The organism is Halomonas salipaludis (assembly GCF_002286975.1).
GTDB lineage: Bacteria > Pseudomonadota > Gammaproteobacteria > Pseudomonadales > Halomonadaceae > Franzmannia > Franzmannia salipaludis.
This window is the reverse complement of sequence record NZ_NSKB01000008.1, coordinates 1-113,642: the sequence shown is the minus strand read 5'-3', so window position 1 is coordinate 113,642 and position 113,642 is coordinate 1. Positions and strand designations below refer to the sequence as shown.

General features: G+C 63.1%; 104 protein-coding genes (1 of these 104 running past the window's edge). 75 read left to right on the top strand and 29 right to left on the bottom strand.

Annotated features, from left to right (window positions below; translation table 11 throughout):
* The 5 genes from CK498_RS20035 to CK498_RS20015 all read left to right on the top strand — a co-directional run.
* Positions 1-416 carry the end of a TRAP transporter permease gene (locus CK498_RS20035; protein WP_095622639.1) on the top strand. 1,558 nt of this gene lie to the left of the window's left edge, so the window shows 416 of its 1,974 coding nt (coding positions 1,559-1,974); its start codon lies beyond the left edge, outside the window; its stop codon occupies positions 414-416.
* A gap of 61 nt (positions 417-477) precedes the next feature.
* Positions 478-1,335 carry a TauD/TfdA dioxygenase family protein gene (locus CK498_RS20030; protein WP_095622638.1) on the top strand — a complete coding sequence of 286 codons (858 nt, stop codon included), beginning with the start codon at positions 478-480 and terminating at the stop codon, positions 1,333-1,335.
* A 136-nt stretch (positions 1,336-1,471) separates the two neighbouring features.
* Positions 1,472-2,611: a tyramine oxidase subunit B gene (locus tag CK498_RS20025; protein WP_095622637.1), complete on the top strand. Its 1,140-nt coding sequence runs from the start codon at positions 1,472-1,474 to the stop codon at positions 2,609-2,611.
* A gap of 75 nt (positions 2,612-2,686) precedes the next feature.
* Positions 2,687-3,112, top strand: a complete 426-nt coding sequence (locus CK498_RS20020) for a Rid family hydrolase (RefSeq protein WP_095622636.1) — start codon at positions 2,687-2,689, stop codon at positions 3,110-3,112.
* Between the two features lie 54 nt (positions 3,113-3,166).
* Positions 3,167-4,462 carry an NAD(P)/FAD-dependent oxidoreductase gene (locus tag CK498_RS20015; RefSeq protein ID WP_095622635.1) on the top strand — a complete coding sequence of 432 codons (1,296 nt, stop codon included), beginning with the start codon at positions 3,167-3,169 and terminating at the stop codon, positions 4,460-4,462.
* A gap of 12 nt (positions 4,463-4,474) precedes the next feature.
* On the opposite strand, the gene CK498_RS20010 is transcribed toward CK498_RS20015, so the two are convergent.
* The 5 genes from CK498_RS20010 to CK498_RS20000 form a co-directional block, all read right to left on the bottom strand.
* On the bottom strand, positions 4,475-5,587 hold the full coding sequence (locus tag CK498_RS20010; RefSeq protein ID WP_095622634.1) for a class II histone deacetylase: 1,113 nt from the start codon (positions 5,585-5,587) through the stop codon (positions 4,475-4,477).
* Complete coding sequence (locus tag CK498_RS26230; protein ID WP_176475851.1) at positions 5,584-5,724, bottom strand: hypothetical protein; 141 nt, start codon at positions 5,722-5,724, stop codon at positions 5,584-5,586. Before CK498_RS26230 ends, CK498_RS20010 begins: the two co-directional genes overlap by 4 nt.
* Before the next feature lie 25 nt (positions 5,725-5,749).
* Positions 5,750-5,953, bottom strand: coding sequence for a transporter (locus tag CK498_RS26720; RefSeq protein WP_267873759.1), 204 nt, complete (start codon positions 5,951-5,953; stop codon positions 5,750-5,752).
* Positions 5,950-6,624 carry a transporter gene (locus tag CK498_RS20005; RefSeq protein WP_267873758.1) on the bottom strand — a complete coding sequence of 225 codons (675 nt, stop codon included), beginning with the start codon at positions 6,622-6,624 and terminating at the stop codon, positions 5,950-5,952. The genes CK498_RS26720 and CK498_RS20005 overlap by 4 nt, the downstream gene beginning before the upstream one ends.
* A 108-nt stretch (positions 6,625-6,732) precedes the next feature.
* Positions 6,733-7,710, bottom strand: a complete 978-nt coding sequence (locus tag CK498_RS20000) for a helix-turn-helix transcriptional regulator (RefSeq protein WP_095622633.1) — start codon at positions 7,708-7,710, stop codon at positions 6,733-6,735.
* A gap of 267 nt (positions 7,711-7,977) precedes the next feature.
* Here CK498_RS20000 and CK498_RS19995 point away from each other — a divergent pair, with 267 nt between their 5' ends.
* The 3 genes from CK498_RS19995 to CK498_RS19985 all read left to right on the top strand — a co-directional run bounded on the left by CK498_RS19995 (position 7,978) and on the right by CK498_RS19985 (position 12,260).
* Complete coding sequence (locus CK498_RS19995; RefSeq protein WP_095622632.1) at positions 7,978-10,137, top strand: type VI secretion system Vgr family protein; 2,160 nt, start codon at positions 7,978-7,980, stop codon at positions 10,135-10,137.
* A 3-nt stretch (positions 10,138-10,140) separates the two neighbouring features.
* On the top strand, positions 10,141-11,055 hold the full coding sequence (locus CK498_RS19990; RefSeq protein WP_095622631.1) for a hypothetical protein: 915 nt from the start codon (positions 10,141-10,143) through the stop codon (positions 11,053-11,055).
* An 80-nt stretch (positions 11,056-11,135) separates the two neighbouring features.
* Positions 11,136-12,260, top strand: coding sequence for a WD40/YVTN/BNR-like repeat-containing protein (locus CK498_RS19985; RefSeq protein ID WP_095622630.1), 1,125 nt, complete (start codon positions 11,136-11,138; stop codon positions 12,258-12,260).
* Positions 12,261-12,353: 93 nt separating this feature from the next.
* Here CK498_RS19985 and CK498_RS19980 read toward each other — a convergent pair whose 3' ends face one another.
* From CK498_RS19980 to CK498_RS19970, 3 genes are read right to left on the bottom strand one after another with little or no spacing between them, the layout of a single operon-like run.
* Positions 12,354-13,379, bottom strand: a complete 1,026-nt coding sequence (locus CK498_RS19980; protein WP_095622629.1) for a TRAP transporter substrate-binding protein — start codon at positions 13,377-13,379, stop codon at positions 12,354-12,356.
* A gap of 34 nt (positions 13,380-13,413) precedes the next feature.
* Positions 13,414-14,394 carry a PDR/VanB family oxidoreductase gene (locus tag CK498_RS19975; protein ID WP_095622628.1) on the bottom strand — a complete coding sequence of 327 codons (981 nt, stop codon included), beginning with the start codon at positions 14,392-14,394 and terminating at the stop codon, positions 13,414-13,416.
* Positions 14,391-15,443, bottom strand: coding sequence for an aromatic ring-hydroxylating dioxygenase subunit alpha (locus CK498_RS19970; RefSeq protein ID WP_095622627.1), 1,053 nt, complete (start codon positions 15,441-15,443; stop codon positions 14,391-14,393). The genes CK498_RS19975 and CK498_RS19970 overlap by 4 nt, the downstream gene beginning before the upstream one ends.
* Positions 15,444-15,613: 170 nt before the next feature.
* On the opposite strand from CK498_RS19970, the gene CK498_RS19965 reads away from it, so the two are divergent.
* The 5 genes from CK498_RS19965 to CK498_RS19945 all read left to right on the top strand — a co-directional run bounded on the left by CK498_RS19965 (position 15,614) and on the right by CK498_RS19945 (position 20,906).
* Positions 15,614-16,312 carry a GntR family transcriptional regulator gene (locus tag CK498_RS19965; RefSeq protein ID WP_095622626.1) on the top strand — a complete coding sequence of 233 codons (699 nt, stop codon included), beginning with the start codon at positions 15,614-15,616 and terminating at the stop codon, positions 16,310-16,312.
* 261 nt (positions 16,313-16,573) lie between these two features.
* A complete protein-coding gene (locus tag CK498_RS19960) occupies positions 16,574-17,596 on the top strand; it encodes a TRAP transporter substrate-binding protein (protein ID WP_095622625.1) in 1,023 nt (340 codons plus the stop codon).
* A gap of 13 nt (positions 17,597-17,609) precedes the next feature.
* Positions 17,610-18,134 carry a TRAP transporter small permease gene (locus CK498_RS19955; RefSeq protein WP_095622624.1) on the top strand — a complete coding sequence of 175 codons (525 nt, stop codon included), beginning with the start codon at positions 17,610-17,612 and terminating at the stop codon, positions 18,132-18,134.
* Positions 18,124-19,410 carry a TRAP transporter large permease gene (locus CK498_RS19950; protein ID WP_095622623.1) on the top strand — a complete coding sequence of 429 codons (1,287 nt, stop codon included), beginning with the start codon at positions 18,124-18,126 and terminating at the stop codon, positions 19,408-19,410. The genes CK498_RS19955 and CK498_RS19950 overlap by 11 nt, the downstream gene beginning before the upstream one ends.
* 44 nt (positions 19,411-19,454) lie before the next feature.
* Positions 19,455-20,906, top strand: a complete 1,452-nt coding sequence (locus CK498_RS19945; protein WP_095622622.1) for an aldehyde dehydrogenase — start codon at positions 19,455-19,457, stop codon at positions 20,904-20,906.
* Between the two features lie 63 nt (positions 20,907-20,969).
* Here the strand turns inward: CK498_RS19945 and CK498_RS19940 are convergent, their stop codons facing one another.
* A complete protein-coding gene (locus tag CK498_RS19940; RefSeq protein ID WP_229359157.1) occupies positions 20,970-21,443 on the bottom strand; it encodes a MarR family winged helix-turn-helix transcriptional regulator in 474 nt (157 codons plus the stop codon).
* A gap of 287 nt (positions 21,444-21,730) precedes the next feature.
* Here CK498_RS19940 and CK498_RS19935 point away from each other — a divergent pair, with 287 nt between their 5' ends.
* From CK498_RS19935 to CK498_RS19925, 3 genes are read left to right on the top strand one after another with little or no spacing between them, the layout of a single operon-like run.
* Positions 21,731-23,566: a feruloyl-CoA synthase gene (locus tag CK498_RS19935; RefSeq protein ID WP_095622621.1), complete on the top strand. Its 1,836-nt coding sequence runs from the start codon at positions 21,731-21,733 to the stop codon at positions 23,564-23,566.
* Positions 23,567-23,585: 19 nt separating this feature from the next.
* Positions 23,586-24,005: an acyl-CoA thioesterase gene (locus CK498_RS19930; RefSeq protein WP_095622620.1), complete on the top strand. Its 420-nt coding sequence runs from the start codon at positions 23,586-23,588 to the stop codon at positions 24,003-24,005.
* Positions 24,006-24,033: 28 nt separating this feature from the next.
* A complete protein-coding gene (locus CK498_RS19925; RefSeq protein ID WP_176475850.1) occupies positions 24,034-25,068 on the top strand; it encodes a helix-turn-helix transcriptional regulator in 1,035 nt (344 codons plus the stop codon).
* 70 nt (positions 25,069-25,138) lie between these two features.
* Here CK498_RS19925 and CK498_RS19920 read toward each other — a convergent pair whose 3' ends face one another.
* Positions 25,139-26,371, bottom strand: a complete 1,233-nt coding sequence (locus CK498_RS19920; RefSeq protein ID WP_095622618.1) for a serine hydrolase domain-containing protein — start codon at positions 26,369-26,371, stop codon at positions 25,139-25,141.
* Positions 26,372-26,828: 457 nt separating this feature from the next.
* On the opposite strand from CK498_RS19920, the gene CK498_RS19915 reads away from it, so the two are divergent.
* Positions 26,829-27,827 carry a porin gene (locus CK498_RS19915; protein WP_176475849.1) on the top strand — a complete coding sequence of 333 codons (999 nt, stop codon included), beginning with the start codon at positions 26,829-26,831 and terminating at the stop codon, positions 27,825-27,827.
* Between the two features lie 117 nt (positions 27,828-27,944).
* Positions 27,945-29,600: a tannase/feruloyl esterase family alpha/beta hydrolase gene (locus tag CK498_RS19910; protein ID WP_095622616.1), complete on the top strand. Its 1,656-nt coding sequence runs from the start codon at positions 27,945-27,947 to the stop codon at positions 29,598-29,600.
* 51 nt (positions 29,601-29,651) lie between these two features.
* Here CK498_RS19910 and CK498_RS19905 read toward each other — a convergent pair whose 3' ends face one another.
* On the bottom strand, positions 29,652-30,560 hold the full coding sequence (locus CK498_RS19905; RefSeq protein WP_095622615.1) for a LysR family transcriptional regulator: 909 nt from the start codon (positions 30,558-30,560) through the stop codon (positions 29,652-29,654).
* 139 nt (positions 30,561-30,699) lie between these two features.
* Here CK498_RS19905 and CK498_RS19900 point away from each other — a divergent pair, with 139 nt between their 5' ends.
* The 6 genes from CK498_RS19900 to CK498_RS19875 all read left to right on the top strand — a co-directional run bounded on the left by CK498_RS19900 (position 30,700) and on the right by CK498_RS19875 (position 39,419).
* Positions 30,700-31,695, top strand: a complete 996-nt coding sequence (locus CK498_RS19900) for a TAXI family TRAP transporter solute-binding subunit (protein WP_229359156.1) — start codon at positions 30,700-30,702, stop codon at positions 31,693-31,695.
* 87 nt (positions 31,696-31,782) lie between these two features.
* Positions 31,783-33,735 (top strand): TRAP transporter permease, encoded by a 1,953-nt coding sequence (locus CK498_RS19895; RefSeq protein ID WP_095622613.1) that lies wholly within the window; start codon positions 31,783-31,785, stop codon positions 33,733-33,735.
* A gap of 3 nt (positions 33,736-33,738) precedes the next feature.
* Positions 33,739-34,494 carry a sulfite exporter TauE/SafE family protein gene (locus CK498_RS19890; RefSeq protein ID WP_095622612.1) on the top strand — a complete coding sequence of 252 codons (756 nt, stop codon included), beginning with the start codon at positions 33,739-33,741 and terminating at the stop codon, positions 34,492-34,494.
* Positions 34,495-34,589: 95 nt separating this feature from the next.
* Positions 34,590-36,170 (top strand): sulfatase-like hydrolase/transferase, encoded by a 1,581-nt coding sequence (locus CK498_RS19885; protein WP_095622611.1) that lies wholly within the window; start codon positions 34,590-34,592, stop codon positions 36,168-36,170.
* Positions 36,171-36,416: 246 nt separating this feature from the next.
* Positions 36,417-38,369, top strand: a complete 1,953-nt coding sequence (locus CK498_RS19880) for a TRAP transporter permease (RefSeq protein ID WP_095622610.1) — start codon at positions 36,417-36,419, stop codon at positions 38,367-38,369.
* An 18-nt stretch (positions 38,370-38,387) separates the two neighbouring features.
* A complete protein-coding gene (locus CK498_RS19875) occupies positions 38,388-39,419 on the top strand; it encodes a TAXI family TRAP transporter solute-binding subunit (RefSeq protein WP_095622609.1) in 1,032 nt (343 codons plus the stop codon).
* Positions 39,420-39,907: 488 nt separating this feature from the next.
* Here the strand turns inward: CK498_RS19875 and CK498_RS19870 are convergent, their stop codons facing one another.
* A complete protein-coding gene (locus tag CK498_RS19870) occupies positions 39,908-40,837 on the bottom strand; it encodes a LysR family transcriptional regulator (protein WP_095622608.1) in 930 nt (309 codons plus the stop codon).
* A 166-nt stretch (positions 40,838-41,003) separates the two neighbouring features.
* Here CK498_RS19870 and CK498_RS19865 point away from each other — a divergent pair, with 166 nt between their 5' ends.
* The 13 genes from CK498_RS19865 to CK498_RS19805 all read left to right on the top strand — a co-directional run bounded on the left by CK498_RS19865 (position 41,004) and on the right by CK498_RS19805 (position 55,074).
* The gene (locus CK498_RS19865) at positions 41,004-41,993 is read left to right on the top strand and encodes a tripartite tricarboxylate transporter substrate binding protein (protein ID WP_095622607.1); all 990 of its coding nucleotides are present in this window, start codon (positions 41,004-41,006) and stop codon (positions 41,991-41,993) included.
* Positions 41,994-42,017: 24 nt separating this feature from the next.
* Entirely contained in the window at positions 42,018-42,452 is a 435-nt protein-coding gene (locus CK498_RS19860) for a tripartite tricarboxylate transporter TctB family protein (protein WP_095622606.1), read from the top strand.
* 34 nt (positions 42,453-42,486) lie between these two features.
* Complete coding sequence (locus CK498_RS19855) at positions 42,487-43,980, top strand: tripartite tricarboxylate transporter permease (protein WP_095622605.1); 1,494 nt, start codon at positions 42,487-42,489, stop codon at positions 43,978-43,980.
* 62 nt (positions 43,981-44,042) lie between these two features.
* Positions 44,043-45,356, top strand: coding sequence for an aminotransferase class V-fold PLP-dependent enzyme (locus CK498_RS19850; RefSeq protein WP_095622604.1), 1,314 nt, complete (start codon positions 44,043-44,045; stop codon positions 45,354-45,356).
* Positions 45,357-45,642: 286 nt separating this feature from the next.
* Complete coding sequence (gene dctP, locus CK498_RS19845) at positions 45,643-46,776, top strand: TRAP transporter substrate-binding protein DctP (protein WP_095622603.1); 1,134 nt, start codon at positions 45,643-45,645, stop codon at positions 46,774-46,776.
* A 56-nt stretch (positions 46,777-46,832) separates the two neighbouring features.
* Positions 46,833-47,351 (top strand): TRAP transporter small permease, encoded by a 519-nt coding sequence (locus CK498_RS19840; protein WP_095622602.1) that lies wholly within the window; start codon positions 46,833-46,835, stop codon positions 47,349-47,351.
* A 4-nt stretch (positions 47,352-47,355) separates the two neighbouring features.
* Positions 47,356-48,651 carry a TRAP transporter large permease gene (locus tag CK498_RS19835; protein WP_095622601.1) on the top strand — a complete coding sequence of 432 codons (1,296 nt, stop codon included), beginning with the start codon at positions 47,356-47,358 and terminating at the stop codon, positions 48,649-48,651.
* 107 nt (positions 48,652-48,758) lie between these two features.
* Positions 48,759-50,315 carry an acyl CoA:acetate/3-ketoacid CoA transferase gene (locus CK498_RS19830; RefSeq protein ID WP_095622600.1) on the top strand — a complete coding sequence of 519 codons (1,557 nt, stop codon included), beginning with the start codon at positions 48,759-48,761 and terminating at the stop codon, positions 50,313-50,315.
* Between the two features lie 75 nt (positions 50,316-50,390).
* Positions 50,391-51,581, top strand: coding sequence for a thiolase family protein (locus CK498_RS19825; RefSeq protein ID WP_095622599.1), 1,191 nt, complete (start codon positions 50,391-50,393; stop codon positions 51,579-51,581).
* Between the two features lie 82 nt (positions 51,582-51,663).
* Positions 51,664-52,683, top strand: a complete 1,020-nt coding sequence (locus CK498_RS19820; RefSeq protein ID WP_095622598.1) for a TRAP transporter substrate-binding protein — start codon at positions 51,664-51,666, stop codon at positions 52,681-52,683.
* 59 nt (positions 52,684-52,742) lie between these two features.
* On the top strand, positions 52,743-53,228 hold the full coding sequence (locus tag CK498_RS19815; protein WP_095622597.1) for a DUF3237 domain-containing protein: 486 nt from the start codon (positions 52,743-52,745) through the stop codon (positions 53,226-53,228).
* Positions 53,229-53,246: 18 nt separating this feature from the next.
* The gene (locus tag CK498_RS19810; RefSeq protein ID WP_095622596.1) at positions 53,247-53,783 is read left to right on the top strand and encodes a TRAP transporter small permease; all 537 of its coding nucleotides are present in this window, start codon (positions 53,247-53,249) and stop codon (positions 53,781-53,783) included.
* Positions 53,776-55,074, top strand: coding sequence for a TRAP transporter large permease (locus tag CK498_RS19805; protein ID WP_095622595.1), 1,299 nt, complete (start codon positions 53,776-53,778; stop codon positions 55,072-55,074). The genes CK498_RS19810 and CK498_RS19805 overlap by 8 nt, the downstream gene beginning before the upstream one ends.
* Here the strand turns inward: CK498_RS19805 and CK498_RS19800 are convergent.
* The 11 genes from CK498_RS19800 to CK498_RS19750 form a co-directional block, all read right to left on the bottom strand.
* Positions 55,065-55,448, bottom strand: a complete 384-nt coding sequence (locus CK498_RS19800; RefSeq protein WP_095622594.1) for a type II toxin-antitoxin system VapC family toxin — start codon at positions 55,446-55,448, stop codon at positions 55,065-55,067. The genes CK498_RS19805 and CK498_RS19800 overlap by 10 nt on opposite strands.
* Entirely contained in the window at positions 55,445-55,654 is a 210-nt protein-coding gene (locus tag CK498_RS19795) for a type II toxin-antitoxin system VapB family antitoxin (RefSeq protein ID WP_095622593.1), read from the bottom strand. The genes CK498_RS19800 and CK498_RS19795 overlap by 4 nt, the downstream gene beginning before the upstream one ends.
* 102 nt (positions 55,655-55,756) lie before the next feature.
* Positions 55,757-57,196, bottom strand: a complete 1,440-nt coding sequence (locus CK498_RS19790; protein ID WP_095622592.1) for an amidase — start codon at positions 57,194-57,196, stop codon at positions 55,757-55,759.
* An 87-nt stretch (positions 57,197-57,283) separates the two neighbouring features.
* A complete protein-coding gene (locus CK498_RS19785; protein WP_095622591.1) occupies positions 57,284-58,507 on the bottom strand; it encodes an MFS transporter in 1,224 nt (407 codons plus the stop codon).
* Between the two features lie 14 nt (positions 58,508-58,521).
* Complete coding sequence (locus CK498_RS19780; RefSeq protein ID WP_095622590.1) at positions 58,522-59,442, bottom strand: SphA family protein; 921 nt, start codon at positions 59,440-59,442, stop codon at positions 58,522-58,524.
* A 69-nt stretch (positions 59,443-59,511) separates the two neighbouring features.
* On the bottom strand, positions 59,512-60,504 hold the full coding sequence (locus CK498_RS19775; protein WP_095622589.1) for a helix-turn-helix domain-containing protein: 993 nt from the start codon (positions 60,502-60,504) through the stop codon (positions 59,512-59,514).
* Between the two features lie 81 nt (positions 60,505-60,585).
* Entirely contained in the window at positions 60,586-62,466 is a 1,881-nt protein-coding gene (locus tag CK498_RS19770; RefSeq protein ID WP_229359155.1) for an acyl-CoA dehydrogenase, read from the bottom strand.
* A gap of 96 nt (positions 62,467-62,562) precedes the next feature.
* On the bottom strand, positions 62,563-63,348 hold the full coding sequence (locus CK498_RS19765; RefSeq protein ID WP_095622588.1) for a 3-hydroxyacyl-CoA dehydrogenase: 786 nt from the start codon (positions 63,346-63,348) through the stop codon (positions 62,563-62,565).
* Positions 63,349-63,358: 10 nt separating this feature from the next.
* Positions 63,359-64,129 (bottom strand): crotonase/enoyl-CoA hydratase family protein, encoded by a 771-nt coding sequence (locus CK498_RS19760; RefSeq protein ID WP_095622587.1) that lies wholly within the window; start codon positions 64,127-64,129, stop codon positions 63,359-63,361.
* Positions 64,130-64,374: 245 nt separating this feature from the next.
* Positions 64,375-65,487: an NAD(P)-dependent alcohol dehydrogenase gene (locus CK498_RS19755; RefSeq protein ID WP_095622586.1), complete on the bottom strand. Its 1,113-nt coding sequence runs from the start codon at positions 65,485-65,487 to the stop codon at positions 64,375-64,377.
* A gap of 19 nt (positions 65,488-65,506) precedes the next feature.
* Positions 65,507-66,916: an aldehyde dehydrogenase family protein gene (locus CK498_RS19750; RefSeq protein ID WP_095622585.1), complete on the bottom strand. Its 1,410-nt coding sequence runs from the start codon at positions 66,914-66,916 to the stop codon at positions 65,507-65,509.
* 230 nt (positions 66,917-67,146) lie between these two features.
* Here CK498_RS19750 and CK498_RS19745 point away from each other — a divergent pair, with 230 nt between their 5' ends.
* On the top strand, positions 67,147-68,124 hold the full coding sequence (locus CK498_RS19745; RefSeq protein WP_095622584.1) for a helix-turn-helix domain-containing protein: 978 nt from the start codon (positions 67,147-67,149) through the stop codon (positions 68,122-68,124).
* A gap of 24 nt (positions 68,125-68,148) precedes the next feature.
* Here the strand turns inward: CK498_RS19745 and CK498_RS19740 are convergent, their stop codons facing one another.
* A complete protein-coding gene (locus CK498_RS19740; protein ID WP_095622583.1) occupies positions 68,149-69,060 on the bottom strand; it encodes a helix-turn-helix domain-containing protein in 912 nt (303 codons plus the stop codon).
* A gap of 154 nt (positions 69,061-69,214) precedes the next feature.
* Here CK498_RS19740 and pobA point away from each other — a divergent pair, with 154 nt between their 5' ends.
* Both pobA and CK498_RS19730 read left to right on the top strand, forming a co-directional pair.
* The gene (gene pobA, locus CK498_RS19735) at positions 69,215-70,399 is read left to right on the top strand and encodes a 4-hydroxybenzoate 3-monooxygenase (protein ID WP_095622582.1); all 1,185 of its coding nucleotides are present in this window, start codon (positions 69,215-69,217) and stop codon (positions 70,397-70,399) included.
* Between the two features lie 159 nt (positions 70,400-70,558).
* Entirely contained in the window at positions 70,559-71,332 is a 774-nt protein-coding gene (locus CK498_RS19730; RefSeq protein WP_095622581.1) for an enoyl-CoA hydratase-related protein, read from the top strand.
* Between the two features lie 99 nt (positions 71,333-71,431).
* Here the strand turns inward: CK498_RS19730 and CK498_RS19725 are convergent, their stop codons facing one another.
* The gene (locus CK498_RS19725; protein WP_095622580.1) at positions 71,432-72,334 is read right to left on the bottom strand and encodes a LysR family transcriptional regulator; all 903 of its coding nucleotides are present in this window, start codon (positions 72,332-72,334) and stop codon (positions 71,432-71,434) included.
* Between the two features lie 102 nt (positions 72,335-72,436).
* Between CK498_RS19725 and CK498_RS19720 the strand changes: the two genes are divergently transcribed.
* The 26 genes from CK498_RS19720 to CK498_RS19600 all read left to right on the top strand — a co-directional run bounded on the left by CK498_RS19720 (position 72,437) and on the right by CK498_RS19600 (position 98,352).
* Complete coding sequence (locus CK498_RS19720; RefSeq protein ID WP_095622579.1) at positions 72,437-73,555, top strand: muconate cycloisomerase family protein; 1,119 nt, start codon at positions 72,437-72,439, stop codon at positions 73,553-73,555.
* 10 nt (positions 73,556-73,565) lie between these two features.
* The gene (gene catC, locus CK498_RS19715) at positions 73,566-73,856 is read left to right on the top strand and encodes a muconolactone Delta-isomerase (RefSeq protein ID WP_095622578.1); all 291 of its coding nucleotides are present in this window, start codon (positions 73,566-73,568) and stop codon (positions 73,854-73,856) included.
* A gap of 56 nt (positions 73,857-73,912) precedes the next feature.
* On the top strand, positions 73,913-74,878 hold the full coding sequence (gene catA, locus CK498_RS19710) for a catechol 1,2-dioxygenase (protein ID WP_095622577.1): 966 nt from the start codon (positions 73,913-73,915) through the stop codon (positions 74,876-74,878).
* Between the two features lie 113 nt (positions 74,879-74,991).
* On the top strand, positions 74,992-76,506 hold the full coding sequence (locus CK498_RS19705) for an SLC13 family permease (protein WP_095622576.1): 1,515 nt from the start codon (positions 74,992-74,994) through the stop codon (positions 76,504-76,506).
* A gap of 195 nt (positions 76,507-76,701) precedes the next feature.
* Positions 76,702-78,822 (top strand): methyl-accepting chemotaxis protein, encoded by a 2,121-nt coding sequence (locus CK498_RS19700; RefSeq protein WP_095622575.1) that lies wholly within the window; start codon positions 76,702-76,704, stop codon positions 78,820-78,822.
* A gap of 131 nt (positions 78,823-78,953) precedes the next feature.
* The gene (locus tag CK498_RS19695; RefSeq protein ID WP_229359154.1) at positions 78,954-79,997 is read left to right on the top strand and encodes a TRAP transporter substrate-binding protein; all 1,044 of its coding nucleotides are present in this window, start codon (positions 78,954-78,956) and stop codon (positions 79,995-79,997) included.
* Positions 79,998-80,071: 74 nt separating this feature from the next.
* Positions 80,072-80,548, top strand: coding sequence for a TRAP transporter small permease (locus tag CK498_RS19690; protein WP_095622573.1), 477 nt, complete (start codon positions 80,072-80,074; stop codon positions 80,546-80,548).
* The gene (locus CK498_RS19685) at positions 80,545-81,834 is read left to right on the top strand and encodes a TRAP transporter large permease (protein WP_095622572.1); all 1,290 of its coding nucleotides are present in this window, start codon (positions 80,545-80,547) and stop codon (positions 81,832-81,834) included. Before CK498_RS19690 ends, CK498_RS19685 begins: the two co-directional genes overlap by 4 nt.
* Positions 81,835-81,945: 111 nt before the next feature.
* Complete coding sequence (locus CK498_RS19680; protein WP_095622571.1) at positions 81,946-83,118, top strand: amidase; 1,173 nt, start codon at positions 81,946-81,948, stop codon at positions 83,116-83,118.
* A complete protein-coding gene (locus CK498_RS19675; protein ID WP_095622570.1) occupies positions 83,099-84,244 on the top strand; it encodes an acyl-CoA dehydrogenase family protein in 1,146 nt (381 codons plus the stop codon). Before CK498_RS19680 ends, CK498_RS19675 begins: the two co-directional genes overlap by 20 nt.
* A 31-nt stretch (positions 84,245-84,275) precedes the next feature.
* On the top strand, positions 84,276-84,623 hold the full coding sequence (locus tag CK498_RS19670) for an IacB protein (RefSeq protein ID WP_095622569.1): 348 nt from the start codon (positions 84,276-84,278) through the stop codon (positions 84,621-84,623).
* 60 nt (positions 84,624-84,683) lie between these two features.
* Positions 84,684-85,952 carry an aromatic ring-hydroxylating oxygenase subunit alpha gene (locus tag CK498_RS19665; RefSeq protein ID WP_095622568.1) on the top strand — a complete coding sequence of 423 codons (1,269 nt, stop codon included), beginning with the start codon at positions 84,684-84,686 and terminating at the stop codon, positions 85,950-85,952.
* Positions 85,949-86,443, top strand: a complete 495-nt coding sequence (locus CK498_RS19660; protein WP_095622567.1) for an aromatic-ring-hydroxylating dioxygenase subunit beta — start codon at positions 85,949-85,951, stop codon at positions 86,441-86,443. The genes CK498_RS19665 and CK498_RS19660 overlap by 4 nt, the downstream gene beginning before the upstream one ends.
* The gene (locus CK498_RS19655; protein ID WP_095622566.1) at positions 86,443-87,201 is read left to right on the top strand and encodes an SDR family NAD(P)-dependent oxidoreductase; all 759 of its coding nucleotides are present in this window, start codon (positions 86,443-86,445) and stop codon (positions 87,199-87,201) included. The genes CK498_RS19660 and CK498_RS19655 overlap by 1 nt, the downstream gene beginning before the upstream one ends.
* A 5-nt stretch (positions 87,202-87,206) precedes the next feature.
* Positions 87,207-88,178: a PDR/VanB family oxidoreductase gene (locus CK498_RS19650; RefSeq protein ID WP_095622565.1), complete on the top strand. Its 972-nt coding sequence runs from the start codon at positions 87,207-87,209 to the stop codon at positions 88,176-88,178.
* 35 nt (positions 88,179-88,213) lie between these two features.
* Positions 88,214-88,405, top strand: coding sequence for a 2-hydroxymuconate tautomerase (locus CK498_RS19645; RefSeq protein WP_095622564.1), 192 nt, complete (start codon positions 88,214-88,216; stop codon positions 88,403-88,405).
* A gap of 35 nt (positions 88,406-88,440) precedes the next feature.
* Positions 88,441-89,367 (top strand): flavin reductase, encoded by a 927-nt coding sequence (locus CK498_RS19640; RefSeq protein WP_095622563.1) that lies wholly within the window; start codon positions 88,441-88,443, stop codon positions 89,365-89,367.
* A gap of 262 nt (positions 89,368-89,629) precedes the next feature.
* The gene (locus tag CK498_RS19635; RefSeq protein ID WP_095622562.1) at positions 89,630-90,196 is read left to right on the top strand and encodes a nuclear transport factor 2 family protein; all 567 of its coding nucleotides are present in this window, start codon (positions 89,630-89,632) and stop codon (positions 90,194-90,196) included.
* A 10-nt stretch (positions 90,197-90,206) separates the two neighbouring features.
* A complete protein-coding gene (locus tag CK498_RS19630; protein WP_095622561.1) occupies positions 90,207-91,265 on the top strand; it encodes a maleylacetate reductase in 1,059 nt (352 codons plus the stop codon).
* Between the two features lie 62 nt (positions 91,266-91,327).
* A complete protein-coding gene (locus CK498_RS19625; protein WP_095622560.1) occupies positions 91,328-92,173 on the top strand; it encodes an intradiol ring-cleavage dioxygenase in 846 nt (281 codons plus the stop codon).
* A 298-nt stretch (positions 92,174-92,471) separates the two neighbouring features.
* Positions 92,472-93,383 (top strand): APC family permease, encoded by a 912-nt coding sequence (locus tag CK498_RS26405; protein ID WP_217987818.1) that lies wholly within the window; start codon positions 92,472-92,474, stop codon positions 93,381-93,383.
* A 51-nt stretch (positions 93,384-93,434) separates the two neighbouring features.
* A complete protein-coding gene (locus CK498_RS26400) occupies positions 93,435-93,869 on the top strand; it encodes a hypothetical protein (protein ID WP_229359153.1) in 435 nt (144 codons plus the stop codon).
* 69 nt (positions 93,870-93,938) lie between these two features.
* A complete protein-coding gene (locus CK498_RS19615) occupies positions 93,939-95,357 on the top strand; it encodes an aldehyde dehydrogenase family protein (protein ID WP_095622559.1) in 1,419 nt (472 codons plus the stop codon).
* A 52-nt stretch (positions 95,358-95,409) separates the two neighbouring features.
* Positions 95,410-96,738: a hypothetical protein gene (locus tag CK498_RS19610; RefSeq protein WP_095622558.1), complete on the top strand. Its 1,329-nt coding sequence runs from the start codon at positions 95,410-95,412 to the stop codon at positions 96,736-96,738.
* Between the two features lie 100 nt (positions 96,739-96,838).
* Complete coding sequence (locus CK498_RS19605; protein WP_095622557.1) at positions 96,839-97,771, top strand: helix-turn-helix domain-containing protein; 933 nt, start codon at positions 96,839-96,841, stop codon at positions 97,769-97,771.
* Positions 97,772-97,875: 104 nt separating this feature from the next.
* Positions 97,876-98,352: a MarR family winged helix-turn-helix transcriptional regulator gene (locus CK498_RS19600; protein WP_095622556.1), complete on the top strand. Its 477-nt coding sequence runs from the start codon at positions 97,876-97,878 to the stop codon at positions 98,350-98,352.
* 46 nt (positions 98,353-98,398) lie between these two features.
* Here the strand turns inward: CK498_RS19600 and CK498_RS26225 are convergent, their stop codons facing one another.
* Positions 98,399-98,539, bottom strand: coding sequence for a hypothetical protein (locus CK498_RS26225; protein ID WP_176475847.1), 141 nt, complete (start codon positions 98,537-98,539; stop codon positions 98,399-98,401).
* Positions 98,540-98,754: 215 nt separating this feature from the next.
* Between CK498_RS26225 and CK498_RS19595 the strand changes: the two genes are divergently transcribed.
* The 9 genes from CK498_RS19595 (at position 98,755) to CK498_RS19555 (ending at position 111,165) form a co-directional block, all read left to right on the top strand.
* The gene (locus tag CK498_RS19595) at positions 98,755-99,990 is read left to right on the top strand and encodes a CaiB/BaiF CoA transferase family protein (protein ID WP_095622555.1); all 1,236 of its coding nucleotides are present in this window, start codon (positions 98,755-98,757) and stop codon (positions 99,988-99,990) included.
* Entirely contained in the window at positions 99,987-101,324 is a 1,338-nt protein-coding gene (locus CK498_RS19590; RefSeq protein WP_095622554.1) for an MmgE/PrpD family protein, read from the top strand. Before CK498_RS19595 ends, CK498_RS19590 begins: the two co-directional genes overlap by 4 nt.
* A 135-nt stretch (positions 101,325-101,459) precedes the next feature.
* A complete protein-coding gene (locus CK498_RS19585; protein ID WP_095622553.1) occupies positions 101,460-102,458 on the top strand; it encodes a tripartite tricarboxylate transporter substrate binding protein in 999 nt (332 codons plus the stop codon).
* Between the two features lie 159 nt (positions 102,459-102,617).
* Positions 102,618-103,502: an enoyl-CoA hydratase/isomerase family protein gene (locus CK498_RS19580; RefSeq protein ID WP_229359152.1), complete on the top strand. Its 885-nt coding sequence runs from the start codon at positions 102,618-102,620 to the stop codon at positions 103,500-103,502.
* Complete coding sequence (locus tag CK498_RS19575; protein WP_095622551.1) at positions 103,499-105,613, top strand: acetate--CoA ligase family protein; 2,115 nt, start codon at positions 103,499-103,501, stop codon at positions 105,611-105,613. Before CK498_RS19580 ends, CK498_RS19575 begins: the two co-directional genes overlap by 4 nt.
* Complete coding sequence (locus CK498_RS19570; RefSeq protein ID WP_095622550.1) at positions 105,606-107,681, top strand: 3-hydroxyacyl-CoA dehydrogenase NAD-binding domain-containing protein; 2,076 nt, start codon at positions 105,606-105,608, stop codon at positions 107,679-107,681. The genes CK498_RS19575 and CK498_RS19570 overlap by 8 nt, the downstream gene beginning before the upstream one ends.
* 160 nt (positions 107,682-107,841) lie before the next feature.
* Entirely contained in the window at positions 107,842-108,339 is a 498-nt protein-coding gene (locus CK498_RS19565) for a tripartite tricarboxylate transporter TctB family protein (protein ID WP_095622549.1), read from the top strand.
* Between the two features lie 9 nt (positions 108,340-108,348).
* Complete coding sequence (locus tag CK498_RS19560) at positions 108,349-109,857, top strand: tripartite tricarboxylate transporter permease (RefSeq protein ID WP_095622548.1); 1,509 nt, start codon at positions 108,349-108,351, stop codon at positions 109,855-109,857.
* A 114-nt stretch (positions 109,858-109,971) separates the two neighbouring features.
* On the top strand, positions 109,972-111,165 hold the full coding sequence (locus tag CK498_RS19555) for an MFS transporter (protein WP_095622547.1): 1,194 nt from the start codon (positions 109,972-109,974) through the stop codon (positions 111,163-111,165).
* Positions 111,166-111,194: 29 nt separating this feature from the next.
* Here CK498_RS19555 and CK498_RS19550 read toward each other — a convergent pair whose 3' ends face one another.
* From CK498_RS19550 to CK498_RS19540, 3 genes are all read right to left on the bottom strand, one after another.
* Entirely contained in the window at positions 111,195-112,079 is an 885-nt protein-coding gene (locus CK498_RS19550; protein ID WP_095622796.1) for a LysR substrate-binding domain-containing protein, read from the bottom strand.
* Between the two features lie 354 nt (positions 112,080-112,433).
* Complete coding sequence (gene gfa, locus CK498_RS19545) at positions 112,434-113,165, bottom strand: S-(hydroxymethyl)glutathione synthase (RefSeq protein WP_229359151.1); 732 nt, start codon at positions 113,163-113,165, stop codon at positions 112,434-112,436.
* A 103-nt stretch (positions 113,166-113,268) separates the two neighbouring features.
* Positions 113,269-113,642: zinc-binding dehydrogenase (locus tag CK498_RS19540; protein WP_141246984.1), on the bottom strand; the 374-nt coding region annotated here is incomplete at its 5' end.

Genomic DNA, 113,642 nt, shown 5'->3' with positions numbered 1-113,642 from the left:
CGGTGGCCTTGGCGGCGTTCCTGGCATCGCGAATCAGCGATTCGGATCCGTTGCAGACGAGCCTTCATGCGGCCCGGCTGGGCATCGTGCTCTACTTCATTCCCATCTTCTTCCTGTTCGAACCGGCGCTGATCTTCCAGGGCCCACTCTACCTGACGGCCATCTGGTTCGCGCTGAACGTGCTGGCCATCATCCTGATCGCAGGCGGTTCGGAGGGGCACCTGATGGGGTTCGGTCAGGTGCGCAACTGGGCCAGGCCGGTTCTGTTCATCGGTGGGTTGTTGATCGGCTTTCCCGAATTCGTCTCGACGCTGGTCGGCATGGCAGCGGTCACGCTGGTACTCGGGATGCGGCAGTTCTCGCAGGTCCGTGGGGCGTCGTTGCCTTATACCGCCGGTAACGGGGCATCCAAATGAGCGTGTCGCGCTGTGCGCTATCCCTGTACGCAGGAAAACCACCGGCCTGGAGGTCATTACCATGAGGCTCGACGTAACGCCGCTGCATCCTCACTTCGTGGGCGAAGTCACCGGGCTCGATCTTCGCCAGCCCCTCGAGCAGGCACATGTCGCCGCCATCGAGGCGGCCATCGACCGCTATGCGGTGCTGGTATTCCGGGACCAGCCGCTGACGCAAACCCAGCAACTGACCTTGGCCAAGTCCTTCGGGCCCTTGGATATGGGATTGAAGAAACTCAAGCAGAGCCAGGAGCGCCTGGAGCATGCCGAGCTTGCCGACATCTCCAATGTGGCCGACGGCAGTGGTCGGTTGGCGGAGCGCTCGGATCGCAAGGTCGTCAGCAATATCGCCAACCAGCTGTGGCATAGCGACTCCTCCTTCCAGAAGCCGTCGGCACGCTACTCGTTGCTATCGGCCGTACGGGTGCCCGCAGAGGGAGGAGAAACCGAGTTTGCCGACCTGAGGGCCGCTTGCGATGCCTTGCCGGAGTCCGTCAGGCAGGAAATCGGCGGGCTCCAGGCGCAGCATTACGCCTTGCATTCACGCTTCATGCTTGGCGACACCGACTATACCGACGCCCAGAAGCAAGCGATTCCGCCGGCTTACTGGCCGTTGGTGAGAACCCATCCGGGCTCCGGCCGCCAGGTGCTCTTCATCTCCGTTCATGCCTGCGCCATCGAAGGCTGGACGTTACCGGAAGGGCGCATGCTGCTGATCGACCTGCTCGAGCATGCCACGCAGCCGGCGTTCGTTTATCGCCATCGTTGGCGGCCCAACGATCTGGTGATCTGGGATAACCGCTGTACGCTGCACCGTGGACGGCGCTTCGACTTCAGCCAACCCAGGGAACTACGCCGGGCCACGACCCTGGATATATGAACGTCTGCAGCGCTCCTGTCCTGTAGCGCGCCAGCAATATGCTGCCGATTTGTGATAACGCGGGTGATTTTTCCTGTGCAAGGATAAATCAAGCCATCGTGACTGGTGGTCACCCAACAACAAATCGGACTTCGACATGACCTGCAACACTAGTATCGATTTCATCTACCTCTCCGAACCGGACATGGTCCGTGCGGGCGTCACCGACATGCCGGCCTGCGTGGACACCATGGAGGAGATGTTCGGGCTGCTCCATCAAGGCGACTACCGCATGGCGGGCCCCAACAACGATTCCCACGGGGCCATGATCATGTTCCCCGAGGACTCCCCCTTCCCCAACATGCCCAAGCCCACCGCCGACCGCCGCATGATGGCGATGCCTGCCTACCTCGGCGGCAACTTCTGCACGGCAGGTGTGAAGTGGTACGGCTCCAATATCGAGAACCGGGAAAAGGGCCTGCCGCGCTCCATTCTGATGTTCACGCTCAGCGATGCCGATACGGCCGCGCCCTTGGCCTACATGTCGGCCAACCTGCTCTCGGCCTACCGCACCGGCGCGGTGCCGGGCGTCGGCGCACGCCATCTGGCGCGCAAGGATTCGAAGGTGGTGGGCATCTACGGGCCCGGCGTGATGGCGCGCACCTCGCTGGCCGCCTTCATCGCCGCCTGTCCACAGATCGATACCGTGAAGGTCAAGGGGCGCAGCACTAAGAGCCTCGAACTCTTCGTCGGCTGGGTCCGCGAGCACTACCCGCAGGTCACCACCATCGAGGTGGTCGACGACATCGAGGCGGTGGTGCGTGGCGCCGACATCGTGAGCTACTGCGCCTCGGGAGAGGTGGGCAACCCCGACGATTATCCGTTGGTCAAGCGCGAGTGGGTCAGCCCGGGTACCTTCCTGGCCATGCCGGCGCCGTGCAACTTCGATGCCGGCATGGCAGCGCCGGACGTGCGCAAGGTGCTCGACAATATCGGGCTGTACGAGGCCTGGTACGAAGAAGTCCCCAAGCCCGCCCACCACTGCATTCCGCTGGTCGGCTTGAAGTTCATGGACATGATCGAGGAGGGCAGCTTGTCCGCAGGGGAGCTCGAGGACCTGGGCGCGATCGTGGCCGGCAGCACCCCGGGACGCCAAAACGACGACGAGATCGTCCTGATGTCGGTGGGCGGCATGCCGGTCGAGGACGTGGCCTGGGCCACCGTGGTCTACCGCAAGGCGATCGAGCAAGGGATTGGCGTCAAGCTCAACCTGTGGGACGAGCCGCTGCTGCGCTGAAGGCCACTGCACGCTTGCCGGCCCGCCTCGCAAGGCGGCGCCGGCTCCCTCTCTTATTTCCAACAGGACCACACCATGACCAAGATCGTCAAAGTCAAGACAGGCTCCAAGTTCGAGCAACATGGCAGCTACTCCCGCCTGGTGGCCGTCGACAACTGGATCCTCGTGTCCAATACCGCCGGTCGCAACCCCGACACCAAGCAAATTCCCGACGACGTGAGCGAGCAGTTGCGGCAGGTCTTTGCCAACCTCGAAAGTGCGCTCGGCACGGTGGGCAGCGGCCTCTCCGACATCGTGTCGGCCAGGATCTTCATCCAGAACCCGGCCGATACCGAAACCGTCATGACCCTGTTCGGCGAGACGATGCGCGGGGTAGACCCGGCCATTACCGTGACCTGCCCGCCGCTGGGCTCCGAGATCTACAAGGTCGAGCTGGAAGTGACCGCCTATCGCGGTGCCGGCAGCGCCGAGGTGGAGCGGATCGACACCTCTGCCGGGTAAGTGGCTCGCTCGCCCTTGTTTCGTCGCCCCCGATTTCTAGAGGACTTTCCTGCCATGGCACCGACAATAGCGTCTGTTCATACCTCCAGCGACTTCCCTGCAGCGACCAGCGTGGTGATCATCGGCGGCGGGATCATCGGTCTCACCGCGGCCCTGGCACTGTCGGAGCGGGGCATTCCGGTGGTCGTGCTGGAGAAGGGGCGCGTCGCCGGCGAGCAGTCCTCTCGCAACCTGGGCTGGATACGTAAGACCAGCCGCCACGCAGCGGACGTGCCCATGGCGCTGGCGGCGGACCGGCTCTGGGCCGGCATGGCCGAGCGCGTGGGTGGCGATGTCGGTTATCGCCAGTCGGGCATCATGTTTCTGGCCCGCACCGCCGAGCAGTTGGCCGTGCACGAGGCCTGGCTCAAATCGGTGGAATCCCTGTCGCTGGACTCGCAGCTGCTCAGCCCCCGGCAAATCGACAGCCGGGTGCCCGGCGGCAAGGGTGAATGGGCCGGTGGTATCTATACCGCCTCCGATGGGCGGGCCGAGCCCACCCTGGCCTCCAGCGCCATCGCCAGGGTCGCCATGGCCAAGGGGGCGGTGATCGTCGAGCACTGCGCGGTGCGCACCCTGTCGATGACGGGTGGCAAGGTAAGCGGCGTGGTGACCGAGAGAGGCGAGATTCGCTGTGATCAGGTACTGCTGGCCGGTGGCATGTGGTCGCGGCGTTTCCTTGGCAATCTTGGCGTTTCGCTGCCGACGCTGCCGCTGATCTGCTCGGTGCTGCGCACCGCGACGATGGAGGGGCCGACGGAGATCGCCGTGGGGGCGCCCGACTTCTCCTTCCGCAAGCATAGGGATGGCGGCTTCATCGTCACCCAGCGCGGCGCCCTCGATGCGCCCTTGACGCTCGATCACCTGCTGATCGGGTCACGTTATCTGGGCGCGCTGCGTGGCCAGCGGCAGCTGTTGCGGATTTCGCTCGGCAAACACTTCGTGAATGACCTGTCGCTGCCCAGGCGCTGGGGGGCAGACAAGCGCTCACCCTTCGAGCGCGTGCGCACCATGGACCCGCCGGCCAACGCCAGGATCAACGACGAGGCGCGGCGCAATCTCGCCGCCGCCTGGCCGGTCTTCGAGGGGGCCAGGGTGGAAGCTGCCTGGGCCGGCATGATCGATATCACGCCGGACTCGAACCCCGTCATCGGCGCGGTTCCCGGCGTGCCGGGGCTGACCATCGCCTCCGGCTTCTCCGGGCACGGCTTCGGCACCTCACCGGCGGCCGGGCAGTTGGCCGCCGACCTGCTGTCCGGCGAGGTGCCGCTCATCGACCCGGCTCCCTACCGTTTCGAGCGCTTTCTCTGACGTCAGGGTGCACTATTGCTTGCAACTGGCCGCTAGGGCGTCCAAGCGTTCGCGCTGGAAGGCCTGTAGGTCGGCATTGGGTTGTTGCAGGCGCAGGAACTCGAGCATCGGATCCGTCACATCGGTATGCACGCCGCTGAGCTCCTCCACCACCGCATGGCCGCAGAAGGGAACGTAGGCCTCGGAGTAGCCGCCCTCGTGGACCATCACCAGGCGCCCGCCGCAGAGTCGCTCAGCGGCCTGGCGCAGCGTGCGTGTCATCTCCCGATAGGACTCGCTGGTCAGTAGCATCCGCGCCAGGGGATCGAAGCCATTGGCGTCAAAGCCGCAGGCGACGATGATCAGCTCCGGGGCGAAACGCTCCAGTGCCGGTATCACGAGTCGTTGCAGGGCATGCTGGTAGGCGTCCTCGCCGCCGCCGGGCAGCAGCGGAATATTGAGGTTGTAGCCGAGGCCTGTGCTGCTGCCGCGATCCTCGGCCCCGCTGTAGCCTGGTGGGAAGCAGCCCTCCTGGTGCAGCGAGATCGTTAGCACGTCATCACGCTCGTAGTAGACGTGCTGGGTGCCGTTGCCATGGTGGACGTCCCAGTCGAGCACCGCGACACGGGTAAGGCCCGAGCGGGTTTTGGCAGTCTCGATGGCGATGGGAATATTGGCCAGCATGCAGAAGCCCATGGCGTGATCCGGCAGGCAGTGGTGGCCAGGGGGGCGCGACAGTGCATAGGCGTTGTCCGCCTCGCCGCGCAGCACCGTGGCCACGGCCTCGATCGCCAGTCCCGCGGAAACCCGTGCCATCTCGTAGCTGCCCGGCCCGATAGGGGCGTGGTCGCCCAGTTCGCCGCCGCCGGCAGCGCTCAGCGTCTTGAAGCGTGCCAGGTACTCAGCGGGATGAATACGCAGCAGGTCCTCCTCGCTGGCCATGGGGGCCGAGCGAAGGTCCAAGGACTGGGTCAACCCCGAGACATCCATCAGCGACTTGAAGCGTCGCTTGGACTCCGGCGACTCGGCCAGCCCCCCGGCGGCAGGGGGTTGCACCCAACCGCCTACCGGCATGACCAGGGCGTGCTGGCCGGCGCTGTGCCATAGGCAGTGTTCATCGAAGAAGAAGGCGGTACGGCGGGTCATGAGGTCACTCCTTGGGTGGGGGCGCCCCGCAATGTCGTCGAGGCGCTACTGGAAATCAGGATCAGGGCCAGGGCGGCGAAGGCGACGATCATGCGGCGCGACGGGGCGCCTTTGGTAGCCGATGTCTCGAGAGTCATGGGAGATCTCCGGTTGTCGTGCGGTTCACCACACACGAGCCAGGCGCAGCAGGGCCTGGCTGCCGTGGAAGGCGTTGTCGGTATCGACGTTATGCGAGAGGGCCAGCATCACTTGATGGCGGGGCGTGAGTTGGTGGCCCAGCTCTACGCCCAGTTGGGTATAACGCTGGCGGGTGTCGCCCAGTGCTTGCCCATCCAACTGCAGCGCGCCGCCTTCGGCATGGATCAAGCGCAGGGCGTGTGCGTGAGGTCATAGGAGGCGAACGCCTGGAGACGGTAGAGCGGATCCTGCTCGAGGGTCATGCCCAGGTAGTCGTCGTTGTCACCATAGAATTGGGCTTCGAGGTTGGCCTCCAGGACCCATCTCTCGCCCACCCCCTGGGTATAATTGAACACGAAGGTAGCCGCCCAGCGGTTGGCGCCGGGAGAGGTGCCTGGACGCTGGCCGTCGTACTCGCCCACGGGCAGGGTCAGCATCGTCAACAAGCCGCTGGCGGCTCGGTCCTCGGGACGGTCGACGAAGAACAGCGTGCCGCCCAGTTGGGGATCTCCCAGACCACTCTGGCGTTCCCGCTCGGCGGCACCGGGCAGGCGGGCATCCACCTCCACCAGGGGCAGCACGAACTGGGGTGTGCAAAGGCGCCCGCAGATGTCGCTGAACCAGAGCTGACGATACGCCAGGGCGTTCACGCCGAGGCGAGCATTGCCCTCGGGGTCGGCGCCGCCGCGGTAGCGATTGGCCTGCTCGCTGGCCAGATAGAGCACGCCTATCGAGGTGCCTGCCGGGGCAGACAGGAAGTCTCGGGCATTGAGGTCGGCGGCCTGGGCAGCAGCGGCGCTCAGCGTCAGCGCCGTGGTCAGGCCGGCGATGACGCGTCGCAGCATGGGAGGTGTTGTCATTGTGTAGCCTCTGGTTTGGTTAAGACGCAGATATACGACGCCGCCACCCGTTCGCACGGGCGATGGTCGGCATGGTGGGAATGAAGCGGACGCGAGGCCCGGCAGGTATCAGCCAGGCGGCGAGCGGTTGACCAGGGTGGCCACGCTGGCTTTATCGTGGACGTCGAGTTTCTGGTAGATGCTGCGTATGTGGTGGCGCACGGTACTGGGGGCGATCGCCAGCTCTCGGGCGATTGCCTTGTAGGTGAGGCCGCTGCCAAAGTGCTGCGCGACTGCCAATTCCCGAGCGCTGAGGCAGGAGAGTGGCCCCAGGCGGCAGACGGTGAGTAGCCACAGGTCGAGGACTGGGCGGCACTGGATACTGATCCGGTCACCTTGGTAACCGGCTTCGTCCAGGTGCACCGGAAGCCTCGGCCCCTGCCAGTCGGGCCACTCATCGCCGAGCAAATCGCTGAAGCCACGCTCCGCGCTATGCAGCACGCCCTGGCGGTCGCACACTGCCAGGGCCAGGTGCGGCTGATGTTCCAGGCATTCGCGACGCGCCACCAGCGTCCGGATCTGGCTGGCATCCACTGCTATCGCGAGGTGGCTGATCAGGTGGGTCAGCAGCTGGCGCTCCCGCTCGCCGAAGCGGGGCGTGCCGGGGCGCCGATAGAGCGAGAGATGGTCGCTGAGTTGGGTGCGAGGGTTGGTGTGAATCACGCACAGCAGCTCGCTGATGTCATGGCGTTCCCCTAGCCAAGCCAGCCCTGGGGTGGTGGCACGCATATCGACGATCACCGCCTGGCCTGGCTCGCGGTGGCTGCGCTCCACGGTGACGTCCTGGTGCTCGATGGAGCGCCAGTCGGCGAGATACCCCTCGGGGAGGCCGAAGAAGAAGCGGCTGTGTTCCTCGATCCGCCCATCGATCAGTACCGAGCGCCCCCACCAAGCGCAGTCGAAGGCCAACAGTCTCTGCAGCCGGGTCAGGGCGGCGGGGTGGAAGTCGGGCAGCGGCAGCTGCTGGGCAAGTTGGTTAATGTCCCAGAGCAGTTGGCTGAAGGCGTCCAGCAGGTCGTCAGACGCCACGGCATCGGGCTTGGTCATCGTCGGGTACCGTTGTTGTTATTGGAGTCGGCCAGTAAACGGGGCCGTAACATCATCTTCACTCCCTTGGGCGGGCCTGAACATCGTGCAGATGAACGATGGGATGCCGTAGGTATGCTCTCAATGCTTTTGTAAGCCATTTCCTACACCGTTGTAGGTGAACACCCACAGATGCCGGCCGCTGGGATTGGTATCCTTGCCGCACCAAGGATTTCATTCCTCTAATGCATCAATCACCACGGCATGTTCCAGACGCAGGGAGGCGTAATGGCCAGCGCGAGCGGATTACACTTTACCTTGAGCCTGCCTGGCGTCGAGGACGTGGCGGTGATCGACTTCACCCATCGTGAGCGGCTCTCCGCACCCTTCGCGCTCAGCGTACGCTTTGCCAGCCGCGACAGCGGCCTCTCTGCCAGCGAGATCCTCGACCGCGAGGCGACCCTGACGATCTGGCAGGATGGCGAGGCGCTGCGCCTCATCAACGGCGTGGTCAGCGAGTTCGGCCGTGGCGATAGCGGCCACCGCCGCACCTTCTATCACCTCGAGATCCGCCCCGCGCTGTGGCGCCTCGGGCTGCGCCACAACTCGCGCATCTTCCAGGCGGTCTCGCCGCTCACCGCGCTCAATACCCTGTGCGACGAGCATGGCATCGCCGATATCGCCTTCGCCGCGACCCGGGAACCCGAGGTGCGCGAGTACCTGACCCAGTACCGCGAGACCGATCTCGCCTTCGTCCAGCGCCTGGCGGCCGAAGAGGGGCTGTTCTATTACCACGAGTTTGCTGCTGCAGGCGACGATGGCGATGCGCCGAGTGCCGGCCACCGCCTGGTGTTCGCCGACGCGCCCCAGGTGCTGCCCCATCTGGGCGAGCGCCGCTACCACAGCCGCGCCGGCGGCACGCCGCCGACTCGCCATGTACGCAAGCTCAAGCAGGTCGCCCGCCTCGCCCCGGCCAGCGCCACCCTCAAGGACTACTCCTTCAAGAACCCGAGCTATGGTCAGCTGCACGACCACGCGGCCGATGGGCTGGAGGCACATGGCCAACGAGCGGACTACGAGCACTACGACTATCCCGGGCGCTACAAGAGCGACGCCTCCGGCGAGCCCTTTACCCAGATACGCCTCGAGGCGCTGCGCCAGGACGCCAGCACCGCCGAGGCCGAGAGCGACCTGCCCGAGCTCGCCCCGGGGGTACGCTTCACCCTCAGCGACCACGATCTCGACGCACTCAACCGCGACTGGCAGGTGATCGGCGTGGTGCATCACGGCGAGCAGCACCAGGCCTTGGAGGAGGACAGTATCCTCCAGGGAGACAGCCAGAGCATGACCTGCTACCACAACGACCTGCTCCTGATGCCCGCCGATCAGGCCTGGCGGCCCATGCCCAACCCCAGGCCCCGAGTCGACGGCCCCCAGGTCGCCTTCGTGGTCGGCCCCGAGGGCGAAGAGATCCACTGCGACGAGCACGGCCGGGTCAAGGTGCAGTTCCCCTGGGACCGCTACGCCGAACCCAATGAAACGGCGAGCGCCTGGCTGAGAGTGAGTCAGGACTGGGCCGGTGGTGGCTACGGCAGCATCGCCATCCCGCGGATCGGCCACGAGGTAATAATCAGCTACTTGGAAGGCGACCCGGATCAGCCGCTGATCACCGGGCGCACCTACCACGCGGTGAATACCGCGCCCTACGCACTGCCCGAGCACAAGACGCGCACCGTGATCCGCACCCAGAGCCACCAGGGCGACGGCTTCAACGAGCTGCGCTTCGAGGACCAGGCCGACCAGGAGCAGATCTGGCTGCACGCCCAGAAGGACCTGGAGTTGCTCACCAACAACGACCGCACTGAAGAGATCGGCAACGACAGTCATCTCACGGTCCGCCGCGACCGCATCAGCGAAATCGACAACGACGATCACCTCACCGTGCACGGCAGCCGCCACACCCAGGTCGACGGCGACGACCACCTGAGCGTCGACGCCACTCGCCACGAGAAGACGGGCCGCGCCCAGCTCATCGAGGCGGGGCAAGAAGTGCACCACAAGGCCGGCAGCAAGACCGTGATCGACGCCGGCGCCGAGATCACCCTCAAGGCCGGCGGCAGCGTTATCAAGCTCGACCCCAGCGGCGTCACCATCGTCGGCGCCCAGGTCAAGATCAACTCCGGTGGCAGTCCCGGGGTGGGCAGCGGGCAGGCGGTACTTGAACCGTTGTTACCTGCAGAAGCGGAGGGATTGGAGATGGGCAGTTACGATCAAGCGTTCGTGGTCACCTGGGCAGGTACCAATATCCCCGCAGCCAATATGCGTTATCGAATGACCGACGCTCAAGGCAACATCGTCCAAGAAGGGCGAACCAGCGAACTTGGCGAAACCGAGATGGCACAAAGCCAGAGGCCTGGGCGGCTGCATATCGACATACTGGAGGGATGAGACATGACATCGCTTGAGCGCGTGCTGGGTGAGGCGGATGCCACCTATACACCAGCGAGTGATACCCAGAGAGCAGAGGCCCGCCTGCATATTTGTGATAAGGAAGTGCCGCCCGCAAACCAAGGCTTTTTGGGAAACTGCGAGTTCTATTATCGGCCGCTTCACGATGAATTTATCGATAAAACCGGCGTGGCTACCTGGGAAGCTATCCGAGCCTGGGCCACACGGTGGAATCCGTTCGATGATATAGAAGTGCTACGTCGTCTCCTGGCGAATCGTGACCTACTGGCTGCGCCCGATAGCACTCACGAGCACTGGTCGCGGCATGCCAATTTTATGATGCGCCATATCGGTTGCGAGCATCAGCCACCGGACTACTATATCAGTTATGGCTACTATTATTGCTATACTTATGGAGAGCGGTTAAAGCCTAGGCTAAGCGAGCAGGGTAAGGAGTGGCTAGCTGATGCACGTTATCTTCTTCAAAGTAATATTGAGGACGGTTTGAGGGATAACATGGTAGGCGATGATATTAATGTGGTGTGTCGCCGTTACCCCAATCGCAGCGTTCAAATGACAGTGCCTCAGTATGAGCTGGAAGTGGATAAAACTACCTTTAAAACCTTCGCGTTCAATACCCATGTGCCGGCCTACCTGGATGGAGGGCTTGCAGACCTGCCAATCAGTGACCTGTTGCGCATCGGCACCCAACCCAACGTCGAAGAGTGGCTGGATGGAGAGACATGGAACCAGGCTATTGACAGTGGCATTGAGGTGGCACGAGACAAGGCTCTCGGTGCCAGGGACGCCATCTCTGACGGTGCTCGGGCGGCGGCAGAAACTGTCGATGCACGTGTCAATGAGGGCGTCAGTGCTGTGGAGCAGGCGCTTTCGCGTTTGATGCAGCATCTACGTTAGGAGTGAATATGCGCCGTTTGCGTTGGGCATTAGCCATACTTGTCATCTTGGTAGCAAGTTACGTGATAGGGAGTGGGGGAATGTGGGAGCGCGTCAGCAACGATTTTATGAAGGAAGACAAACCCTATGGACCAGGGGACTTCCGTATTCGTGGCGAGCAGGTGCTTTCTATGAAGCTGACCAATCCGGAAATAACATTCAAACCACGTGAAGAGCGTAGTGATCCAGATAGGGCTGAGCCTACGGAAGCATGGATGGGGGATGTCGGTGAAAGAGCCAACCGTCGCACTGTGCGTATTCTCGCAGGGGATCTTGAAGATGGCGTCGAGCGGCGCTTCGAAGAGCCCGCCCAGCAGGCAGATTGGTGGCTTTCACCAGACTGGAGCACGCTTTACCTTGCTACGGGGTGGTCGGACCGCACGGCTGAAAAACCTCCGGGGCAGCGATATCATCCACAACTTACCCAGCTGTTTAAGTCCAGCGATCAGGGGGAAACTTGGGATCGCTTGCGATGGCCGGAGGATCAGAATATTTCGGTGCTGAGGTTTATCGATGCTCAGCGGGGCTATCTGGTGGGCTGGGGACCACACATCTGGCGGACCGAAAATGGAGGTGAGAACTGGCAAGAGATTCCCGTGCCGGCCGGTGCCCGTAACCTGGAAAACGAACGACAGCGCTTCGACTTGGTAGCACTGGGGCAGGATAATGTGCTGCGCATGGCGTTCTTTGACCATCATCGTGGCGAGAGCGCCATTTACTCTCTGCCCTGGGGGGAGGACGAGCCTGTATTTGAGGTGGCAGTTGGGGATTACGGCGTTAACGATATTGCCGCGACAGAGAAAGGCGAGGTTTATATCCTGGCTCGGAAAGGGCGCCCCATCACCCTAGTGCCGAAGGAGCAGTTGGTGGAACATCCCACTTCTGTCTGGTACTGGGACGGTGATCAACTCACTGAGCTGAATGAATTCGATAGCGACCTGGTGGGCTATGCCTTGTATATCACCCCAGATGAAGGGCTGCTGTTCGATGGGGTGAACGAAGGCAGCTTGCTCGGTAAAGATGTTACTGCGGTGAGCTATGATGGGGGCGGTCGCTGGAAAATCGAAGATGAGGGGCGTAGCGCCCAAGGTGGTTACTACGACACGCAAACCGGCGAGCGTTGGCGCGTGGCAGGTTATTCACTCTACCGGCGTGATATTCCTTGAACTGAGGAGCGCGATGCCTGCCTCACTCTGCTAGGCGAAGCTCCAAAAAAGCCCCGCCGTAGCGGGGCAACGGAGGACGTCGACGCCTTGGCGTCATACGTCACAGCTCTCCTGCTGCAGGCGCAGGCTCTCTTCGTAGAGGGTCTCGGCTTCACCACCGGTATCGGCCAGGTAGCGGTCGATGGTCTCCTGCAGTACCGGCCCCCAGGCGTCGTCGTTCATGGCGTCGTCGATGACCAGGAATTCGTGGCCGGCCTCTTGCGCCTCTTCGCGGCCCTGGCGAATCAGCTCGTCGTAGACGGCGGCGGCGCGCAGCGACCACTCGATGCCGCTGTGGTCGTCGATGACCTGGCGCAGGTCGTCGGGCAGGCTCTCGTAGGTGTCGCGGTTCATGGTGGCGGTGAGCGCCAGGTCGTAGAGCGGCACTTCGGTGTGGTAGTGGGCCTGCTCGTTGAGGCGGAAGGTCTTCATGCCCTCCCAGTTGAAGCTGAGCCCGTCGATGGCGCCGCGCTGCATCGAGGTGAAGACGTCCGGCGCCGGCATGCCGATGGCCTGGGCGCCGAGCCGCGAGAACATGTCGCCGACCACGGCAGTGGGGCGCCGCATGCGCAGGCCTTCGAGGTCGCTCGGCGTCTCGATCAGGCGGTCGCTGGTATGCAGGTAGCCGGGGCCGGTGGTGAACATGAACAGCACGTGGGAGTCGTCGTACTCGTCATCCAGGTGGCCGTCGTCATACAGCGACTGCAGGATGCACGAGCCCTGGCGGCTGCTTAGCGATACGCCGGGCAGTTCGATCACCTGGGTCAGCGGGAAGCGGCCGGCGCTGTAGCCCTGGGCGGTGGCGCCGATATCGGCGATGCCGCTGACGGCACCCTGGTAGGTGTTGTCGGCGCTGGCGAGGGTCTGGCCGGGGTAGATCTCGACGCTGAGGCGGCCCTCTGAGGCCTCCTCGACGCTCTCGGCCCAGGCGCCGAACAGCTCACGGTCGACCATCGAACCGCCGGGCCAGACGTGGGCGATACGCAGGGTGGTGGCTTCTGCCAGGGCCGGCAGGGCGGCCAGGCCAGCGGCCAGCGCCATGCCAGCGGCGAGTCGGGTGGGGCGTGCAGTCAGGGTCATGGGAACCTCTCTGATTATGGTTATGGGTGTCGGGTCAGAGGTCGAGCACCAGGGTCTTGCTCTTGGCTCTGGAGCAGCAGGGGGTGAACTGGTCGTTGGCGGCGTGCTCGTGGTCATCGAGATAGAGGTCGCGGTGGTCGGGCTCGCCCTCGAGCACCCGTGTCAGGCAGGTGCCGCAGACGCCCTGTTCGCAGGAGACCATGATCTCGATGCCGTTCTCGCTGAGTACTTGGTGCACGGTCTTGTCGGCGGGTACCTGGAAGCTGGCGCCGCTGCTGGCGATCTTGACCTCGAAGCTGCCGTCATCGTCGCGGGCGGTCTCGACGCCGCTGAAGTACTCGGTGTGCAGCTGCGCCTCCGGCCAGCCGTGCTCGCGAAAGGTGCTCAGCACGTGATCGATAAAGCCCGCCGGGCCGCAGACGTAGACCTGGGTGTCGGGATCCGGCGTCGCCGCCAAGCTGGCGAGGTCGAGCTTTTGCTCGGCGTCGCCGTCGTCGAAGTGCAGCTGCACGCGGTCGGCGAAGTCGGCCGCGCGGATCTCGTCGAGAAAAGCGGTGCGCGCCGCCGAGCGGGTGCAGTAGTGCAGCTCGAAGGCCGCCTGGGTATGCGCCAGGCGCTCGGCCATGCACAGCAGCGGGGTAATGCCGATGCCACCGGCGAACAGCAGGGAGCGGCGAGCCGGCTCGAGTGGGAAGTGGTTCTTGGGCGCGCTGATCGCCAGCAGGTCACCGACCTGGAGCTCGTCGTGCATGGCCTTCGAGCCGCCCCGCGAGTCGGGCTCGCGGAGGATACCCAGGCGGTAGCGGTCGCGCTCCTCGGGGTGATTGCACAGCGAGTACTGGCGGATCAACCCGTCCTGGCCCGGCGCCGGGACTCGCACGTCGATATGGGCGCCGGCGCTGAAGGCCGGCAGCGGCCGGCCGTGGGGATCGGCCAGCTCGACGACGATGATGTCCTCGGCGGTCTGGCGCTTGGCGGTCACCTCGACGAACATCGACAGGGGCAGCGCACTCATGAGGCCTGCTCCGCTGGCGTGGCCTCGCGCTCTTCGGCGATCAGCCGCTCGATAATGCGCCGTGCCTGCACGCCGCCGCCGTCGATGTTGAGCTTGAGCAGCTGGCGCTCGGGGTAGGCGAGTAGGTTGCGCTGCTGTGCCTCGAGCATCTCCAGGTCCTCGGCGAAGATCTTGCCCTGGCCTTCGCGGATCTTGTCGGTGAGTTCGCTATCCTGCGGCTTGAAGTGGCGTGCCATGCCCCAGAAGTACCAGATCGAGGTCTCGGTCTCGGGGGTGATGAAGTCGACCACGATGCTGGCCGCCTTGTAGGCTTCCGGGGCGTCGTAACCACCCTTGCCAGCGTGGGCCACGCCGACCTCGATCATCACGTGGCTGGGGGGCGTGAAGCGGCAGATCTGCCAGCGGTCCACCGGCACGTCGTCGGCCAGGTCGTTGCCGCGCAGGGCGGCCTGCCAGAAGGGCGGCGCGGGGATGTTCTCCATGTGCCGGCTGGTGATCACCTCGCTGCCGTTGACCTGGGTGTCGGGGGCGGCTTCCTCGATTTCTGGCTGGCCGATGCTGGAGGCATGGACGTAGGTCTCGTGGGTCAGGTCCATGAGGTTGTCGATCATCAGCCGGTAACCGCAGTTGACGTGGTAGAGCCCGCCGCCGTAGGCCCACTCGGGGTCATGGGCCCAGTGCAGCTCGGGAATCTCGGCCGGGTCGGCCTGTTCGGCGTCGCCGGGCCAGACCCAGATGAAGCCGTGGCGCTCCTCGACCGGATAGGCGCGCAGCGAGGGAAAGCCGCGCACCCGCTGCCCGGGCATGCCGGAGCACTTGCCGTCGCCGCCCATCTCTAGGCCGTGGTAGCCGCATACCAGCTGTCCATCGCGCACGAAGCCCAGCGACAGCGGGGCGCCGCGGTGGGGGCAGAAGTCTTCCACGGCGGCGACCTTGCCTCCTTCGCCGCGAAAGAACACGATCGTCTCGTTGCAGACGGTGCGGCCGAGGGGCTTGTCCTCGATTTCATCCGGGGTGCAGGCTACGTACCAGGTATTTTTGGGGAACATCGCGGTTTCTCCTCGTTACGACCAGTCTGTTGTGTTGTTGAACCATTTTGTGTTCTATCTATTTATGGATCCAAAGTACAGGCCATGTAGCTTGTCTTGGTCAATATATGCTTTAGTTGGATCCAAAGTGGCTTTCCGTCATTAACATGCCATAACACTAAGGAAAACAGGTGAGTAGTGATGACAAGAGCGTGGTGACCCGACTGCGCAAGCTGATCAGCGAGGGTGGCTACCAGCCCGGTGAGCGCATCGGCGAGGTGCGAGTGGCCGAGCAGCTGGGGGTGTCGCGTACCCCGGTGCGGCTGGCTTTCCGTACCCTGGAGCAGGAGGGGTTGCTGCAGCGGGCCAACAAGCGCGGCTTCGTGGTGCGCGAGTTCTCCCAGGAGGACGTGCTATGCGCGGTGGAGGTGCGCGGTGCGCTGGAGGGGCTGGCGGCGCGGCGCCTTGCCGAACGTGGCTTGCCGCCTGCGGTGCGTGAACAGCTTGAAGGCTGCATCGCCCGCGGCGCCGAGCTGCTTGGCAAGGGCTATCTCGAGGAGGGCGATATCGCCCGCTGGAGTGAGCTGAACGAGACCTTCCACCGCGCCATCGTCGAGGCCACCGGTAGCCGGGTGATTGGCGATGCGATCCAGCGCAATAACCATCTGCCGTTCGCCTCCGCCGACTCCATCGTCATCGACAGCTCGGCGCTCGACCGCGAGTACCAGAAGCTCTACCTGGCCCATCAGCAGCATCAGCTGGTATTTCAGGCACTAGGCCGCGGCGAGAGCGCCCGTGCCGAGATGCTGATGCGCGAGCATGCCTATATTGGCCTGCGCTATGGGGCGCTGTTCGGTTTGGATCCAGACGCCGAGAGCGAGGCTGAATAACAGCGCCGGGGGTGGTTCGCTGTAATGGCAGGGGCGAGCCTGCCAAATGTCCAAGAAAGGCCCGCGCTTTTGCCTGGCGAGTTGGGGCAGAGTACCGGGCCAAAGGCGGCTAGCTGGCGCCTGCGTGGCTGTGCAATCGGTCAACTAAGACCAAAGTGGGTTATCGAAAATCCACCGGGTGGGTTACGTTCAATCAATATTGCGAACGATAGTTCGTATCACGAACTATGTCGACGATAACGATAACCCAGGAGGTTCCTGATGAACCGCAAGCTACTGCCCTGTCTGCTGGCGCTCTCCGTCGCCGGCCTGGCCACTACGGCTCATGCCACCACCCTGCGTATGTCGCACTTCTGGCCGGATGGCTCGGGGATCAACCAGGAAATCTTCCAGGCCTGGGCCGACACCATCGAGGAGCAGTCCGGCGGCGAGCTGCGCGTCGAGAACTACCCCTCCCAGACCCTGACCCAGGCCGACGCCGCCTACCAGGGCGTGGTCAACGGTATCTCGGATATCGCCATCACCGCCCAGGGCTATACCGCCGGGCGCTTCCCGTTATCGCAGATCGTCGAGCTGCCGGGCGTCTCGGATACCGCCAGCCAGGGTGCCTGCATCCTGCAGACGCTGTATGACGACGGCCACCTGGATGCCGAGTACGACGACACCAAGGTGCTGTTCATGTTCACCACCGGGCCGGGCTACCTGCACACCACCGACACCGACATCCAGTCGCCGGCCGACCTCGAGGGGCTGCGTATTCGTCGGCCTACCGCGGTGGCCGGCCAGATGCTCGAGAACCTCGGCGCCCAGCCGGTAGGGATGCCGGCGCCGGACATCTACACCTCGCTGCAGCGTGGCGTGGTCGACGGCCTGAGCTTCCCGTGGGAGGGCATGAAGGTTTTCCGCCTCAACGAGCTGGCCAGCTACCACACCCAGGTGCCGTTCTACTCGCTGATCTTCGTTGCCACCATGAGCCAGCGCAGCTTCGACGGCCTGAGCGAGGCGCAGCAGGCGGTGATCGAGGACAACATGGGCATGGCCTGGAGCGAAATCGCCGGCGATGTCTTCGACGGCCTCGATGAAGCCGGCAAGGCCGAAGCCGAGGAGGCCGGTCACACCATCCGCGTGATCGACACTCCACTGCAGCACGACGACTGGGCCGAGCCGCTCAAGGCCGGTATCGAAACCTATCTCGACGAGCTCGAGGAGCGCGGCATCGACAACGCCCAGGAGGTCTATCAGGCCGCCATGGAGGCGCGTGACGAATGCCCGGTACGGCGCTGATGGGAGCCTGTGAATGCAACTCCTGACGACGACGAGTCACTGGCTGGCGCGACTGGGCCAGCTGGTGGCAGGCATTGCCCTGCTGGCGCTGATGAGCGTGACCATGGCCGATGTGCTGACGCGGCTGCTGTTTCGGCTTTCGGCCGGCAGTATCAACTGGAGCGTCAGCGGCAGCGTGGAACTGGTCAGCTACCTGATGATGTTCGCGCTGCTGGCGGCCATGGCCGCCAATATCGAGAAGAGCCAGGTGGTGGTGGAGGCCTTCAGCCACCGCCTGCCCGACGCCTTCAAGCAGCGCCTCGGCGGCATCTATCTGATCGGCTTCTGCGTGCTCGGGGTGCTGATGACCCTGGGGTTGTGGCAGGAGGCGGCCAGCGCCGCGCGCCGCGGCCAGGTCACCCAGGACCTGCGCATCCCGATGGGGCCGATCTATCAGTTCGGTGCCGTGCTGTGTGCACTGCTCGCCGCGCGCAGCCTGATCCACGTGCTGCTCGGCAGCCTGTTCGCCACCCAAGGGGGAGGCGCCAATGAGCAGTGAAATGATTGGTGGCCTCGGCCTGATCGGTTTGCTGGTGCTGCTGGTACTGCGCGTGCCGGTGGCGCTGTCGATGCTGATCGTCGGCGTGGTCGGCTTCGCCCAGGTGATCTCCTGGGGGGCGGCGGTGTCGATGGTCAAGTCGGTGCCGGTGGATGTGCTCTCCAGCTACAGCTTCAGCGCCATTCCGATGTTCATCCTGATGGGGGTGCTGGCGGCCCACTCCGGCATGGCCGGCATGCTGTTCAACTCCACGCGGGTGATGTGCGGCGGCTGGAAGGGCGGCATGGCGATCGCTACCGTCGGCTCCTGCGGGGTGTTCTCGGCGATCTCCGGTTCGTCGTTGGCCACCGCCAGCACCATGACCCGGGTCGCGCTGCCTGAGATGGAGAAGCATGGCTACGCGCGTTCGCTGGCCACCGGCACCCTGGCCGCCGGCGGCACCCTGGGCATCATGATCCCGCCCAGTATCGCGCTGCTGATTTATGCGGTGATCACCGAGCAGTCGGTGGGCGACATGTTTGCCGCGGGGCTGATCCCGGGCCTGATGGGGCTGCTGTTCTACGCCCTGACGGTGACCGTGGTGATGCGCCTCAAGCCCGAGCTGGCGGTGCCCGGCGAGCCCTCCAGTGCGCTCGACAAGCTCAAGTCGATCGCCGGGTTGGTGCCGTTCTTCACGGTCTTCGTGATCATCATCTTCGGCATCTACCAGGGCATGTTCACGCCTACCGAGGGGGCCGCGGTGGGCGCCTTCGCCACCCTGCTCTACGCGCTCTACAAGGGCATGCGCCTGGCCGGCCTGTGGCGCAGCGTGCAGGAGACCCTGGCGCTATCGGCGGTGGTGTTCTTCATGCTGATGGGCGCCGAGACGCTGGGCTACTTCATCTCGGTGTCGCGGATCTCGTTCACCATCAGCCAGTTTCTGGGCGGGCTGGACGTGCCGACCATCTTCATCCTGCTGCTGATCCTGCTGATGTACTTCGTGCTCGGCATGTTCATGGACTCCATCGCCATGCTGGTGATCACCGTGCCGGTGGTGTTCCCGATCATCACCATGCTGGGCATTGACCCGATCTGGTTCGGCATCCTCACCGTGCTGACGGTGGAGCTGGGGCTGGTGACGCCCCCGGTGGGCATGAACGTGTTCGTGATCAAGGCCATGGCGCCCCACGTCAAGCTCGGCGAGATCTACCGCGGGGTGGCGCCGTTCATCGTCGCCGACCTGCTGCGCCTGATATTGCTGCTGGCCTTCCCGGTGTTAACGCTATGGCTGATTTAGCGCTGATCTAGCGCCTCGGCTATGGCCACAAAAGGAGTGATGAGATGACCAAGCTCGACCTGCTGATCGGCGGCGCCACCAGCGCCGCCCAGGGCGGGGCGACCTTTGCCCGTCACAATCCGCTCAGTACCGAAGCGGTGACCACCGCGGCGGCGGCCACGGTAGCGGATGCCAAGCGCGCCGCCGAGGCCGCCCAGGCTGCCTTCGCCAGCTGGTCACAGAGCGGCCCCGGCGAGCGCCGCGCCAAGCTGCTCAAGGCCGCCGACCTGATGGAGTCACGCCAGGCCGAGTTCATCGAGCGCATGGTCGACGAGACCGGCGCCACCCCCGGCTGGGCCGGTTTCAACGTGATGGTGGCCGCCGGCATGCTGCGCGAGGCCGCCGCCCTGACCACCCAGATCCAGGGCGACGTGATTCCCTCCAACGTGCCCGACAACATGGCCATGGGCGTACGCGTACCCTGCGGCGTGGTGCTGGGCATCGCGCCCTGGAACGCGCCGATCATCCTCGGCACCCGCGCCGTGGCCACGCCGCTGGCGTGCGGCAACAGCGTGATCCTCAAGGCCTCGGAGCAGTGCCCGGCCACCCATCACCTGATCGGTGAGGTGCTGGTCGAGGCGGGGCTCGGCGACGGGGTGGTCAACGTCATCACCAATGCGCCGGACGACGCCCCGGCGGTGGTGGCGGCGCTGGTCGAGCACCCGGCGGTGCGTCGCGTCAACTTCACCGGCTCGACCCAGGTGGGGCGGATCATTGCCGAGCAGGCCGCCAAGCACCTCAAGCCGGCGCTGCTGGAACTGGGCGGCAAGGCGCCGCTGCTGGTGCTCGACGACGCCGATCTCGACGCTGCGGTGGATGCGGCGATCTTCGGTGCCTTCTTCAACCAGGGCCAGATCTGCATGTCCACCGAGCGGTTGATCGTCGACAATAGCGTCGCCGACGCCTTCGTCGAGAAGTTCGCCGTCCGGGCCAAGGCGCTCAAGGCCGGCGACCCCCGTGCCGAGGGCAACGCCCTTGGCACCCTGATCAACGCCGAGTCGGGCACCAAGCTCAATGCGCTGCTCGACGACGCGCTGAGCCAGGGCGCGCGGCTGGCCGCTGGCGGCAAGGCCGAGGGCGTAGTGATGCAGGCCACGGTGGTCGACGGCGTTACCGAGCAGATGCGCCTCTACTCCGAGGAGTCGTTCGGCCCGGTGGTGGCGGTGATCCGCGTCGCCGGCGAGGAGGAGGCGATCCGTGTCGCCAACGACAGCGACTACGGCCTCTCGGCGGCGGTCTTCAGCCGCGACACCGCGCGGGCGATCAAGGTCGCCGGGCGCATCCAGTCGGGCATCTGCCATATCAACGCGCCGACCGTCCACGACGAGCCGCAAATGCCGTTCGGCGGCGTCAAGGACAGCGGCTACGGGCGCTTCGGCGGCAAGGCCGGCATCGAGGAGTTCACCGAGCTGCGCTGGATGACGCTGCAGCTGGGGCCGCGCCACTACCCGATCTAGCGCGGCACCATCATGCTGGGAGATACCGAGCACATCGACGTGGCTCGGTATCTCCATAGCTGCTCAATTGCCCTTCTTCGCTTGCACGATGCGATCGAGGATTTTGAGTAACCATTCGCGATCATCCTCGTTGAGGAAGTGTTCGAAGTCGGATTCCCGTTCGATCACAGTGCGGTTCAACCGGTCGGTAAAGGCCTTGCCCTTGTCGGTCAAATACAGCGCATAGGAGCGGCGGTCATTCTGCGACTTGCGGCGTTCCATCACCTCCATCTCCTCGAGCTTGTCGATGGCCGCGACCATGGCCGAGCGGTCGACGTCCAACGCCGATGACACCGCTGTCTGCGTCAGCCCGGGATTACGGTAGACGATGGCGAGGATGCCGAACAGGCCTGGCGTGATGCCTTCCTTGGCGCAGGCTTCTGCAAATATATCGAAGTAAGCCATCTGGGCACGCCTCAGCATGTAGCCGATGCGGGACTGCAGCATGGAGTAGTCGATTCCGTTGTGTGCGTCGGTGTTCATGTCGGTGTCGGTCATGATGGTGAACTAGGCCTCGAATGGATGCGTTAGGCGTTGAACTTTAGTCGCGTTGCGCCTCTTCAGGTTTGTGGGAGATATGCGAATCTCTTCTTTATCTTGTTGATAAAAAAGAAATATCTCCTGTTCTTCTAGATCGAGCTGGGATAGTGTTTATTTGGCACACTGTTTGACACATAAACAATTTAAAAAAATACTGCATGCATGGTATCAAGGCTCCCATCCCGAGGGTAGCGCGAGACCGCCTTCACCAACCCTGACCGCGATCACAATAAGCAGGAGCGCCCATGTCTCACCCCTTTCGCGATGTCCATGTGGGCATCGCCACCGCCGACCTGACACAGCGCGCCGACGGTACTCAACTGCTACGTGTGGTCGAGCCCCTCGGCGACTATCCCGATACGCTGTTGGCGTGCCTCACCCACTGGGCACGCGAGGCCCCGCAGCGAACCTTCGTGGCAAGGCGTGATGGCCACGGTGAGTGGCAGCGCCTGAGCTATGCCGAGACCCTGGCCCGGGTGCGCCAGCTGGCGCAAGGGCTGTTGAATCACGGCCTGAGCGTCGAGCGCCCGCTGGCGATTCTTAGCGGCAACTCCACCGAGCACCTGCTACTGTCGCTGGCTGCCATGTACGTGGGCATTCCATTCGCCCCGGTATCGCCGGCCTACTCGCTGGTCAGCAAGGATTACGGCAAGCTGCGCCATATCATCGAGCTGCTGACACCGGGGCTGCTGATGGTCGACAGGGCCGAGGATTATGCGCCCGCCCTGGCGGCGGTTCGCCCCGAGGGTTGCCCCTGCGTGGCGCTGACCCCCGGTGACGAGAAGGAGGTGGCGCCTTTCGCTGCGCTGCTGGAGACACCGGTCGGCGCGGCGGTGGATGCTGCCCACGCTGCCATTGGCCCCGACACCATCGCCAAGATCCTGTTCACCTCCGGTTCCACCGGCATGCCCAAGGGGGTGATCAATACCCAGCGCATGCTGTGCTCCAACCAGGAGATGCTGGCGTCTCAGATGCCCTTCCTGCGCGACGAGCCGCCCGTGCTGGTGGACTGGCTGCCCTGGAACCATACCTTCGGCGGCAACCATAACATCGGTATCGTGCTCTACAACGGCGGCAGCCTGTATATCGACGACGGTCGCCCAGTGCCGGGCGAGTTCGAGACCACCATCGCCAACCTGCGCGAGATCGCACCGACGGTCTACTTCAACGTGCCCAAGGGGTTCGAGATCCTGGTCGATTACCTCAAGCGCGACGATAGCCTGCGCGAGACCTTCTTCTCGCGACTCAACCTGATGTTCTTCGCCGCGGCGGGGCTCTCCCAGCATATCTGGGACGAGCTCGACCGCCTGGCGATCCAGACCCTGGGCTGCAAGGTGGGCATGCTGACCGGCCTCGGCGCCACCGAGACCGCACCCTCGGCGATGTTCGCCTCGCTGGAGGAGTCGCAGTCCGGCGTGGTGGGGCTGCCGGCGCGTGGGGTGACGGTCAAGCTGGTGCCCAACGGCGGCAAGCTGGAGTGCCGGGTGAAAGGGCCCAGCGTGATGCCCGGCTACTGGCGCCAGCCCGAGATCACCGCCAAGAGCTTCGACGAGGAGGGCTTCTACTGCCTGGGCGATGCGGTCAAGTTCATCGACCCCGACAAGCCCCAGCGCGGCATGTGCTTCGACGGGCGTATCACCGAGGACTTCAAGCTGGATACCGGCACCTGGGTCAGCGTCGGGCCGCTGCGCGCACGTGTCATCGAAGCCGGGGCGCCGCATGTGAAGGACGCGGTGATCGCCGGGCTCGACAAGCCCTTCGTGGCGGTGCTGATCTTCCCGGATCTCGACAAGTGTCGTGAACTGGCGGGGCTGGACGACTCGGCCGATGCCGCCACGCTTCTTGCCAGCAGCACGGTGCGCGAGCGCTTCAGGCAGATGCTGCGCGACCTGGACGCCACCAGCACCGGCAGTTCCACCCGGGTGCGCCGCGTGCTGCTGCTCGATGAGCCACCGCGGCTGGATGCCAACGAGGTCACCGACAAGGGCTCGATCAACCAGCGTGCCGTGCTCGACAATCGCGCCGCGGCGGTGGACGAGCTATATCGCGATGACTCCCCTGTCGTGATACACCTCGGCTGAGCGCCAACCGGATGCACGCATGTTGATCCACGAGCATACCCGCCAGATCGAGTGGGGCGACTGTGACCCGGCGGGGATCGTCTTTCATCCCCGCTATCTGGGCTACTTCGATCACTGCACCAATCTGCTGTTCGCCAAGGTGGGCTTCGACCTGGCGACCCTGCAGGCGCGCTTCACGGTGATCGGCTACCCGGTGGTGGACCTGCACAGCCGTTTTCTCTCCCCATGCCGCTCTGGTGACGAGGTGCGCATCGAGACCTGGGTCGCCGAGTTCCGCAACAGCAGCTTCGATGTACAGCATCGGCTCTATCGTGGCGACGCGCTGGCCGTGGAGGCCACGGTGACCCGCGTATGGGCGGCGCAGGATCCGGCAGACCCGCAGCGCATGCGGGGCCGCCCGGTGCCGAAAGAGGTGCGAGTGGCTTTGCACAACGTCTAGGGAGATGGGCCCAACAGCAGGTGACACGATGAAGAACAATAGTACGGCACATAGCCCAAGCCTGGATGCGAATGACCTCAAGTGCTTCAGTCGTGAAATATTGAAGTTGTCAGCCCTTTCCGGTTGCACATCTGCAGTAAACTGGTTGCATGAAGCCATTCTGATATTCCGTAACGTCGTAAGCTTCGATTCGGCATGGTGGGGCCAGGTCTATATCCCGGCAGAGAGTTCAATGCCCAGGAATTTGATGCATGGCAGCATCGGACTGAGTGCCTCCTTCGCCGAGGAGTGGGCTGAAATATCCGGGGTAGACTGCTTTGCGAACTCATCGATCTCCTGTCTGGGCAAGGCAGTGAGGGATAGTGGAAGCGATGCCTTGAAGGCTGAGAGTGAGGAGGTCGCGGCGTTCTGCAAGCGACATGATATCTTTCACAGTATGGCCGTGACAGAGGAGTTCCCTTCCAGCAGAACGCTATTCTTTGTGTCCATCAATAGAAGAAAGTCGAGTCCTGAATTTGGCGATGCTGAGTCAATACTGATGGAAGAATTTTTCAATCATTTGACCTATTGTTGGCGCAGCTATCTGTCGATGATTCGCTCCGACGGCCTGCCGAGTCTCTGGGATAACTATGCGCTTGCCAGTACGCAAGGCAAGTTGCTCTATATTGGAAGAGATATCGGCGAAGTGATCAGTGAAAAGTATGCGGACTGGAAAGGATCCAGCTTGCCAGGCAATGTATCGCGACTCGTGAGCCATGTGCCCTGTACGGTATATGCCGATGGTCGACAGGGAATGATGGTTCAGCCCTGTGGCGATCTGATTGCTTTGATGCTGTGTTCGCGCCAGCAATTCTCTCCCTTGTCGCCACGAGAGCTGAGTGCGGCGAATATATATTCTCTAGGACACTCCTATAAGGAAGTGGCTCGCATCCTCGGTGTTACCCCAGCCACTGCAAGGACCTACCTACGTAGCGCCTATGTTCAGTTGGGAGTCAGCAATAAGGTGGAACTTATCACGGCCCTCCGCCAGGCTGGTGGTAAGAGCGAGGCCCACTCTCCTTAACGTTGTCTGCCATCCTGGGGCTACGTATGTCACACAGGATGGCAGATGACTCAATATGTATAGAGGCGAGTTACTCTGCGAAGAGACCTGATATCTTTTCGAAAAAATCGAAATTGGCTTCATCCCAGCCAAGTGGCTCAGGCGTGTGGCTAAGTTTCACGATCACGGTTTGGCTTTGCGGATCGATGTAGATGAACTGATTGTAGAGTCCAATGGCTGCGTAGGCCTGAGACTCTGGAAGTGTCCACCATTGATATTGATAGCCAATGTCAGCGTCTTCTGAGGTGTACTCATAGCCGGGGTCGGAAACGGTCGACTCTGCTACCCACGCTTCAGGAATAACCTGAGTACCGTTGGCTTGCCCCTTATCGAGCATCATCAGACCCAAGCGGCCGAGATCGCGAAGCGTCGCATTGAAGCCAGCGCCGTAGAACTCGTTCCCGACAGGCTCAGGGCCATCCATAATCCAGAATCCATCAGACTCCATGCCGGCAGGCTGCCAGATTGTTTCTGACATGTACTCTGCCACCGTCGTACCCACTGCACGTTCCAGCAAGCAGCCGAGTACGCTGGTGTCCAGGGTCGAATAGTTAAACTGTGTCCCCGGTTCATGCAGCTTCTCGGAAGATGTCTCGGCATAGTCGCACCAGCGATACGCGTAAGCGACCAGGGAGTTGTCATGAACCTCCGTGAGCTGTGTATCCCCGCCAAATTCATAGTGCTCATTCCAAGCGACACCTGAGCGCATTCTAAGAAGATCAATGACCTTGGTGTCTGCGAATCCGGATTTCTCCAGCTCGGGAAGATAGTCAATTACCATGTCGTCTAGACTGGCGATTTTTCCATCTTCGACAGCCGACCCTATCAAGATGGAAATAATGGACTTGGATACGGAGAAAACGGCATGCTGCTGCGTTTCGCTTAATCCGTTCCGATAGCGCTCGTACGCGATCTTGCCATCGTTGATGATCAGCAGTCCGTTGGTACGGGTGCTTTCGAGAAACCCATCGAGAGATAGCTCTTTACCCTCCATCGAGAAGGTCTCAGTGATTTCGATCGGGGCTTCCTCAAACCGCCAAGGCGTGGATGAAGCCTCCACCACGCGACTGGAAAACATCTTATCCAGCGCTTGGAAGGTCAGGTAGTTGAGATCCGGATGAAACATATTGGCCCGGGCATTGATCATGGTATCCGAGAGCCACTTCTCCTCAGTGTGGTCCCCAGGAGCTGCTAGGCAGCTTGCCGAGTAAAAAGAAGCGATAGCGGCAATGGCAAGGGCGCTGCTGTTTCTCTTCAGTGTCATGGTGCAGTCCTTTTCTTGTTGGATAGGCGGATGAGTGATGCTTGAAGAAGATTCATCCTAGAAAGGAACGCTGGGAAAAGAACCTCTGCAGATGCAGAGGGTGGGAAGCGCTGTACCGACCCGCGACATAGATCCACCGGCCAGCATTGCGGAGAGGCCGAGCTTGCCAACGGTTGAATGGCACTTTGCCAGCTCGGCAAGGGGCGACCTGGGCTATCAACTTTAGGAGGGTGTTCGAAAAGGGTGTAGCAAGAGTCTTTGGTCCCGCTTCTTTTTTCTTACTGTATATCAATAGATTGCGGCAATAATGCAGTGCAGCAATATTGTTCGCAATACGTACAGTTTTTATAAAGAATATTGTGTTTGACAACAATTTGCCAATAATCAAACCTTGCCATACATCAGGTGCGACCTGATGCGAGCACGCCAAAGCAATAAATCAACAAGGGAAACCACAATGACAACCTATACACGACTGGCACTTGCGCCCCTGGCGCTAACCCTGAGCATGGCCGCCGCCCAGGCGGTAGCGGACGATGGCCACACAGGTCCTACATTTGGTGGGCAGATCGTCGGCGGTGTTCTCGATGTGGACGACCGTGACAAGGATCTCTGGGCATTCCGGGCCGAAGCCGGGGTCGGGGGGATCTACCATGTCAACGATGCGCTGCGCATTCGCTACGACCTGATCGGTGACTTCGCCAACGCGATCAACACCGTTGATGAGCAGACCTGGACACCGGGCGCCCATCGTCAGGATGACGGTGAGGTGTATATCCGCACCGCCCGCGTACTGCTGTTGACCGACTTCGGTAGCTTCGGATTTCAGCCGCGGGTACCCTCCGGCTTCTGGCATCAGATCTACAACAACGTCGACACCTTCGAGTACAACCGCTTCCACGCTCAGACCGGGCAGAATGCCATCTTCGGCCAGGCCGAGCAGGGCAGCGACGTACTCTCCTACGGTAGCCCTCGCTTTGGTGGTGGCTTCCAGCTCATCGGTGCCGTGCTGACCACTAATGCGCAGAATGGTCAGGACTTCGATATCTACTCGGGGCGTTTAGTCTACGATCAGGGACCGCTGAATTTCGGTATCGGCCACACCCAGGTACGTCGCCCGGGTATCGACAACCTGCACCGAACCTCTATCGGCATCGGCTACGACTTCGGCATGGTGCAGCTGGGCGGTGTCTACGAGCACAACGACGATCGTGAGGACAGCAGCGGCGCCTCCGACTTCGACGCCTGGGGCGTCAACGTCTCGGCTAACCTGAGCGACGACTGGTCGGTCTCGGTGGGCTACGCCGAGAATGACAAGAACCTCGGCCTCGAGAATGACGCGGTGGTGGGGACGGTGCGTTACCACTTCAACGAAGACGTTTATGCCTTCGTGGAGGCGGCGCGCTACGACAATACCGACAACAACCTGGCGGGTGGTATCAGCGTCAGCTTCTGATCCGTTTGATGTACCTTTAACTAGCTCCTTGCCCGGCGTGCGTCTGTTCGCCGGGCTTTTTGGTCTGGGAATGGACGTGGCGCGGTAGTCCAGGCCACTGTGAGAACGAGGTGAGAGATGATCAAACGGCTATTACCGACGACGCTATGCCTGACAGGTTGCTTGTTCCTGGCTGCCCCTGCCGTGGCCGACGGTTCCGCCTGCGACAGGCTGGAGGGGGAGTATCCTGAGCGCTCCGACATGCGCATTATCGCCAGCGAATCGCTTACCGCGGCGAGTGAGTGGGGCATCGCCCACTGCCGAGTGGAGGGGATCGCTTATGAGCGCACTGGCATCGACGGCCAGGCGTATGCCATTCGCTTCGAGCTAAGGCTGCCGGATGAGTGGAACCACGGCTTTGTTCACCAGTTCAATGGTGGCACCGATGGCGAGGTTGTGCCGGCCACCGGCGAGATCCTGCCCGGGACGCCAACGGCACTTTCGCGAGGTTTTGCCGTGGTCTCCAGCGATGCCGGGCATGACAGCTATGCCCAGGATGCCGGGCTGGCCAGTGGCGCACGCTTCGGGCTCGACCCGCAAGCGCGACAGGACTATGGCTATGGGGCCGTGGCCAAGTTGCATCCACTTGCGGTGTCGTTGGTCGAGGATTTTTACGATGCTGAGGTGCGCTATACGTATGGACTTGGACGCTCCAACGGTGGGCGGCACGCCATGGTGGCCGCTGCTCGCATGCCTGAGGCCTTCGATGGGCTGCTGGTGGGCTATCCGGGGTTCAACCTACCCAAGGCGGCGGTGCAGCACGCCTGGGATATTCAGGCTTTCACGGCGGTCGAGGGAGATGTCAGACGCGCCTTCAGTCGTGGCGACCTCGCACGCGTGGCGAATGCCGTGCGGCAATCCTGCGACCATCTCGACGGATTGGAAGACGGGATCGTGGCCGATGTGGATGCTTGCCAAGAGCAGTTCGATATCGAACTGCTGCGCTGTGAGTCGGGGGCCAGCGAGGATTGTCTTAACGATGCCAAGATCGCGGCGCTGAAGGCAGTACACGCTGGGCCGCACAATTCCCAAGGCGTGCCGCTCTACAGCGACTGGCCCTGGGATACCGGTATCGCTTCACAGAACTGGCGTATCTGGAAGCTCGAGTCCCCGATAGATGCCTGGGAGAACCGGCCCATCATTGGCGTGATGGGGGCCTCGGCCCTGGCGCAGGTGTTTATCACGCCGCCCACTGAGGTGGCAGGTGATGTGGCCTCCCTGGAGCAGTACCTGCTCGAGTTCGACTTCGACAGCGACGCGCCACGGATCCATGCCAGCAACGACACTTTTGCTGAATCGGCCATGGAATTCATGACACCGCCGGGAGTGGAAGACCCCGAGATGGCCGAGTTCAAGGCGGCTGGTGGACACATGCTGGTATTTCACGGCACTAGTGATCCGGTCTTTTCGGTGAACGACACCACCCGCTGGTACCGTCAGCTCGACCACAATCACGAGGGGCGTGCAGACGAGTTCGTGCGCTTCTATCGGGTGCCCGGCATGCCTCATGGCGTGGATGGTGTGGTGACAGCGGACGTCGACTTCCTCTCGGTACTAACGGCTTGGGTGGAGGAGGGCGAGCGCCCTGACGCGATCCTGGCCGGGGTGCAGGCCGATAACCAGGAGGCGCTCGACGCCCTTGGCGACATCAGCCGTCCGCTTTGCCCCTATCCGCAGGTAGCACGCTACCAAGAGGGAGATGAGGCCAGCGCCGACAGCTTCGTCTGTGAGTAAGGAGCCGATCTCGACGGTGTGTCCACTTTGGCCAGGAAGCAAGGCCGAGTTTTACTTAGCCATGGCCGTCTCGAGGGTATCAATAAAAGCACGAGCTACTGAATCCAACATGATATCGCCGGCCAGGGAGGGGGGGTGCCATAGGTACATGTTGCGCTCACCAAAGTCGGCCTCCACAGCTAGGCTCTGGAGGCCGAAGCGCGGTGCGGCGATATCAGTGACCCGCTTGGGCATGATGCTCAAATATTCGCCGGTGGGAAGAATGTTCAGGCAGATCATCGCGTCGCCGGCCAGGGCTATATGAGTGTGCACTTGCTTAAGTCCTGCCTTCTGTAGGCGTTCTACCGGGGATTCCTCGAATTTGGCGTAAGTAGCGATATTGATCCATGGGTAGTGGCTGAGATCACTGACTTCGATACGCTTCTGTTGGGACAAAGGGTGATGACAGGAAGCGAAAATGGCTAAGTGGTCCTCGAAGAGCAGGACCTTGTCCAGCTCCTGGCTTGCCGAGATCACCGTAGGTGCCACGGCGATGTCCAGCTCGTCGTCGTTGATCTGTTCGAACAGCCGGTAAGGCGTATCCACGCGAATCAGCAGTGACAGGTTTGGATGGTCCCTTAGTAGAGTCTCGGTGATGGTGTGCATCAGCAAGCTGGCCACTAGCGGGCCGACCCCAATCCGGAGTTCGGTCTGCATACCCAATCCGAAGCGTGTAGCTGACTGCTCGGCTGACCATACCGATTTGGCAATGGCGCGCCCTTCTCGAGCTAGTACGCCCCCCAAGGGGGTCTGGCGCACTCCATGGCGACTGCGCGTGAAGAGAGGCCCTCCGGCCTGCATTTCGAGCGTCTGCATGTTCTTGGTCAGGGTGGGTTGGCTGATATGTAACTTTCCAGAAGCCTGACTGATGGAGCCGCAGTCGAGAATAATAGCCAATTGCATTAAATGCTTGGATTCCATTGAGCTCCACCGTCTTTGTTATTCAAAGTTTTAAATTTAAGAGACTAAAAAGGAATTTTTGGAATTTCAAGGCCTGAGGCATGATTACCGAGAGCACGTTTCGTTTACTCATCAATAAATAGGTACGATAACAATGCGTATGAGAATTCTCGCAGCTTCCCTGGCCCTCTGGGCCACCGCCGCCTCGGCGCAGGCGCAGACCCTGGAGCTGGATGGCGGTGGTGCAGTCTCGATCACCGGTATCGTGCCCCAGGCCATGGCCACCTATACCCCCAAAGAAGGGATCAATCTGCAGGTGGTGACTGGCCAGACCCTGACCCGCTCACTGATGCGCGTGGCTGCTGGCCAATTGGACTCCTCGGTGGTCCCCACCCCGGCGTTCAGGGCCATGCAGGAGGGCGTCGGTCCCTACGAGAGCCACGGCGACAATGCCCGCCAACTGGCCGACAGCGTGCGCGCCCTGAGCGGCCTGCCCGGCAGTACCTACCATGCCATCGCCTGGGCCGACTCCGGTATAGAGTCCTGGGAGGACCTACGCGGCACGTCGGTCTATATCGGGCCGCCGGCCGGGATCGCCAGCCTGCAGATCACTGGCATGATCGAGGCGGCCTCCGGCCTGGTGGAGGGCGAGGACTACGAGGGGGAGCGCGCGCCCTGGGGTATCGCCACCCAGAGCTTCCAGGACGGCCACTACGATGTCCTGGTCATCTCCGCCCCGGTTGGCCAGCAGTCGCTCAACGAGCTGAGCCTTCAGCGCTCCATCCGCATTCTGGGCATTCCCGACGCGGTGGTCGGCACCCCGGAGTGGGATGCCTACACCGAGCGGGCCGGGATGACCTACAACACCATTCCGGCGGGAACTTACGAGGGGCAGGTCAACGCTGACGAGGATCTGCTGACCGCCGCCAACGTCATGTTCCTGGCGGTGCATCAGGACATGGAAGAAGATGTTGCTTACCGCTACACCAAGGCCTATCGCGAGAATATCGACGCCATGAAGGCCTCCAACGCCCTGCTGCGGGCGGCCGAGACCGAGGATCCCTTCCTCGGGGTCAATGCCCCCCTGCACCCTGGCGCCGTGCGTTACTACCGGGAGCAGGGCGTCGAGATCCCCGAGGCGCTGCTGACCGACTGACCGTGACGGGCCCTCCACCATGCCGATCTTTGCCGCCCGGCGGGGTCGGCGTCGCCCGCCTTGCCACCACCACCTGGGGTGACTGCCATGACAATCGACAACACGCGCTGGGTGGAACGTTTCGGCGTTCTACTCTGGATACTCGGCGGCAGCGTCGCCCTGCTGGGGCTCGCCAACGTCATGCCGGGCTATCAGATGCTGCCGCGCATCGGCCCCTTCTCCCTGGAGTGGTTCCGACCCACCTTCTTCGCCTTCTGCGTGACCATTGCCATCGTCTACTGCTGGCGGGAGCGGTTGGCCAGCGGCCTGTCGCTGTCGGCGCTGCGCATCGCGGGTGATCTGGTGCTGTGGGGGGCGGTGCTCTATAGCTGCTACCGCTACTACGAAGTCGGCATGGAGATGCTCTATTCGATCGTCTTCTTCGGCCTGCAGGATGCCGTGATCGCGATTGTCGGCGTGGCGGTGGCGATCATCACCTGCTGGCGGCTGTGGGGGGCACCGATCGCCATTATCGGCATCCTGGCCTTCCTCTACCTGGCTACCGGCCACTACTGGCCCGGGGCGCTGCAGATCAGCGGCGGCGATATCCTCGACAAGCTGGCCGAGAATCTCTGGTTCGGCGCCGACAACGGCGTCCTCGGCAGCATCTTTGGCATCATCCTCAGTACGGTGCTGCCCTTCATCATCCTCGGTGCCGTGCTGGATGGCTGCGGCGCTGGCGGCTCGATGATCCGCATCTCCTTCTCGCTGATGCGCGGGTTTCGCGGTGGCCCGGCCTATTCGGCGATCCTCGCCTCCGGCATGTTCGGCACGGTGTCGGGCAGTGCCGTGGCCAACGTGGTAGGCACTGGGGTGGTCACCATCCCGATGATCCGCCGGCGCGGCTTCTCCGGCAACTTCGCCGGCGGCCTGGAGGCCAGCGCCTCGGCCGGGGGCCAGATCCTGCCGCCGATCATGGGGGCCGCTGCCCTGGTCATGGCCGACTATGTCGGTGTGACCTACCTGACGGTCATCACCGCCGTGCTGATTCCCGCCGTCGCCTACTACCTCAGCCTCTTCCTGGCGGTCTACTTCGAGGCGCGCAAGCTCGGTGTCGCGGCCCATGAGGACGAGATTGCCGACCCCGTCGAGCTGCAGGACTGGCTCAACCTGCTGCTGATCGTGGCACCACTGGGGATTATCGTCTTCCTGCTGATCGGCGGGGCCTCCCCGGCCGGGGCCTCCATCACCGCGATCTTCGCCCTGATCCCGCTGAGCCTGATCAATCCCAGCATCCGACGCCATCCCCAGCGCTTGGCCATCGCCCTGGCGGAGGGCGGCATCACCGTGGCGCGACTCTCCATGGCGATCGCCGTGGTGGGCATCATCGTGGCGACGCTGTCGGCCACCGGCATTCCGTCCAAGTTCGCCGTGCTGCTCTCGGGGGCCTCCAACTACTCGCTGTTCGCGGCGCTTGCAATCACCGCCCTGGGCTGCATCGTGCTGGGCATGGGCATGCCGACCCTGCCGGCCTATATCGCCATCATCGTGGTCATGGGCCCGACCCTGCAGGCCTTCGGCCTGGAGCTACTCACCGCTCACATGTTCGTGTTCTTCTTCGGCATCGCCTCGGTGATCACGCCACCGGTGGCCATCGCCGCCTATGCGGCGGCGGCGATCTCCGGCGGCAAGCCCATGGCCACGGCGGTCACCAGCACGCGTATCGCGGCGATGCTGTTCCTGATCCCTTTCGCCTTCGTCTACAACCCCATCATGCTGACGGTGGGCGCCGCCGGCGCCGACTTCAGCCTGGCCGCCTACCTGTGGATGATCGTGCAGCTGGCTCTGGCGCTCTACCTCACCGCCTCGGCGCTGGCCCGCTTCGACCGGCAGCGGATCGCACTGCCCGAGGCCGGGATACGCTTCGCCACGGCCGTGGCTCTGCTCTCGCCCTATCCGCTGGTCAGCGTTCTTGGCCTGGTCGCGGGCCTCGGCATGATCGTGCTGCATGCCCGGCTGCCGGTGAAACCTGGCGGCTGCCAGGCCATGCAGGGAGCCTGAGTGATGTTCGAAGTCACGGCCCTTATGTTCGGCATCCTCTGCGGCCTGCTGATCCTGCTCTCAGGGGTCGGCGCCGGAGTGATCATGGTACCTGGCATGATGCTGCTGTTCGGGGTGGCGCCGGCCACAGCGGTAGGTAGCGCCAGCCTGGCCTCGGTGCTGATCAAGGTGGCGGCGGCCTATGCCCATGGCCGCGACAGCCGCGTTGACTGGGCGCTGTTCAAACGCTTCTCGCGCTGGGCGGTGCCCAGCTGCCTGCTGCTGGCCCTGGCCATCACCCTGCTGCTGCGCACCTCCTGGGGGGCCGGCGTGCAGCACGGCCTCAAGGTGACCGTGCTGGCCGCCGCCGGCTTCGCGGTGCTGGTCAGCTTCCGGCCCCAGGTGCTGCAGCACGTCGGCCAGTGGCTGGGCGGGCTGATGCCTTTGGCTTGCGGGGCCATGGTGGGTGCTACCGGGGTGGGCGGCGGAGTGCTGATCGTGCCGGCTCTGAGCGCCATGAGCGGCGCCGACATCAAGGTGGTAGTGGGCACCTCGACGGTTATTGGTCTGCTGTTGTCGGCCTGCACTGGCCTGGTGTTCGGCGGCGGTGGGCACCTCGAGCCGATGCTTGCTCTGCTGGTGACCCTGGGGGGAGGGGCAGGAGTGATGCTGGGGCGACCCTTGGTTATCCGGCTGTCGAACCGTGCCATCAGCGCTCTGGTTTACACCCTGATCGGTGTTTCGCTGCTCCATATGACATACGACCTCATCCTGGTGTGATCAGTAGATCCCCTGCTCGAGGAAAATGTGCCGAGAGCTTCTCGGCTTGCCATCAAGGCCGACAATTGACTGGATTCGGCTCCACCGGAGGTATCATGACCCGACCGCCCAACTTGCTGTTTATCATGGCCGATCAGCTGCGTGCCGATTACCTCGGTTGCAACGGCCACCCAACCATCAAGACGCCGCACATCGACGCCCTGGCCCGGCGCGGCGTCAACTTCACCCGTGCCTACTGCCAGGCCCCGGTATGTGGCCCCTCGCGAATGTCTTTCTATACCGGGCGCTATGCGGCCAGTCACGGCGCCAGCTACAACGGCGTGCCGCTGCGCGTCGACGAGCGCACCCTGGGCGACTACCTGAGACCCCTCGGCTATCGCGTCGGCCTGGTTGGCAAGACCCATATGAAGCGCGATGAAGATGGCATGTCCCGCTTGGGCATCGACCCGGACTCCTCCCGCGGGGTGCTGATCAGCCAGTGCGGCTTTGAGCCGTTCGAGCGCGACGACGGCCTGCATCCCGATCAGTTGGCCAACCCCGATCTGCCTTACAACCGCTACCTGCGCGAACAGGGCTATACAGGTGACAACCCCTGGCAGAGTGCCGCCAACTCGGCCGAGGGCGACAACGGCGAGTTACTCAGCGGCTGGTATATGCGCCATAACCACCTGCCGGCACGGGTCAGGGAGGAGCACTCCGAGACGGCCTATACCACCCGCCGCGCCATGGACTTCATCGAGGAGACCGGCGATCAACCCTGGTGCCTGCACCTGAGCTACATCAAGCCCCACTGGCCCTATATGGCACCGGCGCCTTATCACGAGATGTACGGCCTCGAGGATATGCTCCCGGCGGTACGCAGCAACGCCGAGCGTGAGTGCCCGCACCCGGTGGTCGAGGCGTTCATGAGCCACGGAGAGTCTCGGGAGTTCTCCCGCGACGAGGTACGCGAGCGGGTCATTCCCACCTACATGGGCCTGATCACCCAGCTCGACGATCACCTCGGCCGGCTGATCGACTTCCTCGAGACCCGAGGGCTGCGTGACGACACCGTCATCGTGATTACCTCGGACCACGGCGACTACCTGGGGGACCACTGGCTGGGCGAGAAGGAGCTGTTCCATGAACCCAGCGCCCGGATACCGATGATCGTCGTCGACCCGCGGCGCGAAGCCGACGCCACCCGTGGCAGCCGCAACGATCAGCTGGTGGAGGCCATCGACCTGGTGCCCACCTTCGTCGACTATGCCGGCGGCGACAGCCAGGCGCTCAACCATGTGCTGGAGGGGCGCTCGCTGCACGGCCTGGTCACCCGGGGGCCGGCCGACACCTGGCGGGGCTATGCCTTTAGCGAGGCAGATTATGCCTGGCGACCGGCAAGGAAGGAGCTGGGACTGGCGCCAGACGAAGCCAGGGCCTTTATGGTTACCGACGGGCGCTGGAAGTATATCCACTACGCCAACCATACCCCCCAGCTGTTCGACCTCGCGACGGATCCCGACGAGCTCGAGGATGTCGCCCATTGCGATGTTAATCGCGCCGTGCGCGGCGAGCTCGAGGCCGCGCTCAACGAGTGGTTCAAGGCACGACGGTTGCGCACGACCATCTCCAACGACCTGGTAGAACAGCGCACCGGTACCGCTCATAAACGCGGCATCCTGTTCGGCGTTTGGTAGCCCATCGAGCACCTTGCTCACTAACATCCCGATGCGCCTACACCTCTCCTAGGGGGGTGTGGTCGTGTCTGTGGCCTAGCCATCGATTTTCTCGGCGCTGGTATTCGCTTTCTTGTTGGGCCTATGTCTAGTTGTGGTGCGATACAGTGTTTGGGGATAGTTTAAATAGTTTTATAGCACAACAATTATGCTCCGGGCGGCTTTCTGATCCGGGGCGTCCTCCAACGATTTCGTGGAGTCTCATCAATGACAACCTCTCCCGACACTGAAGCCGAGCGAAGCAGGGGGCGCTTCGACAGGGGCGTTGGCTGCCTGGTCTATCTGGTGAGCATTCTGCTCGCCGGCGTGGGGGTATATGTCGCGGGTATAGGCGTGCTGGATGAGACTCATCTGCGAGTCGGTACCTTCGGCATCGCCGGCCTCTTGCTGCTGTTGCATGCCATTGAGCGGCGGCGTGTCCAGTCGTGGCCGGTGCTGCGTCGACTGCTGGATACGCTGCTGCTGGTGGCCCTGCTGGTGGCCATCCATCGCTACCTGCAGATCGGCGAGATGCTGCAGGTTGGCTTGTATGCCTTTACGACCCAGGACCTTGCCATCGGGGCGGTGGGGCTGGTCGTGCTGCTGGAGATGACGCGCCGCGCCATCGGCTGGCCGCTGCTGGTGATCTGCGTGCTCATGGTGTTGTACGGTCTCTATGGCCAACATCTGCCTTGGATCTTCGAACATGCCGGCATGAGCTTCCGCCAGCTGATGCAGGTCACCTGGTACTCCTTCGACGGGGTTTTCGGTAACCCCATCGCCATTGTCGTATCGATGATCCTGATCTACGTGGTGTTCGGCAGCATGCTGGAAGGAATCGGTGCAGGGGATGTGCTGCTCAAGTTCGCTTTTGCCTTGACCGGTCGATTGAGGGGCGGCCCGGCTCATTCGGCGATAGCCGCCAGTGGGGCCTTTGGCACCATGTCTGGTTCGGTTGCGGGCAATGTAGTGGGCACGGGGGTCATCACCATCCCGATGATCCGCAATCGTGGCTTCCCGGCTTCCTATGCAGGGGGGTTGGAGGCAGCGGCGTCATCTGGCGGCCAATTCATGCCGCCGGTGATGGGGGCGGTGGCCTTCATCATGGCCGATGTCACCGGAATTCCCTACCTGACCATCGCCACTGCCGCCTTGGTACCGGCGCTCTTCTACTATTTGGCCTTATTCACGGCGGTTCATCTCGAGGCAGTGAAGCGGGATATCAAGCCGATCCCCAAGGCGGAGAGGCCGCATCTAACCCTCCATGACTACCTGATGTCGCTGTGCTTCCTTGTGCCACTGGGGGTGGTGGTGACACTGCTGATCGCCGGTCGATCACCTGCGTTTGCCGGCTTTTATGCCGTCATCACTGCCGTAGTGCTGGGCATCTTACTCAACCCGCAAGTGCGCCAGAACCCGCGCTGCCTGGTGGATGCCCTCTACGCGGCGGGTATCTCCAGTGCCAAGATCATCGTGGCGGTGGGTGCCATCGGCATCCTGATCGGCGTGATGAACGCCACTGGCCTGGGGCTGCGCTTCGCTAACACCATCATGGCAGTGGCGGGCGACTCGCTGTTCCTGGCCCTGATCATGATGATGCTGGGGTCACTGGTACTTGGCATGGGCATGCCGACGGTGCCCGCTTATCTGATCATCGTACTGGTCATGGGGCCGGCCATTGAGCAGATGGGGGTGGCCACCCTGATCGTCCATCTGTTCGTGGTCTACTTCGGGGTACTGTCCTCGATCACGCCGCCGGTGGCACTTGCGGCCTTCGTCGCGGCGCCCATCGCCAACGCCAACCCCATGCGTATCAGTGTCGATGCCTGCCGGCTCGCGCTGATCGGTTTCATCATCCCCTTCGTGCTGGTCTACAACCCTTCGTTGTCATTGGTGGAGGCTTTTCAGTGGGATAGCTTCCTGTGGGCAGTGGCTCGCTTAACCCTGGCCATCTGGCTCTTTTCGTCGGCGGTATCGGGCTATGCCGCGGCCCATCTCGGCGCGGTGTCGAGGACTATTCGACTGGCAATAGGGTTCTCGATACTGGTGCCGGTGGTATGGATCGAAGCGTTGGGATTCGCACTAGGGGCGCTGCTGCTAGCAGGTGATTTTTTGCAAAGCCGCAAGGCGGGAGGGCAATGGAATGCTCTCGTCAACAAAAGAACGGATCTCTCTCAATAACATAATATGGGTAACGCTATGCACAATAAGACTGCGCAACTTGCGGCTGCCGTGTCGGCCATCACGCTAGGATTGACCGTAACCGGCCAGGCCATGGCCGCCGACAACTACCGACTGTCGACCCTGGAGCCAGGCTCCTCTTCCTACATGATCATGAGCACCTTCGCACAGATGGTGAACAGCGATGAGGACCTGGACGTGAATATTCAGGTCAATGCCACCGGCGCGGCCACCCAGCATGCGCTGGAGGCAGGAATCGGTGATATCGACTTCTTCATGTGGTCGGCAAGCGTGCACGATTCCATGAAGCAGGGGATCAACATGTACGCGCCGATCCCCCATGCCCAGGAGCGCTCTGAAAACGTGCGGGGTGTGATGGCCTTCCCGCAGGGGTTCTATCATTTCATTACCGATGCCGATTCCGGTATCGAATCCCTGGAAGACTTGGCGGGCCACCGGGTCTTCCTGGGGCCGCCTGGCGGCGGTGCCACGGTAGTGATGCGCCAGACCATCGAGGCTGCTACCGGGCTGGTAGCTAACGAGGACTACGAGGCTGTCAATCTAGGCTGGAATGCGGCTACTCAGGCCTATCAGGACGGTCGCCTCGATGTCTACATCAACCCGACGCTTCCTCCCAGCCCCACTATCGAGCAGTTCGCCTTGTCCCGCGAGATCCGGCTCCTCGGGCTGACCGAGGAGCAGATGGAAAAGCCCGAGATGGTGTCTATTGTCAATCGTCCGGGAGGTGTGACAGGCACCATCGATCCGGACGACTACGGTGAGAACGTGGTCAACCAAGAGCCAGTCCTGACCCTGGGCTCGATCAGCGGCATCGGCACGGGCAAGCACCTTTCCGCCGACGAGGTCTATGCGATTACCAAGTCGTTCTGGGAGCAGGCTGAGGAGCAGCGGGAGAGGACCCCCTGGTTGCGCCATGTACGGCTCGAGACAGCGATCGAACATCTCAACCTGCCGCTGCATCCGGGCGCAGAGCGTTACTACCGGGAGGTTGGCCTGGAGATTCCCGACGAGCTGGTGGCGCAAGACTGACCAGCGATGGCGAGTTCCGGGCACGAGTGAAGGGGAGCCGAGGGGCTCCCCTTCATCGTATCCTGGCGCGGTACGCGGGGAAGGGCTTGCGACTAAAGGCGTATGAATTGGACTAAAGTCTAAGGCGGGGCTATACTGTTAGCATCCTTACGAAATAGCCGAGGTTCACTGTCATGACCGTCCAGACGCTCCCACCTGCTTCGCCTACCACTGCTGCCCCGGCTTCTATGATCAAGCGCGTGGGACTGGCCGCCTACCGTTTGCTCGAGCGCATGACCGAAAGCGCCTACCGTAAGCACAGGGCTTACCTCTTGACCCGCTACGGTATCTGATCGCTGGGAAGCAAGCTGTTGCGATAGCCAGGCAGGTTACTGATGAGAAGGGCCAGCGCAATGCGCTGGCCCTTCTTGCGTCGTGGCTAAGGGCAAACGCTGCGTTGTACTGGTACTCGGCTTAGGGCGTTATTTTCGTCGGCGAGCGGAGGCTTGTCAGATTGTCTGGGCTTTCCTCTCGGACAGAAAGAAGGGCCGGGTGAAGTCGGCGGCGGCAGCGAGGCGCTGGGCGAGCTCTTCGAGCAGCTGGATTCGTACGCCGCCATGGTAGAGCGCGTGATAGCCGATCGAGGGTAGCGAGGGGATAGTCTCGAGAATTTCCAGCCCTTGATCATGGGCCAAGCGCTGAACGCAACGTTTCGGCAAGACGCTGATGCCACGTCCCGCCGTTACCAGGCCCACCAGCGCCAACAAGTTATCGGCGGTTAGGGTGGCGGCGGACATGCCTTGGTGAGATAGCCAGCGATTGATGTCCTGCGCAAAGCCGGAACTCTTGCCCTGGCTGATTAGGGGATAACGCTCCAGTGCACTCAATGGTATCGGCTGGGACTCTTCTACCAGACCTTCCCTGGCCATGAAGGCCATCTCCACGTTCTCCAGCAGTTGCGTTTCCACGCCAGGCTGTGCAAAAGCGTCGGGGACCTGCGGTATGACAACCAAGTCCAGCTCTCCGTCCTGAAACTGCTGATATAGCGTACGGCTCATCTCGATGGTGATGTCCAAGCGAATGTCCGGCCGCTCGGTGGTGTAATCGCGCAGAAAGCCAGGCAGCCAGGTGAGAGCAGCCAGTTCGGTAAAGCCGATACGCACCCGGTGCAGCATGTGCTCTGGCCGCGCCTTGAGCTCGAGGATCCGTCGCGCGTCGCTCAGTGTCGAGTAGGCCAGTTCCAGCAGTCGCTCGCCCTCCTCGGTAAGGCGTGCATTGCGGCGCGATCGATCGAAGAGGCGCAGGCCGGTGGCTTGCTCCAGCTCCGATATGCGCTTGGAGACGGTGGACTGGGTGGCATTGAGTCGCTGAGAGGCGCGCTCGAAGGTACCGAGCTCGACCACTTGGACAAAAGTTTCCAGCTGCTTGAGAGTCAACATGGATCGCCACTCATGAAATTAATGACTTATAAAATATGCGATTTATTCGCTTTTTTGAAAGTGTGCGGTGCTTTTAAGTAGGCAGGGAGTGCTCTTGAGCGCCAGGCGGGGGTAGTCGTGGCCCGGCGCTAGCTTTCACACCACAACAGCAATAAGGAATCAGGCGATGAAGACACTGCACATGTCGGTACGCAAGGTGGGGTTAGGCGTGGTCTCGGCGCTGCTGGCGACGGGCCTTAGCACCACGACCCTGGCGGCGGACTATCCCAGCAAGCCGATCCAGATGATCGTCGCATTCGGCGCCGGCGGTAGCACCGATACCATGGCGAGGATCTTCGCCAAGTACGTCGAGGAGGAGCTCGGTCAGCGGGTGGTGGTGGTCAACAGGCCTGGCGCCGGTGGCGAGCTGGGGTGGGTACACCTGGCCAACGCGGCCCCGGACGGTTATACCATCGGCCTGATCAACTCGCCGGTAGTGGAGGTCTACCCGTTCACTCGCGAGGAGAGCGTTGGTTACTCCCTTGACGACCTCCGACCGCTAGCCAATGTGATCACCGACCCGGGCATGCTGGTGGTGGCTGCCGATAGCCCGTACCAGAACCTGGACGACTTCGTCGCAGCGGTGCAGAGCGATCCCGAGTCGATCATCATCTCCCACGAGGGTGTCGGCGGTGACGATCACCTCGCGGCCCTCAATTTCGCCGCCGAAGCGAATGTCGACCTCAACTTCGTCGCCTACAACGGCAACGCCGAGGCAACGGCCTCACTACTCGGAGGCCATATTACGGCTTTCGCAGGCAATATGTCGGAAGCGGTGACGCAGATTCAGGAGGGCAAGGCGCGGGGGCTGGCGATATGGTCCGAAGAGCGTGGCGAGCCACTGCCCGATGTGCCCACTGGGCGGGAGCAAGGCTATGACGTCCTGGCCGCTGCGTCACGCGGATTCGCCATGCCGGCTGATGTCCCGCAAGAGATCTATGATCTGCTCCTCGAGGCGTCGCGCAACGTCATCGACAACCCAGAGTTCCGGGCCGAGATGGAGCGCCTCAATATGCCCGTCGACCCCATCTATGGGCAGGATTACGTTGACTTCATCGACGACAGTCACGCTCGGCTAAAGGCGCTCTGGGAACAGGATCCCTGGGTCGAACAGTGAGCGAATGGCAGGAGTAGATAGCCCATGACGCTCAATACTATCGATCGTGGCGTGGCCCTGCTGTTGGGCGCGCTATGTGCCGCCGTGGTGGTCACCGGGCTGGGGATGCGCGGCGACGCGGGGGTCTTCCCGGTGGTCGCCGGCGCGCTAGGCGGGCTGGCCTGCCTGGGTATTGCCCTTGGCACCCTGCGCCGCCGTGCCCCCGATGAGCCGCCCCCGCCGCTGGCCTACCAGCGCTTCGCGGTGTGGTGCCTATGCGTGCTGGGACTGCTGCTGCTGATGTTGAGTGCCGGAACCTTCATCGCGCTGCCGTTGTTCCTGCTGGCCAGCTTGCGGCGGTTGGGCCAACTGCGGTGGCCGCTGGCACTGACGATATCGGTGGTCTTCTCGGCGCTGATCTACGTGGTCTTCGTGTACCTGCTGTCGGTGCCACTGCCGGGCGGCTGGCTGACACCCTAGCGGCACTCCCCGCGACCCATTCAAGAGACGCTATATGGACGTATTGCTTCTTGCCCTCGGCAATGTGCTGACGCCGATGGCTCTGCTGACGCTATTGCTCGGCACCCTGGCCGGCATGACGATCGGCTCGCTGCCGGGGCTCTCCTCGACGATGGGGGTGGCGCTATGTATCCCCATCACCTTCAACATGCCGCCCGATCTGGCGCTTATCCTGCTCGGCGCCGTCTACGTCAGCTCGGTCTATGGTGGCTCGGTGACGGCGATCCTGCTACGCACCCCGGGCACCGATGCCTCGATTGCCACTGCCCTCGACGGCTATCCGTTGGCGGCGGCGGGACGTGGCAGTGAGGCACTGGGTATGGCGACACTGGCCTCTCTGTTTGGCGGGCTGTTCAGCGTGGTCGTGCTGATCGCCATTGCCCCGCCGCTGTCTACGGTCGCCTTGGCCTTTGGTCCTCAGGAGTACACGGTACTGGCGATCTTCGGACTGGTGACCATCGTCAGCGTGGCGTCGGATCGTCCCCTCAAAGGGGTGCTGTCGGCAGCGGTAGGGTTGGTGCTGGCCACGGTGGGGTTGGACACCTTCACCGGCATGCAGCGCTTCACTTTCGGCCACAGCGAGCTGTTCGATGGAGTACCGCTACTGCCGGTACTGATCGGGCTATTCTCGGTCTCCCAGGCTTTCAACCTGTGTGTGCCGGCGGGTGGCGGCGTGCTGTCGGGCACGGCACAGCAGCTCCGAGGGCGCCGGCTACCGGCGTGGCTGGATATCCGGCGCTGCCTTCGCACCATGCTGCGCTCTTCGGTCATCGGGTCGGTGGTGGGCATCCTGCCTGGTGCCGGGACCAGCATCGCCTCCTTTATCTCCTATAGCGAGGCGCGCCGGCACTCATCGACACCCGAGCGCTTCGGCAAGGGGGAGCTGGAGGGGGTAGCGGCCTCTGAGTCGGCCAACAACGCGGTGACCGGCGGTACGCTGATTCCTACGCTGACGCTAGGTATTCCCGGCAACGCGGTGACCGCGGTGTTCATCGGAGGTCTGACGATCCACGGCATGATTCCGGGGCCAAGCCTGTTTACCCAACACGCCGAGACGACCTACACCCTGATTCTCTCTCTGCTGCTGGCCAATCTCCTGTTTGCATTGGTTGGCCTGTGGCTGTGCCGCCACCTGGTGGTAGTGACCAAGGTGCCGGGGGCGGTACTGGGGCCGATGATCCTGGTGTTCAGCGTGATCGGTACCTTTGCATTGCGCAACGAGATATTCGATGTCTGGCTCGCGTTGGCCTTCGGTGTGGTGGGCTTTTTCATGGAGCGCTGGCGCTATCCGGCTGCGCCCTTGGTCATCGCCCTGATCCTTGGCCCCATTCTCGAGGTCAACTTCCGGCGCTCGATGCAGATCGCGCATTGGGACCTCACCACCTTCTTTACCCGGCCGCTGTCGCTGGGGCTGTGCTTGCTGGTGGTGCTGGCGCTTGCCTATCCGCTCTGGGCCCAGTGGCGTCGACGTCGCCATGCCCCGACCTGACGCCTTATCACCTTCCCTAACAAGGCCAGGGGAGCGACTCACTGGCCGACGGAGATATCATCATGGCGACGACAGCGTCCCACACTAGCGGTTTACCACAGACGATACCTGTGGAAGGCAGGCTGCTCTCCAGCGCGCTACTCGAGCAAGTGCGCAAGTCCTTCCTGCATGTTGAGCAGTGTCCGTTCACGGGCAAGCGGGTGTTCTTTGAAAATGCGGGAGGCTCGTTGACACTCAAGACAGCCGTTGAGCGCAGCGCCGAGGTCGCCGGGATTCCCGATAATGAGCATCGCGACAATCCCGCCTCCCATGCCGTATCGCAGATCGTCGCCAATGGGCGCAATGACCTGGCCATCTTCATGGGCGCCAGCAGCGGTGTCATCTTTGGTGGTGAGAGCGGCACCGAGTGCCTGTTCCGTGTGATCCGCGCCGCGGCACTTGCCGCTGAGCCGGGCGGCAGCATCGTCTCGAGCTCGGTGGAGCATCCTGGCACCTATGATGCTACCGCCCAGTGGGCGCGACGCACTGGCCGCGAGTGGATCGAAATACCTTTCGACATTGAGTCGGGGCGGGTGACGGCGGCGCACTACGCCGATCGCGTGAGAGCGGACACTCGCATCGCGACGATCCTGCATACCAGCCCGGTCACCGGCATGAGCATGGAGGTGGCCGAGATCGCCCGAGCCATACGCAGCGTAGCCCCGCAGTGCATCATTATCGTTGACGGTATCCAGCATGCCCCGCACGGGACGCTGGCCGTCGATGACTATGGTGTCGACGCCTATGTCATCTCACCCTACAAGGCGTACTGCCGTTTCAACAACGGCTATGCCTGGCTCTCGGATCGCCTGAGTGTCATCGACCACGACCGACTGTCGGGCAAGCCCGCCGATGCCTGGGAGCTGGGCAGCCGCGACCCATCGGCGCTGGCTGGGGTCAGCGCAATGGTCGACTACCTCGCCTGGCTGGGCAGGCACTTCACCGAGGAGGCGTCGCGTCGCGCCTACCTGGTGGCCGCCGGGCGGGCAATGCAAGCCCATGAGCGTGCTCTGGTGCATCGACTGCTACACGGTAGCGAGGGGCTGAAGGGGCTTTGTCACTACCCTGGATTGCGGCTGATTGGCCCTGCCGACTCTCCGCACCGTGAAGGGGTGGTATCGTTCGCCGTCGAGGGCGTAGAGGCCAAGCATGTGGTGGCCGAGCTCGGTGCGCGCGGGGTGCGTGTCCACGCACGTAGCGACGATGTCTACTCCGGCAACATTCTGCGGCCGCTACGGTTGCCGGCGGTCACCCGCATTTCGTTGGCGCACTATAACAGCGTCGAGGAGATCGACACCTGCCTAGCGGCACTGGTTGAAGTGCTGCCGCTTCCATAAAGGCCCCGTCAGACGTTTTATCGACGCCGAGGAGGCCGGCCTGTTGCCGGCTGAATGGGCGTCGCTTCCTTCCTTGGCGCCAACCCAGGCGCTCGCCTTGCTTCTGTCCCTGAGCCAAGGTAGATCACTGCATCAGGTGAATCGCCCCTCGTGTGAAATGGAGAGCTCCTACCAAAGTCTGGTATCGGAGATGGTGGTGCTGTGGACTATAATCGAGCGCAAGATAGATGTAATTATCTATTGTTGATTATATAAACAAATATAAGCCCAGCCACAGAGGTGTCCCATGACGCATCGTCCCCTATTCAAGACTCTGGCCATCGCCGTAACCGTGGGCAGCCTGGCGCTCGCAACCCATGCCCAGGCGCGCGAACTGCGCATGGCGCCGGGGGTTCCACCAGCCCACCCGGCCTACGACCCGATGTTCACTGAATTTGCCGAGCGCCTCGAGGAGAAAACCGATGGCGGACTGACGGGCACCCTGCTGGGCACCGAGGTGGCCAATATCGGCAATATGCGCAACGCCATCCGCAGCGGCCTGGTGGAGGCAGGGCTCTTTCTGCCGGCCTATTTCCCCGCTGACCTGCCCGAGATCAACCTGGTCGGTGACCTTGCCTTTCTCGGCACCACGCCCCACGCCATGGGCGCCGCGGTCACCGAATATATCGTCACCTGTGCTGAGTGCCAGGCCGAGCTCCGCGAGCTGGGCATCGTCTACTCCAGCTCCCACGCTTCGGATCTCTACCGGATCCTGAGCACCGAGCCGGTGCGCTCGCTGGACGATCTGCGCGGCCTGCGCATGCGGGTCGGCGGCCCTCAGTATTCGCGCTGGGCGGAATCGGTTGGTCTGACCCCGGCGACCATGTCGGTAGGCGAAACCTATGAGTCGCTCTCCCAGGGCGTGATCGAGGGTACGATCGCATCGATTGCCGACATTATCTCGTTCCGTCTCGACGACGTGCTCAACTACGTGACCGACATCGAGCTGGGTACCTTCCACAGCACCATCTCCCACGCCATTGGTCAGCGTACCTGGGAAACACTGTCGGCCGAGGAGCGTGAGGCGATGATCCATGCCTCGGTGGAAGCCAGCGCTGCCATCACCCAGCGCTGGGGCTATGAAATGGCCGATGAAGCCCGGGAAATCGCCGCTGAAAGCGGTATCGAGTTACTCGAACCCGAGCAGGACCTGCTCGACGCCATTCCCGTCTTCCTCGAAGAGGATCTGGTCTATGCCGCCGAGCAGGCCGAGAGCCGCTATGGCGTAGAAGACGCCGAGAGCAAGATCGAGCGCTTCCAGGCGCTGGTCGACAAGTGGACCGAGATCGTTGAGGAAACCGGCGATGATCCCGAGGCGGTTGCCGAGGCGATGAAGCGCGAAATCTGGAGCGATGTCGATTTCGCCGCCTATGGCAGCTGATGCTGATCCGTTGAATGCCGGCCTGCGGGCCGGCACGTGATGCCGGAGACTCCTTCATGGCTATGCTGTATCGCCTGACCAATCTGGCTGCCATCGGCTTGGCGCTGCTGGGAACCCTGGGCATCTTGCTGATGGTCGTGCACATCACGCTCGATGTCGTGCTGCGCTCGACGCTATCGATTTCGATTCCCGCCACCCTCGAGCTGGTCACGCGCTACTACCTGATCACCCTGGCGCTGCTGCCGTTGGGATGGGTCGAGTGGCGACGTGGGATGATCCGTGTCGAGGCGCTGGAAGGCATGATGGGGCCGAGGCTGATCCGTGTCTCGGATGTGCTGGTGTCGATTCTCTCGGCGGCCATATATGCCGTGCTGGCTGTGGCTACCTGGGACAAGGCGATGGAGCAGTATCAAATCGGTGCCTATGTCATGTCGCTCAACGTGCCGATGCCCGTTTGGCCGACCTACTTCGTTCTTCCCGCTGCTTTTTCGCTTGCCGCGTTGGTCTGTTTGGTGAGGCTGCCACTGCTGGCAACGGGAACGACCTACGACACTCCCGCGCAAGACGAAAGGTAATTCCATGTCCGTTGCGATCGGTTTTACAGGCCTGGCGATCCTGCTGCTGCTGCTGGCACTTCGCGTACCGGTGGCGCTGGCGTTGGTGGCGGTGGCCCTGGGGGGCATGACGGTGATGTTCGGCTGGGAGACGGCCATCGGCATGCTCTCCTCGACGCCCTATGAGTTCATCGCCAAGTGGACGCTCAGCGCGGTGCCGATGTTCCTGCTGATGGGCTTCGTCTGCTATCACACCGGCCTCACCAATGGGCTGTTCAATGCCGCCAAGGTGGTGTTCCGCTGGTTGCCGGGGGGCGTGGCGATCTCGAGCATCTTCGCCAGCTCCGGCTTTGCCGCGGTGAGCGGCTCCAGCGTCGCCTGCTCGGCGGCGATGGGGCGCATCGCCATTCCCGAGATGGTCAAGGGCGGCTACAAGCCAAGCTTCGCCTGCGGCACCATCGCCGCGGGGGGCACCATCGGCGCGTTGATTCCCCCCAGCATCCTGATGATCGTGTATGGCGTCTTTGCCCAGGTCTCGATCACCCAAGTATTCCTCGGTGGCATCACCATCGGTCTGCTGACCGCGGTGAGCTACTGCATCGTGATCCTGATGGTCAGCTGGCTGCGCCCGGATATCGTGCCCCGCGAGGCGACCGGTGCCCGCGATGTTTCTCCGCGCCAGGCGCTGATCGATATCTGGCCGGTACTGGCGCTGGGCCTGCTGGTGTTCGGCGGGCTCTTCTCGGGCTTCTTCACCGCCACCGAGGCCGGCGCCGTCGGCGCTGCCGGGGCCATCCTGATCGGCCTGCTGCTCAAGCGCCTGGATAAGAGAGCGATGAAGGAGGCGCTGCTGGAAACGCTCTCGACCACCTCGGCGCTGCTGATCATCGGCGTCGGTGCCAGCATGTTCACGCTGTTCCTCAGCTTGAGCGGCGTGGCCGGTTACATCACCAGTGCGGTAAGCGGCTGGGACCCCTCCTACCTGCAGCTGATGCTGATCGTGGTGCTGATCTATCTGTTTCTGGGGCTATTCATGGAGCCCTTCGGTGCCATGTTGGTGACGCTGCCGGTACTGCTGCCGGTCTTCGAGCTCTACGACGTCAGCCTGATCTGGTTCGGGGTATTGCTGGTGAAGCTGCTGGAGATCGGCATGATCACGCCGCCGGTGGGGATGAACATCTTCGTCATCAAGGGCGTGGCGGGGCAGTACGCCTCGCTGATGGATATCTTCAAGGGGGTCTCTACCTTCCTGGTGGCCGATATCGTGGTGGTGGCGCTGGTGATCTTCTATCCGCAGATCGTGCTGGTGTTGACCGGCTGAGCTGCGCACTTGCGGTGATGGTCGTGGGTGTCGGCATTAATGTTTGTTGATTCAACAATTTGTATGGGTTTGTAGCGTATCGCTTCTCCCATAAGGGGACCAATACAGTGAGCAAGATCATCGACAGCACCACCGCAGCGAGCCTGATCCGGGACGGCGACACCGTCATCTGGACTACCGCCGGCTTGTGCGGTTTTGCCGAGGCGGTGGCCACGGCGCTGGAACAACGCTTTCTGGAGAGCGGCACGCCCCGTGACCTGACCGTAGCGCACAGCTGCGGTTGCGGCGACGGCAAGACCCGTGGCATGAACCACCTCGGTCATGCGGGCCTGGTCAAGCGGCTGATCAGTGGCCACACCGGGCAGGCGCCGCGCATGGGTGATCTGCTTCGCGAGAATCGTGCCGAAGGCTACCTGCTGCCCCAGGGCGTGCTGGCCCACCTGTGGCGCCATATTGCCGGCAACAAACCCGGGGTGCTGAGCAAGGTGGGGTTGGGCACCTTTGTCGATCCGCGCCTCGAGGGCGGCAAGGCCAACGCCGCCGCCGAGGAGGACCTGGTCAAGCTGGTCGAGCTCGAGGGCGAGGAGTGGTTGTTGTATCGCACCTTCCCGGTGGACGTGGCGGTGATCCGCGCCACCACTGCCGACGAGCGCGGCAACCTGAGCATGGAGCGCGAGGCGCTGTTTCTCGAACAGCTCTCCATGGCCCAGGCGGCCAAGAACAGCGGCGGTATCGTCATCGCCCAGGTCGAGTACCTGGCCTCCCAGGGCAGCCTGCACCCCAAGCAGGTCAAGGTGCCGGGGGACCTAGTCGACCATGTGGTGATCGCCGAGCCCGAGCAGCACATGCAGACCATCACCACCACCTACAACCCGGCGCTGGCTGGCGATCTCAAGGTGCCGCTGGGCGGTATCAAGCCGCTGCCGCTGGACCCGCGCAAGGTGATCGCCCGGCGTGCCGCCATGGAGCTGCCCGCCGGGGGGATGGTCAATCTCGGCATCGGCATGCCCGAAGGGGTCTCCAGCGTGGCGGCCGAGGAGGGCGTCAGTGACTTGATGACCCTGACCACCGAGCTGGGTACCTACGGCGGCGTGCCCGCCAGCGGCGGCGACTTCGCTACCGCCTACAACGCCGAGGCGATCATCGACCACGGCTACCAGTTCGATTTCTACGACGGCGGCGGCTTGGACGTGTGCTTCCTGGGCCTGGCCCAGACCGACCACGAGGGCAACCTCAACGTCAGCAAGTTCGGCGACAAGGTGGTCGGCCCGGGGGGCTTCATCAACATCAGCCAGAACGCGCGCAAGGTGGTGTGCTGCGGCACCTTCACCAACGGCGGCGACGTGGCGGTCAGCGACGGGAGCATCAAGATCGACAAGGAGGGGCCGCGGCGCAAGTTCGTGCAGTGCGTCGACCAGATCACCTTCAGCGGACGCTATGCCCAGGAAACCGGCAAGCCGGTGCTGTTCGTCACCGAGCGCTGCGTTTTCGAACTGATCGATGGCGAGATCACCCTGACCGAAGTGGCGCCGGGCATCGACGTCGAGCGCGACATCCTGGCCGCCATGGACTTCGTGCCGCGCATTGCCGAGGAGCTGCGCGAGATGCCCGCGGGCATCTTCCAGCCCCAGTGGGGCGAGCTGCGTGCACATCTAGTGGCATAACGATCATCAGGTTGGGGCTCTTCGCACCCGGTGAGGTCGGCGAGCCCCCTTTTTCTTCCCCAACGAGAAGCCGATATGCTCAACAACGCCTACATCCCCTACGGTGGCTACTACTCCAGCCCGTTCTGCAAATGGATGGGCAGCCTGGCCAATGTCAATTCCATCGAACTGGGTGCCGCCACCAGCAAGCGTTGGTTCGACGCGCGGGATGTCGATCCCACCCTGATCGACTACCTCTACCTCGGCGTCTCGGTGGGCCAGAAGTCGATCTTCTACGGCGCGCCCTGGGCGGCGGCGATGATGGGGGCCCCGCAGGCGCCAGGCCAGAACATCACCCAGGCCTGTGCCACCGCCACCACCGCGGTGTTCAACGCCGCGCTGGCGGTGAGTGCCGGCAACTTCGAGACCACCTACTGCCTGCTCGCCGATCGCCCCTCCAACGGCCCGCACACCATCTGGCCCAACCCCAACGGGCCGGGGGGCGAGGTGATTGCCGAAAACTGGAACATGGACAACATTGCCGCCGACCCGGCCACCGGCAAGGACATGCTGACCACCGCCGAGAACGTCGCCCGCGAGCACGGCTTCACCCGTGAGCAGGCCGATGAACTGACCCTGCGTCGCTACGAGCAGTACGCCGCGGCGCTGGCCGACGACCGTGCCTTCCAGAAGCGCTACATGTTCCCGCTCGAGGTCGCCGTGTCGCGCAAGGAGACGCGCACTATCGAGGCCGATGAAGGCGTCACGGCCACCAGCGCCGAGGCACTGGCCCGGCTGCGCACGGTACAGCCCGACGGCATACACACCTTCGGCGCCCAGACGCACCCGGCGGATGCCAACGCCGGCATCATCGTCACCACCCGCGAGCGCGCCGAGGCGATGAGCAGCGACCCGCGGATGGTCGTGCAGGTGGTGGCCTACGGCCATGCGCGCACCAAGCCGGCGCACATGCCCATGGCGCCGGCGGAATCGGTCAAGCGCGCGCTCAACCAGGCCGGCCTGACGCTCGACCAGATCAAGACGGTCAAGAATCACTCGCCGTTCATTGCCAACGACCTGCACTTGGCCAAGGCGCTGGGGCTGGATGCCAACACCTTCAACAACTACGGCACTTCGCTGGTCTACGGCCACCCCCAGGCCCCGACCCTGGCGCGCCTACTGATCGAGGCCATCGAGGAGACCGCGCTGAAGGGCGGCGGCTACGCCCTGGTGACCGGCTGTGCCGCCGGTGACTCTGCCGCAGCGCTGATCGTCAAGGTGGGGTGAAACAGGTAAGACCGTGAAGGGCCACGCCAGGCCCTCTGCTTGAGTGAGGCGCCGATGCCTCAACGACCCCGAGGAGATAACAATGACACACCGCAAACTCCTGATCGGCACGCTGTGCGTGGGACTCTGGTCTGCCCCGGCCATCGCCGAAGCCCAGACCCTGAGGTTCGCTCACTGGCTGCCGGAGCAGCACGCCCTCCCGTCCACCGGCTTCAAGGAGTGGACCGAGTCAATCAACGAAGCCTCTGACGGTACCATCGACTTTCAGATGTTCCCCGCCCAGCAGCTCGGCAGCGCCGAAGATCATTTCGATATGGTCGCCAATGGCATCGCCGATATCGCCTGGGTCAATCCCGGCTACAGCGCGGGACGCTTCCCGATCTCCGACCTGCTTCAGTTGCCCTTCGTGGCAAGCGATACCCTGAACGGCGCTGCGGCGGCGACCGAGTGGTACCAGCAGCACGCCGACCAGGAGATGGACGGCGTGGTGATGTGCCTGATCCATGGCCACTACCCTGGGACCCTGCATACCAAGGAGGAGATCCGCCATCCCGGCCAGATCAGTGGCATGACGATCCGGCCGGCCAACTCCTCGATCGCCAGCTTCGTCAGCGAGCTGGGCGGAGCCAGCGTGCAGGTATCCGCACCGGAGACCCGCGAAGCGCTGTCGCGGGGTGTGGCGGACGCTATCACCTTCCCGTCCGGCTCGACGATCCTGTTCGGCATCGATGAGATTACCACCTACCACATCGAATTTCCGATGTACTCCTCATGGCAGGCGCTGCTCATCAACCAGAATGCCTACCAGCAGATGAGCGCCGAGCAACAGGGCGTGATCGACGACCACTGCACCGGGGAGTGGGCGACACGGATCACCCGCGGCTGGGAAGAGATGGAACGCGAGGGCCATGAGCAGTTCCGTGACTCGCCCGACCACACCATGATCGAGCTGAGCGACGAGGAGATGACGGCCTGGCGTGAGGCTGCCGAACCGCTGCGCGAGGCCTGGGCCGAGCGCGTGCGCGATGCGGGGCATGATCCAGAGCAGCTGCGGGCCGATCTGGAAGAGCGCCTGGCAGCAGTGGATGCGCTGTTCGAGTAATGGAGAGGAGCGACCGGCCCCGCGGGGCCGGTGTGACCCACTAGCCTGTGGAGATCCGCATGGCCACTGATTCTCACCCCCACCTCGACGCACCGCCGCGGCTAGAGCCCGTCACCACCCTGGTCGTACACGTCGACGAGCCCCTCGAGATCGGCGAGCTGGTAACTGGCCGTCGGCGCATCATTCCCATCCTTGGGGGCTCCTTCGACGGCCCTCGGCTTGCCGGTGAGGTATTGCCTGGAGGCGCGGACTGGCAGTCGATTCGTGCCGACGGCTGCGCCGAGGTGCTGGCCCGCTATACCTTGAGAACCGCGCAAGGCAGCTTGATCGAGGTCGAGAACCGCGGGGTGCGCCACGCCCCCGAGCCGATCATGCAGCAGCTAATCAAGGGCGAGCACGTGGCGCCCGATCAGTACTACTTCCGCACCGTGCCGACCTTTCAGACCGCCGACCCAGCGCTCGCCTGGCTGACCCGCGACCTGTTCGTGGCGCGGGGCATTCGTGAACCCGAGCGCGTATTGATCCAGGTCTTTCGTGTCGGCTAGCGCCGAGGGAATCTTCGTATGGCAACGCCTTCCATGATCACGGCTGCCGCGACGCTGATCGAGCGCATCGCCAGCCTCAGCCTGGCGGTGATCACCCTGCTGATTTTCGTGGCGTCGCTGTCGCGCTATCTGTTCGCGACCTCGATCCCCGATGCCCATGCGATTGCCAGCCTGCTACTGGGCATCGCCATCCTGTGGGGCCTCGGCTCCACCACCTGGCGCAACGACCATATTGCCGTGGACCTGGTCTGGCAGCTGTGCCCAGCGCCGCTGCGGCGGCTGATGGATATCTTAGCTCATCTGCTGGTGACTGCCTTCATCGTGGCACTGGCCTGGGCGCTGTTCAGCCGCGTGATGACCATCATGCATGCCGGCCAGACCACCTCCGACCTGCAGCTGCCGCTGTGGCCCTTCTACGCGATGGCCTGGCTGGGCGTATTGGCCGCCACCCTGCTGGCGCTGGCGCGGTTGGTGCTGCTGATCTGGCGTCCTGCGTCGCTGCCGGCGTCGGTCTCGATCGTCGACGATGCCGCCAAGGAGCCCCGCGATGGATAACAACCTGATTGCCCTGCTGGGCTTCGTTGGCTTGTTCGGCATGATCGCGCTGCGCGTGCCGGTAGGGATCGCCATGGGGATCGTTGGCGTGATCGGCTTCGCGGCGGTCACCAGCCTGGATGCGGCGCTGGGCGTGCTGACCACGTCGCCGCTGCGCACCGTTACCAACTACAATCTCAGCCTGATCCCGATGTTCATTCTGATGGGAGTGTTCGCCTCGGCCACCGGCATGAGTCGCGAGCTGTTTCGTGCCGGCCAGGCCTGGCTGGGTGGCTTCCGCGGCGGCGCGGCGATGTCCACCATGACCGCCTGTGGCGGTTTCGCGGCGATCTGCGGCTCCTCGGTGGCCACCGCCGCTACCATGACCCGTGTCGCGCTGCCGGAGATGCGTCGCGCCGGCTATGCCGATAGCCTCTCTACCGGGTTGATCGCCTCCGGCGGCACCCTGGGTATCCTGATTCCGCCGTCGGTGGTGCTGGTGCTCTACGGCTTCCTCACCGACCAGGATATTGGCCAGCTGTTCGTGGCCGGCGTGATCCCCGGCCTGCTGTCGATCCTGCTCGCCTTCGTCACCATCCGTGTGCTGGGCATGCTGCGGCCAGATTCCATGCCGGCGGGGGAGCGTTCCAACTGGGGCGAGAAATTCGCCGCGCTGCGCGGCGTCTGGGCGGTGATGCTGCTGTTCATCGCCATTGTCGGGGGTATCTATCTGGGCGTGGTAACGCCGGTGGAGGCCGCGGCGCTGGGCGCCTTCTGTACCTTCCTGATTGGCGTGCTGCGCCGGCGGCTTACCCTGCGTACGACCCTGGCCTGCCTGCTCGATGCGCTGCGCACCTCGGTGGCCATCTTTACCATCCTGATCGGTGCGCTGCTGTTCGGCTACTTCCTGACCGTGACCCAGACCCCGCAGCTGCTGACCGCCTGGCTCACCGCGCTGCCGGTGGGGGAGTATGGCGTGCTGCTGCTTATCCTGGCGCTGTTTCTGGTGCTTGGCTGCGTGCTCGATCCGATGGCGATGATCATCCTGATGGTGCCGATCCTCTACCCGGTGGTCACCGGCCTGGGCTTCGACCCGATCTGGTTCGGCATCATCGTGGTGGTGGCGGTTGAGCTCGGCATGATCACGCCGCCGATTGGTATCAACGTCTTCGTGATCCGCTCGGTGGCGCCCGATGTGCCGCTGGGCCGAATCTTCAAGGGGGTCATGCCGTTCGTGGCGGCGGATCTGGTCCGCCTGGCTCTGCTGATCCTGTTCCCGGCGTTGGTGCTCTTCCTGCCGAATCAGATGTAGTGGGTGGGCTGATATGCCACACCAAAGCGCCTTGCCATCTCGGCGAGGCGCTTGTCCAGCGTCCATAACTGGCCCTCAGGGGTAATCAGTGTCGAGGCTAGCAAGGCCATATCCACCAGGCCGCATCCCAGCCCATAGAGCGCGTTGTGCTCGATGAACTCTCTCACTTCGAGCAAACTTGCCTGCTGACATGGGCGTAGCAACTCAATGGCATTGAGAGTTTGCACACGCGGTGCTGGGGGTGTCCCGCAGGCCAGTTCGACCACCACCATCGGATGACTCATTACTTGATCGCCCTCGAGCAGCTCGACCAGGGCATCGTTGCGGTGCCTGAAGTGATCTATCCATACCGAGGTGTCGACGAGTACGCTCATGACCTCGTGGGCTCTTCCCGACGTCGAGGGACATCCTGCATGTCGGGTGCCGTGGCCCCCAAGGCGGCAAGGCGCCGGCCTGCTTGTACCCGCACATAGGTCTGGATGGCCTCGCGGACGATATCGGCGGGCTTATCCATCCCAGGTTCGGCGAGGCTCAAGGCCTGCTCGTAGAGTGCGTCGTCGATGGTGATAGTGGTGCGCATGGCAAAGGCTCTGCATCTAATTAGATGCTATTGTGCATCATATTGGGCATCTTTGCGAAGCGACTGCTGACGCGAGCGTCTTTTCATAGCTGATCTGCAAGGTTACACCGCGCAGGCGTTCAGCGGTGGACGGCGTGACGCCCAGGGCTGTAGTGCCTCCAACTGATGGGCTAGCGCCAGCAGGGTCGTTTCGTCGCCGAAGCGGCCGGCGAAGTGAGCGCCGATCGGCAGACCGGTGCTCGTCCAGTACAGCGGTACCGACATGGCGGGTTGACCGCTGGCATTGAACAGGGCGGTAAACGGTGAATAGCGGTGGAAGCACTCGATCAGCATTGCCAGATCAGCGTTGGGGTCGGTGACGTCCATAGCGCCGATCCGCGGTGGCTCGCGGGTCAGCGTCGGGGTCAGGATCAGGTCGTAGTCGCGCATGAAATTGGCCAGCGTGCGGCCAAGGGCATGAATGCCCTCGATGGCCTGGATGTACTGGGTGGCACCGATGCCGCCTTTCTCCCTGAGATAGATACGGGTTCTCGGCTCCAGCTCTTCATCTCTGACCGCTGCGCCGCGCATCTGCCCGAGCAGCTCGACGTAGTTGCGGGTGTTGGGCCCGATGATATCGAAGGCCTGGTCGAGGAAGCGGGGCAGGTCGACCGGCAGGGTGGCGGGAATCACCTGATGGCCCAACTGCTCGCACAGGGTGGCGGAGTGGCGCACGGCCGCCAGGGCCTCCGCTGACGACGGCCAGGGGTCGAGGTGCTCTACCAGGGCGATCCTGAGCGGTCGCAACGGACGCTGCATCGACTCGACATAGCTGGAAGGTCGGGCAGGGGCCGCGTAGGGAGCCCCCAGGTCGGCACCGGCGGTCGCATCCAGCAGCGCCGCGCTGTCGCGAACCGAGAGCGTGATGGCATGGGCCACGCCCATGCCGCCCCAGCCTTCGCCGGCGAGTGGTCCGTTGGGCATCAAGCCACGGCTGGGCTTGAAACCGAATACGCCGCAGCAGGAGGCAGGCACGCGCAGAGAGCCGCCGCCGTCATTGCCGTGGGCGAAGGGGACGGCCCTGGCGGCCACCAGCGCCGCAGCACCGCCGCTGGAACCACCGGCGCTGTGCTCGGTGTTCCAGGGGTTGCGAGTGGCACCGAAGCGGGTCGACTCGGTGCTGTAGGAGGTGCCGAACTCGGGTGAGGTACTAGTGCCGAGGAAGACGCAGCCGGCCCGACGCAGACGGCTGACCATTTCGTCGTCCATGCCCGGGCGTGCTTCACCCAGGGCCAGGGAGCCGTTGGTCATGCGCGCCTCGGCCAGAGGCGCGAAAAGATCCTTCACCAGGGTGGGAACGCCATGGAAGGGCCCCGCTGCCGGCTGCTGCTCCCGGGCCCGATCATAGAGCTTTTCCGCTACCGCGTTGAGCTGTGGCTCGACCTTCTCCAGGCGTTGGATCGTTGCCTCCAGCAGTTCGCCGGGCTGGAGGTCGCCGCCTTTGATGAGTGCCGCCAGTGCCGTGGCATCCGATCGATCGATCAAGGTTTGGATATCGCGCATGGTGTTACCTGTTCAGTGGGGGATGAACATTGCCACTCTTGGCAGAGTCAGTTGCCGGCGGAGTCGAGACCGGCGCGCCCGGGGGCTTCAAGTGGCCGAGGTCGGGGTGGACGGGGCTGAGCGACTGGCGCGCAACCGGGCCAGCAGCCAGAGGCAGGCGCCGCCCAGGCTGGCCAGGGCGAGCGCCGAGATCGCGCCGCGCACGTCGGTGCCCAGGGCGGCGATCACCGCGGCAACTACCAGGGGGCTGGCGAACTGGCCGATGTAGAGGCTGGCGGTGAAGCCGCCCATGCCGCGGCCCAGGGTTCGGGGAGTCAGGGCATTCATCACGGGCGCCATGGCGTTGGGAACCAGCATGCCGACGCCGATACCGTGAATAAAGACACCCAGTAGCACCGTGTTGTAACTCTGCGCGTTGGCCAGCAGCCACAGCCCCAGGGCAATCAATGACAGTAGCAGGGCATTGCAGCCGCTGGTGCCGAGCAGGCGGCGCATCAGCGGCCAGAACAGTGAGCCCATCAGCGTGGAAAGCAGGCCGAACCCGGCAGCCATGCCGATCAGGGTGCTCGAGGTGATGCCAAGACCGACCAGCAGGATCGGCGTCTGCACAGTGACGATGAAGCCCAGTACCATGCCGGAGAATATCAGCAGGTAACCGACCAGCAGGGCGACCTTGTTGACCCGCCCCAGGGGGAACTCTTGTGCGGGGCCGGGAGTGTGCCGGACCGGCTCCCATAGCACTTTCAGCATGGCGGGAATCAGCAGCAGCGGCAGCAGGTAGAGATAGAAGGGCGACCGCCAGGAGTGTTCGCCCAGAACGCCGCCGACGACGAAGAACAGGGCGCCCATCACGCCGATGGTGACCACCTGGTAGTTGACGTATTTCAAGCGCTCCTCGCCCTTCCAGTAGTCGGCGATCAGCGTGGCGCAGCAGGTCATGATCGCCGCCTCGGCGCAGCCGAACAGCAGGCGCACGCCGACGATGGCGGTGAGGTCATTGAGCAACGCTGGAGTGGCGCCCAGCAGGGCATACAGCAGGGTGGCCAGTATCAGCAGGTTCTTGCGACCGAAGCGGTCTGCCAGCCAACCGGCGAGAGGCGCGCAGAGTGCGATCGCCAGGGCTGGGCCGGTGATGGCTAGCGGCACCAGGAGCTGCGCCTTGGGCTCCACCGGGCCGAACTCCGCGAAGAGTTTGGGCAGAATCGGCGCTACCATCACCGAGCCGACGATGGTCAGGCTGCTGCCCAGCAGGATCACCGCCCCTTCCCGCCGCCCCGTGGCCTGACGGGGACTCACATTAGGATCTGTCATGATGAGACTCCTGGTCAGAAGGTCTTGCCGATACGCAGCGCCACGCTATAGCCCTCGGCCCGGTTGCGGGCCTCGAACTCCTTGTAGGCGTGCAGCGAGACCGCTGGCAGGCCGGGCTGGAAGAAGCTGATGGCCGGCCCCAGCGCCATCACCTGGGCGCGGTTGCCATCCGTCAGCCCCGGGGCGTCGTCATCGGTGAGCTGGCGGTAGTAGTAGCCGCCGATTCCCGCCGTCCAACTGCCGATATGCTGGCCCAGGGCGAAGTCATGGCGATACTCCACGCCGCTGCGATAGTCGGTGTCGGGGTTGCGGGTATTGAAATCGAGCTGGAAGCTCGAGGAGACCTCGAAGCCGCTCTCGGTGATGTAGGTGGCATTGAGAATGGGCGAGAAGGCCCAGCGGTTAAGGCCGGGGGAGACCAGGCGATCCTGATCGTAATCGCCGGTAGGCGCCTGGATCTGGAACTGGGTATTGATGCCCAGATTGGGGGACGGATTCCACTGCAGGATCAGCGGCAGCACCTGCAGGTCGGCCTGGCGGAACACCTCGGCGCTGTCGGAGACAATGCCGAAGGGAGTGGGAACTTCGAGTGAGGCGTCCATATGGAAGAACGGTAGCACTGCCCCCCAACCGTATCTGGCGCCAAGGATCTGCCGGTCGGTCATGCGCAGGTAGGCCAGTCCGATGGAGAGTAGGTCCAGGGAGAAGTCTACCGGCTGATCGTTGCCGCTGCCGTCCTTGAGCGTGTTGGCGGAGTAGAAGGCGGTACGCAGGCCGAAGGTGCCTACAGGAGAAGGCGGGGGCGTGAAGCCGGCGCCGAAGTCGTACAGGCCCGCCGGCGTGGTGGGAGAGCCGTTCTCCGTGGCGTGACCGCTGCTGGACAGGAAGAGCAGGGCGGTGCCGAAAAGGGCGGATTTCAGATTGGAATAACGCATGGGGCAACTCTCTTGATGTGTTTGTTGTGGTTGTCAACAAACACATTACTGAGAGCGCTGGAGGTAGGGTTATCCGGATTCGGCAAAATCGCGCTTGGCGCGCTGCAGGGTAGCGGAGGGAGACTCCCCGAAAAGCTGGCGATAGTCGGCGGCGAAGCGACTCAGGTGCCAGAAGCCCCAGTGAGCGGCAATGTCCTGTACGTTCCTGGTGCCGCCGGCCTGTAGCAGGTCGCGGTGGGCGGCGTTGAGGCGCAAGGTACGCAGGTAAGCGACCGGGTTGATGCCCAGGGTTTCCTGGAAGCAGTACTGCAATTTACGACGGCTGGCACCGACCCGATTGCACAGATCGACAATGGAGGGAGGGGCGTCGCGATGCGCCAGTGCATAGTCGCAGGCGCGGTCGACGATACGCTTGCGCGCATGGGGCGCCAGCAGTGTGATGCGTTCGTTGTCGATCAGATCGAGCAGATGCAGCAGCATCATATCCCGGAAACCGCTGCGGATGGCGGCGTGGATCAACAGTGCCTGGCTGCGGGGGCTGGCACCTTGCATCAGACTGCGTGCCAGCGGAATCAGCTCGTCCCGCTCGACGTGGCTGGCCAGCCGGTAGCAATGGGCCACCGCGGGCAGGTTCAGGCTGCGCTGCTGGTGTTCCTGCACCTCCTCGAGCAGCGATTCGTCGATGGTGACGCGTAGCAGGTCCAGATAGGCAGGCGCGCGCACCTCGGGGAGCCGGTCGCTATGGGCCGTCAGCAGACACGGACCACTGACGGCGTGGCCATCGCAATGAAAGCCGGGATCTCTGGTTTCGAGTGGCAGGCTGAAGGTAATCGCATTGGGCCAGGCGTTGCCATTCTTGACGATGGCCTGATTGGCCTGGTCGCGTGCCACCTGCATGCCTTCCAGGTGAAGCTCGGTCACGCTGCCGGCGAAACGGCCGGGGGTGACCTGGTCGTAGCGGCACTGCCAGCCACTGAACTGTCGCGCATGCTCCTCGACATCGCTGCTCTGCCGATGGCGAAAGCCCGAAAACGTTGCTGTATAGGGGACGGTCGTATGCATCAGGGAACGCCTCCGTCACTGTTCTTATATTATTTGCTCTCATGCTATTCGGCTTTGAGATGCTTGGTTAGTGGGCCCGGTTCATAACCCTCTCTCAGGAAAACGGCTCAGCACCGCCCCGGCATGGCGGACGGCATGGGCGTGGGCGTGAGCCTGGGGCGCTTGGGTGGCCATGTAGAAGCGGGCCAGCGCCACCAGCCCCCGTAGATAATCGGTGTCGCCTTGCCCCTTCTCGATGCGGGTGTCGGCGGCGAGTGCCAGGCGCGCCATCTGCCAGGCGCCGCAGGCGATGCCGAGCAGGTGCAGCAAGGGCACGGCGCCGGCATACAGGTTGGCGGTATCGGCCTTGTGCTCGAGCAGCCAGTCGGTGGTTTCGTCGAGAAGCGCTACCTGGTCGCCAAGCGGTTCCGCCAGGTCGGCGAGGCGCTGATGGTCTGCGAGCTGGGTGGCGGTCCCGCGGATATCACTAATCAGCTCGCGCAGGGTGGCGGCGTCCTCACGCAGGATCTTGCGGCCCAGCAGGTCGTTGGCCTGGATGCCGGTGGTGCCCTCGAAGATGGTGGTGACCCGAGCGTCGCGGAACAGCTGGGCGACGCCGGTCTCCTCGACGAAGCCCATGCCGCCGAATACCTGGATCGCCTCGTCGCAGAGGTCGTTGCCGACCTCGGTGCACCAGCCCTTGGCCACCGGCATCAGCAGGTCGACGTAGCGGCGGTGCTTGTCGGTGACCCCGGCCTGCTGGTGGTGGCGGGCGATGTCGAACCAACTGGCGGCGGTGTAGAGCAAGCCGCGCATGGCCATCAGCCGGGCGCGCATCGACACCAGCATGCGCTTGACGTCGGGGTGAACGATGATCGGCCTGCCGCTCTCGCCGGTCACGATATCACGGCCCTGAACGCGTTCGCGGGCATAGTCGAGCGCCGCCTGGTAGGCGCGCTCGCCCAGTGCCACGCCCTGCACTCCGACGTTGAAGCGGGCGTCGTTCATCATCACGAACATGGTCTTGAGCCCCTGGTGCGGCTCGCCGACCAGGTAGCCCAGGGCGCCGCCAGCGTCGCCGTAGCTGAGGGTGCAGGTGGGGCTGCCGTGGATACCCATCTTGTGCTCGATGGAGATGCAGCGGATATCGTTCTGCTCCCCCGGCTCGCCGTGTTCGTCGAGCAGGTACTTGGGGGCCAGGAACAGCGACAGCCCCTTGATGCCGGGCGGGGCGTCGGGGAGCCGGGCCAGCACCAGGTGCACGATGTTGGGCGTCAGCTCGTGCTCGCCGTAGGAGATATAGATCTTCTGCCCAAACAGCCGGTAGCGCCCTTCACCAGCCGGCTCGGCACGCATGCGGGTGGCGGCCAGGTCCGAGCCGGCCTGGGGCTCGGTGAGGTTCATGGTGGCGGCCCACTCGCCGCTGACGATCTTGTCGAGCCAGGTGGCTTTCTGCTCTTCGCTGGCGGCGATCATCAGCGCCTCGGTCTGGCCCACGTTGAGCTGGGGCAGCATGGCGAAGGCCATGTTGGCCGAGAACCACATCTCCCACACCGGCGTGGAGACCAGCTTGGGCAGGCCCTGGCCGCCGTGCACCGGAGGCAATGAGAGACCGATCCAGCCGGCGTCACGAAACTGGTCATAGGCGTCCTGCCAGCCGTCGGGGGTGATCACCCGCTCGCCTTCCAGGCGGCAGCCCTGGCGGTCGCCGGCCTGGTTGAGGGGGGCGAGTACACCGCTGGCGAACTTGCTGGCCTCCTCCAGTACGGCGCTGACCAGATCCGGCGAGGCATCCTCGCAGCCGGGCAGCTCTCCGATGCCCTCCAGGCCGGCGAGCTCGTCGAGGATAAACTGCATATCACGCAGGGGGGCTTGGTAGTCGAGCATGGTGATGGCGTCCTCGTGGCGATGCTGGCCGGACTGTTGCTTGGTGAGGGAGGGCTTCCCCGGCGGCAAGCCTTCGCGAGGGCGCTGTGAACCCATCCCTGGGCGCTACCTATTCCATCCCTGGAATAGGACCCTCGCGTCAGCTTGCCCCCGGCGCCCTCCATCGGACGATGCTTGGAAATGTGGCCTTAATTAACGCGGCGCCATGCGGATAGCACCATCCAGGCGAATGGTCTCGCCGTTGAGCATGGGGTTATCGACGATATGGCAGGCCAGGCGCGCAAACTCGTCGGGCTCGCCGAGGCGGCTGGGGAAGGGGATGGACGCGGCCAGCGACTGCTGGACTTCTTCCGGCAGCGACTCCATCAGCGGGGTCTTGAACAGCCCCGGGGCGATGGTCATTACGCGGATGCCGTGGCGCGCCATCTCCCGGGCGATGGGCAGGGTCATGGCGACGATGCCGCCCTTGGAGGCCGCGTAGGCCGGCTGGCCGATCTGGCCGTCGAAGGCGGCCACCGAGGCGGTGTTGATGATCACTCCGCGCTCGCCGTCGGCCTGGGGCTCGCCCTTGGCCATGGCCGCGGCGGCCAGGCGCAGCATATTGAAGCTGCCCAGCAGGTTGATATTGACGATGCGCGAGAAGGCCTCGAGAGGCAGCGGCTCGCCGTCGCGGCTGACTACCTTGGCGGGGTCGCCGACCCCGGCGCAGTTGATCAGTCCCTGCAGGCCGCCGAAGGTTTCCAGGGCGAGGTCGACCACGGCCTGGGCATCGGCTTCGCTGGTCACGTCGGTGCGCCGGAAGCGCACGCGCTCCGCGGCGCCCTGGCCATTCAGCTCGGCGGCCAGCGCCTCGCCGCGCTCGGCATTGATATCGGCGATCACGACCCTGCCGCCGGCGCCGTGCAGGGCGCGCACCGTGGCCTCGCCAAGCCCTGAGGCCCCACCGGAAACGATGAAGCTATTGTCCTGGAACTTCATGATGCTCTCCTCAGATGCGTGGGCCCTGGCCCTTGTGATTGAAAAAGCTGCCGATGCGCTCGGTCACTTCGGGGCTGGTCTGGGTCAGGGCCGCGGTCAGCGACTCGACGAACAGGCCATCGTCGCTGGCCATGTTGTCGATGCGTGAGATGGCGGAGACCATGGCCCAATTGGCCATGGGTGCGTTCTCGGCGATGCGCGCGGCGAGCTGGCGCGCCTTGTCGAGGCTCTCGCCTTCACCGACCACGTAGTGGGACAGCCCCAGACGCTGGCCCTCGTCGGCCTCCATGACGCGGCCGGTGAGCATCATCTCGCACATGCGGCCGGGGCCGATGATAGAGGACACCCGCACCGAGGCGCCGCCGCCGACGAAGATGCCGTGGCGCCCCTCGGGGAGCTGGTAGAGGGTGTTGGTTTCGGCGACCCGCACATGGGTGGCGGTGGCCAGCTCTAGGCCGCCACCGATCACCGCGCCCTGCATGGCGGTGACCACCGGTAGGCCGCCATTCTGCAGGCGGTCGAAGATGCGGTGCCAGCCGCGCGAGTGCTGCACCACACCGAAGGGGTCGCGGTGCTGGTGCTCGGCGAGGTCCAGTCCGGCGCAGAAGTGCTTGCCTTCGGCGGCCAGGATGATCACCCGGGTGCCCTCGGGAATGGCGATCAGAGCCTCCTCCAGGGCACCGAGCAGGCGGTCGCTCACGGCGTTGCGCTTTTCCGGTCGTGCCAGGGTAATGGTGTAGATGCTGTCGTCCAGTGACGTCTTGACGAGGGGCTCGGTCATGGTGGGCCTCGGCGATGAAGGGTTCACGAGTTATTGGGCGATGCTGACAGTCTAGTTGACAAGGCATACTGTTGTATCGATAAACATTGTGGATTTTACACCATCCTGTCCATCAGGTCATTGACTGGGTATTACACCTTTGGTGGAGCATGTGTACAGAGTGACGGGAGATACCAAAAAAAACGGCAGACCGAAGCTGCCGTTGTACTGTGAACACCTGGTGATGGGGGCAAGAAGTCGACGGGTTAGACGTCGCGGGAATGGCGAACGATGGGCTTGATGACCCGGCCGTGTTCGGCATCGTCGATCGCCTGGTTGATCTGGTGGAAGTCGTAGAACGTGACCAGCCGGTCGAACGGGAAGCGGCCCTGCTGATAAAGGCGTATCAGCGTGGGGATGAAAGTATCGGAATGAGCGTCTCCCTCGACGATGCCGCGCAGACTGCGGCCCGCCGACATCATGTGCGCCAGGTCCAGCTCCATCAGGCTGCCCGGTGCCGAGGCGCCGAGAATGCCACAGCTGCCACGCGGAGCCAGAACGGCCACCGCCTGCTGGATGACCGCGGCGATACCGGTCGTATCCAGTGCGTAGTCGACGCCGAGGTCATTCGTGACCTGCACAATGCGTTGCTCCATTTCGGGATTGTCAGACAGGCAGACGTGGGTGGCGCCGAGCTCCTCGGCCATGGCCAGGCGTGTCGCATGGCGATCCACCGCGATGATCGTGGTCGCACCCGCCACCACGCTGGCCATGATGGCCGATAGGCCCACCGAGCCCACCCCGAACACGGCGATGCTGCTGCCTGGTACGACCCCAAGCGCATTGAGCACTGCACCGGCGCCGGTTTGCACGCCGCAGGCGAGGGGGCCGAGCAGCTCCAGCGGTGCCGTTTGCGGCACCTTGACGATATTGCGCTCATGGCAGAGGGCGTGGCTGGCGAAGGAGGACTGGCCAAAGATGTTGCCATGCACCGGCTCACTATCCTTCGACAGGCCACTGGAGCCGTCCGCTCGCGTGCCGAGAAAATTGCGTGGGAAGAACTCGTGGCAGTAGCTGGCTTCGCCATCGAAGCAGCTGGGGCAGTGTCCGCACGAGTTGAAGGTCATGACCACATGATCGCCAGGCTTGACCTTGGCAACCCCCGGGCCCACTTGCTCGACGATGCCGGATCCTTCATGTCCGAGCACCACCGGCTGTGGCGTGGGGAGAAGCTGGTCGCGCATGGCGATATCGGTGTGGCAGATGCCGGTCGCTACCACCCGCACCAGGATTTCGCCGGCGCGGGGCGGCTCGAGCTGCAAGGTCTCCAGCGAGAAGGGCGCCCGAGGCGAGCGGGTAACGGCTGCATGGATATTCATAATGTGCTCCTGCAAGGGGTTATTTGGCAACGACCACCGACTGGATAGCGGTGTATTCGTTAAGTCCCGCCTCGCCAAACTCCACGCCGATCCCCGACTGTTTATGGCCCCCAAAGGGTATGTGCGGCGCCATGGCGAAGTGCTGGTTGACCCAGGCACTGCCGCTCTCCAATCGACAGGCGATCTGCTTGCCGCGCGCGCTATCCCGCGTCCATACCGAGCTGCCCAGGCCATAGGGCGAGCGATTGGCGCGCCGTATGGCATCCTCGACGTCGTCGAAGCGCAGCAGCGAGCGAACCGGGCCGAAGATCTCCTCGTCGACCACCGGGTTGCCCTCCTCGATATCGCGGATCAGCGTCGGCTCGACGAAATACCCCGGCCCATAAGCACGGCCGCCGGCAATGATTCGACCGTGCTGTGGTGCCAGTTCGAGCATTCGTTTCACCGTCTCGAACTGCTTGCGATTCTGCAGCGGCCCAAACTGGGTAGCCGGATCCAGCCCGTCGCCGACCTTGGCGTTGCGCGCCAGCTCGGCGAGGGCATCACACATGCGCTCGTAGATGCCGGACTGAATGTAAAGGCGCTTGATCGACATGCACACCTGGCCGGAGTTGACGAAGGCCAGGCCGAACAGCTGCGGTGCCACGGCGTCGACGTCCACGTCATCGAGCACGATGGCGGCGTCGTTGCCGCCCAGCTCCAGGGTGATGCGCTGCAGGTTATCGGCGGCGGCGCGCATCACGCTTCGCCCGGTGGTGGTGGAGCCGGTGAAGGAGATCTTGTCGATGTCTGGGTGGCCGGTCAGCAAGGGGCCGATATCCCCGCCATCCGGCAGGATGCTGACCACCCCGGGTGGCACCAAGTCGGCAATCAGCTCGCCGAGGCGCAGTGTCGCCAGCGGGGTGGTAGGGCTCGGTTTGATCAGGCATACATTGCCGGTAATCAGTGCCGGGCCCAACTTGTAGCAGGCCATTACCAGGGGGAAGTTCCAGGGCACGATGGCGGCGACGACGCCCAGCGGGCGGCGGTGTAGCTCGGCACACTGCTGCTCGTCGTCCTGCAGGGTGCGCGGCGACAGGTCGGCTTCAGCGAAATAGCGCAGGATGGCGGGCGCCTGGGAGGTCTCCACGGCTGCCCCTGCCAGCGGTTTGCCCTGCTCCAGGGTGAGCCAGCGCTGCAGCTCCTCGGCGTTCGCCTCGATGCGATCGGCGATGGCGTGCAGCACGCGGCGGCGCTGTTCCAGGGGCGTATCCCGCCAGCCAGGCCAGGCCTCTCGTGCCACGCGAATGGCGTGCTCGACCTCCTCGGAGGTGGCTTGTGGGCAGTGGGTGATCACCTCTTCACTACTGGGGTTGATCACCGGCATCTGGCGGCTACCCGTGCTCAGCTGGCCGCCGACCAGGGCGTGGAAGGTGTGTGTCTGCGTCATGGCGTGTCTCCTGCAGCATGGCTATTTGGATTTATCATGCCTGTGTACGAAAACTGTCTGCGTACAGCACCTAGCCTGCCGCGTGCTGCCCTCCCCGTCTTGTCGATCCCTGCAGACCTCTTGTTGGTCCCTGCACGACGACTTGCCAAGCTCGGCCGCTTGGACCAGATTATATAGTTGTAAGTAGCAATAAATTATATCTATAACATTAGCTACGGAGTCGCCAGCCTATGAACAATGCCTCCCCAGCCTCGGCGGCACGTCCTGATCGCGCGCCGCCGCCTGCCCTGACCACGACCAACCTGGAGTGCTTCCTGCAGGCCAGTGAGGCGCACCTGCCGCCGCTGGAGGTGGTCCCGCAGTCGCCGCTGTTCCATGCCAGATTGCGCGGGCGGGGTTTGCACAGAAGCCACCTGATAAAGCTCACCAGTTCGCCGGTACGGGTGACGCGTACGCCACGGCTCGTGGGACTCTCTGGCGGCGATCACACCTTCAAGCTCGTCTGGCAACTGCATGGCGAAGCGAAGATGGAGCAGGGCGGGCGCAGCATTCGCCTCAGCCCCGGCAAGATGACGGTCTATCGCCTCTCGACCCCCTATCGGTTACAGACCTTCGGCGACTATCGTGCCCTGATGCTGAGCATCGACCTGGCCGAGGTGCCGGAGTGGCGGCGATTGGCTGAAGGCTGCCAGGGGCAGGCGCTACCTTGGGATGCCGGTGCGCATGCGGCCTTGGCGGTACTGCGCTCTCAGCTGACTTGGCCGAGTGGTCCACCCGTTGCCCAGGTGGAGGATGCAGCACTCGAGCTGGCGTTTGGCTCCCTGTGGCGTCATCAACGCCAGCAGTTGCACTGCGCCCCGCTGCCCAGCGAACGCATCACCAAGGCACGCCGGGTGATACTGCAGCGCATCGCCGATCCCACGCTGGCGCCCGAGGATCTGGCGTCTGCCCTTAACGTCTCGATGCGCGGTCTCTACGACGAGTTTCGTCGCTACGGCACGCTGCCGCCGGCCGCCTTCATTCGCGAGCTGCGCCTGGAGCAGTGCTATCTGGCACTGCTGGACACGGCCCAGCGGCGGTGCAGCATTACGCATATCGCCCTGGCGCATGGGTTCCTCGATAGCGCGCACTTCGCGAAGGTGTTTCGTGAGCGCTACGGGGTGTCGCCGGGGGAGCTGCGCAAGCGGGAAGCGTGCGTGCCACATTGAGCGCTGGGCATTCGCAGCGCTTCCTTAGCAGGGAGCGTGTTGGCGCATGCGAAAATCACGTGGATTGAGCCCGGTAAGCCGCTTGAAGAAGCGTGTGAAGTAGGCCGGCTCGGAGAAGCCGAGGCTATCGGCGACCTCGCTGATGGTCATGTTGGTGTAGGTGAGCTGGCGCTTGGCCTCCAGCAGGATGCGCTCATGCAGCAATTGCAGGGCGCTGCGGTCGGCCAACTGGCGGCACAGGGTATTGAGGTGGGCGGCGGTGATGCCGAGCTGCTTGGCCAGGGCGCCGACGGTGGGCTGCTCGCGGTAGTGGGCCTCGATCAGCGCCTGGAAGCGCTGCAGGTGGCTGCGCGCCCGCTCGCTGGTACTCGGCGTCGGCCGCAGCGCTGGGGGATGGCTACGTTGGCGCTCGGCGCGACGCGCGACCTGGGCGGCCAGGGCCTGAATGAGCGCGTGCAATACCAGGTCGCGATTGATCGCTGGGCGGCGGTACTCGTCGGCGATCTGCGCTACCAGCAGGGCGATGGTCTGGGCTTCGCCGCTATCCACCAGCCGGTAGTGGCCGCTGCGTTGCAGGGCGGCACCCTGATGGCTGAGGGCAACGATCAGGTGCTCGGCCAGCGGCTGGGCCAGGGTAATGATATGGCCGCGAATCTGCTGTTCGAAGTGAAAGCCGTGAATCGCCATGGCCGGTACCACGATCAGCGCCGGGCCGCAGAAGCGTGTCTGGGTGCCTTCCAGGTCGAGCACCACCTCGCCGGCGGCGATATGCAGCAGGTGCAGCAGGTCGGCATGGCGGTGGGTCTTGATATGCCAATCATGCAACCGGCTGCGCTCGGCGATGGACTCGCAGTGCAGCAGATCCGGTGTCGGCCAGTGCCGTGTCTCGCCATAGAGTTTGAACACCGGCACGGCATCGTGGCTTAGGGCAGGCATGCAAGGCTCCTGTCACGGTATCGACTAACGTCTAGTCAAAATACGCCATTTGTCCTATTCAATGGCCAGATTGTGCCTTAAAAAGCGCCCTCTATCACTGAAAAATACAACTACTAGAACGCATGTCCAAGACGACAACGATAGGGTGCTGATCATGAAGACACAGGTGGCGATCATCGGCGCCGGCCCCTCGGGACTGCTGCTGGGGCAACTGCTGCAGCGCCAGGGGATCGACAACGTGATCCTCGAGCGCAAAAGCGGCGAGTACGTTCTCAGCCGTATTCGCGCCGGGGTGCTGGAGCAGGGCATGGTCGATCTGCTGCGCGAGGCCGGTGTCGAGCGGCGCATGGACGCCGAGGGCCTGCCCCACGACGGCTTTGCGCTGGCCTTCGACAACCGCCATGTGCGGGTCGATCTGGCCGAGCTGACCGGCGGCAAGCGGGTGATGGTCTACGGCCAGACCGAGGTCACCCGCGACCTGATGGAGGCCCGCGAAGCCAGCGGCGGCCAGACCGTTTACGAGGCCGACAACGTCCAGCTCCACGACCTCGAGAGCGACGCACCCTGGGTGACCTTCGAGAAGAACGGCGAGACCGTGCGCCTGGACTGCGACTACGTGGCCGGCTGCGACGGCTACCACGGCGTATCGCGTCAGACCATTCCCGAGGATCGCATCAAGACCTTCGAAAAGGTCTACCCGTTTGGCTGGCTGGGCATCCTCTCCGATACGCCGCCGGTCTCCCATGAACTGATCTACGCCCGCCATGAGCGTGGTTTCGCGCTGTGCAGCATGCGCTCCGAGACCCGCAGCCGCTATTACGTCCAGGTGCCGCTGGATGAAAAGGTAGAGGACTGGTCCGACGCGCGTTTCTGGGAGGAGCTCAAGTGCCGCCTACCGGACGAGGTCGCCGCCAAGCTGGTCACCGGGCCCTCCATCGAGAAGAGCATCGCGCCGCTGCGTAGCTTCGTCGCCGAACCGATGCAGTATGGGCGGCTGTTCCTGGTCGGCGATGCGGCGCATATCGTGCCGCCCACCGGTGCCAAGGGCCTCAACCTGGCCGCCAGCGACGTCAGCACGCTCTACTCGCTGATGTGCAAGGTCTACCATGAGGGGCGTAGCGACCTGATCGAGCGCTACTCCGAGACCTGCCTGCGGCGGGTCTGGAAGGCCGAGCGTTTCTCGTGGTGGATGACCTCGATGCTGCACAAGTTTTCCGAGGAAGAGGACTTCGGCGCACGCATGCAGCAGGCTGAGCTGGATTATGTCACCGGCTCTCGCGCCGGTCTCACCACCATCGCCGAGAACTACGTCGGCCTGCCCTACGAGGCGTTGGAGTAGCACGCCAATCGATCATTTCGTCCTCCTTGGCCCGGGCACTACGCTCGGGCTTTTTTGTTTACCGAGATACCACCGGCGTCGTGCCAAAGAAAATTTAGCACGCTCATCAAAAACTACTTATGCTAGGAATAGGTTCTCTGTCTGCAATGGAGGTAGCGCATGGCGACTCGAATCACGACGTCCCACCGAGCGGATGGCATTACGCTGCTGAAGATCAGCGGGCCCGAACGGCGCAATATCCTGGATGAGGCAAGCTACGCTCAACTGATCGATGCGCTTGCCGCGGCCAAGGCAGACGACGCGGCCAAGGTCCTGATCATCACCGGCAGCGAGAACTGCTTTACTGCAGGCAATGACCTGGCCAACTACAAGGCGCTGGCGGAGGCGACGGAGGTGCCGGCCATCACCTTCCTGCGCCGTCTTTACGCCTTTCCCAAGCCGGTCATCGCCGCCGCGGAGGGCCTCGCCCTGGGGCTCGGCTCATCGATCCTGATGCACTGCGATTTCGCCTACGCGGGAAATTCGACCTCTTTCTACCTGCCATTCGTCAATTTTGCCCTGACGCCCCTGGGGGCCACCACGCATATGCTGCCCAAGCTGGCCGGCAACAAGGCGGCCAGCGAGATGCTCATGCTGGGTACCTCCTTTTCCGCGGCCCGCGCCTGTGAACTGGGCCTGTTGACCGATACCACTCCCGATGGGATGGCCTTGGAACAAGCATTCACCTGTGCCACCCACCTGATCGCCAAGCCCTTCGATGCGCTACTGGCCACCAAGGCGCTGCTGCGGGAAGGCGACGCCGAGGCGATCAGCCGCGCCTTCGACCACGAAGAACAGCAGTTGCTGGAACGTTGTCGCTCGCCCGAAGCGCAGGCGGCGATCGATGGCTTCTTCGCCAGGCAAATGTCAGCGGGTCAAGGTCGGAATGGTTGAGGCGACCGCCGCGGCGATGATCAGGCGAGATCCAACAGGGGGGCGTCCACTAGTGGGCGCCCTTTTTAATAGCGTGGGGGCGAGGTGGGAACGGTGTCTTCACGGATAGCGCCCGCTGCGCCGGTTCTCCAGCAGGGCCTCGAGAATGGCGTTGGCTTCCTGCATGACCGGCGAGGGGGCTTCGCCCTTGCGCCGGCTGCAGATCACCGGCGAGGTGAGCCCCGGGTCGGCGAGGTAAACGTAGACGATGCCATCGCGTTTCACTCGCTTGACCTGCTCCGGCACCAGGGTGATGCCGATCTCCGAAGCGACCAGCGCCAGCGCCGTCTGCAGCTCGTTGGCTTCATGGGCCACGCTGACCTTGAGGCCGCGGCGGCGAAATAGCCCCAGCGTCATGTCGGCAAAACTCGGACGTGGCTGGGCCGGAAACAGCACCAGCGGGTACTCGGCGAGCTGGGCCAGGGTCGGTTTGGTGTCCGCCAGCGGGTGGCCTTCGGGCAGGGCCGCCAGCAGCGGCTCGTCGAACAGGTTGTCCTGCTCCACGTCGGGGTCGTCGATGCGCAACCGTCCGAAGCCCAGGTCGATGCGCCCGCTCTTGAGCGCCTTCACCTGTTGCACCGTGGTCAGCTCGGCTAACACCAGCTCGATGCCATCCTTTTGTCGTAGTTCCCGCACCAACAGCGGCAGCTGCCCGTAGAACATCGACGGCACGAAGCCGATGCCGAATATCACGCGTCTGCTGCGGGCCATGCGCTGGGTCGCGGCAACGGTGGTGTCGACCTTCTCCAGTATCTGCAAGGTATGCTCATGGAAAAACTGGCCCGCCGGCGTCAGGCGCAGCCCGCGGGTACTGCGCTCGAACAGCCTGGCGCCTATCTCGCTCTCCAGCTGCTTGATTTGTCTTGATAAAGGCGGCTGTGCCATATGTAGCTTGGCGGCCGCGCGGGTCAGGTTGAGCTCCTCCGCCACGGCGCAGAAGTAGCGTAGATGTCGCAGCTCCATGATACCTCCAGGGTATGGATCCGGACCTAAACGATATTGGTTCGGCCGCGTCGGGGCAATCAGACTGCCATGGTATCGAAACACCGAACCGCCGGAGCGCGCATGTCATCTGTCATCGAGTCCATCGAAACGCTGCTGGTCGATCTGCCGACCATCCGCCCCCACAAGCTCTCAATGACCACCATGGCCTGCCAGACGCTGGTCATCGTGCGCCTGCGCGACAGCGACGGCGTAGAGGGCCTGGGCGAAGGCACCACCATCGGCGGGCTCGCCTACGGCCCCGAGAGCCCCGAGAGCATCAAGCGCAATATCGACGCCTACCTGGCGCCGCTGCTGATCGGCCAGCCGGCAGACGCCGTCGCTACGCTGCGCGCCCGGCTCGACCGCCATGCCCGCGGCAACGCCATCGCCAAGTCGGCGCTGGAGACCGCGCTGCTCGACGCCCAGGGCAAGCGCCTGAGGCTGCCCATGGCCGTGCTGCTCGGCGGTACGCGCCACGACCACTTGCCGGTGCTGTGGACCCTGGCCAGCGGCGATACCTCCCGCGACATCGACGAGGCCTTCCAGCGCCTGGAGCAGCGCCGCCACTGCGACTTCAAGCTCAAGATCGGCGCCAATGGCGTGGATGACGACGTGCGCCATGTGGCCGCGATCAAGGAAGCGCTGGGCGAGCGGGCAAGCGTGCGTGTCGACGTCAACCAGGCCTGGGACGAGAGCACCGCCGTGCGCGGCATCGCCGCGCTGCAGGCCGCCGGCATCGATCTGATCGAGCAGCCCATCTGCGCCCGTGATCATGCCGGGCTGGTGCGCCTGGCCAAGCGCTTCGAGGTGCCGATGCTGGCCGACGAGGCGGTGGCCGACGCCCGCGACGGCTTCGCCCTGGCCGCTGCCGGCTTCAGCGGCGCCTATGCACTGAAGATCGCCAAGTCTGGCGGCCCGCGCGGTGCCTTGGCGCTGGGCGAGGTGGCCCAGGCGGCTGGCATCGGTCTTTACGGCGGCACTCTGCTGGAGGGCACCATCGGCACCGCCGCCTCTCTGCACGCCTGGGCCACGCTGCCCGAGCTGGCCTGGGGCAGCGAGATGTTCGGTCCGCTACTGCTCGAGGACGACATCGTCGCCGAGCCGTTGGCCTACGGCGAGTTCGGCGTTGCACTGCCGCAAGGCCCGGGGCTGGGAGTAGCCCTGGATGAAGACAAACTGGCGCATTACGTCCGCCGTTGAGGAGAAATCCATGCTTTTCCAAGTGGAAATGACCGTCAAGCTGCCGCCGACGATGCCGGCCGATGAGGCCGCTGCGATCAAGGCGCGGGAGAAGGCGTACGCCCAGGAGCTACAGCGCCGAGGCAAGTGGCGCCACCTGTGGCGGGTTGCCGGCAGCTACGCCAACGTCAGCATATTCGACGTGCGCGACAACGCCGAGTTGCAGGAGCTGGTCGCGGGCCTGCCGCTCTTCCCGTGGATGGAGATCGGCGTCAAGCCGCTGTGCCGCCATCCGTCATCCATTCGCGACGACGACAGCTGATTCACGAACCATCACGCCAGCCCTGCGGGGCATCCAATGACAACGAGGTATAACCCATGACCGTGAAGATCCATGACACCCCCGACGTGCAGAACTTCCTCAGGGCCGTGGCCGGCTGCGATCAGCAGGGCGGCAACGAGCGCGCCAAGCAGATCCTGCACCGCCTGCTCTCCGACGTGTACCGCCTGATCGACGACTTCGACATCAGCCCCGAGGAGTTCTGGTCGGCGGTGGGCCTGCTCAACGAGCTGGGCAAGGAGAGCCAGTTCGGCCTGCTGGCCCCGGGGCTCGGTTTCGACCACTACCTCGACATGCGCATGGACGCCGCCGACGAGCAGGCGGGTCTGAGCGGCGGCACGCCGCGCACCATCGAGGGCCCGCTCTACGTGGCCGGCGCCCCGGAAGTCGAGGGCTTCGCGCGGCTGGATGACGGCAGTGATCCCGACGGCGAGGTGATGTGGCTGACCGGTCAGGTACACGACGTGAATGGCCAGCCGATCCCTAGCGCCAAGGTCGAGATCTGGCACTGTAACTCCAAGGGCAACTACTCGTTCTTCGACCCCTCGCAGTCGGACTACAATCTGCGCCGCACCATCATTGCCGATGCCGAGGGGCGTTACCGCGCGCGCAGCATCATCCCCTCCGGTTACGGTGTACCGGCCGGCAGCCCCACCGACCAGGTGCTCAAGCTGCTGGGCCGTCACGGCCAGCGCCCGGCGCACATCCATTTCTTCGTCTCCGCTCCGGGCCATCGTCACCTGACCACCCAGATCAACCTGGCCGGCGACGAGTACACCTGGGACGACTTCGCCTTTGCCACGCGCGAGGAGCTGGTGGTCGACGCCACCCGCATCGAGGACGCCGCCGAGGCCGCCAAGCGCGGGCTCGAAGCTCCCTTCACCGAGGTGGTGTTCGATGTTGAGCTCGCTCCCACCACCGACCCCGAGCAGCAGAGCCGTCACAAGCGCCCGCGGGCATTGGAGGACGAGGCGATGGCCAAGCGAGATTCCGCCAGGGCCTGAGCACCCGCTGCCTGACGCATGCAGCGATCCACTCGCCGGCAGCACGCCTGTCAGCTACGCCCCCCATGTCCCTCTGATGGCGTGTGTGCCAGCGCTATAACCAGGAGCCCAACATGAATTCAGCCGAAATGAGCGCGTCGCCTGCTGGCACTGCCGTCACTGGCTTCAAGCCACTTTCCCTAGTCGCAGGCATGCTGATCGCCCTGGCCACCTACTCGCTGTTGCCCAATAGCCTCGACCTCGATGCACGTATGGTGGCGGGAATCGCCATGCTGATGGCGGTGTGGTGGATGACCGAGGCGATCCCGATTCCGGTAACCTCGCTGCTGCCGCTGGTGCTCTTTCCCTTCTTCGGTATCGCCACCGTAGGGGCAACCGCCTCACCCTATGCGCATTCCATCGTCTTTCTGGTACTGGGCGGTGTGCTGCTGGGCCTGGCAACCCAGCGCTGGAATCTGCACCGGCGTTTCGCGCTGATGACGGTGCTACTGGTCGGCACCCGGCCAGCCCAGATCGTTTTTGGTCTGATGGCGGCCAGTTGGTTCATCACCATGTGGGTCAGCAATACTGCCACGGCGGTGATCATGATGCCCATTGGTGGCTCCATCATTGCTTTGGTGAAGTCGCTGGGCAATGGCGAGGCGACACCCAAGTTCTCCGCAGCGGTGCTGGTCGGCATCGCCTACGCGATCACCATCGGTTCCATGGCGACCCTGATCGGTCAGCCGCCCATGGCGCTGATGCGTGCCTATCTGGAGGATTCCCACGGAGTCGTCATCGGTTTCGGACACTGGATGTTGATGGGCCTGCCATTCTCCTTCGTCATGCTGCTGCTGGCCTGGTGGGTGCTCAACAAGCTGGTGTTCCGTGCCGAAGTTGGGAACATCCAGGGGGGCCGGGCGATGATCGAGTCGGAGCTCAATGCGATGGGGCGTCTGACGCCCGAGGAGCGTCGGGTGTTGATGGTCTTCGCCGGAGCGGTGTTCTGCTGGGTGTTCCTGCCGCTGTTGGCGCGGGTACCAGCCATCGCCGCGACCTTGCCCTGGCTGACCAATATCAACGATACCAGTGTCGCAATTCTGGCGGCTATCCTGATGTTCGTCATTCCCGCATCACGCGGGCAGGGGACCCTGCTGGAATGGTCGGCGACCCGTGAAGTGCCATGGGGCGTACTGATCCTGTTCGGCGGTGGTCTGACCCTCTCGGCCCAGTTCACCGCCACCGGGCTGAGTGCCTGGATCGGCGCAAGCGTCTCGGGGCTGGCGGGGTTGCCGCCGCTGCTGGTGCTGGTGGTCACCGCCCTCATCATCATCCTGCTTACTGAGTTGACCAGTAACACCGCAACGGCTGCCGCCTTCTTCCCCATCATGGGAGCCATCGCCACGGGACTCGGCATCGATCCGCTGTTAATGACCATCGTGGTCACCTTTGCTGTCAGCTGCGCCTTCATGCTGCCAGTGGCCACGCCTTCCAATGCGGTAGCCTTCGCCACTGGCGAGCTGCCCATTCGCCACATGATCCGTGCCGGTATCTGGATGAACATGATCGGCCTGTTGGTGATCGTGGCGGTGCTTTATACCATCACTCCACTGGTGTTCGGGGTCGGCATAGCTGGCCTGGTTCCTTGAGACTGAGTTCTGTCGGTCGCTGCTCCATGCTGCGTTGAAAATCAGTTTGGGTGTTTGTTGAAATTTCATGTGATATTGAAAGAAAGCCAGCCTTCGCCATCTCAGACCGAGCGGCCCGAGGTCTAAGGCTCGTGTCGCCGTGCGCAACGAGGTTGCTTGCCAATAACAACGAAACTCCCCATTCAGGCTATTGCTATGAAATTCAAATCATTGCGCTCATTCGTCACGCTGCTGGTCGGCGTTTCCATCACCCTGGCCGTGCTGGGCTTGTCCGCATACTTCGTCATGGCAAATTCAAGATCCCAGCAAGCTACTCGCTCTGGGGCGCAGGACATACTGCTCAACGAGACGGAAGGCCGCTTGCATGCCATGGCTTCCTATCAAGCGCAGCGCATTCAGGTGCAGTTGGTCCAGGCGCTCGAGGTGGCCAAGGGGCTGGCGGCGATCAACTCGCTGATGGGTTCGGAGTCCGAGGAAGGGACGTCCGGGGTTGGCTTGAGCCGCCGGGACTTGAGCGATGTCATTCGCAGGTTTTTGGAAGTCAACCAGGAGCTTCCGGTCGCTTATATCGCCTGGGAGCCCAATGCCTTTGGGCCGGACGGTGTCTATTCCCGTCAGGGTCTTCCCGGGCATGGCCCGAACGGCCGCTTCATGCCGCTCTGGTATCGGGACGAGAGCGGCCGACTCGAGATCATGGCTCAGGATGAGGAGGTCATGGAGAACGACGCCATGCAGTCTAATGGTCTGCGCGTCGGTGAGTACTATCTCTGTCCAAGGGAGACGCTGCGGCCCTGCATTACCGACCCGGATGTCTACCAGGTGGGAGACGAGGAGGTGATGCTGACCTCCTTCGTTGCTCCGGTGCTGGTCGACGGCGAGTTTCGCGGCATTGCCGGCGTCGACCTGACGGTCGACTTCATTCAATCCATGCTCGAAGCGGAAAACCGCAACCTCTACCAAGGGGCGGGGGAAATGGCCCTGATGGCGCCGCTGGGTGGAGTGGTAGCGCATACCCGGGAGGAGGCCAGGCTGGGTGAGCCTTTCAACGAGGTGTTCGATGCCGCCCTGCAGGAGCGCATACGGCAGGCCCAGCACGGTGAGGCGATCTACCTGCACGATGCCGAGCAGGGTGTGATCGAGCTCTACTGGCCTTTCACCATCGGTGAGGTCGACCGCACCTGGGTGCTGATGATTCGGCAGCCCGAAGAGGCGGTGCTCGCCGGGCTGCACGGGCTGCAGCGGCAGACCGAGGAACAGCTCGATAGAGACATCCTGGGCATGACCCTGATCGGACTGCTGATTGCCGGCCTGGGGCTGGTGGCGGCATGGCTCGTGGGGGAGAGCATCGCGCGCCCGCTGCGGCGGTTGGCCGAACGCATGCAGGACATCGCCGCCGGCAATGGCGACCTGACCCGGCGTCTGCCGGTCACTGGCCGCGATGAAAGCGCCAGGCTGGCGATCCAGTTCAATGCCTTCGTCGACAAGATGAACGACGTGCTGCTTGACGTGCGTGACAGCAGCGACTCGGTGCGTGTCGCCGCCGGCGAGATTGCCATGGGCAGCCAGGACCTGTCGGCGCGAACCGAAACCGCGGCCGCCAACCTGCAGGAGACCTCGGCCTCCATGGAGCAGTTGACCAGTACCGTCGAGCACACCGCCATCTCGTCCCAGCAGGCGAATGAACTCTCCCGCAGCGCCTCGCAGGTCGCTTCCCGCGGCGGGGAAGTGGTGTCGCAAGCCGTGCGGACCATGAACGACATCGACAGCTCGTCGCAGCGGATCGCCGAGATCGTCTCGGTGATGGACGGCATTGCCTTTCAGACCAACCTGCTCGCGCTCAACGCCTCGGTGGAGGCGGCTCGTGCTGGCGAGCAGGGCCGTGGCTTTGCGGTGGTGGCCGGCGAAGTGCGTCAGCTGGCCAGTCGCAGCGCTGCCGCCGCCCGGCAGATCAAGGAGCTGATCGAGGACGCCACCGCCAAGACCCAGGCAGGTTCGGAGCTCGTGCGGGCCGCCGGCGCTACCATGAGCGAAGTCGTGGCCAGCGTGGCGCGGGTCACCCATGTTCTAGACGAAATCAGCGCTGCCTCCAGCGAGCAGAGCCAGGGTATCGGTCAAGTCAATCAGGCGGTGGTGGGGCTCGACCGCATGACCCAGCAGAACGCAGCATTGGTCGAAGAGTCCGCCGCGGCGGCCGACAGGCTCGAGGAGCAGGCGTTGCGCCTGGCGGCGACAGTCGGCTCGTTCGTCCTGCTCGAGCGCCAGCACAAGCAGATTGTGGCCAATCATGAGCAGCTCATGGCCGATCATGATCGGTAAGCCAGGCAGCTAACGTTCGCTCTGCGGACAGATGTGTGCAATTTGCATTGCTTGAAATTTCATGTGATATTGAGTGTATCGGATGACACAGAAGCATCCGGACAACAACGATAAGAGAGGTAGGACCCATGATGACGAAGAATCCAGTGTCGAGCCTTCGGCGCGTGGCCGGTGCCATCGGGCTGGCGGGTGTGCTGATGAGTGCCCTGGCAAGCCCGCTCGTAGCAGCCAGCGACATCACCCTCAGCTATGCCTTCATTTCGCCTGCCAGCACCTTTCCCGGCGTGCAGATGGAGCGTTGGGCGGAGGAGCTTGAGCGCCGCACTGACGGACGTGTGACGGTGAACACCTTTCCCGGCAGTACCCTCCTATCCGCCAACAACATGTACGACGGCGTGCTGAACGGCGTCGCCGACATCGGCCTTTCGATCACTTCCTATGAGCCGAGCCGCTTTCCGCTGCTCAACCTGGTGGGCAGTATCACCGGCCAGGCGGTCAACTCGACCGTGGCCAGTCAGACACTCTACGACCTGATTCAGGAATTCCCCCCTGAGCAGTTGGGGCTCGAGGACTTCAAGGTGATTACAGCCTTCACCTCCGAACCCGGCTATTTGCAGACCAAGGACCCGATCACCTCGCTGGAGGCGCTACACGGTCAGGAGATCCGTGTACCTGGCGACAGCACCGATGTACTAGCGGCGCTGGGCGGGGTGCCGGTAGCGCTCTCCCAGGCCGATACCGGCGAGGCGCTGCAGGCCGGTGTCGTCGACGGCTATATCAGTTCACGGGAAGTGCTGAGGGATCTGCGCTATGCGCGCACCGTCAAGTACGTCACCGACTACCCCTTGACCAATGCGGTACTGGTGGCGGTCATGAACCGCCAGCGCTGGGAGTCGCTGCCCGAGGACGTTCAGCAGGTCATCGATGAGCTGGGCGCCGAAATGGCCTTCTTCGCCGGGGATTATCTCGATTCCCACGTCGAGGCGACGCTGGAGTGGGCGCGCGAGGAAGAGGGCGTCGAAGTGCTTTCGCTAAGCGATAAAGAGGCGGCCCGCTGGACCGAGCGGCTGGTACCGATCAATGAGGCGCGGCTGGCCCGCGTGGCCGAGCTGGGCCTGCCGGCGCATGAATTTCATGAGCGCATGCTCGAGCTGTTCGAGCAATATCAGCAGTAGTGACAGGACCAGCTAGTAGCGACAGGTGCCCGGGCCTTGGCCCGGGAAACATTCGACACGATGAGTGCTGGCTCATGAATAGACTCTCTCTTTTGGTCAGTCGGTTATTGCTTGCCCTCGCCGGGACGGCCTTGCTGGCGATGATGCTGCTGGTGGTGACCAATATCGTCATGCGCCAGTTCGCCTCCTCATTCGGCGGTACCACCGAGGTGGTGGGCTGGCTCACGGCGGTGGTGGTGGCGTTATCCCTGGCCTATGCCCAGGCCACCAAGGCGCACATCGAGCTGGATATGCTGGTGGCTCGAATGCCTCGGGGATTACAGCGTCTCATACAGGCCCTGGTGGCGCTGACGAGCCTGCTGTTCTTCGCCATGGTGGCGTTCAAGCTCTGGGAGTACGGCATCCTGGCCATGCAGCGTGGCACCGTCTCGCAGTCTCTGCGCTTGGCCATCTATCCCATCATCTACATGGTCGCCTTCGGCTTCACCGCGTTCTGCCTGGTGCTGCTGGTGGACGTGCTGGAGTGCCTGACTCGGAGTAAGCAAGCATGAGCTTCACCATGTTGGCCATCGTTGGCGTGCTGGCGCTTTTCCTGCTGATCGTGCTGAAAATGCCCATCAGCTTTGCCATGTTCATCGTCGGCTTCTTCGGGATGCTGCACATCACCAGCCCCATGGCGGCATACAACATCATCAGCTCGGGTATCTGGGAGCAGCTCTCCTCCTACTCCCTGAGCGTCATACCGCTGTTCGTTTTCATGGGGGAGCTGCTGTTCCGCTCGGGAATCACCGAGAAACTCTTCGCTGCCTCATACGCCTGGACGGGGCATCGTCAGGGCTCCATGGCCACGACGACGATCCTGAGCAGCGCCGGGTTCGCCGCGGTGTGCGGTTCCAACACGGCGACGGCCGCCACGGTGGGTACCATTGCCCTGCCGGAAATGAAGAAGTTCGGCTACCAGAAGGCGCTGAGCGCCGGCAGCGTCGCCACCGGCGGCACCCTGGGCATCATCATTCCGCCGAGTGCCGTGTTGATCGTGATCGCGCTGCAGGCCGAGCTGGCCATTCGCGACCTCTTCATCGCCAGCATCGTGCCCGGCTTGATCCTGATGACGCTCTTCGTGCTGACCATTGCCTATCTCTGCTGGCGCAACCCGGAGATGGCGCCGGCCGGCGTGCGCTCCAGCTGGGGCGTGCGACTAGCCTCGCTCAAGGGCGTGCTGGAGATATTCGCGCTCTTCATCCTGGTGTTGGGCGGGCTGTTCGCCGGCTGGTTCACCTCCACCGAGGCGGCGGCGGTTGGCTGCGTCGGCGCCATCGCCATCATCGGCCTGCGTGGACGGTTCACATGGGCGATGCTGCGTGACGCCTTGAGCAACACCCTCAGAACCTCGGCGATGATCCTGATGCTGGTGGCAGGAGCGGTGGTGTTCGGGCGCTTCCTGACCGTGACACGGCTGCCCTTCCTGGTTGGCGAGTGGGCCGCGGCGCTGCCCCTGCCGGCGGTGCTGGTCATGGCCTGCGTGCTGCTGATCTACGTGATCGGTGGGGCGTTGATGGATGCCATGGGCTTCTTGATCATCTCGATTCCCATCTTCTTCCCGGTGGCGCTGGTGCTGGGCTACGACCCGATCTGGTTCGGCATCATGGTCTGCATCGTGACCAGCATGGGAGCGATCACACCGCCGGTGGGGGTCAATGCCTTCATCGTCAAGAGCCTCGATCCCGAGCTCAGCTTCGGCGAGATCTTTCGCGGCGTCGGCTACTTCATGTCGCCTTATCTGATATGCATCGCGCTGCTGCTGTTGGTGCCCGAGATCGTGCTGTTCGTTCTCTGAAGTAAAGGTAGGAAGTGAAGGTAAATAGGTAGGGCGAAAGTAGGTCAAGAAACGAATCAGCGTGCCATTAAATACTTGAAATTTCATGTGAGAAATAAACAAAAGGCTGCCATGTCATCTCTCATCCAAGCTCTCGACCTCGGCACGGGCCCCAAGCGAGTCGTGGTCAAGGACAGCATCGATATCGCCGGCTACCCGACCCGGGCGGGCTCGGCGGCGCTGGCCGGTGCGCCGGCGGCCAAGAGGCATGCCGAGATCGTCGAGCGCACGCTGGCAGCCGGTTACCGCATCGTCGGCAAGGCCAACCTGCATGAGCTGGCGTTCGGCATGACCGGGCTCAACGCTTGGACAGGCACCCCCGAGAATCCGCGCTTCCCGGCACTGATCCCGGGTGGGTCTTCCAGCGGCTCGGCGGCGGCGGTCGCGGCGGGCCTGGCCGAGATCGGCATCGGCACCGACACGGGCGGCTCGATCCGGGTGCCGGCAGCCTGCTGCGGTGTGTACGGATTGAAGCCCACCTTCGGTCGGCTCGGTCGGCACGGGGTCATGCCCACGTTCAGCAGCCTGGACTGCGTGGGACCGCTCAGCGCCGATCTCGATGAGCTGATCGCCTTCATGGCGGCCGTGGACGACGGTTTCGCGGTCGGAGAGGGCGCGGCGATGCCACGCCTGTGCAGGCTAGAGGTGGCGGCCGATACGACGGTTCTCGCTGCGGTGGAGGCGTGTCTCGAAGGCGCCGGGCTGGCCGGCAAGAAGGGCGATCTGCCGCTGATGGACGAAGCTTTTGATGCCGCCATGGCGCTGATCAAGCGCGAAACCTACATGGCCTGTGCCGCCTGGCTCGACAGCGGCCGCCTGGGAAGTGACGTGGAGCGCCGCCTGCGTGCGGCCGCCGAGACCACCGACGCCGAACTGCGCGAGGCCGAAGCGGTGCGCCTGGCCTTCACTGCCGCCGTCGACCGGCTGCTCGAGACTTACGAGGTGCTGGCGCTGCCGACACTGCCGCACTTTCCGCTGACCCGCGCGGCAGCCGAGGTGGGGCAGCAGGACCTGAGCGTCTCGTCCCTGGTGCGGCCCTTCAATCTTTCGGGGCATCCCGCCCTGAGCCTGCCTCTGCCCCCGAGCCGGGGACGGCCGGTGAGCCTGCAGCTCATTGGCCGGCGTGGCGATGACGCCAGTGTCTGCCGGGCCGCGCGCTATCTGGTCGCGCGCTACTTGGTGGGTACAGGGCCTGACGAGGCCATTCAAACAACAGGAGAAGCCCATGCACAGCCAGGTCGATAAAGCCCAGTGGGGCGGAGAGGAGCGCTTCGATGCGCTGCTCGACAATATCCGCCAGCGGCGAGAAGAGTTCGAAGCACAGCGACACCTCTCGCCGGACATCGTCGAGGAGTTCAAGGCCATTGGCGTCTATCGCGCCATGGTGCCGGCCAGGTACGGCGGCGATGAGAAATCCCCCGCCGAGTTCCTGAAGATGGTCGAAGCCATTTCGGCGGCCGACGGTTCCGCCGGCTGGGTGGCTAGCTTCGGCATGAACCCCGCCTACCTGGCGGCGTTGCCCGAGGCGACCATCACCCAGATCTGGAAGGACTCTCCCGACGTGGTGTTCGCGGGGGGTATCTTTCCGCCCCATCCCGCCGAGCGGGTCGACCGCGGCTTTCGCATCAAGGGGCGCTGGAAATTCGCCAGCGGTTGCATGAGCGCCTCGCTGTGCGGTGTCGGCATCCAGCCCGACGACCCCGGCGCCCTGCCGCGCATGGCGGTGCTGCCCCGCGAGCAGGTTCGCATCGACCCCACCTGGAACATGCTGGGCATGGTCGCCACCGGCAGCCACGACCTGGTGGTGGACGAGGCCTACGTTGCCGAGGAGTGGACCTTCGTGCGCGGCGCCAGGGCCACCATCGACGCGCCCTTCTTCCGCTACCCCGCCCTCTCCTTTGCCACCCAGGTACTGGCGGTCACCACCCTGGGGCTGGCGCGGGAGGCTCTGGACGTGGTGCGGGCCATGGCCGGAGGGCGCAAGTCGGTCACCGGGGCGCCCAATCTGGGCGAACGCGAGTACGCCCAGATCGGCCTGGCCAAGGCCGAGGCCCGGGTGCGTGCCGCCCGTGCCTTCTTCTACGACAGCACCGAATCGGCCTGGAGTGCCGTCGAGGCCGGCGGCGAGCCGAGCCGCGAGCAGATCAACCTGCTGCGACTCTCCGCTACCCACCTGACCCATGAGTGCGCCGAGGCCATCCGCAGCGTGTACCAGATCAGCGGCATGACCGGTGCCGAGAACGGCCACCCCTTGTCACGCATTTTGCGTGACGCATCGCTGTGCACCCAGCACGCCTTCATGGGCGAGATCACCTGGAAGAACGCCGGGGCCATCTTCTTCGATCACGACCCCCTGCCGGGTTACCTGTGAGCCGAAACGATAACTGAGAAAGGAGAGCATCATGATGCATCGCGTACTGTTTTGCTGCGGCATCAATCAGAACTTCATGAACGCCACCGCCGAGGAGGCCAAGCAGGTGTGGGAGGCCACCCGCGAGATGTTGCAGGGCATCGACGGCCTGCCCGGCTTGACGATCCTGGGCATCATGGACGACGACCGCATTCAGGTCGGCCCCTCCCTCGCCGCCCCCTGGACCTTCTACATCATGGCCGACGTGGAGGACTACGAATCCATCGTCGAGGCCTGCAACTTCTTCCGCACCACGCCGGTGGGCGACGGCACCTACAAGCTGTGGAAATACTGCCGGGTCGAGGCGCGAATCGGGCGCGAACTGGTCGTGCCCGAGTGACGGAAAAACCATCGGCAAGCCGTTTCGAAAAGGGCCGCCAATAGCTAATTCGAGGTCATCATGAATAGCCAAAACAAGATCGACATCACCCCTCACGAGCTGGTGTTCAAGGATCACATTCGCACGCCCATGTACGAGGATCCCAGGCTGTTCGAGGAGGAGATGCAGAAAATCTTCAAGAAAACCTGGGTGTGGGTTGCCCACGAAAGCGAGTTCCCCGAAAAGGGTTCGTTCAGGCTCTCCCAGGTGGGGCTCGAGCCGGTGATCGTGGTGCGCGACAGGAAGGGTGCGATCCACGTCATGGTGAACCGCTGCCGCCATCGTGCCGCCACGGTGTGCGAGGTGAAGAAGGGCAAGACCTCCTCGTTCCAGTGCCCTTACCACGGCTGGGGCTACGGGCTGGATGGCTCGCTGCGGGCGCTGCCTTACCCCGAGCAGTACGGCGACGATTTCGACAAGGCGCAGCACGGCCTGCTCAAGCTGCGCACCGAGTCCTACGCCGGCATGGTCTTCGCCACCTTCAATGAAGAAGCCGAACCGCTGGTCGATTTCCTCGGTCCGGTCACCAAGTGGATCGACCTGTTCATGAAGCAGGGGGCGGGCTATCCAGTCAAGGTGCTGGGCGAGCATCAGTTCAGCGTGCCGATGAACTGGAAGGTCCAGCTCGAGAACACCACTGACGCCTATCATTTCCCCGTCGTGCACAAGTCCTTCCTGCAGTCGTTGGATGACGAGACCGAGGAGGTCTTCTCCTTCCTGGATCAGGGCAAGGGGTACGTCGAGGATCTCGGCAACGGCCACTCGGTGATGGTCATGATCCCCGAGCTGGTGGATCTCGACGACAACCTCGAGGCGCCGATCCCCGAGCGCTTTACGGAGCTGGCCCGGGAGCTGCGCGACGAAGGCTACCCCGATGAGCAGGTGAGGCGCATCGTGCGCGCCGTGGGCGGGGCCGGCTTCAACCTCAATCTGTTTCCCAACGTCTCGTTCTCGCTGGCCTTCTTCCGCGTCTTGACGCCGGTGAACGTCGAGCGGACCGACATTCGTCACATCGCCATCGGCATGGACGGCGGCCCGGAGGCGGCCAACCAGGTGCGCCTGCGCCTGCACGAACACTTCCAGGGGCCGATGGGCTTCGGCTCGCCCGACGACGCGGAGGTGTGGGAGCGCATACAACGCGGCGTCAAAGGGGGCGCGGAGCTGCCCATTCTGCTCAATCGCGGTCTCGTCGACGAGCAGCCGGGCGAGGTGGGGCCCCGCGGCCATATCAGTGCCGAGACCGGCATGCGGGCGGCGTACGACATGTGGAAGAGGATGATGCAGGCATGAACGAGATGATCAAGCGAGATAATGACTCCCTGCTGCGCGATGCGGAAGCCTTCATCTGGGCCGAGGCGGACATGCTGGACCGTCAGGACTACGACGCCTGGCTCGCCCTGTGGAGCGAGGAGGGCTTCTACACCCTGCCCATCGGCGACGGCGAGGACTTCGCCAACACGCTCAACCTCTGCCACGACGATGCCAAGATGCGGCGCGACCGCATCGCCCGCTTCCAGCAGGGGTTCTCGATCTCCTCGGCGCCGCCGGCCCGCACCATTCGCACAGTGTCGCGCTTCGTCATCGACGAGGTCGAGGGCGACGAAGTAACGGTGCGCTGCGCCGAGCACTTGATCGAAGACAAGTTCGGGCGCCAGCGGATCTGGGCCGCGAACCTGAGCTACACCCTCATCGTCACGCCGGGCGGCTTCAAGATCCGCCACAAGGTGGCGCGTCTGCTCAACTCCGACGGGATGCTGAACTCGTTCAGCTATTTGTTCTGATGACGATGCCGACTCCTGACAAGATCCAGACGGCGGTGGTGACCGGTGGGGCGCGTGGTTTCGGCGCCGAAGCCGTGCGCGCCCTGCATCGGGCCGGTTTCCGGGTGGTGATTTCGGACATCGAGCCCGAGCCGGCTGCGGCGCTGGCCGCCGAACTCGACCTGGCGGGCGACACTGCCGTCTCCGCCACCCTGGACGTGTCGCAACCCGAAGACTTCCAGGCCGTGCTCGACAAGTGCATCGAGCGCTGGGGGGCGGTCGAGGTGCTGGTCAACAACGCGGCGCGCACGGTGGTGCAGGGGCTGCTGGAGATCGACCCCGCGGACTTCAATGCCGTGCTGGCCACCAACGCCGGCGGCACCTTCGCCGGCAGCCAGGTCTTCGGCCGCCACTTCAAGGCGCGCGGCTACGGGCGAATCGTCAATCTCGCCTCCCTGGCGGGGCAGAACGGCGGCACGGCCACCGGGGCGCACTATGCCGCCTCCAAGGGCGCCATCCTCACGCTGACGAAGATCTTCGCCCGCGATCTCGCGCCCTTTGGCGTCACCTGCAATGCCATCGCGCCCGGCCCCATGGATACGCCCATGGTGCGCTCCGTGCTGGGCGGCAATCTCGAGCAGGCCATCGCCAACATCCCGGTGGGCAGCCTGGGTGACCCGCACTTCGTCGCCGAGCTGGTGGTGCTGCTGGCGAGCCCCAGGGCGGCCTTCGTCAACGGCGCCTGCTGGGACGTCAACGGTGGAATCTACATGAGGTGATGCCAATGGATACCGCTAACCAACGCCTGACGCTGGCGATCGACCAGCGCATCGATGAGCCGGGCGGCATTGCCAGGCTGCGGCTGCGCTCGCTCGACGGCGCGCCGCTGGCGCCCTTCACCGCCGGCGCGCATCTGGACGTGCACGTGCGCGATGGCGAGATCGACCTGTGGCGCCAGTACTCGCTCTGCTCGGATCCGCAAGTGAACGAGTTCTACGAGATCGGCGTGCTGCGCGACCCCAACAGCCGCGGTGGCTCGGAGGCCCTGCATCGAATCGCCAGGGTGGGGGAGACGCTCGAGATAGAGGGGCCGAGAAATCACTTCCCGCTACACGAGGAGGCGCCGCAGAGCCTGCTGTTCGGCGGCGGCATCGGGGTCACGCCGATGATGGCGATGGCTCGCCGCCTGCGCGCGCTGGGCAAGGACTTCACGCTGCACTACTGCACGCGCTCGCGCAGCGTGACGGCCTTCCGCGGCGAGGTGGAGGCGGCCGGGCTTTCCGACGTCGTCGTCTATCACCATGACGACGAGTTGGAGACCAAGCTCGATCTGAACGCCGAGCTCGCCGCTGCCAGGGAAGGCGCGCACGTCTACGTATGCGGTCCCCAGGGATTCATGGAGTGGGTGATCTCGCGGGCCCGGGAGTCCGGCATCGGCGATGAGCGTATTCATCGCGAATTCTTTTCGGTGGACGTCGATGTCTCGGGCGACGTTTTCGAGGTGATTGCCGAAAGGTCTGGCGTCACTGTCTCCGTGGGTAGCGAGGAGACCATTGCCAAGGCCCTCGCCAAGGCCGGCGTGAAAGTGGAAGTGAAATGCGAGGAGGGCGTGTGCGGTACTTGTGTGGCCGACGTCATCGAAGGTGAGATCGATCATCGCGATCACTTTCTCACCGAAGAGGAGAAGCAGGAGGGCGAGATGATGTGCGTCTGCTGCTCTCGGGCTAAGGGTAAACGGATCGTTCTCGATCTCTGACGGCCAGAATCTGACGACAAGAAAAGGACAAGACAATGCCAACCGTTCACGTCTACATGATGGCGGGTCGTAGCCAGGATCAGAAGGAGACTCTGATCCGTAAGGTGACGGACGCCATCGCCGAATCCATCGATGCCCCCGCAGCGAACGTGCGGGTCATCATCAGCGAAATACCCAAGAGCGACTACGGCATCGCCGGCACCACCGGCGAGAAATTGGGGCGCTGAAAATAATAGTCCCCGTGTGGGAGGGAGAGCCGCTTATGAGCTTCGATACGAGAGATTTCCGCAGCGCGCTGGGCAAGTTCGCCACCGGTGTGACGGTGGTCACCGCGTGCGAGGGCGAGGAGAACCATGGCGTCACCGCCAGCAGCTTCAATTCGGTGTCGATGGAGCCGCCGCTGATCCTGTGGAGCATCGACAAGGGCGCCTACAGCCTGAATGCCTACCGCCATGCCGAACACTTCGTGGTCAACGTGCTTAGCAATGAGCAGGTCGACATCTCCAATCGCTTTGCACGGCGGGGTGAGGACAAGTTCGTCGGCATCGACATCGAGGAGGGGCTCGGCGGCGTAGCCAAGGTGAAGGGCGCCGCGGCGCATTTCGAATGCCGCACGTGGAACGTCTACGAGGGCGGCGATCATCTGATCATCGTCGGCGAAGTGGTGCGCTACGCCTATCGCAACGAGGGCAGCGCCCTGGTCTTCCACAACGGGCGCTATGCCGTGCCCGAGCCGCATCCTCTGCTACTCAACGTCGGCGAGCGCCCGGCATTGAACGGCCGACTCGGCAAGCACCTGCTCTACCTGATGCGCCAGGCGCTAGCCGCCTACCGCAGCGACTTCTATCCGCGTCTCGGCAGCCTGGGAGTCAACGACAACGAATGGCGGATTCTGACCCTGCTGGCAGACCGCGGTCCTCAGGCCGCCGAGGCCTTGGCTGAGCGCGTGGCCCAGCCCCAGGCGGATCTCGAGGACACGCTCGACGGACTGCGCGAGCGTGGCCTGGTCGGCCCGGGCGAAGACGGTTGCGTCCGGCTCAGCGATGAGGGGCAGGCGTTGGCGCTGCGCTTGCTGGCCATGGCCGACGACTACGAGCGACGCCTGTTCGAGAACCTGGCGCCGGCCGAAGTGAGCGCGATCAAGTCGGGGCTGGGGCGCGTGATCGAGCGCCTCGGCGCCCCTCTATAGCGCAAGCACTGCACAAATGCCTGCGCGAGCGAATCGCTGCGTTGCGCGGTGCCGAAGCGTCGGACCGTCGGATCCTCACCTATACCCCATAGGCTCCGGTTGACTCGCAGCCTTCGGCTTCTCGCCCCTTCGGGGCCAGCCTACGGCTGTTTGTCGCTTCGCTCGGTACTGTGCTCCGTGCGCCTTGCGCTTCATCTCGCTCGTCGATTTGTTCAGCGCTGCGTAGCCCGCGAAACCATTCCGTTGGAAAAAGGAGAGAGAAATGTCGCAAGTGACGAATGCTGAAATGAAAGCCCTGGTGGCACGCATCGAAACGTTGGAGGCCGAGGCCGAGATCCGTCGTCTCCAGGCGCGCTACATGTTCCTGTGCGACACGCCGATTCCCGAATATGGCGTGAAGAGTGATGAGGAGCGCATCGAGCTGATCATGGCGCTGTATACCGAAGACGCTGTGTGGGAAGGCGTTGGCGAGTACTACGACAACCAGTTCGGCCGTGCCGAAGGGGCGGCGGCCATCCGGCGCCATTTCCAGGGGTTCTGGAAGAAGGATCAGGATCCCAAGCTGCTACTCAACGTTCACTACCTGACCTCGGAGCAGATCCACGTCAGGGGCGATGTCGCAGAGGGCCAGTGGGTGCACTGCCAGCCGTGGATCTTCTCCGATGGCAAGGCGCTGCTGCGCTCGTCGCGGCTCAACAACGCCTTCCGCAAGGAGCCTGATGGCACCTGGAAGATCACCCGGACGCGCACGGAGAACGTCTTTGTCGCGCCGCTGCAAGAGGGCTGGGCGAGCGATTACCCAACGCAATCGGTATTGCTCAAGCCCTGAGGAGAAAGGTATGCCACACGATTTCCTCTACACGGCCAACCCGGCGCGCGTGCTCTTCGGGCCCGGCAGCCTGGCCCGGATCGCCGACGAAGTGCGCCTGCTGGGCTGCCGCAGGGCTCTGGTGCTGTCGACGCCTTCCCGGCGCGAGGATGCCCTACGCCTTAACGCGCAGCTCGGCGAACTGGGGGGCGGGGTCTTCAGCGGGGCGGTGATGCACACCCCGGTGCACGTGACCGAGCAGGCCATGGCGGCGTTCGAGGACGCCGCTGCCGATGGCATCGTCGCCCTGGGCGGGGGCTCGACCATCGGCTTGAGCAAGGCGATCGCCTATCGCAATGGTGTGCCGCAGGTGGTGGTGGCGACCACCTATGCCGGCTCCGAGGTCACGCCGATCCTGGGCCAGACCGAGAACGGCGTGAAGACCACCGTCAAGGGCGCTGCCATCCTGCCCGAGGTGGTGATCTACGACGCCGAACTCACCTTGGGGCTGCCGGTGGCGACCAGCGTGACCAGCGGCCTCAACGCCATGGCCCATGCGGTGGAGGGGCTCTACGCCAAGGACCGCAACCCCCTGACCGGGCTGATGGCCATGGAGGGGTTGCGCAGTCTCAAGCAGGCGCTGCCGGCCATCGTCGAACGCCCGCAGGACCTGCAGGCACGCAGCGATGCGCTGTATGGCGCCTGGCTGTGCGGCAGCGTGCTGGGCAGCGTGGGCATGGCGCTACACCATAAGCTCTGTCACACCCTGGGCGGCCGCTTCGACCTGCCCCACGCTGAGACCCACGCCATCCTGCTGCCGCATACCGCGGCCTACAACGCCCAGGCTGCCGCCGAGGTCCTGGCGCCGGCGGCGAGCCTGTTCGGCGGCGAGCTGGGCGGCGGCCTCTACGACTTCGCCGGCTCCCTTGGGGCGCCCCTTGCCCTCGCGGCGCTGGGGCTGCGCGAGTCCGAGCTGGACGAGGCGGCTGACCTGGCGGCTATGAATCCTTACTGGAACCCCCGGCCGATCGAGCGCGACGCCATACGTGAGCTGCTCCAGCGCGCCTGGCGTGGCGGCCGGCCCCAGTGATGTCTTCAGGCCTGAGCGGCTCACCCGGATCCGAGCAATGGGGCCATCGAGGAGAATGGAGCATGTCCGAGATCGACTATTTCACCGAAGCGAACTCCGTCGAAGCGGTCAATGCGCGCATGGGCGAGGAGACCGACCCCAGGCTGCGTGAGATCATGGCGTCGCTGATCCGCCACCTGCATGGCTTCGTCAAGGAAGTCGGGCTGACCCAGGCCGAGTGGGAAGTGGCTATCGACTTCCTGACTCGCACCGGGCAGCTGTGCGACGACAAGCGCCAGGAGTTCATCCTGCTCTCCGATACCCTCGGGGTCTCCATGCTGGTGGATGCCATTCAGCACCGCCGCCCGGCGGGCGCGACCGAGAACACGGTGTTCGGCCCCTTCCATGTGGACGGCGCGCCGGAGCTGCCCATGGGGACTTCCATCTCGCTGGATGGCAAGGGCGAAGCCTGCCGCTACCAGGGCCGAGTGCTCGACCTGGAGGGCAACCCCATCGAGGGGGTGCGTATCGACGTCTGGTCGGACAACAGCGACGGCTTCTATGACGTCCAGCAGCCGAACCAGCAACCGGAATGGAACAATCGCGGCGTGTTCATTACCGGTGCCGATGGCCGCTACGACTTCATCGGCATCAAGCCGGTGCCTTACCCGATCCCCGACGATGGCCCGGTGGGCAAGATGCTGGCAAGCCTGGGGCGTCATCCGTGGCGGCCTGCGCATATGCATTTCATGCTCGAGCATCCCGACTATGAGCGGATCGTCACCCACACCTTCGTCTCGGGCGATGACTACCTGACATCGGATACGGTGTTCGGGGTCAAGGAATCGCTGGTCGTGGATTACCGTGAGTCAACGGATGAAAGTGTGGCATGGGAGGCAAACTTCGATTTCGTCATGATGAGGAAATAAAGCGATCTAAAAGAAGCGGACTATTAACGCAATTGGAAGCCGTGAAAAACGCTCAGTCTATCCAAAATAAGTTTTTTATTTTGGCGAAGAGTGGGTGAGTTTTCGGTTTTTGGGCATGTTTTATCTTATTGAATTAAAAGAAGATCGTAGTGCCGATTTGGGATAACGCCACTTGCCTGGGTGAGAATAATATAAAGCCTGTGATGTTGATAACTCCTATAATCACAATACGAAGGTCAAAAAAATGAGTGTAACCACTTCTCCTGCGATAGCTTCGACAGAGCTAAGGCGTGGCGCCTTGGGTGTCGGTTTCATTATCTTCTTCGTCGTATCCGCGGCGAGTCCATTCAGTGTTCTGGCCGGCGGCTTTCCGATCGGCATGATGCTGGGCAATGGTGCGGGGACCCCCGTGTTGATTGGCCTGGTATTGACGGTGCTGCTGATCTTCTCGGTGGGCTATACCACCATGGCCCGCTACGTGACCAATGCTGGCGGTTTCTATGCCTTCTCGGCGCGGGGCCTGGGCGGGATTGCCGGCGGTGCGGCCGCGGGGTTGGCGATCTTTGCCTACAATATTTTGCAGATCGCTCTCTACGGCATGTTCGGTGGCGTCGCCGCCGGCACCATGAGTGCCGTATTCGATCTGCACCTGCCATGGTGGATCTATTCGCTGCTGGCGATGGGCAGTATCGCGTTCCTCGGCTATCGCCAGATCGATCTCTCGGCCAAGGTGCTCTGCGTGATCGTCATGGTGGAGTATCTCGTCATCCTGGTGTTGAACGTGGCCATACTCTCCAGCGGTGGCGACAGCGGCGTGAATTTCGACTCTTTCCAGGCCAGGCACGTGTTCAGCGGCGCTCCCTCCATCGGCTTACTGTTCTGCTTTGCCGCGTTCATCGGCTTCGAAGCGACCACCATCTATGGTGAAGAGGCGAAGAATCCCCGGCGCGACATTCCGCTGGCGACCTATGCCTCCATCCTCTTGATCGGCTGCTTCTATGCGCTCTCCATCTGGTCGATGATCATCGGGGTCGGCGCCGACAAGATCGTACCCACTCTGTACGCGCTCGAGGATCCGACCACGTTGATCTACGGGCTGTCCGATCACTACGTCGGGCCTGAAATGACCCAGGTCATTCGCGTCCTATTCCTGGTGGGGATCTATGCCGGCCTGGTGGCGTTCCACAATTCGGCCGCCCGCTATTTCTAAGCCATCGGTCGTGATGGCCTGCTGCCAAGCGTCCTGGGCACCACCCACCCCGTGCATCAGAGCCCCCACATCGGCTCGCTGTTGCAGACGCTGATCGCGGCAACGGCGGTGATGATCTTTGCGGCTTCCGGCGGTGATCCCATCCTGCAACTGTTCGCCTGGTTCTCCAGCCTGGCTGCGCTCTCCCTGATCCTGCTGATGGCGATCACCTCGCTGGCGGTATTGCGCTATTTTCGCCGCCACCCCGAGCTGGGTGTGGGCCCGTGGAGAAGCAAGATCCTGCCCGCCTTCTCCAGTCTCGCGCTGCTCACCATGCTGGTCATCGCGGTGATGCACTTCGACGTTCTAACCGGGTCCAGCAAGGTGCTCTCCTACGGACTCTGCATTCTCATCGCCCTGGCGCTTGCCGTGGGTGGGGCGATGGCCATGCGTCTGCGCCAAACCTCTCCCGAGCAATTCCAGCAGCTCGGCTCTCATCGGCTGTAAGCCCTATGCCTTGATCGTGGGGAAGGTTTGCCTTTCCCGGCGAGGCGTCAAAGCATGAAGGACGGTTGTATGCGTAACTACGAATTGTTGATCAATGGCGACAGCGTACCGGGTGCCGCAGGGCATTTCGAGGTCATCGACCCGGCCATGGGGGCGCCCTTCGCACGGTGTCCGGCAGGCTCGACCGCGCAGCTGGATCAGGCGGTCAGCGCCGCCCGCGATGCCTTCGGTCAGTGGAAGCTCAGTACTCATGAGCAGAGATGCGAGTTGCTCAGTCGCATCGCTGACGACATCGAGCGTGAGGCGGACGAGCTGGCAAGGCTGATCGTCATGGAGCAGGGCAAGCCGCTGGCCCTGGCCTACTCCGAGGTGGGCGGCGGTGCGGCCTGGACACGCTATGCGGCCAGCCAGGAAGTGCCGGTCGAGCTGGTGGAAGAGACGCCTGCCCAGCGCATCGAGCTACACCACAAGCCGGTGGGCGTGGTGGCCTCCATCACGCCCTGGAACTGGCCCTTCATGATCGCGGTGTGGCATATCATGCCGGCGCTGCGAGCGGGTAACTGTGTAGTGAGCAAGCCCTCCAGCCTCACCCCGCTGAGCACGATTCGCCTGGGGGAGATCATCGCCCGCCACGTGCCCAAGGGGGTCATCAATGTCGTCACCGGCGGGCAGGGCTTCGGCAGCGCCATCACCGCTCACCCGGGTATCGACAAGATCGTCTTCACCGGTTCCACCGAAACCGGGCAGCGAGTCATGCAGGCGGCGGCCGGCAACCTCAAGCGCCTGACCTTGGAGCTGGGAGGCAACGATGCCGCCATCGTGCTGTCGGGCACGCCGGTGGATGCGGTGGTAGAGGAGATCTTCCAGGCGGCGTTCCTCAACATGGGGCAGACCTGCGCGGCACTGAAGCGGCTCTACGTGCACGAGTCCCAGTACCGCGAGTTCGCCGAGGCCCTGGCGGCCATTGCCGAGCGGCAGGTAGTCGGCGCTGGCCTGGAGGAGGGCGTGACCTTCGGTCCGATCCAGAACCTCGACCAGCTCGAGCTGGTGAGCGAACTCGTCGACGATGCCCGTGCCCAGGGCGCGCAGGTGCTGTGTGGCGGCACCCGCCTGGAGCGCCGGGGCTTCTTCTATCCGCCCACCATCGTCACCGGGGTCAGCGATGGCCACCGGCTGGTGGATGAAGAGCAGTTCGGCCCGGTGCTGCCATTGATCGCCTACCGCGACATCGAGGATGCCCTGCGGCGTGCCAATGCATCGCAGATGGGCTTGGGCGGCTCGGTGTGGGGCGAGGATGAAGCCCAGGCGCAGGCCATCGCCAGCCGGCTGGAGAGCGGTGTGGCCTGGGTCAACTGCCACGCCCAGATTCAACCCAATACGCCGTTCGGCGGCTGCAAGATGTCCGGCTTCGGCGTCGAGTTCGGCCTGCAGGGACTGCTCGAATTCACCACCCCGCAGCTGCTGTTCGTGCGACAGCGCACGAACTGAGTGGCTCATCCATCAAATGGGCCAACAACAACAAGACCATCAAGGTGACAAGATGAATGCTTTCAAGACGACTTGGGTAGCCAGTGGGATTCTGGCGCTGACGGTTTCCATTGGGCAGGCGGGTCAGGCCCAGGCCTACGAACTGGCAACGAGTGCCGATGGGGCCTTGAATCTCGATCTGCTGGCCGTGCATGGTTGGATGAACAGCCGCAAGAACTACGACGGCAGGGAGGATGGCTCCAGCTGGCGCGAGGGCTTCGTCAAGTACGGCGTCAACGGCCATCAGGGGCTGGGCGGCGCCGGCACTGTGTATGGTGGCCTCAACTGGGTCAGCTCCGCCACCTGGGGGGATGGCGATGCTGGCGGCAACAGCATCGGTACGGAACGCAGCACCACCCTCGAGGACGCCTACCTGGGATGGCGCTCCGCGGATCTCTTTCCCGCCCTGGGTACGGATGGTATGGATGTCTCGTTTGGCCGGCAGGCCGTCCAGCTTGGCAGGGGCTTCATCATCAACGACGATGGGTTGAATCTGGGCAGGGGGCCGGCCGATGGTGCCCTGGATCGTGGCGGCGCCTATTACCTGGCGGCCAGGCATGCCTTTGACCGTACCGCGGTGCTGCGCCTCGGCGGGGAGCAGGGCCTGCATGGGACGGCCGCCTGGCTCAAGTCCGATAACCTGGCCCAGGCAGAAACCGAGCTGGCCGCCGCTACCCTCGACTATGCCGGTGATGCAGGCCTTATCGGGCTGACCTGGGTGCATGGCCTTGACGTCAATCGTGAGTGGGCCGACGACTTTCTCGAGCAGCGTGACGGCATGAACGTCTACGGCCTGCGTGGGGAGGGCGACGCCGGCATCGAGAACGCCAACTTCGCCTTCGAATACGCCTGGCAGGACAAGGAGGCCGGCTCGGAAACCGCCTGGTATGCCGAGGCCGGCTACACCTTTGCGGATACTCCCTGGACGCCCAGCCTGACGTACCGCTATACCCGCTATTCGGAAGACTGGGATTCGCTGTTCACTGGCCTGAGCAGTCCCCAACTGGGTACCTGGCTGCAGGGCGAAGTGGCGGCCAACTATGCGGGGCCCTTTGCACGCAACAACGATGTCCACCATGTCGCCTTGAGGGCCAGCCCCAGGGAGAACCTCACCCTGGGGGCGCTGTTCTTCGACTTCAGTACCCTGAAGGGACGCGGTATGCAGAATCTGGATGCCAGGGAACTGGACCTGTACGCGGAGTGGGCCGTGACCGACAACGTCGTCATCAGCCCCCTGCTGGGCCTGTACAAGCCCAAGAGGGACGCAACCGAGGGCGGCACCCAGGTGGGCGGCAACGGCACCAACGTTTACGCCCAGCTCGTCTTGGCGGCGTTCTTCTGATCGCTCTATTCTGGTAGCTCTATTGTGTTAGACGGCCGGTGCCATGAGCTGACCCATGCTGCTGAGTCGCTAATGACGCGACGTTTCCCGGGGGGGGGGTATGCGCTACGACGTTCGTTCCTTCCATGACCCTCAGCAGCATGCGGCTGCGATACAGGGGTGGCAGCAGGTCTACGACCAGCTCGGTGCCGGTCGCCTCTCGAGCGAGCTTTTCCAGGTCTCGGGCGAGCGCTTTCAAGTCTTTCACGAGGTGCTCGACAAGCGCGTCGTCCAGCATGGACACGCGCCCAGGCAGCGGTTCTGCATGGCCTTTGCCACGGGAAGGCCCCCCATCATCCAAGGCTGCAAGGTAAGCTCCAACAGCGTTCTGCTGCTGCGCGATGGCGAAGAGTTCCTGCTGCATGCCCCGGAGGGGATGGCGTTCATGTCGTTGAACGTCGATCTCGAGCGCTTTATCCGTTTGGCGGAGATCGAGCTGGGTTCAGCCCAGTTCTCTCATCTGCTCTCCATGCCGGGCATCAACGTGCCGATGCGGCTGTTGAAAGAGATGAAGGGGCAGGTGTGCCGGAACTTCGATGGCTTCCTGCGACTGGGGGAGCACGAGGCGCCCGTCCTCGAGAAGGAGATCGAGGACACCTTGATGGCTGCGCTGCTCGATCTTTTTCTGCAGGCGCATGTCGAGCAGAAACGCAGCGAACTCGCGGTGAGTTCGTACATCGTCAAGCGCAGCCAGGAGCTTGCCTTGGCCGATCCGAGCAATCCACTCAGCGTGCTCGAGCTGTGCGAGCGCTTGCGGGTGAGTCGCCGGACGTTGCAGAACAGCTTTCAGCGAGTGGTGGGCATCCGCCCGGTGGAGTTCCTGCGTAGCATCCGGCTGAATGCGGTGCGCAGGAGGCTGGCAAGCACATCCGCTTGCGAGTGCACGGTGGGTGATGCGGCGTATGAAATGGGGTTCCGCCATTTGAGCCACTTCTCGGCAAGCTACTGCAAGCTGTTTGGGGAATACCCTTCCGAGACACGGCGGTTGGAGTAGATGACGACCAACGTCGCGGTTCGCAACCCTTAGGCCGCGGCTTTCGCTATGGTGGGCATATGCTAGAATATTCCACTATTTTGCCGCCCTGGAGCGCCCACCCTATGGTTGATAAGGACGAACTGGCATCCTCCTTCTTCCCGCTGTCCGATGATTACCGGGCCCAGGACTTCCCGTTCTACTGGGTGGCCCGGCTGAACGCCAAGTACAGTGCCGATGTGGACACGCTGCTCAAGCCTCATGGCTTGAGCTCCTCCAAGTGGCGGATACTGATGATCCTGCATGAGCAAGGTCGCCTGAGCATGTCGGACATCGCCGTGCATGCCGTGGCCAAGCTCTCCACCATCACTAAGATCGTCTACAAGATGCAGGAGGCAGAGCTGCTCAAGACCGCTCCCTCGCCCCAGGATGGCCGGGTCACGGAAGTGGAGCTGACCGAGGGCGGTGAGGCCAAGCTGGCCGTGGCCAGAGAGCTCACCGCTCAGGTGGTGGAAAAGGCCTTTAGGGGGCTGCGCAAGGACGAGGTCGTCTACATCAACCAGTGCTTGAGCAAGATGTTCCGCAATCTGAATGCGCTTTGAGCGCTCAATGAAGAAGCCGACGAAAGCCAACCCCTATTGGCGTTAGCTACTCCTCGAGCAGGGTGGCCGGCCCCAGGAAGCGGGTCTTGCGTATGAGTTGGGTCGAGGGGGCATCCTGCGACTCTAGCTGCAGCTCGACGGGATGGCTCGCCTGGGTACGTTCGGTGGCGTGCAGCGAACGCGCCATACAGACACTTGGGCGCTGCTCGTTGTGTTCTGAGTTGGCAAGACTGCAAACATAAAGTTGTCCAAGGCCTGATTTATTGTCACTACACGGTCTCTGCTGATTTCCCTACCATCAGAATAGTGAAAACCTTCCACCACTTTCCGGCTGTTGACGGTGTGCAGACTAGGCGTGTCGTCTCGATATAATAAAAGAATATATATGCCATAAGGAAGCTTATGAATCCGCCATTTCAGAATATCCGTATCATTGATGCTACTCATGTGTTGGCGGGTCCTTTTGCTACTTATCAAGTGGCCGTTCTGGGGGCGGACGTCATCAAGGTAGAGTCTCCCGATGATCCGGATCAGGCGCGTCTCCAGGGGGCTGATAGGGGGATGAACGATGCGGGTATGGGAACCGCCTTTATGTCTCAGGCCAGCAATAAAAAAGCCGTCGCTATCGATTTAAAGAAACCCGAAGGGCAAGAGATCATGAAGAAGCTGTTGGCAACGGCCGATGTGTTCGTCGAAAACTATCGTCCGGGCGCCATGGAGCAGCTTGGGCTGGGCTATGAAGATCTGGCAGCCATCAACCCAGCGTTGATCTACTGTTCCATCTCTGCCTTTGGCTCCTCAGGGCCGCGCCGAGAGCTCACGGCCTACGATAATGTGATTCAGGCCTTCTCAGGCATGATGGCAATGACGGGAGACCGTCAGACGGGACCGCTCAAGAGCGGTGCACCGGTCGTCGACTATGCCACGGGTACGACGGCGGCTTTTGCTATCACGACGGCGCTTTTTCAGCGCGAGCGTAATGGGGGAAAGGGGCAGTTCGTCGATGTGTCGATGCTGGATACGGCCTTGATGCTGACAAGCCCCTATTTGACCGCGCTACTGTGGAACGGCAAAAAGCCGGAGCCAAAGGGCAACACGTTTCCGTTTGCCACCATCGGGTGCTACCAGGCCTCCGATGAGCCCTTGATGATCGCTGCCTCCAATCTGACCCAGCAAAAACGCCTGTGGACGGCGCTGGGGCGGGAGGACATGATCAAGGAGAACAACAACCAGCGCCTCGATAGCCATGAGGAAGAAGCCAAGGTCATTGCAGAAATCATCAGCACCATGACGGCGGATTACTGGGAGACGTTCCTGCAGAAGCGGCGCATCCCGGCGGCGAGGATCAGGCGTCTGGAAGAAACCCTGGCCGACCCTCACGTCGGCGCGAGAGGCATGTTGCACAGCCAACCCATCGAGGAGAACGACGAGCGTGAGCTGGTCGTGCCGATCTCGGCGTTTACGATGTCCTCAGGCGAGCGGCGTATCACATCTCCACCGCAGAAGGTCGGCGCCCAGACGGTCGAACTGCTCGCCAGCCTGGGTTATTCAATGAGCGATCTGGGGGCATTGGAAGCGGCGGGTGTGATCGGGTATCCCACGTCGTCGGTTCAGACAGATCGCAGGGGAACTCGATGAAGAATCCTATCGAGCGCTTAGCGCAAGTCGCTAACGACTGGCAGCACCGGCCGCTGACGCCAGAGGTCGACTGGGCGACACGCAGGGCGTTGCTGGACTGGTTCGCTACTACGCTGCCTGGTACGCGTCATGCCCCGGCAACTCTGTTATCCGAGGCCTTTTCGACTACCCGTGGTACTGGCAAGGCCATGTGCTATGTGGATGGGCTCGAAGGCACGCCAAGGTATGCCGCCTTGTTGAACGCCACGGCCAGCCATACCGTCGAGTTCGACGATATCTTCAAGGACGGTGGTTACCATCCAGGTAGTTCGACCATTGCAGCGGCGCTAGCCATTGCACAGGACGTTAGTGCGTCTCGGGACAGGCTTCATCGAGCCATTATCGGTGGCTACGAAGTCGGCTGCCGCATTGCACTAGCCATACAGCCAAGCCACTACACCTACTGGCACACCTCGGCCACCGTGGGCACCATCGGCGCGGCAGTCTCTACGGCGATGCTCCTCGGCGCTAGCCAGCCGCAAATCGGCCACGCCATTGCCCTTTCGAGCAGCTTCGCTGGCGGGCATCAACAGAACCTGCAAGGCGAAGGCATGGCCAAGCCGCTGCATGCCGGCCATGCGGCGGATGCTGGGCTGATGGCCGGAATGGCGGCATCGCATGGTGTAACGGCATCGCTCGATAGCCTAAATGCGCCCAACGGCTTCGCTGCTGCGACAAGTGACTCCACAGGGAACTGGGATGTTGCTCTGGATGGCCTAGGTGAATGGACACCCATCACGCGAATGACGATCAAGAATCACGGCTGTTGCGGGCATATCTTTCCAGCCCTTGATGGACTTAAGGTGCTCAGAGAAAGAGAGAACATACCGCTTAACCAGATCCAGAGGATCCACATCGAGGGGTATGGTGCAACCTACTCGATGTGCAATCGGCCCGCACCGAACTCAGATCAGGAAGCCAGGTTCAGTCTGCAGTATTGCATTGCTGCTTTTGTGGTATTAGGGAAAGTCAGACTGCAGGCGTTCGAAAGCGCCATGCTGAGCGATACGCGAGTACGCGACCTGATGAAAAGAGTGACGGTATCGGAAAGATCGGACATCGCCAAAGAATATCCCGCGAAGCGGATGGCCAACATCATCGTGACGACCAATGACGGCAAGAAGCACATTCATTTCCAGGAGACCCGCAAGGGGGATCCGGAAGATCCCATGTCGGATGATGAGCTGATCGAGAAATACGATGAGTTGACGACAGGCATTCTTCCACGACCCGAGCTCGAACAGATCAAGAACAACATCTTGTGGGGCAATGAACTGCCAGGTGGGCTTGGGTAGTCGATCTAGCATTCGCTGAACCAAAGGTTGGCCAAGCACCAATTTATCGTCGGTGGAAGCGTTTTTTAGGGCATGCCAGCATTGTCAATGTTGATGCTTGGTTCTTGTGATTGATAAGTCAATGAGGTGAAACAAATGAACAATAACTTCAAGAGCACGTTTTCTAAAACGGTTGTTAGCGCTGCCGCCGCTTCGTTGTTGACCGCAACTTTTGCTGGAAGCTTTGCGGCCGCAGACGATAGCGATTGGCCGACAGGCACTGTCAATTTCGTCATGCATACCCAGGCGGGCGGTTCGGCCGATGTTTTCATCAGAACGCTGGCTGAAACGATGGAGCCCATGATCGGGCAGCAGATCGTCGTTATCAATTCGCCAGGCGGTGCGGGTGCTACCCAGATGTCCCGCGTTCGCAGTGCGAAGCCCGACGGCCTGGCGCTGGGCATCAATACGCTTTCCCACTTCACCGGGATGCTGACCAATCTCAACGGCGTTTTCGCGCTGGATGACTTTGCCTGGATCGCCTCGGCGCAGGAAGACGTGCATATCGTCTTCTCCAGGAGTGAGACGGGGATCGAGAGCGTTGGGGAACTGATCGAAAAGGCTGGGAATGGGAGTGAGAAAGTCAGCATAGGGGGCTTTGGTCCACGCGGATCTACGCAGAATATCGCGATTTCCATGCTTGAAAATGAGGCCGATGTCGAATTCGAGTGGATCGCCTATAACGGCACGCCCGACATCATTGCCGCTGTCATGGGTGGTCACGTGGACGTGGGTATCTCCAACCTCAGTGCACTAAAGAGCTTTTTTGATGCTGACCGCATTCAAGGAGTCGGTGTCATTGCGGATGAAAGACTAGAAGGACTGCCGGACGTTCCCACCTTCGCAGAGCAAGGAGTCGACATCGATACCGGTTGGGTTCAGGTTCGTGGCGTCTTTGGTCCCGCCGGCATCCCGATGGAGACACAGCAGCAGATCGCCGATGCATTCCATGAAGCCATGCGCTCCGAGCATTACCAGGAGTATGCACGGAACGCCGGTGTCACCGATTCATGGATGGGGCCGGAGGAGTATACGGAGTTTGCAAGAAGGATAAGTGAAGTCGCCAAGGGCGAACTGGAAAAGTCTGACGATTAGGAAGTTTATAAGTCGGTGCGGCAAGGTTAATGTCTCTGCCTCGCTGGCTTATTCAAGAATTACGTGTCCTGTTTATGCCCCGTTTTTCCTGTGGCTACGAAATTTTCACTCGGCCATGGGCGGGGCCTTTTCTCCTTCGAATTCAAGTTCGAACAGGTAATGGCCTGGTTTATAGAAAAAGCCGTTGGGCTTCATTCTTTAAATAATTTTTTCTACATGACGGCTGTCATTCAAGAGGGGTGTGTCATGAGCCAGAACGAGCTGGTCAACTGTACGGTCGATAACGGAATCGCCCTGCTGACGCTGAACCGTCCCGACAAGCGCAACGCCATGAGCGATGCCATGCGGGCCGAACTGGTGGCGCATCTGCTGTCGATCCGCACTGATCGCTCCATTCGCGCCTTGGTCATCACCGGGAGCGGCAAGGGTTTTTGTGCCGGCGGTGATATTGCCGGCATGAAAACGCGGATGGAGGCCGACCCTGCCACGGTGGGATTCAACGGCTGGGAGCGCCAGCAAGGCGTCCACTACGCCGCCAGCCTGCTCCTTAATCTGCCGATTCCCACCGTGGCTGCCGTGAACGGGGCGGCGGCCGGTTTGGGGGCGGACCTGGCCCTCTCCTGTGACTTCGTCGTGGCATCCGAGTATGCCCATTTCACCTGGGCCTATATCGCCCGTGGGCTGGTGCCGGACGGCGGCGGCATGTACTTCCTGCCCCGTCGTGTCGGCCTGGCGCGTGCCAAGGCGCTGATCTTCAGCGGTCGCCGGGTAAATGCCGAAGAGGCCCTGCAATTGGGCATCGCGGATCAGCTTTGCAGTGCCGATGCGCTGTTGAGCTCGGCCCAGGCCATGGCGGATGAGATGAGCAGCGGCTCGCGTACGGCCATCGCGCTGACCAAATCGGTCATCAACAAGAGCTACGAGATGTCCGAGCACCAGGTGTTCGCCGAGGGCAGCAAGGCCCAGGGCATCTGTTACACATCACAAGAGCATCGCAGCTCGGTGCAGGCCTTTCTCGATCGCATGAAGGAGGCCCAGCAGTGAACCAGATCGATGCCCTCCTCAATCCGCGCAGCATTGCGGTGATCGGCGCTTCCGCCGATCCGAAAAAGACCTCGGGGCTGCCCGTTTCCTACCTGATCAAGCACGGCTTCGAAGGAGCGATTTATCCGGTCAACCCCAAGGCCGAGGAGATTCAGGGCCTCACCTGCTACCCGAACGTGGAGGCGCTGCCGGAGGCCCCGGATGTCGGCTTGGTGCTGCTCAATGCCAGGCGCAGCATCGATGCGGTTCGCGGACTGGCCCAACTGGGCTGCAAGGCCGCGGTGGTGCTCGCCAGCGGTTATGCGGAAGCGGGAGAAGAGGGCCAGAATCTTCAGGCACAGCTGAAGGAGGCCGCCGGCTCCATGCGCATCCTGGGGCCGAACACCATCGGTCTGGTCAACCTGACGGCCGGCATCCCCCTTTCCGCCAGCGGGGCCTTGGAGGTCAGCGAGCTGCCTGCCGGTAGCGTGGCGGTCGTCTCGCAGAGCGGCGGCATCCTGGGGGCGCTGCTTTCGCGTGCGGCGGGCCGGGGCATCGGCCTCTCCTCGCTCATCTCCACCAGCAACGAGGTGGACCTGGAAGTGAGCGACTTCGTCGAGTATCTGATCGACGATCCCAACACCAAGGTGATTGCGCTCTACCTGGAGAGCATTCGTCACCCGGCACGTTTCCGTGAGGTGGCGATCCGGGCCCGCGAAGCAGGCAAGCCTCTGGTGGTGTTCAAGATCGGGCGCTCCGAGGCGGGAGCCAGCGCCGCCAGCTCGCACACGGGAGCACTCGCGGGAGAGGACCGGGTCTACGATGCCTTCTTCCGCGAACTGGGCGTCATCCGCGTCAATACCTTCGACGAATTCCTCGACGTGCCCGCCGTGCTGGTGGCCGGCCGCCAACTGGCGGGGCGTCGCGTCGCCGTGCTGACCTCCACCGGTGGTGCCGGTACGCTCATCGCCGACAGCCTGGGGATCAATGGCTTCGAGACGCCACCGCCGGACCAGGCCACCGCGGAGAAACTGCGCGCCCTGCAGGGCGATACGCCAACGGCGCTCGACCGTAACCCCATCGACGTGACCCTGGCGGGGCTGCAGCCCGATCTGCTGCGGCAAGCGATTCGTATCCTGCTCGAAAGCGACAGCTACGATGCCTTGATCGTGATCATCGGCTCCTCGGGCCTGGCCATGCCGGACCTGGTGGTTGGTGCGATCAGCGACAGCCTCGGTGCCAGCGACAAGCCGGTGCTGGCCTACGTCAGCCCCTATGCACCGAATACGCTGCAGCGCCTGAACCGGGCGGCGATTCCCGGTTTCAGCTCGCCGGAAAGCTGCAGCGCGGTACTGGAAGCCCTGTATCTCACCGGCCAGCCGCTGAGTGCTGGGGCCAGCCAGCCGAGCGTCCAACTGCCCGACCTGAGCGGTCTGCCCCAGGGGGCGATTGACGAAGCGGCCGCCAAGCAGCTGTTCTCCCAGGCCGGCATTGCCGTACCGGCGAGCCGCGTCGTGCGCACTCGTGAAGAGGCCGAGCGCGCCGCCAGTGAAGTGGGAGCGCCGGTCGTGCTGAAGGTGCTGGACGCCAACCTGCTGCACAAGAGCGACATTGGCGGCGTGGCGCTGCACCTGAATGCCGATACCATTGGCGATCGCCTGGAGCAGATGGCACATCAGGTGGAGTCCCACGTGGGACGTCGTGCCGACGCCTATCTGGTGGAGGCAATGGTGGCCGGCGGCCATGAGCTGATCCTGGGCGCCAACCGCGATGCCCTGGGCACGGCCATCCTGCTGGGGGCCGGTGGCGTCACGGCCGAGCTGTTCAAGGACACCGCCATCCGGCTGTTGCCGGTGCAGGGCGGTCTCACGCTGGAACAGGCCAGGGAGATGATGCAGCAGTTGACCACCTGGCCCCTGCTCGACGGGTATCGCGGTGCAGCGCGGCGCGATACCGAAGCGCTGGCGCAGGCGATCGTCAATTTCTCCGCCCTGATGGCAGAGCTGGGCGAGCGCGTGGTGACCTCGGAAATCAACCCGCTGTTCGTCATGCCGGAAGGGCAGGGCGTGGTGGCAGCGGACGCGGTGCTCGTCCTCGACGAGGGGCGCGGGGAGGAAAACGCCCATGGCTGAACCGTGCAGCGGCGGCCAGGTCCACCTTCGCCAGGAGGGGGCGGTGGCGGTCATCACCCTCGACAACCCGCCGGTCAACAGCAGCACCGATGCGGTACGCAGAGGCATCCTGGCCGCGCTGGGCGAGATCGACGTGCAACGCGCCACCGCTGTCGTGCTGACGGGAGCGGGCCAGCACCTGATGGCCGGCGCCGACCTGCACGAGCTGGAAAGCGAGCCGACCGAGCCGACGCTTCCTCAAGTGACGGCAGCGCTGGCTGGCTTTCCGCTGCCGGTGATTGCCGTCGTCAAGGGCCACACCCTGGGCGGTGGGCTGGAGCTGGCCCTGGCCTGCGATGTGCGGCTGGCGACGCCCAGCGCCACGCTTGGATTGCCCGAGGTCAGCGTCGGTGTCATTCCCGGCGCCGGGGGTACCCAGCGCCTGCCGCGCGCCGTGGGGCTGCCCAAGGCGCTGGAGATGATCGTCAGCGGCAAGCCCATCGGTACCGTCGAGGCCAGCGAGGTCGGGCTGGTGGACGAACTGCTGGTGGCCACGGAAGAAGCGGCGCAGCAGGCCGAGATCCTGGCCTACGCGAGCCGCTACCGGGGCGGCAAGCGGCCCCTGGCCGAGCGTGAGGTCGCGCCCGTCGATGAATCGACGCTGCAGGCCCTGGTGAAAAGGCTCCTGGCACGCTCCCGCGGCTTGCCTGCGGCGGCCGTGGCGGTTGAGGTGGTCATGAGCGCCGGCAAGTCGAGCTTTGCCGAAGCGGTGGCCAAGGAGCGGGCTCACTTCCTCGCCTTGCGTGGCAGCGAACCCGCACGCGCGCTGCGCTACCTCTTCTTCGCCGAACGAGCCCAGCCCTTCACTCCGACCCAGGCCGTGGAGCCGCGCTCACTGAAGCGGGTCTCGGTGTTCGGTGCCGGCACCATGGGCAGCGGCATCGCCCTCTGCGTGCTGCAGGCCGGCTATACGGTCGATCTACTGGAGCTCAATGCTGCGGCCCTCGAGGCGGGGGTGAAGCGCATCGCAGACGAGCTGGAAGGCAATATCCGGCGCGGTCGCATGACAGCCGAGCGGCGCGACGAGATGCTGGCGAGACTGCGCCCCACCCAGGAGATCCAGGCGGTAGTCGGCACGGATCTGGTCATTGAAGCCATCATCGAGGATCTCGACGTCAAGCGGGCGCTGTTTGCCGACCTTGCCGGTCTTGTCGGCGAGGAGACACTGCTGGCGACCAATACTTCCTATCTCGATATCGACCGGATCGCGGAGGGCGTGGCCCATCCGGAGCGCGTCCTGGGACTGCACTTCTTCAGCCCCGCGCAGCGTATGGCGCTGCTCGAGGTGGTGCGTTGCAGAACGACCAGCGAGCAAACGCTCAGCGCCGCCATCACGTTCTCACGGCGCTTGAAGAAAAAGGCGATTGTGGTCGCCAACAGCTGGGGATTCGTCGGCAACCGGCTGTACGCGGCCTATCGCCGCCAGTGCGAGTTCATGCTGGAGGAGGGCGCCAGCCCCGAACGGATCGATGCCGCCCTGGAAGCGTATGGCTTGGCCATGGGGCCGTTCAAGGTGGCCGACATGTCCGGGCTGGATATCGCCTGGAAGATGCGCCAGCAGACCATGGCCACCCGGCATCTACGCCGCTATGTCGGGATACCCGATCTGATCTGTGAAGCCGGGCGCCTGGGGCGCAAGACGGGCAAGGGCTACTACCGCTATGGCGAAGGCAAAGGCCCCGTCTCGGACCCCGAGGTCGCCGCGATCATCGACTGGTACCGCCAGGAACAGGGTATCGAGGCGAGGACGTTCAGTAACGAGGAGATTCAGCAGCGAGCGCTGCTCGCCCTGATCAACGAGGCGTTGCTGTTGCTTGGTGAAGGTGTCTGCCAGCGACCCGAGGATATCGACATCGCGCTCGTGCATGGCTACGGATTCCCGCGCTGGCGGGGTGGGCCTGTCTTCATTGCGCGCCAACTGGGCAACGAGCGGCTCACGGCTGCGCTCGAATGGCTCGCCGAGGTAAGCGGCAAGGGCCATGAGCGGGGCGATGCCAGCTTGGTTAGCATCGACACGCTGAGAGGCTAGACGGCAGGAATCATCCATTCTCCTTTCGTCTAGTTTGGCCCTAACGTTTTCGTCGGTCGAGACTGAAGAATAGTCAGTGTCTCAGGCTATGTTTATGCGCCATGATGATGAAAAGACTTGGATGTGCTGTTGAACATTACAAGAATTCTGGAGAGCGCCAATGAGTGATTTATCACATGATGCCGAAGCCAGGGATGACGTCGTTTCGGAGATCAGGATAAGCAAAAAAGGGTTCGAGGTTTTCGTTTATATCGTCCTTTTCCTGGTCAATGCCTTTTACTTCAAGGAGGCCCTGGGCCTGCCGGGATCAGCTCGTGGCGTGGGGGCCGGTGGGTTTCCCTTTATCGTCTCGCTGGTCATCGGGGCATCCTTGCTGGCTCTTCTCGTCGTTTCATTGGTTGTGCCGCGAAAGGACGAAGTGGAGCCCTTCGTTGCGATTAGTCGACCGGCTCAAGTGGCGCTGACGATCGCCGTCATGCTCGCCATGGTTATGACTCTCCCGTGGACCGGGCCTCTTGTCGGTATTGCACTGCTTGCGTTGCTGGTGATGTGGCTGGGGGGCGAAAGACGTTATCTCCTTTTGCTTGGCCTGCCTCCACTGTTATCCGTCGGTATTTATGTCCTCTTCGTGCTGGTACTTGGCGTCTATTTCGATTGAGGTGTGATCATGATTGACAATCTCCTGATAGGCCTGGATGCCTTTGCGAATCCGATGGTTCCTATTGGCCTCGTCGCGGGCGCCCTCATCGGTTACCTGATCGGCGCCATCCCCGGCTTGGGGCCTAGCCTGGGTATCGCACTGATGATTCCCTTTACCTATGGCATGGACCCCATTGTCTCCATCGTCATGCTGGTTTCTCTCTTTGCCGCGGCCGAGTACGGCGGCGCCATATCCGGCATATTGCTCAACTCACCCGGCACGGCGGCCGCGGTTGCCACGGCCTGGGATGGCTATCCGTTGACCAAGCAGGGGAAAACGGGCATTGCGCTGAACATCTCCATCATCTCTTCGGGCGTGGGTATCTTCGCCAGCGCGGTTCTGCTGTTCCTGACCGCCGTGCCGCTTTCTGAATATGCGCTCAATTTCGGCCCTACCGCTTACTTCGCACTCGCCCTTCTCGGCCTGAGCCTGGTATCCAGTCTATCCTCCGGCTCGCTGCTGAAAGGCGCCCTGGCCATGGGGATAGGGCTGGCCCTGGCCACGATCGGCCTGGATACCCAGACGGGAGTGCCTCGCTTCAGTTACCATCCCGATTTCTTCGAGGGGCTGCCCCTGGTGCCTGCCTTGCTGGGGCTGTTCGCCCTCTCTGAAGTGCTGTACATGATCGAGGCGGGGGCCAGCCATAAGACCAAGAACCAGCCCATGAGCGGGATCTTGGCGGTGCCTTTCAAGACGTTCTACAAGATGAAGATGCTGTTCCTGAGGAGCTCTCTCATCGGCTACTTTGTCGGGGTGATACCGGGCGCGGGTGCCTCCGTCGGCTCCTTTGTCTCTTACGCCGTTGCCAAGCGTTTTTCCAAAAAGCCCGAGCTGTTCGGCAAGGGCAGCTACGAGGGCATTGCCGCCTCGGAGACGGCGAACAACGCCTCGGTATCCGGTTCGTTGGCGCCGATGCTGGCCTTGGGTATCCCCGGGTCTGCCACTACGGCCATCATGATCGGTGCGCTCATGATCCACGGCATACAGCCCGGACCGCTGCTGTTCACCACCAACCCGCAGATTCCCTATACGGTCTTTGTCTCGCTGTGGATCAGCGTGCCGATTATGGTGTTCATCGGGCTGGCCGGCGCCAGATTCTGGGCCAAAGTGGCCGATATTCCGCGCCCGGCGATAGCCGCCATCGTTGCCTCGATCAGCCTGATTGGCGCCTATGCTTCCGAAAGCTCGATGTTCCCGGTCTATGTGACGCTGGCATTCGGTGTCATCGGGTACGTGCTGCGCAAGGTCAACATTCCCTTGGCTCCCGTCATCCTGGCACTGGTGCTGGGCGATATGCTGGAAACGAACCTGCGCCGTGCCCTTTCCATTTCGAATGGCGATGTAACGACGTTCGTGACCAACCCCCTGAGTGCCACGCTGCTAGCGATTGCGCTGCTGTCGTTCCTCTTGCCGGCGCTGGGGCTTTTCCGCAACAAGATCAAGGGATACCGTCGTCAGCGCCCGATCGTCAGATAGTTGAAGCGACCGGTAAGGTATGGGGTGGGCAACGTTGGCTGTCCACCCCTTCATGTTTTCTGCTGATTCAGCACCAGGACCTCCATCAGGGCCTGGCCAAGAGGGAAGCGTGCGATGCGAATGGAGTTTGCGTGTATTTGCCTGAGCTTGAGCGTCGCCTTCCTCGTGCAAACGATGCTGCTGGTGGCCGTGCCGCTAGCAGCCATCGAGCTTGGCGCAACGCCGTTGGCCCTGGGGCTGCTGGTTAGCGCGCCCTACGTTCTGCCGCTGTTCCTGGCGCTGTCGTTTGGCTCGCTTGTCGCGCGCTGGGGGAGTACACGCCCCCTGCAGCTGGGTGCGGCGGGCATGGTGCTGGGCGCATGGCTGCTGGCCGCACTGCCTGGCTTCACGGGGCTGGTCGCAGGGCAGCTGGTGATCGGCCTGGCGCAACTGATGATGATCATCTCGGCGCAGACGGCCGTGACCTACTTCGGCAGGGGCACCAAGCTGGAGCGCTATTTTGGTTGGTACACGACGTTTCTCTCCGTCGGCCAAATGCTCGGACCCTTGCTGGCCGGATGGATGATCGATTATCGGGGTGGTCCTGCGGGCGCTATCCAGGCTGCTTTTCTTTTGTCCCTGGTTTCACTGGTGGCGATCTTTATCTCCAACAAGAGAAAGGGGCATGGTGGCACAAAGGAAAAAGTCGGCTTGCGAGTGGGGTTGGCGAGACAGCTGACGCTCGTGAAGAACACGCATGGCGTTCAGCTATCCATGATTGCGTCGATCGCGGCGATGCTGGCGCTGGGTGCGCACTCCAGCTATCTCCCCGTATACCTGGAAAGCCTGGCACTTTCCGGCACCACGATCGGGCTCATTGTCAGCCTGCGCGCTTTCTCCTCGATGGCGATCAGGCCTTTCACGAGCATGATCGTCCGTCTCCTTCGCGGACGTTACGCGACTATGGCATTGACCATGGCATTCATGGCGTCAGGCCTGTTGCTGACTGGCTTTGCAGGCAATTTCTACCTGCTGTGCTTCTTCTCGATCCTGGTAGGGGTAGGGGTGGGGCTTTCTCAGCCGCTTTCGATGGTGGTGATCGCCGAAGAAGTACTCGAAGAGCAGAGGGCGCAAGCCTTGTCGATACGGCTCATGGCCAACCGAGCCATGCAGTTCCTCGCGCCGTTGCTTCTAGGATTTGCCACACAGCTCGGTGGTTTTGCGGTGGCCTATTTCATCTGCGGAGTGCTGCTGTTCTTGCATCTGGCGATATTTAAATGGCTTCGACATCGTTATGGCAAGACACTTGTTCGGAAATTTGCTGACTGATAGATAGGCTTCTACCAGGTTGATTTCTATCATAGCGGCTGATCTATCAACCCTCTCATCCACTCCAGAAACCTCAGCAGTGCATCCGAGGGGTGGGCGTCTTTTGGCCAGGTCAAGTAATAAGCCTCCCCCGTCTTGCAGATGAAGTCCGATAGCGCCACGAAGCTGCCGTCCTGAAGCTGGCGCTCGATAAATACCTTGATGGCGATGGCGCAGCCAATGTCCATCGAGGCAGCTTCATAGGCCAGCGCAGAGGTGTCGAACTTGATCCCCATTTCAGGATCAGCCTGATTGCTGCTTGCCTCTATCCACTTCTTCCAATCATCCGGGCGCGCCATCGAGTGCAATAGACGAACTCGTGAAATATCATCTTTTGCCAGGTTTTCTGTCGCCCATAGGGATGCCGATACGATCGGGATCAGCTCGATGTCGACCAGTTTTTCTGCGTGCAGGCCTGGCCAGTCGCCATGACCCGAACGGATGGCGGCATCCACGTTTTGTAAGCCGAAGTCGACGGGCTTTAATGATGAAGAAAGCTTCACCTCAAGCTGCGGGTTTCTTTTATGAAAGTCAGCCAGCCGAGGTATTAACCAGCGCTGTGAAAAAGTCGTATAAGACTGTATGGATAGTGTGTCACGCTGATTTCTTCTTGATACTTTCCTTGCAGCAATTTCAATGTCACGGAAGGCTCCCTTGACTCCATCATAGAGTTCAGCACCTTCTTGTGTAAGCTCTATACCTCGGTGTAGGCGCGTGAATAACGCCACCCCTAGATAATCTTCCAGTACCTTGACTTGGCGACTGACAGCAACCTGAGATACATGAAGCTCATCAGCAGCACGTGTCAGGCTGCGAAGGCGAGCAGCCACCTCAAATGCTCTCAGTGGATTTAGCGGTGGCAGAGGATGGCTCATAATGATACCAAGGGTTCTTAGGATGGTGGGGGCGAAATATTTCTGAAAATTATGATACGCACTGAGCCAGAAAAGTGCATCCCTAATCAACATCTAGTCGCAATGCTTATCACTACCTCTGGCATGCCAGTGTCTTGGCTGGGGAGTCGACTGTTCTCTTGTTTGAAAAAAATATTACCAATGGCGGTAAGCCTGCACCGCAAGGTTTATGGGGTGAATGCGCAGCTAATCCTGTCCTACATTATGACAAAACCAGGGAGCTTCATCGGCTCCTCTCTCGGGCGTTTCTCCGAGCCAGAAACGCCAACGGGCCACCCTGGAGGTGGCCCGTTGGCGTGTTGTTGCCAGGCAGTGTCAGAGCACGCCCTTGGCCTTGGCGGTGTGGGTGGCGATGGCGTCCATCAGCGGCGGCGACAGGCAGTCGTAGGGCTCCAGGCCAAGCTGCTTGAGGCGGCTGCGCACGTCGTCCATGTTGTCTGGGTGGGTGCCACCCTCGATGATCGAGGAGACGAAGGCGGCGAACTCCGGGCCGGCCCAGCCGCTGTCGTTGGAGAGCTCGGTGTGGATGAAGTCCAGTCCGTGGAAGGGGTGGTCGGTGTTCTCGATGCGCCCGTACATATGTACGCCGCAGCCCTTGCAGGCGTGGCGCTGAATCGCCGCCGAGGCGTCGACCACCTCGAGCTTGTCCTCGTTGGCGGTGACGCTGAGGCTGTCGCGGGGCACCACCGCGACCATCGAGAAGGTTGCGCCATTGGGCTTCCAGCACTTGGTGCAGCCGCACACGTGGTTGTGGGCGCACTGCGCCTTGACCGTCACCTCGACCTTGTTGCTGTCGCAGCGGCAGTGCAGGGTGCCGCCATTGAAGGCATCGCTGCCGGCCTTTACGCCACCATCCACCGCGGGATGGATCTTGGTATTGCTGGTGGGTGGGGCCTGGGTCGCCGCCGCGGCGCTGGGCGCAGCCTTGGGCTCAGGGCGATGGCTGCTGGCGGCGGGCGTGGCGCTCTGGCCGCCGAACCAGCGTTTCAGGATATCCATCAGGCTCATAGGCTTGCGCTCCGGGTTCAGGCTCATTCGTGTCAGCATGGCAGTTAACCTCTCTTGTTGTTGCTACCTTGGCGCCTTCGCGGGCGCATATTGCTTTCATTGCGCGTCACGCGGCTTCGGGCGTGATCAAAAAGCGGCGCGTTTAAAAATGCAAAACAGTACGAATGCTCTTGCCGGCATGCAGTAGCTCGAAGGCCTCGTTGATCTGCTCGAACGGCATGTCGTGGGTGACGAACTCGTCGATCTTCAGCTCGCCGTTCATATAGCGCTCCACGTAGCCCGGCAGCTCCGAGCGACCCTTGACCCCGCCAAACGCCGAGCCCTTCCAGACCCGCCCGGTGACCAGCTGGAACGGCCGCGTGGAGATCTCCTCGCCGGCCCCAGCCACGCCGATGATGATCGATTCGCCCCAGCCCTTGTGGCAGCACTCCAGCGCCGAGCGCATCACGTTGACGTTACCGATGCACTCGAAGGAGTAGTCGACGCCGCCGTCGGTGAGGTCGACGATCACCTGCT

What these genes read in the sequence shown, in the direction of transcription:
- CK498_RS20030 (WP_095622638.1), top strand. Translation starts at nt 478, where the DNA reads ATGAGGCTCGACGTAACGCCGCTGCATCCTCACTTCGTGGGCGAAGTC.
- CK498_RS20025 (WP_095622637.1), top strand. Translation starts at nt 1,472, where the DNA reads ATGACCTGCAACACTAGTATCGATTTCATCTACCTCTCCGAACCGGAC.
- CK498_RS20020 (WP_095622636.1), top strand. Translation starts at nt 2,687, where the DNA reads ATGACCAAGATCGTCAAAGTCAAGACAGGCTCCAAGTTCGAGCAACAT.
- CK498_RS20015 (WP_095622635.1), top strand. Translation starts at nt 3,167, where the DNA reads ATGGCACCGACAATAGCGTCTGTTCATACCTCCAGCGACTTCCCTGCA.
- CK498_RS20010 (WP_095622634.1), bottom strand. Translation starts at nt 5,587, where the DNA reads ATGACCCGCCGTACCGCCTTCTTCTTCGATGAACACTGCCTATGGCAC.
- CK498_RS26230 (WP_176475851.1), bottom strand. Translation starts at nt 5,724, where the DNA reads ATGACTCTCGAGACATCGGCTACCAAAGGCGCCCCGTCGCGCCGCATG.
- CK498_RS20005 (WP_267873758.1), bottom strand. Translation starts at nt 6,624, where the DNA reads ATGACAACACCTCCCATGCTGCGACGCGTCATCGCCGGCCTGACCACG.
- CK498_RS20000 (WP_095622633.1), bottom strand. Translation starts at nt 7,710, where the DNA reads ATGACCAAGCCCGATGCCGTGGCGTCTGACGACCTGCTGGACGCCTTC.
- CK498_RS19995 (WP_095622632.1), top strand. Translation starts at nt 7,978, where the DNA reads ATGGCCAGCGCGAGCGGATTACACTTTACCTTGAGCCTGCCTGGCGTC.
- CK498_RS19990 (WP_095622631.1), top strand. Translation starts at nt 10,141, where the DNA reads ATGACATCGCTTGAGCGCGTGCTGGGTGAGGCGGATGCCACCTATACA.
- CK498_RS19985 (WP_095622630.1), top strand. Translation starts at nt 11,136, where the DNA reads ATGTGGGAGCGCGTCAGCAACGATTTTATGAAGGAAGACAAACCCTAT.
- CK498_RS19980 (WP_095622629.1), bottom strand. Translation starts at nt 13,379, where the DNA reads ATGACCCTGACTGCACGCCCCACCCGACTCGCCGCTGGCATGGCGCTG.
- CK498_RS19975 (WP_095622628.1), bottom strand. Translation starts at nt 14,394, where the DNA reads ATGAGTGCGCTGCCCCTGTCGATGTTCGTCGAGGTGACCGCCAAGCGC.
- CK498_RS19970 (WP_095622627.1), bottom strand. Translation starts at nt 15,443, where the DNA reads ATGTTCCCCAAAAATACCTGGTACGTAGCCTGCACCCCGGATGAAATC.
- CK498_RS19960 (WP_095622625.1), top strand. Translation starts at nt 16,574, where the DNA reads ATGAACCGCAAGCTACTGCCCTGTCTGCTGGCGCTCTCCGTCGCCGGC.
- CK498_RS19955 (WP_095622624.1), top strand. Translation starts at nt 17,610, where the DNA reads ATGCAACTCCTGACGACGACGAGTCACTGGCTGGCGCGACTGGGCCAG.
- CK498_RS19950 (WP_095622623.1), top strand. Translation starts at nt 18,124, where the DNA reads ATGAGCAGTGAAATGATTGGTGGCCTCGGCCTGATCGGTTTGCTGGTG.
- CK498_RS19945 (WP_095622622.1), top strand. Translation starts at nt 19,455, where the DNA reads ATGACCAAGCTCGACCTGCTGATCGGCGGCGCCACCAGCGCCGCCCAG.
- CK498_RS19940 (WP_229359157.1), bottom strand. Translation starts at nt 21,443, where the DNA reads ATGACCGACACCGACATGAACACCGACGCACACAACGGAATCGACTAC.
- CK498_RS19935 (WP_095622621.1), top strand. Translation starts at nt 21,731, where the DNA reads ATGTCTCACCCCTTTCGCGATGTCCATGTGGGCATCGCCACCGCCGAC.
- CK498_RS19930 (WP_095622620.1), top strand. Translation starts at nt 23,586, where the DNA reads ATGTTGATCCACGAGCATACCCGCCAGATCGAGTGGGGCGACTGTGAC.
- CK498_RS19925 (WP_176475850.1), top strand. Translation starts at nt 24,034, where the DNA reads ATGAAGAACAATAGTACGGCACATAGCCCAAGCCTGGATGCGAATGAC.
- CK498_RS19920 (WP_095622618.1), bottom strand. Translation starts at nt 26,371, where the DNA reads ATGACACTGAAGAGAAACAGCAGCGCCCTTGCCATTGCCGCTATCGCT.
- CK498_RS19915 (WP_176475849.1), top strand. Translation starts at nt 26,829, where the DNA reads ATGACAACCTATACACGACTGGCACTTGCGCCCCTGGCGCTAACCCTG.
- CK498_RS19910 (WP_095622616.1), top strand. Translation starts at nt 27,945, where the DNA reads ATGATCAAACGGCTATTACCGACGACGCTATGCCTGACAGGTTGCTTG.
- CK498_RS19905 (WP_095622615.1), bottom strand. Translation starts at nt 30,560, where the DNA reads ATGGAATCCAAGCATTTAATGCAATTGGCTATTATTCTCGACTGCGGC.
- CK498_RS19900 (WP_229359156.1), top strand. Translation starts at nt 30,700, where the DNA reads ATGAGAATTCTCGCAGCTTCCCTGGCCCTCTGGGCCACCGCCGCCTCG.
- CK498_RS19895 (WP_095622613.1), top strand. Translation starts at nt 31,783, where the DNA reads ATGACAATCGACAACACGCGCTGGGTGGAACGTTTCGGCGTTCTACTC.
- CK498_RS19890 (WP_095622612.1), top strand. Translation starts at nt 33,739, where the DNA reads ATGTTCGAAGTCACGGCCCTTATGTTCGGCATCCTCTGCGGCCTGCTG.
- CK498_RS19885 (WP_095622611.1), top strand. Translation starts at nt 34,590, where the DNA reads ATGACCCGACCGCCCAACTTGCTGTTTATCATGGCCGATCAGCTGCGT.
- CK498_RS19880 (WP_095622610.1), top strand. Translation starts at nt 36,417, where the DNA reads ATGACAACCTCTCCCGACACTGAAGCCGAGCGAAGCAGGGGGCGCTTC.
- CK498_RS19875 (WP_095622609.1), top strand. Translation starts at nt 38,388, where the DNA reads ATGCACAATAAGACTGCGCAACTTGCGGCTGCCGTGTCGGCCATCACG.
- CK498_RS19870 (WP_095622608.1), bottom strand. Translation starts at nt 40,837, where the DNA reads ATGTTGACTCTCAAGCAGCTGGAAACTTTTGTCCAAGTGGTCGAGCTC.
- CK498_RS19865 (WP_095622607.1), top strand. Translation starts at nt 41,004, where the DNA reads ATGAAGACACTGCACATGTCGGTACGCAAGGTGGGGTTAGGCGTGGTC.
- CK498_RS19860 (WP_095622606.1), top strand. Translation starts at nt 42,018, where the DNA reads ATGACGCTCAATACTATCGATCGTGGCGTGGCCCTGCTGTTGGGCGCG.
- CK498_RS19855 (WP_095622605.1), top strand. Translation starts at nt 42,487, where the DNA reads ATGGACGTATTGCTTCTTGCCCTCGGCAATGTGCTGACGCCGATGGCT.
- CK498_RS19850 (WP_095622604.1), top strand. Translation starts at nt 44,043, where the DNA reads ATGGCGACGACAGCGTCCCACACTAGCGGTTTACCACAGACGATACCT.
- dctP (WP_095622603.1), top strand. Translation starts at nt 45,643, where the DNA reads ATGACGCATCGTCCCCTATTCAAGACTCTGGCCATCGCCGTAACCGTG.
- CK498_RS19840 (WP_095622602.1), top strand. Translation starts at nt 46,833, where the DNA reads ATGGCTATGCTGTATCGCCTGACCAATCTGGCTGCCATCGGCTTGGCG.
- CK498_RS19835 (WP_095622601.1), top strand. Translation starts at nt 47,356, where the DNA reads ATGTCCGTTGCGATCGGTTTTACAGGCCTGGCGATCCTGCTGCTGCTG.
- CK498_RS19825 (WP_095622599.1), top strand. Translation starts at nt 50,391, where the DNA reads ATGCTCAACAACGCCTACATCCCCTACGGTGGCTACTACTCCAGCCCG.
- CK498_RS19820 (WP_095622598.1), top strand. Translation starts at nt 51,664, where the DNA reads ATGACACACCGCAAACTCCTGATCGGCACGCTGTGCGTGGGACTCTGG.
- CK498_RS19815 (WP_095622597.1), top strand. Translation starts at nt 52,743, where the DNA reads ATGGCCACTGATTCTCACCCCCACCTCGACGCACCGCCGCGGCTAGAG.
- CK498_RS19810 (WP_095622596.1), top strand. Translation starts at nt 53,247, where the DNA reads ATGGCAACGCCTTCCATGATCACGGCTGCCGCGACGCTGATCGAGCGC.
- CK498_RS19805 (WP_095622595.1), top strand. Translation starts at nt 53,776, where the DNA reads ATGGATAACAACCTGATTGCCCTGCTGGGCTTCGTTGGCTTGTTCGGC.
- CK498_RS19800 (WP_095622594.1), bottom strand. Translation starts at nt 55,448, where the DNA reads ATGAGCGTACTCGTCGACACCTCGGTATGGATAGATCACTTCAGGCAC.
- CK498_RS19795 (WP_095622593.1), bottom strand. Translation starts at nt 55,654, where the DNA reads ATGCGCACCACTATCACCATCGACGACGCACTCTACGAGCAGGCCTTG.
- CK498_RS19790 (WP_095622592.1), bottom strand. Translation starts at nt 57,196, where the DNA reads ATGCGCGATATCCAAACCTTGATCGATCGATCGGATGCCACGGCACTG.
- CK498_RS19785 (WP_095622591.1), bottom strand. Translation starts at nt 58,507, where the DNA reads ATGACAGATCCTAATGTGAGTCCCCGTCAGGCCACGGGGCGGCGGGAA.
- CK498_RS19780 (WP_095622590.1), bottom strand. Translation starts at nt 59,442, where the DNA reads ATGCGTTATTCCAATCTGAAATCCGCCCTTTTCGGCACCGCCCTGCTC.
- CK498_RS19775 (WP_095622589.1), bottom strand. Translation starts at nt 60,504, where the DNA reads ATGCATACGACCGTCCCCTATACAGCAACGTTTTCGGGCTTTCGCCAT.
- CK498_RS19770 (WP_229359155.1), bottom strand. Translation starts at nt 62,466, where the DNA reads ATGGGTTCACAGCGCCCTCGCGAAGGCTTGCCGCCGGGGAAGCCCTCC.
- CK498_RS19765 (WP_095622588.1), bottom strand. Translation starts at nt 63,348, where the DNA reads ATGAAGTTCCAGGACAATAGCTTCATCGTTTCCGGTGGGGCCTCAGGG.
- CK498_RS19760 (WP_095622587.1), bottom strand. Translation starts at nt 64,129, where the DNA reads ATGACCGAGCCCCTCGTCAAGACGTCACTGGACGACAGCATCTACACC.
- CK498_RS19755 (WP_095622586.1), bottom strand. Translation starts at nt 65,487, where the DNA reads ATGAATATCCATGCAGCCGTTACCCGCTCGCCTCGGGCGCCCTTCTCG.
- CK498_RS19750 (WP_095622585.1), bottom strand. Translation starts at nt 66,916, where the DNA reads ATGACGCAGACACACACCTTCCACGCCCTGGTCGGCGGCCAGCTGAGC.
- CK498_RS19745 (WP_095622584.1), top strand. Translation starts at nt 67,147, where the DNA reads ATGAACAATGCCTCCCCAGCCTCGGCGGCACGTCCTGATCGCGCGCCG.
- CK498_RS19740 (WP_095622583.1), bottom strand. Translation starts at nt 69,060, where the DNA reads ATGCCTGCCCTAAGCCACGATGCCGTGCCGGTGTTCAAACTCTATGGC.
- pobA (WP_095622582.1), top strand. Translation starts at nt 69,215, where the DNA reads ATGAAGACACAGGTGGCGATCATCGGCGCCGGCCCCTCGGGACTGCTG.
- CK498_RS19730 (WP_095622581.1), top strand. Translation starts at nt 70,559, where the DNA reads ATGGCGACTCGAATCACGACGTCCCACCGAGCGGATGGCATTACGCTG.
- CK498_RS19725 (WP_095622580.1), bottom strand. Translation starts at nt 72,334, where the DNA reads ATGGAGCTGCGACATCTACGCTACTTCTGCGCCGTGGCGGAGGAGCTC.
- CK498_RS19720 (WP_095622579.1), top strand. Translation starts at nt 72,437, where the DNA reads ATGTCATCTGTCATCGAGTCCATCGAAACGCTGCTGGTCGATCTGCCG.
- catC (WP_095622578.1), top strand. Translation starts at nt 73,566, where the DNA reads ATGCTTTTCCAAGTGGAAATGACCGTCAAGCTGCCGCCGACGATGCCG.
- catA (WP_095622577.1), top strand. Translation starts at nt 73,913, where the DNA reads ATGACCGTGAAGATCCATGACACCCCCGACGTGCAGAACTTCCTCAGG.
- CK498_RS19705 (WP_095622576.1), top strand. Translation starts at nt 74,992, where the DNA reads ATGAATTCAGCCGAAATGAGCGCGTCGCCTGCTGGCACTGCCGTCACT.
- CK498_RS19700 (WP_095622575.1), top strand. Translation starts at nt 76,702, where the DNA reads ATGAAATTCAAATCATTGCGCTCATTCGTCACGCTGCTGGTCGGCGTT.
- CK498_RS19695 (WP_229359154.1), top strand. Translation starts at nt 78,954, where the DNA reads ATGACGAAGAATCCAGTGTCGAGCCTTCGGCGCGTGGCCGGTGCCATC.
- CK498_RS19690 (WP_095622573.1), top strand. Translation starts at nt 80,072, where the DNA reads ATGAATAGACTCTCTCTTTTGGTCAGTCGGTTATTGCTTGCCCTCGCC.
- CK498_RS19685 (WP_095622572.1), top strand. Translation starts at nt 80,545, where the DNA reads ATGAGCTTCACCATGTTGGCCATCGTTGGCGTGCTGGCGCTTTTCCTG.
- CK498_RS19680 (WP_095622571.1), top strand. Translation starts at nt 81,946, where the DNA reads ATGTCATCTCTCATCCAAGCTCTCGACCTCGGCACGGGCCCCAAGCGA.
- CK498_RS19675 (WP_095622570.1), top strand. Translation starts at nt 83,099, where the DNA reads ATGCACAGCCAGGTCGATAAAGCCCAGTGGGGCGGAGAGGAGCGCTTC.
- CK498_RS19670 (WP_095622569.1), top strand. Translation starts at nt 84,276, where the DNA reads ATGATGCATCGCGTACTGTTTTGCTGCGGCATCAATCAGAACTTCATG.
- CK498_RS19665 (WP_095622568.1), top strand. Translation starts at nt 84,684, where the DNA reads ATGAATAGCCAAAACAAGATCGACATCACCCCTCACGAGCTGGTGTTC.
- CK498_RS19660 (WP_095622567.1), top strand. Translation starts at nt 85,949, where the DNA reads ATGAACGAGATGATCAAGCGAGATAATGACTCCCTGCTGCGCGATGCG.
- CK498_RS19655 (WP_095622566.1), top strand. Translation starts at nt 86,443, where the DNA reads ATGACGATGCCGACTCCTGACAAGATCCAGACGGCGGTGGTGACCGGT.
- CK498_RS19650 (WP_095622565.1), top strand. Translation starts at nt 87,207, where the DNA reads ATGGATACCGCTAACCAACGCCTGACGCTGGCGATCGACCAGCGCATC.
- CK498_RS19645 (WP_095622564.1), top strand. Translation starts at nt 88,214, where the DNA reads ATGCCAACCGTTCACGTCTACATGATGGCGGGTCGTAGCCAGGATCAG.
- CK498_RS19640 (WP_095622563.1), top strand. Translation starts at nt 88,441, where the DNA reads ATGAGCTTCGATACGAGAGATTTCCGCAGCGCGCTGGGCAAGTTCGCC.
- CK498_RS19635 (WP_095622562.1), top strand. Translation starts at nt 89,630, where the DNA reads ATGTCGCAAGTGACGAATGCTGAAATGAAAGCCCTGGTGGCACGCATC.
- CK498_RS19630 (WP_095622561.1), top strand. Translation starts at nt 90,207, where the DNA reads ATGCCACACGATTTCCTCTACACGGCCAACCCGGCGCGCGTGCTCTTC.
- CK498_RS19625 (WP_095622560.1), top strand. Translation starts at nt 91,328, where the DNA reads ATGTCCGAGATCGACTATTTCACCGAAGCGAACTCCGTCGAAGCGGTC.
- CK498_RS19615 (WP_095622559.1), top strand. Translation starts at nt 93,939, where the DNA reads ATGCGTAACTACGAATTGTTGATCAATGGCGACAGCGTACCGGGTGCC.
- CK498_RS19610 (WP_095622558.1), top strand. Translation starts at nt 95,410, where the DNA reads ATGAATGCTTTCAAGACGACTTGGGTAGCCAGTGGGATTCTGGCGCTG.
- CK498_RS19605 (WP_095622557.1), top strand. Translation starts at nt 96,839, where the DNA reads ATGCGCTACGACGTTCGTTCCTTCCATGACCCTCAGCAGCATGCGGCT.
- CK498_RS19600 (WP_095622556.1), top strand. Translation starts at nt 97,876, where the DNA reads ATGGTTGATAAGGACGAACTGGCATCCTCCTTCTTCCCGCTGTCCGAT.
- CK498_RS26225 (WP_176475847.1), bottom strand. Translation starts at nt 98,539, where the DNA reads ATGGCGCGTTCGCTGCACGCCACCGAACGTACCCAGGCGAGCCATCCC.
- CK498_RS19595 (WP_095622555.1), top strand. Translation starts at nt 98,755, where the DNA reads ATGAATCCGCCATTTCAGAATATCCGTATCATTGATGCTACTCATGTG.
- CK498_RS19590 (WP_095622554.1), top strand. Translation starts at nt 99,987, where the DNA reads ATGAAGAATCCTATCGAGCGCTTAGCGCAAGTCGCTAACGACTGGCAG.
- CK498_RS19585 (WP_095622553.1), top strand. Translation starts at nt 101,460, where the DNA reads ATGAACAATAACTTCAAGAGCACGTTTTCTAAAACGGTTGTTAGCGCT.
- CK498_RS19580 (WP_229359152.1), top strand. Translation starts at nt 102,618, where the DNA reads ATGGCCTGGTTTATAGAAAAAGCCGTTGGGCTTCATTCTTTAAATAAT.
- CK498_RS19570 (WP_095622550.1), top strand. Translation starts at nt 105,606, where the DNA reads ATGGCTGAACCGTGCAGCGGCGGCCAGGTCCACCTTCGCCAGGAGGGG.
- CK498_RS19565 (WP_095622549.1), top strand. Translation starts at nt 107,842, where the DNA reads ATGAGTGATTTATCACATGATGCCGAAGCCAGGGATGACGTCGTTTCG.
- CK498_RS19560 (WP_095622548.1), top strand. Translation starts at nt 108,349, where the DNA reads ATGATTGACAATCTCCTGATAGGCCTGGATGCCTTTGCGAATCCGATG.
- CK498_RS19555 (WP_095622547.1), top strand. Translation starts at nt 109,972, where the DNA reads ATGCGAATGGAGTTTGCGTGTATTTGCCTGAGCTTGAGCGTCGCCTTC.
- CK498_RS19550 (WP_095622796.1), bottom strand. Translation starts at nt 112,079, where the DNA reads ATGAGCCATCCTCTGCCACCGCTAAATCCACTGAGAGCATTTGAGGTG.
- gfa (WP_229359151.1), bottom strand. Translation starts at nt 113,165, where the DNA reads ATGCTGACACGAATGAGCCTGAACCCGGAGCGCAAGCCTATGAGCCTG.